This is a genomic window from Streptomyces sp. NPDC104202 (genome assembly GCF_055584185.1).
This window is the reverse complement of sequence record NZ_JBVJMN010000011.1, coordinates 56,102-152,930: the sequence shown is the minus strand read 5'-3', so window position 1 is coordinate 152,930 and position 96,829 is coordinate 56,102. Positions and strand designations below refer to the sequence as shown.

113 protein-coding genes, 2 tRNA genes, 1 pseudogene and 1 riboswitch (1 of these 117 only partly in view) are annotated in these 96,829 nt (G+C 71.8%); of the genes and pseudogenes, 41 read left to right on the top strand and 75 right to left on the bottom strand.

The features are described 5' to 3' along the window. Nucleotides 1-114: 114 nt before the first annotated feature. Nucleotides 115-297, top strand: a complete 183-nt coding sequence (locus ACZ60W_RS10970) for a hypothetical protein (protein WP_469755027.1) — start codon at nucleotides 115-117, stop codon at nucleotides 295-297. A gap of 30 nt (nucleotides 298-327) precedes the next feature. Beyond that, nucleotides 328-999, top strand: coding sequence for a class I SAM-dependent methyltransferase (locus ACZ60W_RS10965; RefSeq protein ID WP_469755026.1), 672 nt, complete (start codon nucleotides 328-330; stop codon nucleotides 997-999). Here the strand turns inward: ACZ60W_RS10965 and ACZ60W_RS10960 are convergent. Together ACZ60W_RS10960 and ACZ60W_RS10955 are read right to left on the bottom strand one after the other, a co-directional pair. Continuing rightward, nucleotides 996-2,423 (bottom strand): ABC1 kinase family protein, encoded by a 1,428-nt coding sequence (locus tag ACZ60W_RS10960; RefSeq protein WP_469755025.1) that lies wholly within the window; start codon nucleotides 2,421-2,423, stop codon nucleotides 996-998. The two genes, ACZ60W_RS10965 and ACZ60W_RS10960, sit on opposite strands and share 4 nt — an antisense overlap. 41 nt (nucleotides 2,424-2,464) lie before the next feature. Beyond that, entirely contained in the window at nucleotides 2,465-3,628 is a 1,164-nt protein-coding gene (locus ACZ60W_RS10955) for a TOMM precursor leader peptide-binding protein (protein WP_469755024.1), read from the bottom strand. 210 nt (nucleotides 3,629-3,838) lie between these two features. Between ACZ60W_RS10955 and ACZ60W_RS10950 the strand changes: the two genes are divergently transcribed. The 4 genes from ACZ60W_RS10950 (at nucleotide 3,839) to ACZ60W_RS10935 (ending at nucleotide 7,666) form a co-directional block, all read left to right on the top strand. Continuing rightward, a complete protein-coding gene (locus tag ACZ60W_RS10950; RefSeq protein ID WP_469755023.1) occupies nucleotides 3,839-4,414 on the top strand; it encodes a M48 metallopeptidase family protein in 576 nt (191 codons plus the stop codon). Between the two features lie 132 nt (nucleotides 4,415-4,546). After that, the gene (locus ACZ60W_RS10945) at nucleotides 4,547-6,196 is read left to right on the top strand and encodes a TerD family protein (RefSeq protein WP_469755022.1); all 1,650 of its coding nucleotides are present in this window, start codon (nucleotides 4,547-4,549) and stop codon (nucleotides 6,194-6,196) included. A gap of 14 nt (nucleotides 6,197-6,210) precedes the next feature. Continuing rightward, entirely contained in the window at nucleotides 6,211-6,891 is a 681-nt protein-coding gene (locus ACZ60W_RS10940; RefSeq protein ID WP_469755021.1) for an AIM24 family protein, read from the top strand. A gap of 19 nt (nucleotides 6,892-6,910) precedes the next feature. Beyond that, the gene (locus tag ACZ60W_RS10935; RefSeq protein WP_469755020.1) at nucleotides 6,911-7,666 is read left to right on the top strand and encodes an AIM24 family protein; all 756 of its coding nucleotides are present in this window, start codon (nucleotides 6,911-6,913) and stop codon (nucleotides 7,664-7,666) included. A 62-nt stretch (nucleotides 7,667-7,728) separates the two neighbouring features. Here the strand turns inward: ACZ60W_RS10935 and ACZ60W_RS10930 are convergent, their stop codons facing one another. Further along, complete coding sequence (locus ACZ60W_RS10930; protein WP_469755019.1) at nucleotides 7,729-8,256, bottom strand: NUDIX hydrolase; 528 nt, start codon at nucleotides 8,254-8,256, stop codon at nucleotides 7,729-7,731. Continuing rightward, on the bottom strand, nucleotides 8,253-9,683 hold the full coding sequence (locus ACZ60W_RS10925; RefSeq protein WP_469755018.1) for a zinc-dependent metalloprotease: 1,431 nt from the start codon (nucleotides 9,681-9,683) through the stop codon (nucleotides 8,253-8,255). Before ACZ60W_RS10925 ends, ACZ60W_RS10930 begins: the two co-directional genes overlap by 4 nt. Nucleotides 9,684-9,895: 212 nt before the next feature. Between ACZ60W_RS10925 and ACZ60W_RS10920 the strand changes: the two genes are divergently transcribed. The 4 genes from ACZ60W_RS10920 to ACZ60W_RS10905 all read left to right on the top strand — a co-directional run bounded on the left by ACZ60W_RS10920 (nucleotide 9,896) and on the right by ACZ60W_RS10905 (nucleotide 13,163). After that, nucleotides 9,896-11,005 carry an SDR family oxidoreductase gene (locus ACZ60W_RS10920; RefSeq protein WP_469755017.1) on the top strand — a complete coding sequence of 370 codons (1,110 nt, stop codon included), beginning with the start codon at nucleotides 9,896-9,898 and terminating at the stop codon, nucleotides 11,003-11,005. Nucleotides 11,006-11,083: 78 nt separating this feature from the next. Next, complete coding sequence (locus ACZ60W_RS10915) at nucleotides 11,084-11,545, top strand: molybdenum cofactor biosynthesis protein MoaE (RefSeq protein WP_469755016.1); 462 nt, start codon at nucleotides 11,084-11,086, stop codon at nucleotides 11,543-11,545. A gap of 328 nt (nucleotides 11,546-11,873) precedes the next feature. Then, nucleotides 11,874-12,008 (top strand): hypothetical protein, encoded by a 135-nt coding sequence (locus tag ACZ60W_RS10910; RefSeq protein WP_469755034.1) that lies wholly within the window; start codon nucleotides 11,874-11,876, stop codon nucleotides 12,006-12,008. A gap of 66 nt (nucleotides 12,009-12,074) precedes the next feature. Then, nucleotides 12,075-13,163: a YlbL family protein gene (locus ACZ60W_RS10905; protein ID WP_469755015.1), complete on the top strand. Its 1,089-nt coding sequence runs from the start codon at nucleotides 12,075-12,077 to the stop codon at nucleotides 13,161-13,163. A 68-nt stretch (nucleotides 13,164-13,231) separates the two neighbouring features. Here ACZ60W_RS10905 and ACZ60W_RS10900 read toward each other — a convergent pair whose 3' ends face one another. Further along, nucleotides 13,232-13,783 (bottom strand): PPA1309 family protein, encoded by a 552-nt coding sequence (locus tag ACZ60W_RS10900; RefSeq protein WP_469755014.1) that lies wholly within the window; start codon nucleotides 13,781-13,783, stop codon nucleotides 13,232-13,234. Nucleotides 13,784-13,918: 135 nt separating this feature from the next. On the opposite strand from ACZ60W_RS10900, the gene ACZ60W_RS10895 reads away from it, so the two are divergent. The 4 genes from ACZ60W_RS10895 (at nucleotide 13,919) to ACZ60W_RS10880 (ending at nucleotide 19,241) form a co-directional block, all read left to right on the top strand. Next, a complete protein-coding gene (locus ACZ60W_RS10895; RefSeq protein ID WP_469755033.1) occupies nucleotides 13,919-16,822 on the top strand; it encodes a UPF0182 family membrane protein in 2,904 nt (967 codons plus the stop codon). A 44-nt stretch (nucleotides 16,823-16,866) separates the two neighbouring features. Next, nucleotides 16,867-16,940: transfer RNA gene (locus ACZ60W_RS10890), tRNA-Met, on the top strand. A gap of 205 nt (nucleotides 16,941-17,145) precedes the next feature. Then, a complete protein-coding gene (locus ACZ60W_RS10885) occupies nucleotides 17,146-19,107 on the top strand; it encodes a tetratricopeptide repeat protein (protein WP_469755013.1) in 1,962 nt (653 codons plus the stop codon). A 60-nt stretch (nucleotides 19,108-19,167) separates the two neighbouring features. Then, nucleotides 19,168-19,241 (top strand) — tRNA-Met (locus tag ACZ60W_RS10880). A 110-nt stretch (nucleotides 19,242-19,351) separates the two neighbouring features. Here ACZ60W_RS10880 and ACZ60W_RS10875 read toward each other — a convergent pair. Next, a complete protein-coding gene (locus ACZ60W_RS10875; protein WP_469755012.1) occupies nucleotides 19,352-19,771 on the bottom strand; it encodes a Fur family transcriptional regulator in 420 nt (139 codons plus the stop codon). Nucleotides 19,772-19,925: 154 nt separating this feature from the next. Here ACZ60W_RS10875 and ACZ60W_RS10870 point away from each other — a divergent pair, with 154 nt between their 5' ends. Next, nucleotides 19,926-21,395, top strand: coding sequence for a catalase (locus ACZ60W_RS10870; RefSeq protein WP_469755011.1), 1,470 nt, complete (start codon nucleotides 19,926-19,928; stop codon nucleotides 21,393-21,395). Nucleotides 21,396-21,458: 63 nt separating this feature from the next. Here ACZ60W_RS10870 and ACZ60W_RS10865 read toward each other — a convergent pair whose 3' ends face one another. Continuing rightward, on the bottom strand, nucleotides 21,459-21,848 hold the full coding sequence (locus tag ACZ60W_RS10865; RefSeq protein ID WP_469755010.1) for a CBS domain-containing protein: 390 nt from the start codon (nucleotides 21,846-21,848) through the stop codon (nucleotides 21,459-21,461). Nucleotides 21,849-22,027: 179 nt separating this feature from the next. Then, entirely contained in the window at nucleotides 22,028-22,837 is an 810-nt protein-coding gene (gene hisN, locus ACZ60W_RS10860) for a histidinol-phosphatase (RefSeq protein WP_469755009.1), read from the bottom strand. Between the two features lie 151 nt (nucleotides 22,838-22,988). On the opposite strand from hisN, the gene ACZ60W_RS10855 reads away from it, so the two are divergent. Continuing rightward, nucleotides 22,989-23,624: a TetR/AcrR family transcriptional regulator gene (locus ACZ60W_RS10855; RefSeq protein WP_469755032.1), complete on the top strand. Its 636-nt coding sequence runs from the start codon at nucleotides 22,989-22,991 to the stop codon at nucleotides 23,622-23,624. On the opposite strand, the gene ACZ60W_RS10850 is transcribed toward ACZ60W_RS10855, so the two are convergent. The 4 genes from ACZ60W_RS10850 to ACZ60W_RS10835 form a co-directional block, all read right to left on the bottom strand. Beyond that, nucleotides 23,516-23,839, bottom strand: a complete 324-nt coding sequence (locus tag ACZ60W_RS10850) for a DMT family transporter (protein WP_366307398.1) — start codon at nucleotides 23,837-23,839, stop codon at nucleotides 23,516-23,518. The two genes, ACZ60W_RS10855 and ACZ60W_RS10850, sit on opposite strands and share 109 nt — an antisense overlap. A 93-nt stretch (nucleotides 23,840-23,932) precedes the next feature. Continuing rightward, on the bottom strand, nucleotides 23,933-24,946 hold the full coding sequence (rsgA, locus tag ACZ60W_RS10845; protein WP_469755008.1) for a ribosome small subunit-dependent GTPase A: 1,014 nt from the start codon (nucleotides 24,944-24,946) through the stop codon (nucleotides 23,933-23,935). A 3-nt stretch (nucleotides 24,947-24,949) separates the two neighbouring features. After that, nucleotides 24,950-26,281 carry a 3-phosphoshikimate 1-carboxyvinyltransferase gene (gene aroA / locus ACZ60W_RS10840; protein WP_469755007.1) on the bottom strand — a complete coding sequence of 444 codons (1,332 nt, stop codon included), beginning with the start codon at nucleotides 26,279-26,281 and terminating at the stop codon, nucleotides 24,950-24,952. 20 nt (nucleotides 26,282-26,301) lie between these two features. Next, complete coding sequence (locus ACZ60W_RS10835; RefSeq protein WP_469755006.1) at nucleotides 26,302-26,988, bottom strand: M50 family metallopeptidase; 687 nt, start codon at nucleotides 26,986-26,988, stop codon at nucleotides 26,302-26,304. Between the two features lie 50 nt (nucleotides 26,989-27,038). Here ACZ60W_RS10835 and ACZ60W_RS10830 point away from each other — a divergent pair, with 50 nt between their 5' ends. The 8 genes from ACZ60W_RS10830 to def all read left to right on the top strand — a co-directional run bounded on the left by ACZ60W_RS10830 (nucleotide 27,039) and on the right by def (nucleotide 34,381). After that, complete coding sequence (locus ACZ60W_RS10830; RefSeq protein ID WP_469755031.1) at nucleotides 27,039-27,854, top strand: SOS response-associated peptidase; 816 nt, start codon at nucleotides 27,039-27,041, stop codon at nucleotides 27,852-27,854. 98 nt (nucleotides 27,855-27,952) lie between these two features. Continuing rightward, on the top strand, nucleotides 27,953-28,597 hold the full coding sequence (locus ACZ60W_RS10825) for an alpha/beta hydrolase family protein (RefSeq protein WP_469755005.1): 645 nt from the start codon (nucleotides 27,953-27,955) through the stop codon (nucleotides 28,595-28,597). 251 nt (nucleotides 28,598-28,848) lie between these two features. Further along, nucleotides 28,849-29,505 carry a sigma-70 family RNA polymerase sigma factor gene (locus ACZ60W_RS10820; RefSeq protein ID WP_352186978.1) on the top strand — a complete coding sequence of 219 codons (657 nt, stop codon included), beginning with the start codon at nucleotides 28,849-28,851 and terminating at the stop codon, nucleotides 29,503-29,505. Beyond that, the gene (rsrA, locus tag ACZ60W_RS10815) at nucleotides 29,502-29,819 is read left to right on the top strand and encodes a mycothiol system anti-sigma-R factor (RefSeq protein ID WP_366307408.1); all 318 of its coding nucleotides are present in this window, start codon (nucleotides 29,502-29,504) and stop codon (nucleotides 29,817-29,819) included. Before ACZ60W_RS10820 ends, rsrA begins: the two co-directional genes overlap by 4 nt. Nucleotides 29,820-29,964: 145 nt before the next feature. Then, complete coding sequence (locus ACZ60W_RS10810; protein WP_469755030.1) at nucleotides 29,965-31,341, top strand: HD-GYP domain-containing protein; 1,377 nt, start codon at nucleotides 29,965-29,967, stop codon at nucleotides 31,339-31,341. Further along, on the top strand, nucleotides 31,338-32,621 hold the full coding sequence (locus tag ACZ60W_RS10805; RefSeq protein WP_469755004.1) for an HD-GYP domain-containing protein: 1,284 nt from the start codon (nucleotides 31,338-31,340) through the stop codon (nucleotides 32,619-32,621). The genes ACZ60W_RS10810 and ACZ60W_RS10805 overlap by 4 nt, the downstream gene beginning before the upstream one ends. Nucleotides 32,622-32,700: 79 nt before the next feature. Further along, a complete protein-coding gene (locus ACZ60W_RS10800) occupies nucleotides 32,701-33,681 on the top strand; it encodes a tetratricopeptide repeat protein (protein WP_469755003.1) in 981 nt (326 codons plus the stop codon). A 67-nt stretch (nucleotides 33,682-33,748) separates the two neighbouring features. Further along, complete coding sequence (def, locus tag ACZ60W_RS10795) at nucleotides 33,749-34,381, top strand: peptide deformylase (protein WP_469755002.1); 633 nt, start codon at nucleotides 33,749-33,751, stop codon at nucleotides 34,379-34,381. Nucleotides 34,382-34,449: 68 nt separating this feature from the next. On the opposite strand, the gene ACZ60W_RS10790 is transcribed toward def, so the two are convergent. From ACZ60W_RS10790 to ACZ60W_RS10765, 6 genes are all read right to left on the bottom strand, one after another. Beyond that, nucleotides 34,450-35,466 (bottom strand): ribonucleotide-diphosphate reductase subunit beta, encoded by a 1,017-nt coding sequence (locus ACZ60W_RS10790; protein WP_469755001.1) that lies wholly within the window; start codon nucleotides 35,464-35,466, stop codon nucleotides 34,450-34,452. Then, nucleotides 35,466-37,844: a ribonucleoside-diphosphate reductase subunit alpha gene (locus ACZ60W_RS10785; RefSeq protein ID WP_469755000.1), complete on the bottom strand. Its 2,379-nt coding sequence runs from the start codon at nucleotides 37,842-37,844 to the stop codon at nucleotides 35,466-35,468. The genes ACZ60W_RS10790 and ACZ60W_RS10785 overlap by 1 nt, the downstream gene beginning before the upstream one ends. 133 nt (nucleotides 37,845-37,977) lie before the next feature. Further along, nucleotides 37,978-38,106: riboswitch (cobalamin riboswitch) on the bottom strand. Nucleotides 38,107-38,155: 49 nt separating this feature from the next. Further along, nucleotides 38,156-38,656, bottom strand: a complete 501-nt coding sequence (locus tag ACZ60W_RS10780) for a GNAT family N-acetyltransferase (protein WP_469754999.1) — start codon at nucleotides 38,654-38,656, stop codon at nucleotides 38,156-38,158. Between the two features lie 88 nt (nucleotides 38,657-38,744). Then, a complete protein-coding gene (mctP, locus tag ACZ60W_RS10775) occupies nucleotides 38,745-40,370 on the bottom strand; it encodes a monocarboxylate uptake permease MctP (RefSeq protein WP_469754998.1) in 1,626 nt (541 codons plus the stop codon). Further along, nucleotides 40,367-40,621: a DUF3311 domain-containing protein gene (locus ACZ60W_RS10770; RefSeq protein ID WP_469754997.1), complete on the bottom strand. Its 255-nt coding sequence runs from the start codon at nucleotides 40,619-40,621 to the stop codon at nucleotides 40,367-40,369. Before ACZ60W_RS10770 ends, mctP begins: the two co-directional genes overlap by 4 nt. 367 nt (nucleotides 40,622-40,988) lie before the next feature. After that, nucleotides 40,989-41,753, bottom strand: a complete 765-nt coding sequence (locus ACZ60W_RS10765; RefSeq protein WP_366307734.1) for a GntR family transcriptional regulator — start codon at nucleotides 41,751-41,753, stop codon at nucleotides 40,989-40,991. A gap of 430 nt (nucleotides 41,754-42,183) precedes the next feature. Between ACZ60W_RS10765 and ACZ60W_RS10760 the strand changes: the two genes are divergently transcribed. The 4 genes from ACZ60W_RS10760 to ACZ60W_RS10745 all read left to right on the top strand — a co-directional run bounded on the left by ACZ60W_RS10760 (nucleotide 42,184) and on the right by ACZ60W_RS10745 (nucleotide 46,939). Next, nucleotides 42,184-43,461 carry an extracellular solute-binding protein gene (locus ACZ60W_RS10760; protein WP_469754996.1) on the top strand — a complete coding sequence of 426 codons (1,278 nt, stop codon included), beginning with the start codon at nucleotides 42,184-42,186 and terminating at the stop codon, nucleotides 43,459-43,461. A gap of 74 nt (nucleotides 43,462-43,535) precedes the next feature. Continuing rightward, nucleotides 43,536-44,525: a carbohydrate ABC transporter permease gene (locus tag ACZ60W_RS10755; RefSeq protein WP_469754995.1), complete on the top strand. Its 990-nt coding sequence runs from the start codon at nucleotides 43,536-43,538 to the stop codon at nucleotides 44,523-44,525. Further along, nucleotides 44,522-45,400: a carbohydrate ABC transporter permease gene (locus ACZ60W_RS10750; protein WP_469754994.1), complete on the top strand. Its 879-nt coding sequence runs from the start codon at nucleotides 44,522-44,524 to the stop codon at nucleotides 45,398-45,400. Before ACZ60W_RS10755 ends, ACZ60W_RS10750 begins: the two co-directional genes overlap by 4 nt. A 9-nt stretch (nucleotides 45,401-45,409) precedes the next feature. Continuing rightward, nucleotides 45,410-46,939 carry a glycoside hydrolase family 3 protein gene (locus ACZ60W_RS10745; protein WP_469754993.1) on the top strand — a complete coding sequence of 510 codons (1,530 nt, stop codon included), beginning with the start codon at nucleotides 45,410-45,412 and terminating at the stop codon, nucleotides 46,937-46,939. A gap of 109 nt (nucleotides 46,940-47,048) precedes the next feature. Here ACZ60W_RS10745 and nagB read toward each other — a convergent pair whose 3' ends face one another. Further along, complete coding sequence (gene nagB, locus ACZ60W_RS10740; RefSeq protein ID WP_469754992.1) at nucleotides 47,049-47,834, bottom strand: glucosamine-6-phosphate deaminase; 786 nt, start codon at nucleotides 47,832-47,834, stop codon at nucleotides 47,049-47,051. 202 nt (nucleotides 47,835-48,036) lie between these two features. Continuing rightward, a pseudogene (locus tag ACZ60W_RS10735) lies at nucleotides 48,037-48,156 on the bottom strand (short-chain dehydrogenase); the annotation flags it as partial. Nucleotides 48,157-48,511: 355 nt separating this feature from the next. On the opposite strand from ACZ60W_RS10735, the gene ACZ60W_RS10730 reads away from it, so the two are divergent. After that, nucleotides 48,512-49,978, top strand: a complete 1,467-nt coding sequence (locus ACZ60W_RS10730; RefSeq protein ID WP_469754991.1) for a sensor histidine kinase — start codon at nucleotides 48,512-48,514, stop codon at nucleotides 49,976-49,978. Between the two features lie 151 nt (nucleotides 49,979-50,129). On the opposite strand, the gene ACZ60W_RS10725 is transcribed toward ACZ60W_RS10730, so the two are convergent. Both ACZ60W_RS10725 and ACZ60W_RS10720 read right to left on the bottom strand, forming a co-directional pair. After that, nucleotides 50,130-50,387 carry a WhiB family transcriptional regulator gene (locus ACZ60W_RS10725; RefSeq protein ID WP_003953983.1) on the bottom strand — a complete coding sequence of 86 codons (258 nt, stop codon included), beginning with the start codon at nucleotides 50,385-50,387 and terminating at the stop codon, nucleotides 50,130-50,132. 316 nt (nucleotides 50,388-50,703) lie between these two features. Beyond that, entirely contained in the window at nucleotides 50,704-51,672 is a 969-nt protein-coding gene (locus tag ACZ60W_RS10720; RefSeq protein ID WP_469754990.1) for a diacylglycerol/lipid kinase family protein, read from the bottom strand. A gap of 107 nt (nucleotides 51,673-51,779) precedes the next feature. Between ACZ60W_RS10720 and ACZ60W_RS10715 the strand changes: the two genes are divergently transcribed. Beyond that, nucleotides 51,780-52,196 (top strand): hypothetical protein, encoded by a 417-nt coding sequence (locus tag ACZ60W_RS10715; RefSeq protein ID WP_469754989.1) that lies wholly within the window; start codon nucleotides 51,780-51,782, stop codon nucleotides 52,194-52,196. A 1-nt stretch (nucleotide 52,197) separates the two neighbouring features. Here the strand turns inward: ACZ60W_RS10715 and ACZ60W_RS10710 are convergent, their stop codons facing one another. The 3 genes from ACZ60W_RS10710 to ACZ60W_RS10700 all read right to left on the bottom strand — a co-directional run bounded on the left by ACZ60W_RS10710 (nucleotide 52,198) and on the right by ACZ60W_RS10700 (nucleotide 54,258). Then, nucleotides 52,198-53,265, bottom strand: coding sequence for a SigB/SigF/SigG family RNA polymerase sigma factor (locus ACZ60W_RS10710; protein WP_469754988.1), 1,068 nt, complete (start codon nucleotides 53,263-53,265; stop codon nucleotides 52,198-52,200). After that, nucleotides 53,262-53,675, bottom strand: a complete 414-nt coding sequence (locus tag ACZ60W_RS10705) for an ATP-binding protein (RefSeq protein ID WP_019889334.1) — start codon at nucleotides 53,673-53,675, stop codon at nucleotides 53,262-53,264. The genes ACZ60W_RS10710 and ACZ60W_RS10705 overlap by 4 nt, the downstream gene beginning before the upstream one ends. A 322-nt stretch (nucleotides 53,676-53,997) precedes the next feature. After that, a complete protein-coding gene (locus tag ACZ60W_RS10700; RefSeq protein ID WP_469754987.1) occupies nucleotides 53,998-54,258 on the bottom strand; it encodes a UBP-type zinc finger domain-containing protein in 261 nt (86 codons plus the stop codon). A gap of 39 nt (nucleotides 54,259-54,297) precedes the next feature. On the opposite strand from ACZ60W_RS10700, the gene ACZ60W_RS10695 reads away from it, so the two are divergent. Continuing rightward, nucleotides 54,298-55,890 carry a Na+/H+ antiporter gene (locus ACZ60W_RS10695; RefSeq protein ID WP_469754986.1) on the top strand — a complete coding sequence of 531 codons (1,593 nt, stop codon included), beginning with the start codon at nucleotides 54,298-54,300 and terminating at the stop codon, nucleotides 55,888-55,890. Between the two features lie 10 nt (nucleotides 55,891-55,900). Here the strand turns inward: ACZ60W_RS10695 and ACZ60W_RS10690 are convergent, their stop codons facing one another. After that, a complete protein-coding gene (locus tag ACZ60W_RS10690) occupies nucleotides 55,901-56,800 on the bottom strand; it encodes a 1-aminocyclopropane-1-carboxylate deaminase/D-cysteine desulfhydrase (protein ID WP_469754985.1) in 900 nt (299 codons plus the stop codon). 28 nt (nucleotides 56,801-56,828) lie between these two features. After that, entirely contained in the window at nucleotides 56,829-57,419 is a 591-nt protein-coding gene (locus tag ACZ60W_RS10685; protein ID WP_469754984.1) for an N-acetylmuramoyl-L-alanine amidase, read from the bottom strand. Nucleotides 57,420-57,672: 253 nt separating this feature from the next. Here ACZ60W_RS10685 and ACZ60W_RS10680 point away from each other — a divergent pair, with 253 nt between their 5' ends. Both ACZ60W_RS10680 and ACZ60W_RS10675 read left to right on the top strand, forming a co-directional pair. Continuing rightward, a complete protein-coding gene (locus tag ACZ60W_RS10680) occupies nucleotides 57,673-59,088 on the top strand; it encodes a family 2B encapsulin nanocompartment shell protein (RefSeq protein WP_469754983.1) in 1,416 nt (471 codons plus the stop codon). Between the two features lie 88 nt (nucleotides 59,089-59,176). Then, nucleotides 59,177-60,226: a family 2 encapsulin nanocompartment cargo protein polyprenyl transferase gene (locus ACZ60W_RS10675; protein WP_469754982.1), complete on the top strand. Its 1,050-nt coding sequence runs from the start codon at nucleotides 59,177-59,179 to the stop codon at nucleotides 60,224-60,226. Nucleotides 60,227-60,242: 16 nt separating this feature from the next. Here the strand turns inward: ACZ60W_RS10675 and ACZ60W_RS10670 are convergent, their stop codons facing one another. Further along, nucleotides 60,243-60,818 (bottom strand): TetR/AcrR family transcriptional regulator, encoded by a 576-nt coding sequence (locus ACZ60W_RS10670; protein ID WP_366307462.1) that lies wholly within the window; start codon nucleotides 60,816-60,818, stop codon nucleotides 60,243-60,245. Between the two features lie 126 nt (nucleotides 60,819-60,944). Here ACZ60W_RS10670 and ACZ60W_RS10665 point away from each other — a divergent pair, with 126 nt between their 5' ends. The 3 genes from ACZ60W_RS10665 to ACZ60W_RS10655 all read left to right on the top strand — a co-directional run bounded on the left by ACZ60W_RS10665 (nucleotide 60,945) and on the right by ACZ60W_RS10655 (nucleotide 62,337). Next, nucleotides 60,945-61,526 (top strand): dihydrofolate reductase family protein, encoded by a 582-nt coding sequence (locus ACZ60W_RS10665; RefSeq protein ID WP_469754981.1) that lies wholly within the window; start codon nucleotides 60,945-60,947, stop codon nucleotides 61,524-61,526. A gap of 103 nt (nucleotides 61,527-61,629) precedes the next feature. Then, nucleotides 61,630-61,869, top strand: a complete 240-nt coding sequence (locus ACZ60W_RS10660; RefSeq protein WP_469754980.1) for a hypothetical protein — start codon at nucleotides 61,630-61,632, stop codon at nucleotides 61,867-61,869. Nucleotides 61,870-61,911: 42 nt separating this feature from the next. Next, nucleotides 61,912-62,337, top strand: a complete 426-nt coding sequence (locus ACZ60W_RS10655) for a DUF6304 family protein (protein ID WP_469754979.1) — start codon at nucleotides 61,912-61,914, stop codon at nucleotides 62,335-62,337. Between the two features lie 105 nt (nucleotides 62,338-62,442). Here ACZ60W_RS10655 and snpA read toward each other — a convergent pair whose 3' ends face one another. Continuing rightward, the gene (gene snpA, locus ACZ60W_RS10650) at nucleotides 62,443-63,093 is read right to left on the bottom strand and encodes a snapalysin (protein ID WP_469754978.1); all 651 of its coding nucleotides are present in this window, start codon (nucleotides 63,091-63,093) and stop codon (nucleotides 62,443-62,445) included. Nucleotides 63,094-63,280: 187 nt separating this feature from the next. Between snpA and ACZ60W_RS10645 the strand changes: the two genes are divergently transcribed. The 3 genes from ACZ60W_RS10645 to ACZ60W_RS10635 all read left to right on the top strand — a co-directional run bounded on the left by ACZ60W_RS10645 (nucleotide 63,281) and on the right by ACZ60W_RS10635 (nucleotide 65,399). Then, entirely contained in the window at nucleotides 63,281-64,249 is a 969-nt protein-coding gene (locus tag ACZ60W_RS10645) for a LysR family transcriptional regulator (protein ID WP_469754977.1), read from the top strand. Beyond that, complete coding sequence (locus ACZ60W_RS10640; protein WP_469754976.1) at nucleotides 64,246-64,731, top strand: GNAT family N-acetyltransferase; 486 nt, start codon at nucleotides 64,246-64,248, stop codon at nucleotides 64,729-64,731. The genes ACZ60W_RS10645 and ACZ60W_RS10640 overlap by 4 nt, the downstream gene beginning before the upstream one ends. A 359-nt stretch (nucleotides 64,732-65,090) precedes the next feature. Further along, on the top strand, nucleotides 65,091-65,399 hold the full coding sequence (locus tag ACZ60W_RS10635; protein WP_469755029.1) for a helix-turn-helix domain-containing protein: 309 nt from the start codon (nucleotides 65,091-65,093) through the stop codon (nucleotides 65,397-65,399). 86 nt (nucleotides 65,400-65,485) lie between these two features. Here ACZ60W_RS10635 and ACZ60W_RS10630 read toward each other — a convergent pair whose 3' ends face one another. The 34 genes from ACZ60W_RS10630 to ACZ60W_RS10465 form a co-directional block, all read right to left on the bottom strand. After that, nucleotides 65,486-65,644, bottom strand: a complete 159-nt coding sequence (locus tag ACZ60W_RS10630) for a hypothetical protein (RefSeq protein WP_469754975.1) — start codon at nucleotides 65,642-65,644, stop codon at nucleotides 65,486-65,488. Beyond that, entirely contained in the window at nucleotides 65,641-65,850 is a 210-nt protein-coding gene (locus ACZ60W_RS10625) for a hypothetical protein (RefSeq protein WP_469754974.1), read from the bottom strand. The genes ACZ60W_RS10630 and ACZ60W_RS10625 overlap by 4 nt, the downstream gene beginning before the upstream one ends. A gap of 86 nt (nucleotides 65,851-65,936) precedes the next feature. Beyond that, nucleotides 65,937-67,190, bottom strand: coding sequence for a helix-turn-helix domain-containing protein (locus tag ACZ60W_RS10620; protein WP_469754973.1), 1,254 nt, complete (start codon nucleotides 67,188-67,190; stop codon nucleotides 65,937-65,939). Nucleotides 67,191-67,316: 126 nt separating this feature from the next. Beyond that, complete coding sequence (locus ACZ60W_RS10615) at nucleotides 67,317-67,637, bottom strand: hypothetical protein (protein ID WP_469754972.1); 321 nt, start codon at nucleotides 67,635-67,637, stop codon at nucleotides 67,317-67,319. Then, nucleotides 67,634-67,861, bottom strand: a complete 228-nt coding sequence (locus ACZ60W_RS10610) for a hypothetical protein (RefSeq protein WP_469754971.1) — start codon at nucleotides 67,859-67,861, stop codon at nucleotides 67,634-67,636. Before ACZ60W_RS10610 ends, ACZ60W_RS10615 begins: the two co-directional genes overlap by 4 nt. A gap of 12 nt (nucleotides 67,862-67,873) precedes the next feature. Beyond that, nucleotides 67,874-68,755, bottom strand: a complete 882-nt coding sequence (locus tag ACZ60W_RS10605; RefSeq protein WP_469754970.1) for a peptidoglycan recognition protein family protein — start codon at nucleotides 68,753-68,755, stop codon at nucleotides 67,874-67,876. Nucleotides 68,756-68,817: 62 nt separating this feature from the next. Then, nucleotides 68,818-69,324: a hypothetical protein gene (locus ACZ60W_RS10600; protein WP_469754969.1), complete on the bottom strand. Its 507-nt coding sequence runs from the start codon at nucleotides 69,322-69,324 to the stop codon at nucleotides 68,818-68,820. Continuing rightward, entirely contained in the window at nucleotides 69,324-69,728 is a 405-nt protein-coding gene (locus ACZ60W_RS10595) for a hypothetical protein (RefSeq protein ID WP_469754968.1), read from the bottom strand. Before ACZ60W_RS10595 ends, ACZ60W_RS10600 begins: the two co-directional genes overlap by 1 nt. Before the next feature lie 10 nt (nucleotides 69,729-69,738). Further along, a complete protein-coding gene (locus ACZ60W_RS10590; RefSeq protein ID WP_469754967.1) occupies nucleotides 69,739-72,072 on the bottom strand; it encodes a hypothetical protein in 2,334 nt (777 codons plus the stop codon). Between the two features lie 5 nt (nucleotides 72,073-72,077). Beyond that, the gene (locus ACZ60W_RS10585; protein WP_469754966.1) at nucleotides 72,078-75,908 is read right to left on the bottom strand and encodes a hypothetical protein; all 3,831 of its coding nucleotides are present in this window, start codon (nucleotides 75,906-75,908) and stop codon (nucleotides 72,078-72,080) included. Nucleotides 75,909-75,977: 69 nt separating this feature from the next. Then, nucleotides 75,978-76,526, bottom strand: coding sequence for a hypothetical protein (locus ACZ60W_RS10580; RefSeq protein ID WP_469754965.1), 549 nt, complete (start codon nucleotides 76,524-76,526; stop codon nucleotides 75,978-75,980). Between the two features lie 8 nt (nucleotides 76,527-76,534). Then, on the bottom strand, nucleotides 76,535-77,047 hold the full coding sequence (locus tag ACZ60W_RS10575; protein ID WP_469754964.1) for a hypothetical protein: 513 nt from the start codon (nucleotides 77,045-77,047) through the stop codon (nucleotides 76,535-76,537). A gap of 13 nt (nucleotides 77,048-77,060) precedes the next feature. Continuing rightward, nucleotides 77,061-78,047 carry a phage tail tube protein gene (locus ACZ60W_RS10570; protein ID WP_469754963.1) on the bottom strand — a complete coding sequence of 329 codons (987 nt, stop codon included), beginning with the start codon at nucleotides 78,045-78,047 and terminating at the stop codon, nucleotides 77,061-77,063. Nucleotides 78,048-78,049: 2 nt separating this feature from the next. Continuing rightward, nucleotides 78,050-78,247 carry a hypothetical protein gene (locus tag ACZ60W_RS10565; RefSeq protein ID WP_469754962.1) on the bottom strand — a complete coding sequence of 66 codons (198 nt, stop codon included), beginning with the start codon at nucleotides 78,245-78,247 and terminating at the stop codon, nucleotides 78,050-78,052. A 29-nt stretch (nucleotides 78,248-78,276) separates the two neighbouring features. After that, nucleotides 78,277-78,744, bottom strand: coding sequence for a hypothetical protein (locus ACZ60W_RS10560; protein ID WP_469754961.1), 468 nt, complete (start codon nucleotides 78,742-78,744; stop codon nucleotides 78,277-78,279). Next, nucleotides 78,744-79,295, bottom strand: a complete 552-nt coding sequence (locus ACZ60W_RS10555) for a head-tail connector protein (RefSeq protein ID WP_469754960.1) — start codon at nucleotides 79,293-79,295, stop codon at nucleotides 78,744-78,746. Before ACZ60W_RS10555 ends, ACZ60W_RS10560 begins: the two co-directional genes overlap by 1 nt. A gap of 9 nt (nucleotides 79,296-79,304) precedes the next feature. Next, the gene (locus ACZ60W_RS10550) at nucleotides 79,305-79,499 is read right to left on the bottom strand and encodes a hypothetical protein (protein ID WP_469754959.1); all 195 of its coding nucleotides are present in this window, start codon (nucleotides 79,497-79,499) and stop codon (nucleotides 79,305-79,307) included. 59 nt (nucleotides 79,500-79,558) lie between these two features. Continuing rightward, the gene (locus ACZ60W_RS10545; protein ID WP_469754958.1) at nucleotides 79,559-80,803 is read right to left on the bottom strand and encodes a phage major capsid protein; all 1,245 of its coding nucleotides are present in this window, start codon (nucleotides 80,801-80,803) and stop codon (nucleotides 79,559-79,561) included. Between the two features lie 69 nt (nucleotides 80,804-80,872). Continuing rightward, a complete protein-coding gene (locus ACZ60W_RS10540; RefSeq protein ID WP_469754957.1) occupies nucleotides 80,873-81,637 on the bottom strand; it encodes an HK97 family phage prohead protease in 765 nt (254 codons plus the stop codon). Beyond that, on the bottom strand, nucleotides 81,621-82,949 hold the full coding sequence (locus ACZ60W_RS10535) for a phage portal protein (protein ID WP_469754956.1): 1,329 nt from the start codon (nucleotides 82,947-82,949) through the stop codon (nucleotides 81,621-81,623). Before ACZ60W_RS10535 ends, ACZ60W_RS10540 begins: the two co-directional genes overlap by 17 nt. Then, on the bottom strand, nucleotides 82,946-83,101 hold the full coding sequence (locus tag ACZ60W_RS10530; protein WP_469754955.1) for a hypothetical protein: 156 nt from the start codon (nucleotides 83,099-83,101) through the stop codon (nucleotides 82,946-82,948). Before ACZ60W_RS10530 ends, ACZ60W_RS10535 begins: the two co-directional genes overlap by 4 nt. Further along, on the bottom strand, nucleotides 83,095-84,594 hold the full coding sequence (locus tag ACZ60W_RS10525; RefSeq protein WP_469754954.1) for a terminase: 1,500 nt from the start codon (nucleotides 84,592-84,594) through the stop codon (nucleotides 83,095-83,097). The genes ACZ60W_RS10530 and ACZ60W_RS10525 overlap by 7 nt, the downstream gene beginning before the upstream one ends. After that, entirely contained in the window at nucleotides 84,554-84,808 is a 255-nt protein-coding gene (locus tag ACZ60W_RS10520; RefSeq protein WP_469754953.1) for a hypothetical protein, read from the bottom strand. Before ACZ60W_RS10520 ends, ACZ60W_RS10525 begins: the two co-directional genes overlap by 41 nt. A gap of 258 nt (nucleotides 84,809-85,066) precedes the next feature. Then, on the bottom strand, nucleotides 85,067-85,504 hold the full coding sequence (locus ACZ60W_RS10515) for a P-loop nucleotide/nucleoside kinase family protein (protein ID WP_469754952.1): 438 nt from the start codon (nucleotides 85,502-85,504) through the stop codon (nucleotides 85,067-85,069). 105 nt (nucleotides 85,505-85,609) lie between these two features. Beyond that, on the bottom strand, nucleotides 85,610-85,885 hold the full coding sequence (locus ACZ60W_RS10510) for an HNH endonuclease signature motif containing protein (protein ID WP_469754951.1): 276 nt from the start codon (nucleotides 85,883-85,885) through the stop codon (nucleotides 85,610-85,612). A 14-nt stretch (nucleotides 85,886-85,899) separates the two neighbouring features. Continuing rightward, nucleotides 85,900-86,214, bottom strand: coding sequence for a hypothetical protein (locus ACZ60W_RS10505; RefSeq protein WP_469754950.1), 315 nt, complete (start codon nucleotides 86,212-86,214; stop codon nucleotides 85,900-85,902). Between the two features lie 142 nt (nucleotides 86,215-86,356). Then, nucleotides 86,357-86,536 carry a hypothetical protein gene (locus ACZ60W_RS10500; RefSeq protein ID WP_469754949.1) on the bottom strand — a complete coding sequence of 60 codons (180 nt, stop codon included), beginning with the start codon at nucleotides 86,534-86,536 and terminating at the stop codon, nucleotides 86,357-86,359. Between the two features lie 134 nt (nucleotides 86,537-86,670). Further along, nucleotides 86,671-86,841 (bottom strand): hypothetical protein, encoded by a 171-nt coding sequence (locus ACZ60W_RS10495; protein WP_392301623.1) that lies wholly within the window; start codon nucleotides 86,839-86,841, stop codon nucleotides 86,671-86,673. A gap of 11 nt (nucleotides 86,842-86,852) precedes the next feature. Continuing rightward, on the bottom strand, nucleotides 86,853-86,984 hold the full coding sequence (locus ACZ60W_RS10490) for a hypothetical protein (RefSeq protein WP_469754948.1): 132 nt from the start codon (nucleotides 86,982-86,984) through the stop codon (nucleotides 86,853-86,855). Nucleotide 86,985: 1 nt separating this feature from the next. After that, a complete protein-coding gene (locus tag ACZ60W_RS10485; RefSeq protein WP_469754947.1) occupies nucleotides 86,986-87,303 on the bottom strand; it encodes a hypothetical protein in 318 nt (105 codons plus the stop codon). Then, nucleotides 87,300-87,809: a hypothetical protein gene (locus tag ACZ60W_RS10480; RefSeq protein ID WP_469754946.1), complete on the bottom strand. Its 510-nt coding sequence runs from the start codon at nucleotides 87,807-87,809 to the stop codon at nucleotides 87,300-87,302. Before ACZ60W_RS10480 ends, ACZ60W_RS10485 begins: the two co-directional genes overlap by 4 nt. Then, nucleotides 87,806-88,699 (bottom strand): hypothetical protein, encoded by an 894-nt coding sequence (locus tag ACZ60W_RS10475; protein WP_469754945.1) that lies wholly within the window; start codon nucleotides 88,697-88,699, stop codon nucleotides 87,806-87,808. The genes ACZ60W_RS10480 and ACZ60W_RS10475 overlap by 4 nt, the downstream gene beginning before the upstream one ends. Next, on the bottom strand, nucleotides 88,696-88,851 hold the full coding sequence (locus ACZ60W_RS10470; protein WP_469754944.1) for a hypothetical protein: 156 nt from the start codon (nucleotides 88,849-88,851) through the stop codon (nucleotides 88,696-88,698). Before ACZ60W_RS10470 ends, ACZ60W_RS10475 begins: the two co-directional genes overlap by 4 nt. Continuing rightward, entirely contained in the window at nucleotides 88,851-89,159 is a 309-nt protein-coding gene (locus ACZ60W_RS10465; RefSeq protein ID WP_469754943.1) for a hypothetical protein, read from the bottom strand. The genes ACZ60W_RS10470 and ACZ60W_RS10465 overlap by 1 nt, the downstream gene beginning before the upstream one ends. A 160-nt stretch (nucleotides 89,160-89,319) precedes the next feature. Between ACZ60W_RS10465 and ACZ60W_RS10460 the strand changes: the two genes are divergently transcribed. Both ACZ60W_RS10460 and ACZ60W_RS10455 read left to right on the top strand, forming a co-directional pair. Continuing rightward, nucleotides 89,320-89,607 (top strand): helix-turn-helix domain-containing protein, encoded by a 288-nt coding sequence (locus ACZ60W_RS10460; protein ID WP_469754942.1) that lies wholly within the window; start codon nucleotides 89,320-89,322, stop codon nucleotides 89,605-89,607. 94 nt (nucleotides 89,608-89,701) lie between these two features. Next, the gene (locus tag ACZ60W_RS10455) at nucleotides 89,702-89,929 is read left to right on the top strand and encodes a hypothetical protein (RefSeq protein ID WP_469754941.1); all 228 of its coding nucleotides are present in this window, start codon (nucleotides 89,702-89,704) and stop codon (nucleotides 89,927-89,929) included. On the opposite strand, the gene ACZ60W_RS10450 is transcribed toward ACZ60W_RS10455, so the two are convergent. The 12 genes in view from ACZ60W_RS10450 to ACZ60W_RS10395 are tightly spaced (at most 33 nt apart) and all read right to left on the bottom strand, a layout consistent with a single transcriptional unit that may run on beyond the window. Then, on the bottom strand, nucleotides 89,930-90,568 hold the full coding sequence (locus tag ACZ60W_RS10450) for a hypothetical protein (protein ID WP_469754940.1): 639 nt from the start codon (nucleotides 90,566-90,568) through the stop codon (nucleotides 89,930-89,932). A 21-nt stretch (nucleotides 90,569-90,589) separates the two neighbouring features. Beyond that, nucleotides 90,590-91,861: a DNA cytosine methyltransferase gene (locus ACZ60W_RS10445; protein ID WP_469754939.1), complete on the bottom strand. Its 1,272-nt coding sequence runs from the start codon at nucleotides 91,859-91,861 to the stop codon at nucleotides 90,590-90,592. Further along, nucleotides 91,858-92,178, bottom strand: coding sequence for a DUF6011 domain-containing protein (locus ACZ60W_RS10440; protein WP_469754938.1), 321 nt, complete (start codon nucleotides 92,176-92,178; stop codon nucleotides 91,858-91,860). Before ACZ60W_RS10440 ends, ACZ60W_RS10445 begins: the two co-directional genes overlap by 4 nt. Beyond that, nucleotides 92,175-92,777, bottom strand: a complete 603-nt coding sequence (locus ACZ60W_RS10435; RefSeq protein WP_469754937.1) for a hypothetical protein — start codon at nucleotides 92,775-92,777, stop codon at nucleotides 92,175-92,177. Before ACZ60W_RS10435 ends, ACZ60W_RS10440 begins: the two co-directional genes overlap by 4 nt. Further along, on the bottom strand, nucleotides 92,774-93,430 hold the full coding sequence (locus ACZ60W_RS10430) for a zinc finger domain-containing protein (protein WP_469754936.1): 657 nt from the start codon (nucleotides 93,428-93,430) through the stop codon (nucleotides 92,774-92,776). The genes ACZ60W_RS10435 and ACZ60W_RS10430 overlap by 4 nt, the downstream gene beginning before the upstream one ends. Further along, nucleotides 93,430-94,398, bottom strand: a complete 969-nt coding sequence (locus ACZ60W_RS10425; RefSeq protein ID WP_469754935.1) for a hypothetical protein — start codon at nucleotides 94,396-94,398, stop codon at nucleotides 93,430-93,432. The genes ACZ60W_RS10430 and ACZ60W_RS10425 overlap by 1 nt, the downstream gene beginning before the upstream one ends. 33 nt (nucleotides 94,399-94,431) lie before the next feature. Further along, complete coding sequence (locus ACZ60W_RS10420; protein ID WP_469754934.1) at nucleotides 94,432-94,731, bottom strand: WhiB family transcriptional regulator; 300 nt, start codon at nucleotides 94,729-94,731, stop codon at nucleotides 94,432-94,434. Beyond that, nucleotides 94,728-94,934: a hypothetical protein gene (locus ACZ60W_RS10415; RefSeq protein ID WP_392301642.1), complete on the bottom strand. Its 207-nt coding sequence runs from the start codon at nucleotides 94,932-94,934 to the stop codon at nucleotides 94,728-94,730. The genes ACZ60W_RS10420 and ACZ60W_RS10415 overlap by 4 nt, the downstream gene beginning before the upstream one ends. Next, on the bottom strand, nucleotides 94,931-95,563 hold the full coding sequence (locus tag ACZ60W_RS10410) for a hypothetical protein (RefSeq protein ID WP_469754933.1): 633 nt from the start codon (nucleotides 95,561-95,563) through the stop codon (nucleotides 94,931-94,933). Before ACZ60W_RS10410 ends, ACZ60W_RS10415 begins: the two co-directional genes overlap by 4 nt. After that, on the bottom strand, nucleotides 95,560-96,441 hold the full coding sequence (locus ACZ60W_RS10405; RefSeq protein WP_469754932.1) for a PD-(D/E)XK nuclease-like domain-containing protein: 882 nt from the start codon (nucleotides 96,439-96,441) through the stop codon (nucleotides 95,560-95,562). Before ACZ60W_RS10405 ends, ACZ60W_RS10410 begins: the two co-directional genes overlap by 4 nt. Further along, entirely contained in the window at nucleotides 96,441-96,659 is a 219-nt protein-coding gene (locus ACZ60W_RS10400) for a hypothetical protein (protein ID WP_469754931.1), read from the bottom strand. The genes ACZ60W_RS10405 and ACZ60W_RS10400 overlap by 1 nt, the downstream gene beginning before the upstream one ends. Next, nucleotides 96,656-96,829 carry the 3' portion of a hypothetical protein gene (locus ACZ60W_RS10395; protein WP_469754930.1) on the bottom strand. The gene runs 1,191 nt beyond the window's last position, so 174 of the gene's 1,365 nt are visible here — the last part of the coding sequence; its start codon lies beyond the right edge, outside the window; the stop codon is at nucleotides 96,656-96,658. Before ACZ60W_RS10395 ends, ACZ60W_RS10400 begins: the two co-directional genes overlap by 4 nt.

Genomic DNA, 96,829 nt, shown 5'->3' with positions numbered 1-96,829 from the left:
AACAGCCCCCCCCCCCCCCCCCCTCCCCCCCCCCCCCTCCCCCCCCCACCCCCCCCCCCCCCCCCCGGTGCGTTGTCCGGGCGGCGGTGCCCCGCCGGGGCTATCGTCACCAGGGTGAACGACGCCCGTACCCCCGAGGAGCGCCTCGCCTGTGCGCGCTGTGGCAAGACCGCCGACACCCTGCCGCTGACCTGGACCTGTTCGGTGGAGAACGGCCGGCGGACGTACTTCTGCGAGGAGTGCGCCCGGGACAACATCCGCGCCATCGAGGGCCGTCTCGACTCCTCCTGGTGGTGACCCGCGCGGCCCGTGTGGTCCACTCGCGGGATGGCCACCCTGACGGACGGCGTCCTGCGCGCACTCGAACGCCTCAACGCCGCCCACCCGTGGGACCACAACGCCCACTACCACCGGTGGATCCTGCGGCAGCTGCCCGCCCGCCCCGAGCGGGCCCTCGACGTCGGCTGCGGAACGGGTGACCTGGCCCGGCTCCTCGCCCGCCGCGCCCGCACCGTGCGGGCCGTCGATGCCGACCCCGCGATCGTCGCCCGTGCCCGCGAGCTGACCGACCCGGCCTCCCCGGTGACCTTCGCCGTCGAGGACGCCCTCGCCGACAGCGGGGACGACGGCGCCTACGCGGCGGTCACCTGCGTCGCGACCCTCCACCACCTGCCGCTCGTCCCCGCCCTGGAGCGGCTCCGGGACCGGTCGGCCCCCGGCGGCACCCTGGTCGTCCTGGGCCTCGCCCGCCCCGCCACCGCCGCCGACCACCTCCTCGGCCTTCTCTCGGTCCCGCTGAACGCGGCCACCGGAGTGTTCCGGAGCCGGGGCCGTCCGGCGCCCCGGCCACTCGCGATGACCGCCGCGACCCGGGAGGCCGAGGAGAGCCTCGCCGAGATCACCCTCGCCGCCCGGCGGGTCCTCCCCGGCGCCCGGCTGCGCCGCCGCCTCTTCTGGCGGTACAGCCTCGTCTGGCACAAGCCGGCCGACTCCGCCTAGGACGGCTCGGGGCCGGCTTCGGGGCCGAGGCTGGGGTCGGGGGCGGGGCCGGCGTCTGCTTCGCGATCGGGTTCGGGGCCGGCCTCGGGTTCGCCGAAGCCGGGCAGCCACTCCTCCAGTTCCTCGCGCAGCCGGACGGTCGCGTGGAGCTGGCAGAGCACACCGATGGTGCTGAGCGTCACCCGGTGTATCAGCAGGTAGGAGGGGGGCAGGTTCAGCTGCTTGCCCAACTGGTGGGCGGGGGAGCGGGGGTCGGCGATCCGGGCCGCCTGCGCGCGCATCCAGCCCCGGCTGAACCGGAAGGACTCCACCTCGGCCGGTTCGATGATCGGCAGCAGGTACTCCAGGACCGCGTCCGGGTCGAGGACCACGGACTCCTTGACGAAGCCCTCCCCGCGCAACAGCCGGTAGACCGTCTCGGCGTCGCCGGCGAGCGTCGTCCGCAGACAGGTGCCGATCGTCTCCGGCAGCCCTCCCGGCAGCCGGTCCACGGTGCCGAAGTCGAGGACCCCGAGCCGCCAGCTCTCCGGCCCGCCGTCCTCGTCGGCGCCGGGCAGCAGCCGGAAGTTCCCCGGGTGCGGGTCGGCGTGCAGCAGGCCGGTGCGGGCGGGGCCGGAGAAGAGGAAGCGGGCCAGCAGCTGGCCCGCCCGGTCCCGCTGGGCCTCCGTGCCGTCCGCGATCACCTCCGCCAGCGGGACGCCGTCCATCCACTCGGTGACGAGGACCTGCTCCGCCCGGTGCACCACCGCCGGCACCACGACGCCCGGATCGTCCGCGAACTCCTCCGCGTGCCTCTGCTGGGCCTCCGCCTCCAGGCCGTAGTCCAGCTCCTCGGCGACCCGGTCCCGCATCTCGCTGATCAGCGGCTTGATGTCCATCCCAGGGATCAGCGGACCGAGGAGCCGGGCGAAGCGGCTCAGCTGCGCCAGGTCGGAGAGCAGGGCCTCCCCGGCCCCCGGGTACTGGACCTTCACCGCGACCTCGCGGCCGTCGTGCCAGACGGCCCGGTGCACCTGGCCGATCGAGGCGGCCGCCGCCGGCTTGTCCTCGAACTCCAGGAACAGCTCGCGCCACTCGGCGCCGAGCCGCTCCTCCAGGACGGTGTGCACCGTGCGGGTCGGCATCGGCGGCGCCGCGTCCTGGAGCTTGGTCAGCGCCGCCCGGTACGGTCCGGCGACCTCCTCGGGGAGGGCCGACTCGAAGACGGACAGCGCCTGCCCGAACTTCATCGCCCCGCCCTTCAGCTCGCCGAGCACCTTGAACAGCTGCTCGGCCGTGCGCTGCTGGAGCTCGCGGGCGACGAGCTCCGCCGATCTCCCGCCGATCCGCTTGCCCAGACCCCAGGTGGCCCGGCCCGCGAAGCCCAAGGGCAACGCGGCCAACTTGGCGGTCCGGGTGACCGCCTTCCGGGGAAGATCAGACATACGCCCCTCCAAAACCCAGACTGCCGTGCCGCGCAGGGCCGTTACCCCGCCATTGTGTCGTGCGTCCCCGCGCCCGCCGAGGCGCGCTCCCCCTCCGCTCCTCCCGCCGCCCCGCAGGGGCAGGCCGGATGGGGTTCCAGCCGCTCCGCCCGCCACTCCAGCGACGGCGCGGACACCTCCCAGCGGGTGTCCGTGCTCGCGGGGAGACCGCCGTCAAGGAAGGCCAGGGCGTGCGCCGCGGCCAGCCCCGCCACCGCTGTCGCCAGGCCCAGGTCGCAGGCGGGCAGCGCGTGCGGGGCGCCGGAGCGCCACTGGGCGAGCAGCCGGGGCCAGACCGGCTCCCGGTCGGTCCGCCCCTCCTGGAGACACCGTGCGCAGGCCGTGCCGCCCGGCAGCACGAGCGGCCCCACGACCCCCGTCGCCTCCAGGACCCCCGCGTACAGATGGGGGGTGCCGGTGGCGATCCACGGTTCGGCCGGCAGGGGATCGGGGACGTACGCCCCCAGCCCGTCCCGCGGGGTCACCACCACGAGTGAAAGGCCACCGCTCCGGCCCCCGTCACCCCCGACACCGCCCCGCGCCCCCGGCGGAGCGGTGCGGGCCGCGGGCCGCGTCCAGCGCCCGACCAGACGGCGGGCGGCCGTCGCGCGGCGCTCGCCCACGGCCTCGGCGGGCAGGCCGCCGGGGGCCGTCTCCCAGGGCTCGACGCGGCCGGAGTCCAGCACCTCGACCCCACCCACGCCGGCCGCGGCGAGCAGGGCCGCCACCGTCGCCCCCACCCGCCCGGCGCCCCGGACCTGGACCCGGTGCGCGCGCCGGGCCGCGAGGGCCCGGGCCGCCTGCCCGGGCCCGGGGTGGACCACCGACAGGGCGGCCAGGTCGGCGCGGAGCGGGTCGAGGGCATGGTCCACCGCGCCCGCGGCGGGGCCCGCCCGGCCGGGCCGCCCGGTGCCGGCGTCCGCGAGGAGCCCGGCCGCCTCCAGCCGGCCGAGGAGCGCCTCCAGGTGCCCGTCGGGCAGGCCGAGCGCCCGGGCCTCGGTCCGCAGCCGCTCGGTCCCGCGGGTGCCGTCGAGCAGTCCGAGCACCGCCCCCGAGTCCGCGCCGACGGGACCGAGGACCACCGCGTGGGCGGGGGTGACCCCGAACTGCACGCTCTGCAGGGTCCGCCAGGCCCGCCGCAGCGCCGGTTTCACCATCGGATGCATTTCCGCCCCCGCCCCTGATCCCATTTCATGATCGACAACGGCGCTTTCGCCGTCCCGAGGCGAGAATGCCCCGCCGCCGTGACGGTCGCCGAAAGTTGTCCACAGGCCGGGGGATTAGTCATTCGAATGGGACGCCAAGGTGTCGGAACTCTCCCCGAAACCACTCCGGGGGCGGGACTTACAGCGCCCCCAGCGGGTAACGTCGGGGCCGTGCCCGGCGACCCACAGCGCAGCGTGACCACCCACCAGCCCCGCGGTGCGGGGACGAGCGCGGTCGAGGTGCGCAGAAGCGCCCGGCGGAGCAGGACCGTGTCGGCGTACCGCGAGGGCGACCGGACGATCGTGCTCATCCCGGCCCGGATGTCGGAGGCCGAGGAGCGGCGCTGGGTCGGCGTGATGCTGGACAAGCTGGCCGCCCAGGAGAGCCGCGGCGTCCTCGGCGACCAGGAGCTGACCGAGCGCGCCCTGCACCTCTCGGAGCAGTACTTCGGCGGCCGGGCCCGGCCGCGCTCCGTCCGCTGGGTCACGAACCAGAACACCCGCTGGGGCTCCTGCACCCCCTCGGAGGGCAGCATCCGGCTCTCCCACCGCCTCCAGGGCATGCCCGAGTACGTCGTCGACTACGTCCTGCTGCACGAGCTGGCCCATCTCCTCGTCCCCGGCCACGGCCCGGACTTCTGGCGGCTCCTGGAGTCCTACCCCCGCACCGAGCGGGCGCGCGGCTATCTGGAGGGCGTCGCCGCGGCCGGGCGGCTGCCGCACCTCCCCGCCGCACGCGAGGAGTGACGACGGCGGTACGCACGTGTGAGCGTGTTTCCCGATTCCGTACCGAAAACGACCCGCCCTGTCTCAATGTCGTGGTCAGCCGTTAGCCTGGCGCGAGCATTCGCCATTCGGGATGGGGGACGGTCGTTACGCATGGCCAGGGAATTCCAACGCGGCCACAAGGCCAAGATCAGTGATCTGACCGCGGGGACCGATCTGTACGTCGGTGTGCAGATCGCGGCACCCGGACTCACCTTCGACATCAGCTGCTTCGGCCTGGACGCCGACGAGCGGCTCTCGGACGACCGCTACTTCGTCTTCTTCAACCAGCCGAAGACGCCCGAGGAGTCCGTCCAGCTGCTCGGGGCGCAGTCCGGTGACACCGAGTCCTTCCGCGTCACGCTCGACCGCATCCCCGCGCACATCCACAAGCTGTCGTTCACCGCGACGATCGACGGCGCCGGCCAGATGTCCCAGGTCGGCCCCGGCCACCTGCGGATCGTCGCCGGCGGCGAGGAGGTCGCCCGGTACGCGTTCACCGGCGCGGAGTTCTCCACCGAGCGCGCGGTGATGCTCGGCGACTTCTACCTCAAGGACGTCTGGCGGTTCGCCGCCGTCGGCCAGGGCTTCGACGGCGGCCTGGACGCGCTGCTGCGGAACTTCGGCGGCGAGGTCGCCGAGGAGGAGCCCGCGGCCCAGCAGCCCCAGGGCGCCGCCCCCGGGTTCGCCCCGCCGCCGCAGTCCGCGGCGCCGCCGGCGTTCGGCGCGCCCGCGCAGGCACCGGCCCCCGCACCCGCCTTCGGTGCGCCGCAGGCGCCCGTGCCGCCCGCCCCCGGGCAGCCGGTCCACACGGCGCCGACGATGGTCGCGCCGCTGGCGCCGTCCCCCGTCCCGCCGCCCGCGCCGGCCCCCGCCCCCTACGGGCAGCCGCAGCAGCCGCAGTACGGGCAGCCGCCGCAGTACGGCCAGGTCCCGGGACAGGCCCCCGGCCCGTACCCCGGCCAGGGCCAGCCCCCGCAGACGCCTCCCTACGGCCAGCCCGCCCCCGCCCCGTACGGGCAGCAGCCCCCGGGGTACGGCCAGCAGCCTCCCGGCTACGGCCAGCAGCCCGCAGGCGTCCCCCAGGGCGTCCCGGCGACGGGTGCCGGGCTCGCCTCGGCGCTCGCGCCGTACAAGGAGACCGCCACCGGCGCCCGCTGGGCGCCGCAGAACCAGCAGCTCATGCGGGTCGACCTCGCCATGGGCGGCGTGCCCGTCCTCGCCCGCCAGGGCTCCATGGTCATGTACCAGGGCAAGGTCGACTTCGGTTACAAGGGCGCGGGCTTCGCCGGCCGCATCGTCGGCAACGCCACCGGCCAGGAGATGCAGCTGATGCGCTGCACCGGCCGCGGCCAGGTCTTCCTCGCCGAGGAGGGTGCCCACCTGCACCCGATCGAGCTCCAGGGCGACGGCATCTGCGTCTCCGCGGAGAACGTGCTCGCGTTCGACGAGTCCCTCCAGTACGAGGTCCGTCGCATCGAGGGCCACGGCATCCCCGGCGGCGCCCTGTTCACCATGCAGTTCCAGGGCACCGGAACGGTCGTCGTGAAGACCCACGGCGTCCCCGTCGTGCTGCCCGTCACGCCGACCACCTTCGCCGACTGCCAGGCCGTCGTCGCCTGGTCGTCCGCGTCCCAGGTCATCCTCTCCAGCCAGGTGCGGCTCCGCCGCAACGCCTACCCCGGCCACAGCGGGGAGACCGTCAACCTGCAGTTCCGGGGCGCCCCCGGCAACTTCATCGTCGTCCAGCCCTACGAGGTCTGAGGGAGCCCGAAGTCATGAACCAGCAACTCGCGGGCTACGCCCCGACCCCCGTCGCGGCCCGGATGGAGAACCACGGCCGCACCATGCTGCGGGTCGCCATGGCCTCCGGCCAGGACCTGTACGCCCGGACCGGCTCGATGGTCGCCTACGAGGGCTTCATCACCTACGAGCCCAACCCGCCCGCCGTCCGCCAGGTCGCCCAGCAGTGGGCCACCGGCGAGGGCGCGCCGATCATGAAGTGCTCCGGCGACGGACTGCTCTACCTCGCCGACTACGGCGCCGACGTGGTCGTGATCAACCTGCAGAACGACGCGATCTCCGTCAACGGCACCAACCTGCTCGCCTTCGACGCCCACCTCCAGTGGGGCGTCGAGCGGGTCAAGGGGCTCGCCAAGTTCGCCGGCCAGGGCCTGTTCAACGTGGAGATCGCCGGCACCGGCTGGGTCGCGCTCACCTCGCGCGGCACGCCGATCGTCGTCGACTGCGGCCGCGGCGAGGACGAGACCTACGTCGACCCCGACGCGCTCGTCGCCTGGTCGCCGACGCTCAAGGTCAAGGGCAAGCGCAGCTTCAAGGCGTCCTCCCTCATCGGGCGGGGCAGCGGCGAGGCATTCCAGATGGCCTTCTCGGGCCAGGGCATCGTCGTCGTACAGCCGAGCGAGGACAGCACCGACCGCCTGCGGGTCCGGGGCTGAGGGGGAGCGAGAACACACCATGCAGAGCCCGCTTTTCAACCACGCCGAGCAGCAGAGCCAGGAGCGGTACGTCGTCCAGAACCCGCAGCTGCTGCGGGTCAGCCTCACCGGCCAGGACGACGTCCTCGCCCGCAAGGGCGCCATGGTCGCGTACCAGGGACTCGTCGACTTCGACGGCGAGTACAAGACCCCGAGCCAGCGGCGGGCCCAGGCCCGCACCGGCGAGGGCCTCGACCTGATGCGCTGCTCCGGCCAGGGCACGGTCTACTTCGCCAACCTCGCCCAGTACGTCCACATCGTCGAGGTCGAGCAGGAGGGCCTCACCGTGGACAGCTCCTACGTCCTGGCGCTCGACTCGACCCTCCACACCGAGGTCATCGCCGTCGACAGCCAGTACGGCGTCTCCGGCACCGGCAAGTACCAGCTCAACATCTCCGGCCGCGGCAAGGTCGCCCTGATGACCTCCGGCCAGCCGCTGATGATGCAGGTCACGCCCGAGAAGTACGTCAGCGTCGACGCGGACGCGATCGTCGCCTGGTCCACCGGGCTGCGCGTCCAGATGCAGGCGCAGACGACCAGCTCCAGCGTCCGCCGCCGGCGCGGGAGCACCGGCGAGGGCTGGGAGCTCAGCTTCCTCGGCCAGGGCTTCGCGCTGGTCCAGCCCAGCGAGGTCATGCCCCCGCAGCACGCCGCCATCGGCCAGGGCATCGCCGCCCAGTTCGGTGCCGGACAGCACGGCGCCCACGCCCAGAACCAGAACAACGCCTGGAACTGAGCGGACGGGCACAGGGGGAGGGGGCGGCCGCCGCGGCGACCGCCCCCTCCCGCGTTCCCCGCCTACGCCGACCGCGCCAGCACGGCGTCCAGCAGCGCGACCACCGACGTGTCGGCGACCCCCGCGACCTCGTCGTACGCGAACCAGCGCAGGTCCAGCGACTCGTCGCTGATCTCCGCCACCGCGTCCGCCGGCGCCAGCGCCGCGTACTGCACGTCCAGGTGCCAGTGGCAGGGCGCCGGGATCGCGTGCCGGTCCAGCCGCACCGGACCGCCCGGCAGCAGGGTGAGACCCGAGGCGATGCCGGACTCCTCCGCCGCCTCGCGCAGCGCGGCCTCCTCCAGCGTCGCGTCGCCCTCCTCGCAGTGACCGCCCATCTGCAGCCACATGCCCAGCTTCTTGTGCAGGGTCAGCAGCACCCGCCCCCGCGAGGGGTCGATCACCAGCGCGCTGGACGTCAGGTGCCCCGCCCCGCACGGCTTGTACATGCCGTCGGGGTGCCGCTCCAGGTGGTCCAGATAGACGTCACGCAGCTCGGGCTGGTCCTCGTACCCCTTCAGGACGAGGACCGCGTCGTCGTACAGGCTCACTTGTCGGCGTCCCCGTCCTCGGTGCCGTCACCCTTGGCCGCCTCGCCGAGCATCTTGTCGAGCTCGGAGAAGTCGAGGTGCTCGCGGTGCACGAAGCCGTCCGGGTCGTCCAGATCGGTCGCCGTCGGCAGCATGTCCGGGTGCTCCCACAGGCCGTCCCGGCCGTCGACCCCGCGCGCGTCGGTCAGCGAGGCCCACAGGCGCGCCGCGTCCCGCAGGCGCCGCGGCCGCAGCTCCAGACCGATCAGCGTCGCGAAGGTCTGCTCGGCGGGACCGCCCGAGGCCCGGCGCCGGCGCAGCGTCTCGCGCAGCGCGTCCGCCGAGGTCAGACGGGACTTCGCGGCCTCGTGGACCACCGCGTCCACCCAGCCCTCGACCAGCGCGAGCGCGGTCTCCAGACGGGCCAGCGCCGCCTTCTGCTCCGGGGTGTCCTCCGGCTGGAACATGCCCTGCTGGAGGGCCTCCTGCAGCTGCTCCGGGTGGGTCGGGTCGAGCTGGCCGACCGCCTCCTCCAGCTTCGAGGTGTCGACCTTGATCCCGCGCGCGTACCCCTCGACGGCACCGAACAGGTGCGCCCGCAGCCACGGCACGTGCGCGAAGAGACGCTGGTGGGCGGCTTCGCGCAGGGCCAGGTACAGCCGCACCTCGTCCGAGGGCACGCCCAGGTCCTTGCCGAAGGCCTCGATGTTCAGCGGCAGCAGCGCCGCGCGCCCCGCCGGGCCGAGCGGCAGACCGACGTCGGTCGAACCGACGACCTCGCCGGCGAGCGCGCCGACGGCCTGACCGATCTGCTGGCCGAACATGGCGCCGCCCATCGAGCGCATCATGCCGATCAGCGGACCCGCCATGGCCTGCATCTCCTGCGGCAGGACGTCGCCCATCGCCGAGCCGACCCGCTCGGCGACCGGGTCCACCAGCTGCTGCCACGCGGGCAGGGTCGCCTCGACCCACTCCGCGCGGCTCCACGCCACCGCCGTACCGGCGCCGGAGGGCAGCGAGGTGACCTGGTCGAGCCAGAGGTCGGCGAGGCGCAGGGCCTCCTGGACCGCGGACTTCTCGGCCGGACCCACGCTGGCGTCCTTGGTGCCGTCGGCCGTGCCCTGCGCGACCACCTGGCGCGCGATCTGCTTGGCCATGTCCCAGTTCACGGGACCGCCCTCGTAGCTCAGCATCTGCCCGAGCTGCTGGAAGGCCGCCCCCAGGTCGTTGGGGTTCAGCGAGCCGAACATCGCGGCGAACGGGTTGTCCGCCCCGCCCGGGCCGCCCATGCCCGGCAGGCCGCCGAAGCCGAACGGGTTCGCCCCGAACGGGTTGCCGCCCTGGCCGCCGGACCCCTGCCCACCTCCGGCGGGGTCCTTCTTCTTGCCCTCGTCGCCGTTCTCCGGCTCCTCCGGCGGAAGGCCGAATCCGAATGGGGTGTCACTCACAGGTTTCCTCGGCTCGTAGGGCCGCCGGCCTCCTGCCGACGGCGACTGCCCGACCAGGCCTGTCAGACAGACCCGCACACCACCAGCGTAGACATCCGGGCCGGAAATGGGCTCGGTGCTCCGCCGGGCCGTGCCCTGCGGCAGGATGGACGCCACCTGGTCCGTACGCGTCATGCGGCGTACGTACTGAAGACAACCGCTGGAGACGCCCGGTGAGTTCCCCAGATCCTCAGGTTCGCGGAGCGCGAAACCCCTCAACCCGGTCCGCCGCGCGCGGCCCCGTCGTCGCGGTCACCGGTGCCGCGGCCGGCGTCGGAGAGCTGCTGACCAGGCGTCTCGCCGCCTCCGACGAGGTCAGGCGCGTCGTCGCGATCGACGAGCGCCGGGGCGAGGTCGCCGAGGCGCAGTGGCACATCCTCGACGTGCGCGATCCGGCCATCGCCGAGAAGCTGCGCGGCGCCGACGTCGTCGTGCACCTCGCCGTCGACCTCGACCTGGAGACCGATCCCGCCGCCCGGACGGCCTACAACGTGCGCGGCACGCAGACGGTGCTGACCGCGGCCGCCGCCGCCGGGGTCCGCCGGGTGGTGCTGTGCACCTCCGCGATGGTCTACGGCGCGCTGCCCGACAACGACATCCCGCTCTCCGAGGACGCCGAGCTCAAGGCCACCGCCGAGGCCACCGGCGTCGGCGACATGCTGGAGATCGAGCGGCTCGGCCGCCGCGCGCCCCGCGCCCACCCCGGCCTCAACGTCACCGTCGTCCGCCCGGCCGTCCTCGTCGGCGGCACGGACACGGCGCTGACCCGCTACTTCGAGTCGCCCCGGCTGCTCGTCGTCGCCGGTTCCCGGCCGACCTGGCAGTTCTGCCACGTCGAGGACCTGGTGAGCGCCCTGGAGTACGCGGCACTGGAGAAGGTCGAGGGCGAGTTCGCCGTCGGCTGCGACGGCTGGCTGGAGCAGGAGGAGGTCGAGGAGCTCTCCGGCATCCGGCGCATGGAGCTTCCCTCCGCCGTCGCCCTCGGCGCCGCGGCCCGCCTCCACCGGATCGGCCTCACGCCGTCCCCGGCGGGGGACCTCGCCTACACGATGCACCCCTGGGTGGTGAGCGTCGGGCGGCTGCACGACGCCGGCTGGCGGCCGAAGTGGACCAACGAGGAGGTCCTCACCGCCCTCCTGGAGGAGGCCGAGGGCCGGCACACCCTGGCCGGCCGCCGGCTGGGCCGCAAGGACGCGACGGCGGCGGGCGCGGCGGGCGCGACGGTGGCCCTGCTGGGCACCGCGGCGCTGGTACGCCAGATGCGCAAGCGGCGCGGCTTGTAGGACCCTCCTAGGGAGGCTCTCGTCCACAGGTCGAAAGGTCTCTTACCGGATGTCCGCGCCGTGCGGCACCATGGCCTCATGGCGCAGACGCACGACCACCCCGGTGAGCAGGCAGCGGACGACCCGATCAAGCTGCTCGCGATCCGCGACACCCCGCTCTCCGTCGACGAGGTCTTCCGGGCCGTCGGCGACGACGCCTCCGGCGGCACCACGCTCTTCGTCGGCACCGTGCGCAACCACGACGGCGGCGCCGACGTCGACGCCCTGGGCTACTCCTGCCACCCCACCGCGGAGGCCGAGCTGCGCCGCGTCGCCGAGAAGGTCGTCGCGAACTACCCGGTGCGGGCCCTGGCCGCCGTGCACCGCGTCGGCGACCTGCGCGTCGGCGACGTCGCGGTCGTCGTCGCCGTCTCCTGCCCCCACCGCGGCGAGGCATTCGAGGCCTGCCGCAAGCTCATCGACGACCTCAAGCACGAGGTCCCCATCTGGAAGCACCAGACCTTCTCGGACGGCACGGAGGAGTGGGTCGGCGCTTGCTGAACCTCACCCGGAGTGTGGGGGGGCTCCCCGGCCGGAGGACGGGGGAGGGCAGGCGCCTTCCGAGCCCTCACCGGGAGGCCGGTGGCCTGCCGGGCTTCCGCTTGTGGGGCAAGGCGACGCGCCGACGGGGCGTAGCCGACCGCCCGATTTGCGTAACCGCCCCCCAGGCGCGAGCGTTGGTCTCACAGATGACACAGTCTGCTGATCAACTCACTGGGGATGGGAGGTCGGGATGGCAGCGCTGGCCTGGTTGCTGATTCCGCTTTTCGCAGTCGTCGGCGCGGCGATATGGGGAAGCTGGGCTTCGAGGAACAAGACGATAGGTGACGTGGCCGAACTCGCCGGTTACGCACGGTTCCGGGACGCGATGGAACGCGTCCACCCCACGACCCCCGATCCCGCCCCCGTCGAGCGGGAGCACGCCACCGCGACCGGCGGTGTCACCACCTCGCCCACGAGCTGACCCCCGGCGCCTCGTACGGACCCGCCCCAGGGGTGCACCCACAGGCGAGTCCCGTACTGTCGTTCCATGCCACGCCGCACCGCGACGATGCTCGCCTCCACCCTGGTCCTGATCTGCCTGCTCATCGCGGGCGTCCTGATCCCGGTGCCGTACGCGGAGATGAGCCCGGGTCCCACGGTCAACACCCTCGGCGAGGCCAGGGGAGAGCCCGTCCTGCACATCTCGGGGCGGAAGACCTATCCGACGGACGGCCACCTCAACATGACGACGGTCCGCGTCACCAGCGCGGACTACAAGATGAACGCCGTCGAGGCGGTCTACGGCTGGCTCGCCCACGACAACGTGGTGGTGCCGCACGACACCCTCTACCCGGACGGGAAGACGGAGGAGCAGTCGAGCCAGGAGAACGCCGAGGAGTTCAGCCAGTCCCAGGAGAGCGCCAAGGTCGCGGCCCTCGGGGAGCTGGGCATCCCGGTCGTCTCCCGGGTCGTCGTCGGCAGCGTGGTCAAGGGCTCGCCGTCCGAGGGCAAGCTGCACGCCGGTGACGTGATCAAGGCCGTCGACGGGGTGGCGATCAAGGAGCAGGCCGACGTCGCCCGGCAGGTGACGAAGCGCAAGCCGGGCCAGGACGTCACGTTCACGATCGTCCCCGCCAAGGAGGCCGCGGCCGCCGAGAAGGCGCGCCGGGAACCCACCGTCACCCGGAAGGTCGTCATCACGACCACCACCTCGGAGGAGGGGGACCGGGCCGTCGTCGGCATCCAGGCCGGCACCGACCACGTCTTCCCGTTCACGATCGACATCAACCTGGCCGACGTCGGCGGCCCGAGCGCCGGTCTGATGTTCGCCCTCGGCATCGTCGACAAGCTGACCCCGGAGAGCCTCACCGGCGGCCGGTTCATCGCGGGCACCGGCACGATCGACGACGACGGCAAGGTCGGCCCGATCGGCGGCATCGAGATGAAGCTGGTCGGCGCGCGGGACGCCGGTGCCCGGTACTTCCTCACCCCCGCCGACAACTGCGAGGCCGCGGCGTCGGACACCCCCGACGGCCTCACCCTGGTCAAGGTCGACACCATCCAGGACGCCACGAAGTCGCTGGAGAAGCTCCGCGCGGGCGACACGAAGACCCTTCCGCGCTGCTCCGCGGGATAGGGGCGCGCACACGCCGAAGGGGCGCCCGGTCCACTGGGACGGGCGCCCCTTCGGCGTGGGGGAGCGGGTCAGGACTCGAAGGTCGCCGCCAGTGCCTCGGCGAGGCCGGGCACCAGGTCGGGGCCGGTGAGGACCTCGGTCGGGCTGTCCTTCTCGCGCAGCCGGATCGCCGCCTCGCGGCCGCCGGCGCGCAGCACCGCCACGGTCATCCGGACCTCCTGGCGGTCGGGGTGGCCGGCCACCCACTTGGCGAGCTGCTTCTCGCTCAGGCCCTGCGGCACCTGGGCCTCGGCCGACGGGGGCAGCATGAGCCGCTCCACCGTGAGGGCGCAGCCGACGACGGCGTCGGGCCAGGCGATCGTGCCGAGGAAGTCGTCGAGCGGCTTCCCGCGCGGCAGCTTGTCCTGTTCGATGGGGGTGTAGGCGGTGGCGTCGTCGCCCAGGCCGAGCTGGGAGGCGAGCCGGGGCTCCTGGGCGCGCAGGCGCGCGGTGTCGACGAGGGCGAAGAGACGGGCCGGCTGGTCCCAGCCGAGCCCCGACGCGTAGTCGTCGATCTCGAGCACCGCGCGGGTGAGGGGGCTCGCGGCCATCGCCGGGCCTGAGGGGGAAACATTGGACATGACCGATATCCTGCCTCGTCTTCCCCGGAAGACGGGAACTAGGTAAAGCCTCAGTAAGTTGCATCAGTGGGCTCTACGATCGCGGGGCCTGCTTTCAGACGCATCAACATCGAGGGGCGCACGTTGGCTTTCCAGATGCCGGACCGCGGCGGGAGCCCGTCCGGGCCAAGGATGAGAGTCGGCCGGCCGTCCCGGCGGGCCCGTACCCTGCTCATGACGCTCGGCGTGCTGGCCGTCCTGGCCATGGCGTTCGTGATGTTCGCCGGGTTCTGGACGGACTGGCTCTGGTACCGCTCGGTCAACTACTCGTCCGTGTTCACGACCACGCTGTGGACCAAGATCGGCCTCTTCGCCGTCTTCGGTCTCCTGATGGGGCTCGCCGTCGGCCTGAACATCTGGCTGGCGTACCGGCTGCGGCCGCCGCTCAGCGCGATGTCGCTTGAGCAGCAGAGCCTCGACCGGTACCGGATGGGCCTGGCCCCGTTCAAGAAGTGGGTGCTGCTCGCGGTCACGGCCCTGGTGGCCCTGATCGCCGGCGCCTCCGCCTCCGGCCAGTGGCGCACCTGGCTGATGTGGATCAACGGGGTGAAGTTCGGCCAGAAGGACCCGCAGTTCGGGCTCGACGTGTCGTTCTACGCGTTCGACCTGCCCTGGTACCGCTTCCTCCTGGCCTTCGGCTTCGCCGCCGCGGTGCTGTCGCTGATCGCCGCCGCGCTCACCCACTACCTGTACGGCGGGCTGCGGATCACCAGCCCGGGCGCGCGTGCCACCGGCGCGGCCACCGGCCACCTCTCGGTGCTCCTCGGCCTCTTCGTCGCCCTCAAGGCCGTGGCGTACTGGCTGGACCGGTACGGCCTGGCCGTGAAGTCCAGTGACTTCAAGGCGACCGGCAACTGGACGGGTCTGCGGTACGTCGACGCCAACGCGTACCTGCCGGCGAAGACGATCCTGTTCTGCATCGCCGCGATCTGCGCCGTGCTCTTCTTCGCGACGCTCTGGCGCCGCACCTGGCAGCTGCCGATGATCGGCTTCGGCCTGATGGTCCTCTCCGCGATCCTGATCGGCGGCCTGTACCCGGCCATCGTGCAGAAGTTCCAGGTCCAGCCGAACGAGCAGGCCAAGGAAGCCGAGTACATCCAGAAGAACATCGACGCGACCCGCAAGGCGTACGCGATCGACGCGACCAAGCCCGAGAACTACTCGGGCAAGTCGACGGTCAAGGCCAAGGACCAGCTCCGCAAGGACGCCGACACGGCGGCCAGCTACCGCCTCCTCGACCCGAACATCGTGTCGCCGACGTTCCAGCAGCTGGAGCAGAAGCGGAAGTACTACCAGTTCCCGACCACCCTGGACGTGGACCGCTACCAGGGCAAGGACACCGTCGTCGGTCTCCGCGAGCTCAACATCAAGGGCATCCCGAAGCGGAACTGGATCAACGACCACTTCACGTACACCCACGGCTACGGCGCGATCCTGGCCTCGGGCACGCAGACCGACGCCAACGGCTCCCCGATCTTCACCGAGTCCGGACTGCCGACGACGGGCTCGCTCGGCACGTACCAGCAGCGGATCTACTACGGCGAGAAGACCGACCAGTACTCGATCGTGGGCGGCCCGCAGAAGGAGCTGGACTACGAGGAGAACGGCGAGAAGACCACCAGCTACAAGGAGAAGAGCGGCGTCAGCCTCTCCAGCACCTTCAACCGCGCCGCGTACGCGGTGGCCTTCAGCGAGCCGCAGATCCTCTACTCGGGCGCCATCGGCGAGGGTTCCCGGATCCTCTACAACCGCACGCCCAAGGAGCGCGTCGAGGCCGTCGCGCCGTGGCTGACCATCGACGGCGACGCCTACCCGGCGGTCGTCGACGGCCGGATCCAGTGGATCATCGACGCCTACACGACGACCAACGGCTACCCGTACGCCTCGCGCACCACGCTCGGCGACACCACGGCCGACTCGCTGACCGTCGGCAACCAGCAGCGCGCCGTCGTCGCCCAGCAGAACCAGGTCAATTACATCCGCAACTCCGTGAAGGCCACCGTCGACGCCTACGACGGCACGGTGACCCTCTACGAGTGGGACACGCAGGACCCGGTCCTCAAGACCTGGATGAAGGCCTTCCCCGACACGGTGCAGCCGAAGTCCGCGATCAAGGCCGACCTGATGGCGCACCTGCGCTACCCGCAGGACATGTTCAAGGTCCAGCGCGAGCTGCTGACCCGCTACCACGTCACCGACCCCGCGCAGTTCTACAGCGGCTCGGACGCCTGGCAGGTGCCGGACGACCCGACCAACAAGGACGGCAACGCGGTCCCGCCGTACTACCTGAGCATGAAGATGCCGGGGGACACCTCCCAGCGCTTCTCGCTGACGACGACGTTCACGCCGAACGGGCGGCCCAACCTGGGCGGCTTCATGGCGGTCGACGCCGACGCCACCAGCAAGGAGTACGGCCGGCTGAGACTGCTGCGGGTCACCGAGGACGTGCCGGGCCCGGCCCAGGTGCAGAGCAAGCTCAACGGTCTGCCCTCCGTGGCCACCTTCGTCCGGGACATGAAGGGCGCCGACTCCGACATCCAGTACGGCAACCTGCTGACCGTGCCGCTCGACGGCGGGTTCCTGTACGTCGAGCCGGTCTACGCCCAGGGCCGCAACGCGCTCTACCCGCTCCTGAAGAAGGTCGCGGTGTCGTACGTGGACGCGGACCAGCCGGACGGTGACACGACCAAGGACACCACCGTGTTCGAGGACAACCTCACCAAGGCGCTCAACGCGGTCTTCGGGGTGGAGGCGCCCACCACGCCGACGACCCCGCCGGGCACCACCCAGCCGCCCGGCACGACCCAGCCGCCGGCGACCGGGGACGCCGCGCTCCAGCAGGCCATCTCGGACGCCCAGAAGGCCTACGACGCCGGCGAGGCCGCCCTCCAGAAGGGTGACTGGACCGCGTACGGCAAGGCCCAGGAGGACCTGCAGGCGGCCCTGCAGCGGGCCGCCGAGGCCGGGGCGAAGCTGAAGCCGACCCCGTCGGGCGGCTGACCTGAGGGTTTCCCTCCCGCGTCGTGATACTGTTGGTTCACCGACGCGGGGTGGAGCAGCTCGGTAGCTCGCTGGGCTCATAACCCAGAGGTCGCAGGTTCAAATCCTGTCCCCGCTACTCAGAGCACGAGGGCCCGGATCCATAAGGATCCGGGCCCTCGTCGTGTGTCGGCGTTGCGCGGGGGCGGCGAAGAACGGTACGGAAGGGGCGAGTTGGCGTGAGGCGTGTTTGACTTGTCTCTCTGTGGGCATGTCGACAAAACGCTGAGTGACCTCACTGGCTGGGCTATACCAGGTGTGCTCGGGTTGCGGGTGGTGCGACGATGGTATTTATGGGGGACAGGGCAACTCTGTTGGAGACAGGGCGGTTTGTGCAGCGGCACGCCAGGATTGCCGCAGACGAGATCATCGAGGCCGCGGCGGCCGTCGATGCCGTCGTCGACACCACCGCCACGCGCGCCACCGGCGACGCCGACACCGAGAACGAGACCGAGACCGAGGCCCGGCACCGACGCGCCGCCGAGTGCGGCGACGTCGCCTCGATGAGCGCCCTCGGCGCCCTCCTGCTGCGCCGCGGCGACCTCGACGGCGCCGAGCCCTACCTGCGCGGCGCCACGGCCGAGGGGGACCGCGCCGCCGCCAACAACCTGGGCGTCCTGCTGCACCAGCGGGGATACGCCGAGGAGGCCGCCGGCTGGTGGCGGGTCGCCGCCGTCGCCGGCTCCGCGCCCGCGGCCCACGCGCTCGGCCGCCACCACCGCGAGCGCGGCGACGAGCCGGCCGCCGAGTACTGGCTGCGCCAGGCCGCCGAGCAGGGCCACGCCCTCGGCGCGTACGCCCTCGCCGACCTCCTGGAGCACCGCAGCGACGTCGGCGCCGAGCGCTGGCTGCGCGCCGCCGCCGAGCAGGGCCACCGCGAGGCCGCCTACCGCCTCGCCCTCGCCCTGGAGCGACGCGCCACCGAGACCGTCCGCGGCCCCCACGAGACCGGCACCCGGCTCCGGGTGCCCGCCGCCGTGGCCGCCGGCGGCCCGCCGGTGCCCGCGCCCGGCCTGACCACCGGCGATCCCGGGGGAGAGCCGACCGAGGCCGAGCAGTGGTTCCGCCAGGCCGCCGCGCGCGGACACCGGCGGGCCGCGCTGCACCTCGGCGCCATCCTGGAGCACCGCGGCGAGCTCAAGGAGGCCGGCCGCTGGTACCTCAGCTCCGCCAAGGAGGGCGAGGCCAAGGCCGCCTGCGCCCTCGGCTTCCTGCTCCGCGACGCCGGCGACGAGGAGAGCGCCGCCGTGTGGTGGCTGCGCGCCGCCCAGGACGGCGACGGCAACGCCGCCAACGCGCTGGGAGCCCTGCACGCGGCCCGCGGCGAGCAGCAGACCGCCGAGCGCTGGTACCGGGCCGCCATGGACGCCGGCGACGTCAACGGCGCCTACAACCTCGGGCTGCTCTGCGCCGCCCAGGACCGCATCCCGCAGGCCGAGCAGTGGTACCGCCGCGCCGCCTACGCGGGCCACCGCGAGGCCGCCAACGCGCTCGCCGTCCTGCTGCTCCAGGCCGGCGACGCCAACGGCGCCGAGCCCTGGTTCTCCAAGGCCGCCGAGGCCGGCAGCGTGGACGCCGCCTTCAACCTGGGCATCCTCCACGCGGGCCGCGACGACGACCGTACGGCCCTGGTCTGGTACGAGCGGGCCGCGGCCGCCGGGCACACCGAGGCGGCGCTCCAGGTCGGCATCGCCGCCCTCAGGGACGGCGACGAGCTGACCGCCGAGCGCCATCTGCGGTGCGCGGCCGGCGGCGGTAGCGCCGAGGCGGCCTTCCGGCTCGCCTCGGTCCTCGACGCGCGCCGCCCCGAGCCCGGCCCGGCCGTCCTCGGCGCGTCCCGCGAGGAGAAGAGCGAGTGCGAGGAGTGGTACGAGCGGGCCGCCCAGCAGGGGCACCGGCGCGCCCAGGTGCGGGTCGGGATGCTCGCCGCCGGGCGCGGCGACCTCGCCGAGGCGGACCGCTGGTACCGCGAGGCGGCCGAGGCGGGCAGCCGCAACGGCGCCTTCAACCTCGGCCTGCTCCTCGCCCGCGAGGGCAGCGAGCGCGAGGCCGCCCTCTGGTGGACCCGGGCCGCCCGCGCCGGCCACGGCCGCGCCGCGCTCCGGCTGGCGCTGCTCGCGGCGCGCCGGGGCGAGCTCACCGAGGGCCGTCACTGGTGCGCGCGGGCGGTGGAACTGGGCCCCGCCGAGGTCGCCGAGCGGGCGGCCCGCCTGAGCGAGGCGCTCCACCAGGAGCTCACCGCGTAGCGGGGCCGCGTCAACGGATTTGCGTCGGTGACGGGTGGGCCGTAAGGTTGTGTTCACCGACGCGGGGTGGAGCAGCTCGGTAGCTCGCTGGGCTCATAACCCAGAGGTCGCAGGTTCAAATCCTGTCCCCGCTACTCAGTAGCACGAAGGCCCGGATCCGATTCCCTCGGATCCGGGCCTTCGTCGTCGTCCCCATGGATACGAAGAGGCCCCCGCCGGCGGCGGGGGCCTCTTCGTATCCGTCTCAGGCGGTCGTGGCGCAGCTCGGGCAGATGCCCCGGTAGGTGACCTCGACGTTCGAGATGGTGAAGCCGAAGCGCTCGGTGTCCGGGAGGTCCGCCAGCGGGTCGCCGGCCGGGTGGACGTCGCGGATGGCGCCGCAGCGGCCGCAGACCAGGTGCTGGTGCGGCCGGTGGGCGTTGGGGTCGTACCGCTTGGCGCGGCCGTCGGTCGCGACCTCGATGACCTCACCGAGGGTGACCATCTCGCCCAGCGTGTTGTAGACGGTCGCGCGCGAGATCTCGGGCAGCCGCGACACCGCGCGGGCATGCACCTCGTCGGCGGTCAGGTGTACGTGGTCCCCGTCGAGGACCTCGGCCACGACGCGCCGCTGCGCGGTCATCCGCCAGCCGCGTCCGCGGAGTCGTTCCAACAGGTCACTCATGGGGGTCAGCCTAACAGTCGTGGGGCCGGAGCTCCGAACCGGTGTGACTTTGGAAGTTCACTTGACTTAGACATTGTCCATTGTAGGATCGAAACCGGCATCGGCCAAGGGTTTCCGGCCGGGGATCCGGGGCCGACGGACAGGACTCGCAGTAATGACGCAGGAGGCGCACGTGACGCAGGGACCGCTCACCACGGAGGCCGGCGCGCCGGTCGCCGACAACCAGAACAGCGAGACGGCGGGCGTCGGCGGTCCGGTCCTCGTCCAGGACCAGCTCCTCCTGGAGAAGCTCGCCCACTTCAACCGCGAGCGCATTCCGGAGCGCGTGGTCCACGCGCGCGGTGCGGGCGCCTACGGCACCTTCACGCTCACCCGTGACGTCTCGCAGTGGACGCGCGCCGCGTTCCTCTCCGAGGTCGGCAAGGAGACCGAGACCTTCCTCCGCTTCTCCACCGTCGCCGGCAACCTCGGCGCGGCCGACGCGGTGCGCGACCCGCGCGGCTGGGCGCTGAAGTTCTACACCGAGGAGGGCAACTACGACCTCGTCGGCAACAACACCCCGGTGTTCTTCATCAAGGACGCCATCAAGTTCCCCGACTTCATCCACACCCAGAAGCGCGACCCGTACTCGGGCTCGCAGGAGCCGGACAACGTCTGGGACTTCTGGGGCCTCTCCCCGGAGTCGACCCACCAGGTCACCTGGCTCTTCGGCGACCGCGGCATCCCCGCCTCGTACCGCCACATGAACGGCTACGGCTCGCACACGTTCCAGTGGAACAACGAGGCCGGCGAGGTCTTCTGGGTCAAGTACCACTTCAAGACCGACCAGGGCATCAAGAACCTCACCCAGGACGAGGCCAACCGCCTCGCCGGCGAGGACCCGGACTCGCACCAGCGCGACCTGCGCGAGGCCATCGAGCGCGGCGACTTCCCGACCTGGACCGTGCAGGTCCAGATCATGCCCGCGGCCGACGCGGCGACGTACCGCTTCAACCCGTTCGACCTCACCAAGGTGTGGCCGCACGAGGACTACCCGCCGGTCGAGATCGGCAAGCTGGAGCTCAACCGCAACCCGGAGAACGTCTTCGCCGAGGTCGAGCAGTCGATCTTCTCCCCGGCGCACTTCGTGCCCGGCATCGGCCCCTCCCCGGACAAGATGCTCCAGGGCCGCCTCTTCGCCTACGGCGACGCCCACCGCTACCGCGTCGGCATCAACGCCGACCACCTGCCGGTGAACCGCCCGCACGCCACCGAGGCGCGCACCCACTCCCGCGACGGCCACCTCTACGACGGCCGCCACAAGGGCGCGAAGAACTACGAGCCGAACAGCTTCGGCGGCCCGTTCCAGACGGACCGTCCGCTGTGGCAGCCCGTCCCCGTCTCCGGTGTCACCGGCGACCATGCGGCCCCGGTCCACTCCGAGGACGACGACTTCGTGCAGGCGGGCACCCTCTACCGCCTGATGTCCGAGGACGAGAAGGGCCGCCTCGTCGCGAACCTGGCCGGCTTCATCGCCAAGGTCTCGCGCGACGACATCGCCGAGCGGGCGATCGGCAACTTCCGCCAGGCGGACGGTGACTTCGGCAAGCGGCTGGAGGCCGCGGTCCAGGCCCTGCGCGGCTGACACCGCTTGTCGTGAAGAGAGGGCGGGCCGGACTTCCGTGCGGGAGTCCGGCCCGCCCTCGCGTCAGCCGGCGACGCTGTGCACCGGGATCCAGCAGCGGATGATGTCCCGGACGGAGACCATGCCGACCGGCCCCACGTCGTCGAGGACCACCAGGTGGCGGAAGCCGCCGCGGGTCATGGCCTCGGCCGCCTCCGCCAGCGTCCAGGACGGCGCGGCGAAGACGACGTCACGGGTGGTGTGGGAGCCGGCGGTCTCCAGGTCGGGGTCCTGGTCGCGGGCGAGGGAGTTGAGGACGTCGCGCTCGGTGAGGATCCCGAGCCCGCCGGCGTCGGTGTCGAGGACGACGGCCGCGCCGACGTGGCGCGCCGACATCAGGCGGGCCGCCTGACGGAGGGTGTGGGCGGGGCCGATGGTGAGGACCACGGTGCTCATGGCGTCACGGACGAGCATGGACGGAGCCACCTCCTTGGTGAACCTTCAAGAAGAAGGAATTCACAAGTTCACAAGTGGGGGGACTCTCAGAGTGGCACCGGGGGACAGGGCCGACAAGGGGGCGCGCGAGGCGCTCCCGGGGGGTGCGGCGGGCGTACCCGCCCCGCGCCGGACGCCCCGGGAACGCGGTCGCGGACTCAGTCGCGCGGGCTCTCCTGGTTGAGATAGCTCAGCAGCTCGCCGTGGAGCAGGCCGTTGGAGGCGGCCGCGTTCCCGCTGTGCGGACCGTGCCGGCCGTCCAGGCCCGTGTACGTCCCGCCGGCCTCCTGGACCACGATCGCGACCGCGGCCATGTCCCAGAGCGACAGCTCCGGCTCCGCGCAGAGGTCCACCGACCCCTCGGCGACCATCATGTACGGCCAGAAGTCGCCGTACGCGCGAGTCCGCCAGCACGCGCGCGTGAGGTCCAGGAAGCCGTCCAGCCGGCCCCGCTCCTCCCAGCCGCTGATCGAGGAGTAGGCGAAGGACGCGTCCGCCAGGGACGCCACCTTCGACACCCCGAGCCGGGTCGCCGAGGCCAGGCTGCGGCCCGTGTACGCCCCGCTGCCCTTCGCCGCCCACCAGCGCCGGCCGAGCGCCGGGGCCGAGACCACGCCCACCACCGGCTGGAAGCCGGTCTCCCCGGCCTCCATCAGCGCGATCAGGGTCGCCCAGACGGGCACCCCGCGCACGTAGTTCTTGGTGCCGTCGATCGGGTCGATCACCCACCGGCGCGGGCCCGAGCCCTCCACGCCGTACTCCTCGCCGAGGATCGCGTCCCGGGGCCTGGCCCGCTGGAGCTGACCGCGGATCAGCTCCTCGGCGGCCTTGTCGGCCTCGCTCACCGGGGTCATGTCCGGCTTGGTCTCGACCTGCAGGTCCAGCGCCTGGAAACGGTCCATGGTGGCCGCGTCGGCGGCATCCGCGAGGACGTGGGCAAGACGCAGATCATCGTGGTAATCGGCCATGGTCGGCACTCTATCCCCGCCGTGTGAACACGCGGAGAACCGTCCACGGGGGCCGTCCGCGGGCGTCCCCGCGACCCGCCGCGAGAGCCCTTGACACGGTGGTGGCTGCTGCCGAACCTGGGCGGACGACCGTTCCCTCCCGGAGGTGGCGATGGCGAACGCCCGCGACGCCCTCCTCGACGCCGCGCTCGCCGCGCTCACGCACCGGCCCTGGTCCGCGATCCGCATGGCCGACCTGGCCGGCGCCGCCCGCGTCTCCCGCCAGACCCTCTACAACGAGTTCGGCAGCAAGGAGGGGCTCGCCCGCGCCCTGGTGCGCCGCGAGGCCGACGCCTACCTCCAGGACGTCCGGCGGCTGCTCGCCGCCCCGGCCCCGCCCGGACGCAACGTCGTCGCCGTCGCCGAATGGATCGTCGCCCGCGCCGCCACCCGGCCGATACTGCGCGCCCTGCTCACCGGCGCCTGGAGCGACCGGCTGCCCGAGCCCCGGCCCGCCCGCCCCGGTGCCCGCCCCGCCCCGGTCCCCGCCCAGCGGCGCGCCGACGCCGGTCCGCCCGCGCCCGGCGAACTCGTCGCGCAGACCGCGGCCTGTGCGGGGGAGCGATGGGCGCCGGTCTGCGAACTCGCGGTCCGGCTCGCCCTCAGCCACGTCGTCGCCCCGGCCCCGCCGGTCTCCGGTCAGTGCGCCGAGCCGGAGAGCTGGAGCCCGATGACCCCCGCGATCACCAGGCTGATCGAGACGATCTTGAGCGTGGAGACCACGTCGCCGAGGAAGACCATGCCGTAGATCGCCGTCCCGGCCGCGCCGATCCCCGTCCACACCGCGTACGCGGGACCCACGTCGAGCTTGCGCAGCGCGAGGGTGAGGAGACCGAAGCTGCCGAGGGCGAAGGCCGCGAAGGCGATCGTCGGCCACAGCCGGGTGAAGCCGTGCGAGAGCTTGAGGCAGACCGCGAACCCCGTCTCCAGGAGTCCGGCGACCACCACCAGCAGCCACGCCATCGTCAGTGCCTCCCACGCCGTCGGTGACTGCTTCGTCGCACTTGGTGCGATTATGCCCTTACCTGCGGCGGACGCCCGTAAACCCGCGGCGGCTCAGTCGCCCTCGCGTCGCTCCCTGGTCGCCAGCAGACGGCGCAGCGAGTACAGCCGCGCCGGATCGGCGTGCCCCTCCGCCACGAACGCGTCGAGCGCGCAGTCCGGCTCGTCGTGGCTGCACGCGCGCGGGCAGTTCTCCGTGCCCGGGACGAGGTCGGGGAAGGCGAGGATCACCCGCGACGGGTCCACGTGGTGCAGACCGAAGGAGCGCACGCCCGGGGTGTCGATGACCCAGCCGCCCTCCTTGTCGTCGAGCGGCAGCGCCAGCGCCGACGTGGTGGTGTGCCGGCCGCGGCCGGTCACCGCGTTGACGACACCGGTGGTCCGCCGCCGGTCCGCCGGGACCAGCGCGTTCACCAGCGTCGTCTTGCCGACGCCGGAATGGCCCACGAAGGCGGTGGTGCGGCCCTTGAGGTGCTCGCGGACGCGCTCGGCGGCCACCCCGTCGACGAACTCGTCGCGAGTGGTGACCACGTGCGGCACGCCGAGCGCGCCGTACATCTCCAGCAGCGCGTCCGGCGGGGCCAGGTCCGACTTGGTGAGCACGAGCAGCGGGGAGAGCCCGCCGTCGTAGGCGGCGACCAGACAGCGGTCGATCAGCCGGGGGCGCGGCTCGGGGTCGGCGAGCGCGGTGACGATCGCCAGCTGGTCGGCGTTGGCCACGACCACCCGCTCGAACGGGTCGTCGTCGTCGGCGGTCCGCCGCAGGACCGAGCTGCGCTCGCCGATCCGCACGATCCGGGCCAGGGTGTCCTTCTCGCCGGAGAGGTCGCCCACGAGGGAGACCCGGTCCCCGACGACGGCGGCCTTGCGGCCCAGCTCGCGGGCCTTCATCGCGGTGATGACCCGGTCGTCGACCAGGCAGGTCAGCCGGCCCCGGTCGACGGTGAGGACCATGCCCTCGACGGCGTCCTCGTGCTTGGGGCGGAGGGTCGTCCGGGGACGGGTGCCCTTGCGGTTGGGCCGCTGGCGGATGTCGTCCTCGTCGGTGTGCTTGCCGTAACGCCGCATGGTTCAGGCCCCGAGCATTTCGGTCCACATCCCCGGGAAGTCGGGCAAGGTCTTCGCCGTCGTCGCCACGTCCTCGATCTCCACGCCCTCGACCGCGAGGCCGATCAGCGCGCCCGCCGTCGCCATGCGGTGGTCGTGGTACGTGTGGAAGACGCCGCCGTGCAGCGGGCGCGGGCGGATGTGGAGACCGTCCTCGGTCTCGGTGACGTCGCCGCCCAGCTCGTTGATCTCCTTGGTGAGCGCCGCCAGCCGGTCCGTCTCGTGGAGCCGCAGGTGGGCCACGCCACGCAGGGTGGAGGGGGAGTCGGCGAGCGCCGCGAGCGCCGCGATGCCGGGGGTCAGCTCGCCGACCTCGCCCAGGTCGACGTCGATGCCGTGGATCCGGCCCGTGCCGGTGAAGGTCAGACCGGCGTCGGTCAGCTCGCAGGAGCCACCCATCTCGGTGAAGATCTCCCGCAGCGCGTCACCGGGCTGGGTGGTCCGCTCGGGCCAGTCGGGGACGGTCACCCGGCCGCCGGTCACCAGCGCGGCGGCCAGGAACGGCTGCGCGTTGGACAGGTCGGGCTCGACGACCAGGTCCCGCCCGCGCAGCGCGGAGGGCGCCACCCGCCACACGTCCGGGGTGCCGCCGTGCTCGGGCTCGTCGACCCGGGCGCCCACGGCGCGGAGCATGTCGACGGTCATCCGGATGTGGGGCATCGAGGGGAGCCGGGTGCCGACGTGCCGCACCTCGACGCCCTGGTTGAAGCGGGGCGCGGACAGCAGCAGGGCGCTGACGAACTGGGAGGACGAGGAGGCGTCGATCTCGACGGTGCCGCCGTCCAGGCCGCCGGCGCCGTGCACGGTCATCGGGAGCGCGCCGCGGCCGTCGTCGTCGACGCGGGCGCCGAGCGCGCGGAGCGCGTCGATCACGCCGTGCAGCGGCCGCTCGTGGGAGCGGGGGTCCCCGTCGAAGCGGACCGGGCCGTCGGCGAGGGCCGCGAGGGGCGGCAGGAAGCGCATGACCGTGCCCGCGTTGCCGACGTCGACGGCCGCGGGGCCGCGCAGCGGGGCGGGGATGATCCGCCAGGCCTCGCCGGTGCCGTCGGGGCCGACGCCCTCCTCGATGCGGACGCCGAGCGTGCGGAGCGCCTCGGCCATCAGCAGGGTGTCGCGGGAGCGGAGCGGGCGGCGCAGCCAGCCGGGCTCGGAGGCGAGCGCGGCGAGCACCAGGGCCCGGTTGGTGACCGACTTCGATCCGGGCACGGTGACGGTCGCGTCGACGGCGCCGCGGGCGTACGGGGCGGGCCAGAGGTCGGTGGACGGGTCGGTGTGCGCGGAGGCTGCTGCGGTCATGGACTCACTGTACGGGGGTGTCAGAAGCGCACGAGCCAGCGGCAGCCGCCGATCAGGGAGCAGATCGCGACCGTGTGGAAGAAGAGGAGCCACACCCCGGCGGGCACGTGCGTGAGGCGCGCGAGCTGGTCGGCGTCCGAGTCGGGGGCCCCGCCGTGACGGCGCTTCGCCTGGAGCTCGAAGGCCGGGCGGACGCCGCCGAGCAGAAGGAACCACACCACGGCGTAGGCGAAGGCCGACTGGACGTCGGGGCCGGTCAGCCAGGCGACGAGGAGGAAGGCGGCGCCGGTCAGGACGACGGTGAGGACGCCGTACGCGTTGCGGACCATGACCAGCATCGCCAGCAGCAGGGCCGTCGCGACCCAGAGCAGCAGGGTGGTGCGGCCGGTGCCCAGCAGGGCGGCGCCGCCGAGGCCGAGCAGCGGGGCCGCGGGGTACCCGGCGGCCAGGGTGAGGACCACGCCGAGGCCGGTCGGCCTGCCCCGGGTCACGGTCAGGCCGCTGGTGTCCGAGTGCAGTCTGATCGCCTGGAGACGGCGCCCGGTGGCGACGGCCACGAGGCCGTGGCCGCCCTCGTGGGCGATGGTGATCGCGTTGCGCGCCGGCAGCCACAGGCCGCGGAAGAGGACGAGGGCGAGGGCGCAGGCGGCGGTGGCGCAGACCAGCCACAGGTCGGGAGCGGGCTGGGTGCCGAGGATCTCGGTCATTTCTCGGACGGCTCCTCGGTGGTGGGCGGGACCGTGGCAGTGTGGCACGTATGTGCGGACGGTTTGCAGCGAGTCGGCGGCCCGAGGACCTGGTCGGCCTCTTCGGGATCGAGAAGTGGGAACCGACCGAGGCGCTCGCCCCGGACTGGAACGTGGCGCCCACCAAAGAGGTCTGGGCCGTGCTGGAACGTCCTGTGAAAGACGCCGGATCGCCGCGGCCGGTTCGCCAGCTCCGTGCCCTGAGGTGGGGGCTCGTGCCGTCCTGGGCGAAGTCGCCGGAGGGCGCCGCCCGGATGATCAACGCGCGCGCGGAGACCGTGCACGAGAAGCCCTCCTTCAAGCAGGCGTTCGCCTCCCGCCGGTGCATCCTGCCCGCCGACGGCTACTACGAATGGGTGACCGGAGCCGACGAGCGGGACCTGGAGGTCGAGGGGAAGCGGAAGCGGTCGCGCAAGCAGCCCTACTTCGTGACCCCGGCGGACGGCGCCGTCCTCGCGATGGCCGGGCTCTACGAGTTCTGGAGGGACGCGACCCTGCCCCCCGGGCATCCGTCGGCCTGGTGGGTGACCTGCTCGGTGATCACCACCGAGGCCGAGACCGGACCGCTGGGCGTGGCCCCCGCCGAGGGCCCGCGCTCGCTCGGCGACATCCACCCCCGGATGCCGCTGATGCTGACCCCGGAGCGCTGGGACGCCTGGCTCGACCCGGCGCGCACCGACCCGGAGGAGCTGCACGGGCTGCTCGCCCCGCCGCCGGAGGGGCTGATGCGGGCCTATCCGGTGGCCACCGCCGTCAGCAACGTCCGCAACAACGGCCCCGAGCTGCTGACGGAGCTGGACGGCCCCGAGGTCGCCACCCTCTTCTGACCGCCCCGTAGCGGCCGTTCCCCGCCGACCGCCCCGCCGACCGCCCCGTCCCGCCCGGGATCCGCGGCCCCGGCGGGACGGGGCGGCAGGATGGGGGCGTGACCAAGGACGTGACACAGTACGAGACCGTCGCCACCGACGCGGGCGAGGCCCGTGTCGCCTGGCACCGGGGGAAGCGGCCGTGGGCCGTGCTCGCCCTCGGCCACGGCGCCGGCGGCGGCGTCGAGGCCCGCGACCTCCGGGCGCTCGCCGACGCCCTCCCCGCGCGCGGGGTGACCGTGGCCCTCGTCGAGCAGCCGTGGCGGGTGGCCGGGAAGAAGGTGGCGCCCGCGCCGAAGACGCTCGACATCGGCTGGCGCGGAGTGTGGCCCGTCCTCGCCGCCCCCGGCCTCCCCGTGATCGCGGGCGGCCGCAGCGCCGGCGCCCGGGTCGCCTGCCGGACCGGCCTCGACCTGGGCGCGCACGCCGTCCTCGCGCTGAGCTTCCCGCTGCACCCGCCGGGCAGGCCGGAGCGCTCCCGCGCCGCTGAACTGCTCGGCACCGGCCTGCCCACCCTCGTCGTCCAAGGCGGCAACGACCCCTTCGGGCGGCCCGACGAGTACCCGGAGGGCCCGTACGCGATGGTCGAGATCCCGTACGGGGACCACGGCTTCGCGCTGCCGAAGCGGGCGCCCCTCGGCCAGGAGGAGGCGCTGGCCCTCCTCGTGGACGCGGTCGCCGGGTGGACCGAGGAACTCCGCTGACCCGCCCCCGCCGGGCGGGAATGCCGAGCGGGGGGCCGTGGTTGTTCGGTGCGTCGGTTGAGAGCAAGGAAGAGGGAGTCCGTCGCATGGGTTCGACCATCTGCCCGGAGCGCGCGCAGGCCGCTGACCTCGACTGGACAGTGCTGCCCGCGCCCAAGGCCGCCCCGATTCGGGCGGCGGGCGGAGTGCTTCCTCGTCTATCCTCCGAAACGAGCGGGTCCGCCCCCGGGCTCGCCGCCGCGCTGGAGGAGGTGGGTCCGGTCACTGGGACCGACACAGGGACCGACGACGGCCCCGAGGAGACGACCGCGGAGCGCAACGCGCGCTTCGAGCGGGACGCCCTCGGCTACCTCGACCAGATGTACTCCGCCGCGCTGCGCATGACGCGCAACCCCGCGGACGCGGAGGACCTGGTGCAGGAGACCTACGCCAAGGCGTACGGCTCCTTCCACCAGTTCCGCGAGGGCACCAACCTCAAGGCGTGGCTGTACCGCATCCTCACGAACACCTTCATCAACTCGTACCGCAAGAAGCAGCGCGAGCCCCAGCGCAGCGCCGCCGAGGAGATCGAGGACTGGCAGCTCGCCCGCGCCGAGTCGCACATGTCGACCGGTCTGCGCTCCGCCGAGTCGCAGGCCCTCGACCACCTGCCCGACTCCGACGTGAAGGAAGCGCTGCAGGCGATTCCCGAGGAGTTCCGCATCGCCGTCTATCTCGCCGATGTCGAGGGCTTTGCGTACAAGGAGATCGCGGACATCATGGGGACACCCATCGGTACGGTGATGTCCCGACTGCACCGGGGACGCCGCCAGCTGCGCGGCATGCTCGAGGACTACGCCCGCGACCGCGGGCTGGTACCCGCGGGCGCCGGAGAGTCGTCGAACGATCTGAAAGGCTCGGGCTCATGAGCTGCGGAGAGCCGCACGAGACGGATTGCTCAGAGGTCCTGGATCATCTCTACGAGTTCCTCGACAACGAGATGCCCGACAGCGACTGCACCAAGTTCGAGGTGCACTTCGAGGAGTGCTCCCCGTGCCTGGAGAAGTACGGCCTGGAGCAGGCGGTGAAGAAGCTCGTCAAGCGCTGCTGCGGCAGTGACGACGTGCCCACCGACCTCAGGGCCAAGGTGATGGGCCGGATCGACCTGATCCGCGCCGGGCACACGGTGCCCGAGCAGGAGATCACGGCGAGCGCCCCGGCGACGCCGGCCCCCCAGGAGTAGCACTCCCGCCGAGGAGTCGAGAGCCGCCGCGACGGGATCGCGGCGGCTCTCCGCATATATCAGCTTGTATCACCCGATGGTGCGAATCACTCGGAGCCGGCCGTCCCGCGCCTCCCGACTCGCTAGCGTGACAGCCGTGATGGGCGTGAAGGTCATTCCGCGAGCGGCCCGCGTGTACATCGGCTGCGCCCTGGCAGGCGCCGGGGCCTGCGCCCTGCCCGCGCTGCGACCGGACGCCTCCACCCCCTGGGCCACCGTCGCCCTCCTCGCCACCCTCTGCGCGCTCTGCGAACTGCCCGCCCGCTGCCCGCTCCTCGGCCGCGCGTTCGGCGGCTCCGTCCCCCTCGGCGCCGGCTCCTTCTTCCCCGTCCTGCTGACCGCCGCCCTCCTCCTGCCGCCCTCCGCCGCCGTGCTCACCGCGCTCCCCGGCAGCCTCCTCGCCCGCGTCGAGGAGCCGCCGGCCGGACCGCGCCGCCTCTGGCGGGCCGCCGCGACGGGACTCGCCGTCGGGGCCGCCGCGGCCACCGCAGGCCTCCTCGGCGGACCCGCCGCCCTCGGCCGCGGGCCCGACGCCCCCGACCTGCCGTACGCCCTGCTGCCCGCGGGCGCCGCCGCGCTCGCCTTCTGCCTGGTCCTCACCGCCCTCGACGGCGGCATCCGGGCCACCGCCGACGGACTGTCCCCGCGGACCGCCTGGCGCGGCCTGCTCGGGCGGGCGCTCGCCCCGCACGCCGTGCACGGCCTGGCCGGCCTGATGATGGCCGTGCTCTGGCGCAGCACCTACGGACCGCTCGCGGCGCTGTTCGTGCTGCTCCCGATGTACATCTCCTGCTGGGTCTTCGCCCAGTACCACCGCGAACGCGCCGCCCACCAGGCCACCATCCGCGCCCTCGTCCAGGCCGTCGACATCAAGGACCGCTACACCCGCGGCCACAGCGAACGGGTCGGCCACGCCTCCGTCCTGATCGCCCGTGAGCTCGGCCTCGCCGACGACCGGCTCGACGTCGTCCGCTTCGCCGGCATCCTGCACGACGTGGGGAAGCTCGGCGTCCCCACCCGGGTGCTCCGCAAGGACGGCCCCCTCACCCCCGAGGAACGCCGGATCATCGAGCTCCACCCCGAGTACGGCCACGAGATGGTCCGCGGCATCGGCTTCCTCGGCGAGGCGCGCGCCGCGATCCTCCACCACCACGAACGCATGGACGGCAGCGGCTACCCGTACGGCCTCCACGGCGAGCAGATTCCCGAATGCGCCCGGGTGGTCGCCGTCGCGGACGCCTTCGACGCCATGACCTCCACCCGCTCGTACAGCCGGGCCCGCCCGGTGCCGACCGCCGTCGCCGAACTGGAGCGGTGCGCCGGCACCCACTTCGACCCCCGGATGGTCGCCGCCCTCGTCCGCGCCCTGGACCGGCACGGCTGGCGGCCCGCCGTCACCGCCGACGAGACCGAATCGTCCGACCGGGTGCCCACGCCCCGCGAGGCCAGCACCGCGCGGCGCCGGTCGAGGGAGCGCGCGTGAGGCCCGGCACCGTCACCGTCCGGGCCGTCCACGGGGCCGCGCTGCTGCTGGGCCTCGCCGGCCTCGGCTCCACCCTCTGGAACGGCGTCGACGAACCCGGCAACGCCCTCGCCTTCGGCGTCCTCGTCCTCCTCGGCGAGCTCGCCCGCTGGCGCGCCGGACCCCGCACCGCGACGGCCGCCGACGGCCCCCCGGCCCGGGAGCCCGCGCCGCTCGCCGCCGCCGGAGCCCTCGCGTACGCCCTCCTCGGCCAGAGCGCCGGCACCGCCACCACCCACGGCGTCCTCCAGATCACCGCCGTCGTCGTCGCCGCCGGCCTCGCCGGGCTCGTCCCCCACCTCGCCCGCGGCCACGGCGCCGGCCTCGACCACCTCGCCCGCCGCGTCCTCACCGTCGGCTTCGCCGCGCTCTGCTTCCAGCCCCTCTACAACACGGGGGCCGTCGTCGGGCACCTCGGCCACGGCCCCGGGTACGCCCTCTTCCTCCTCCTGCTCATCGCCCTCACCGCCCTGTGCGACGCCGTCCTCGCCGCCCTGCTGCTCCGCGCCCGCAGCGGCTTCCCGTACGGCCCCCTCCTCCGCGACGAACTGCGCGCCCTCCTCGGCATCGGCTCCGCGGTCTGCGCCACCGGCGCCGTCATGGCGCTCGGCGTCGCCGCCGCCGGACTGTGGGCCCTGCCCGTCCTCGCCGTGCCGCTGCTGCTCACGCAGGTCTCCTTCCGGCGCTACGAATCGGTGCGGACCGTCAACCGGCAGACCATCGCGTCCCTCGCCCGGGCCACCGAGATCGCCGGCTGCACCCCGCCCGGCCACGCCCACCGGGTCGCCGCCCTCAGCACCGCCGTCGGCCGCGAGCTGGGTCTTTCCGGGCCCGAGCTGACCGTCCTCGAACACGCGGCGCTCATGCACGACATCGGACAGCTCTCCCTCGTCGACCCCGTCACCGGCGGCGCCACCGCCCTGCTGCCCGCCGAGGAGCAGCGCAGGATCGCCCTCCTGGGCGGCGAGGTCGTCCGCAGGACCGGCGTCCCCGTCTCCGTCGCGGTGATCGTCGAGCGCCAGGCCGACCCCTACCGCGAGCAGCCGGTGCCCGCCCGGATCGTCCGCGCCGTCAACGCCTACGACGACCTCGCCGGCGACGGGGCGGGCGCCGCCCTCGCCGCTCTCGAACGCCTGAGACTGGGCACCGCCCGCGACTATCACCCGGATGTGGTCGAATGCCTGGCCAGGGTCCTCGCACGGGGCGGAGCCACTGGGGTGACCTCCGTCCCCACGGGGTAACCCATGGGTAATGAGCGCGCGTCCGACCGGGCATGGTTGGATGCGAACAAGAGGGTGAAGCGACCGGCAGGCGGGAATCGTGAAGATCTTCGGGAAGGTACGGCATCGGCCCTCCGCCTCATGGCGGCAGGCCACGGACCGCGCGTTCACGCTGATCGGCGACGGCCGGTACGAGGACGCGGGCGCGCTCCTGACGCGCGCGGCGGATCTGGAGCCCTGGCTCTCGGAGTCCTGGTTCAACCTGGCGCTGCTGCACAAGTTCCGCCACGACTGGGAGCAGGCACGCGCCGCAGGGCTGCGCGCGGTCGCCCTGCTCGACAAGGAGAGCGGCGCCCCCGACTGGTGGAACGTCGGCATCGCCGCCACCGCCCTCCAGGACTGGCCGCTGGCCCGCCGGGCCTGGCAGGCATACGGACTGAAGGTGCCCGGCGCCGCCGCCGGCACGGGCGAGCCCGCCGGCATGGAGCTCGGCAGCGCCGCCGTGCGACTCTCCCCGGAGGGCGAGGCCGAGGTCGTGTGGGGCCGCCGTCTCGACCCGGCCCGCATCGAGGTCCTCTCCGTCCCCCTGCCCTCCTCCGGCCGCCGCTGGGGTGAGGTCGTCCTCCACGACGGGGTGCCGAACGGCGAGCGCACCACCACCGCGGGCCCCTCCTACCCGGTCTTCGACGAGATCGAGCTGTGGGCGCCGTCCCCCGTCCCCACCTGGGTGGTCCTCCTGGAGGCCGCCACCGAGGACGACCGGGACGCCCTGGAGCAGCTCGCCGCCGAGGCCGGCTTCGCCGCCGAGGACTGGTCCTCGTCCGTGCGGCTGCTCTGCCGCGCCTGCTCCGAGTCGACCATGCCGAGCGCCGAGGGCGAGGGCGAGCACTCCGACCCGCACGACCACAGCGAGCCGGGCCACCCCGGGCCGCTCGGCCACCGCTCGCCCGGCGAGCTGTGGGTGCCGGAGCGGGAGTGCGGCATCGCGGCCCCCGCCGGGCTGGTGCGCGGGCTGCTGGACGGCTGGGTGGCGGACAGTCCCGACAGCCGCGAGTGGCGTGATCTCGAAGAGGTCTGCTGAGGCCACGGCCACGGGCCCGTAGGCTGTCCTCCGACGGAATCGGGTTTTCAGAAGGGCGCGGCCGGACATGGCGCAGCAGGAGACGGACGAGCAGACGATCAACGACGGCTTCGTCGTGGACACGGAGGACTGCGAGGCGCGTGAGCTCGCCTACCGCGAGCGCGGCACGGCCCGCCCGATCACGGTCGTCGGCAACCCCGTGCTCCACAAGGAGTGCAAGGACGTCACCGAGTTCGACGCCGGGCTCGCGCAGCTGATCGACGACATGTTCGCCAGCCAGAAGGCCGCCGAGGGCGTGGGCCTGGCCGCGAACCAGATCGGCGTGGACCTCAAGGTCTTCGTCTACGACTGCCCCGACGACGAGGGCGTCCGGCACACCGGTGTCGTCGTCAACCCCGTCCTCCAGGAGCTCCCCGCCGAGCTGCGCGTCCTCGACGAGTCCAACGAGGGCTGCCTCTCCGTGCCGACGGCCTACGCCGAGCTGGCCCGGCCCGACTACGCGGAGGTCCACGGCCAGGACGCCGAGGGCAACCCGATCAAGGTCCGCGGCACCGGCTACTTCGCCCGCTGCCTCCAGCACGAGACGGACCACCTGTACGGCTACCTGTACATCGACCGCCTCTCCAAGCGCGACCGCAAGGACGCCCTGCGCCAGATGGAAGAGGGCACCCCGCGCTACGAGACGGTCCCCAACGCCTGATCGCGCGACCGCACGGAGAAGGGCCCCGCACTCGCCGAGTGCGGGGCCCTTCCTCGTACGGCCGTGGCCTAGAAGTCCTCGTCCAGGTCCACCGAGCCCTCGACGGCCACCTGGTAGGCGGACGGGCGGCGCTCGAAGAAGTTGGTGAGCTCCTGGACGCCCTGGAGCTCCATGAACGCGAACGGGTTCTCCGAGCCGTACACCGGGGCGAAGCCGAGGCGCTGGAGGCGCTGGTCGGCGACGCACTGGAGGTACGCGCGCATCGACTCGGTGTTCATGCCGGGCAGCCCGTCGCCGCACAGGTCGCGGCCGAACTGGAGCTCGGCCTCGACGGCCTCCTTCAGCATGTCGGTGACCTGCCGGCGCAGGGCGTCGTCGAAGAGCTCCGGCTCCTCCTTGCGGACGGTGTCCACGACCTCGAAGGCGAAGTTCATGTGCATGGTCTCGTCACGGAAGACCCAGTTGGTGCCGGTCGCCAGGCCGTGCAGCAGGCCGCGGGACCGGAACCAGTACACGTACGCGAAGGCGCCGTAGAAGAACAGGCCCTCGATGCAGGCCGCGAAGCAGATCAGGTTCAGCAGGAAGCGGCGGCGGTCGGCGGCCGTCTCCAGCTTCTCGATCTTCTCGACCGAGTCCATCCACTTGAAGCAGAACTGCGCCTTCTCGCGGATGGAGGGGATCTCCTCGACCGCGTCGAACGCCGCGGCGCGGTCGTCCGGGTCGGGCAGGTAGGTGTCGAGCAGCGTCAGGTAGAACTGGACGTGCACGGCCTCCTCGAACAGCTGCCGCGAGAGGTAGAGGCGCGCCTCGGGGGAGTTGATGTGCTTGTAGAGCGTCAGCACCAGGTTGTTCGCGACGATCGAGTCGCCCGTCGCGAAGAACGCGACCAGACGGCCGATCATGTGCTGCTCGGCCGGCGTCAGCTTGGCGAGGTCGGCGACGTCGGAGTGCAGGTCGACCTCCTCCACCGTCCAGGTGTTCTTGATCGCGTCCCGGTAGCGCTCGTAGAAGTCCGGGTAGCGCATCGGGCGCAGGGTCAGCTCGAAGCCCGGGTCGAGGAGGTTCTTCCGATCGGTGGAACTCATTACTGGCAGGCCTCGCAGGACTCGGGGTTTTCCAGGGAGCAGGCGAGGGCGTCCGCGTCGGAGACCGCCTGCTGGACGGGGATGGGGGCGGCGGCCGTCGTCGACGCCTGGGCGGCGCGCGCGATCCGCGTCGCCGGACGGGAGCGCAGGTAGTACGTCGTCTTCAGACCCTGCTTCCAGGCGTACGCGTACATCGACGACAGCTTGCCGATCGTCGGCGTCTCCATGAACAGGTTCAGCGACTGCGACTGGTCCAGGAAGGGGGTGCGGGCCGCGGCCATGTCGATCAGACCGCGCTGCGGGATCTCCCAGGCCGTGCGGTACAGCTCGCGGACCTCGGCCGGGATCCAGGTGAAGCCGGCCACCGAGCCGCTGGAGTCACGCAGCGCGTCCCGGGTCTGCGCGTCCCACACGCCGAGGCTCTTCAGCTCGTCGACGAGGTAGGAGTTGACCTGGAGGAACTCGCCCGACAACGTCTCGCGCTTGAAGAGGTTGGAGACCTGCGGCTCGATGCACTCGTAGACACCGGCGATCGACGCGATGGTCGCGGTCGGCGCGATGGCGAGCAGCAGGCTGTTGCGCAGACCGACGGCGGCGATCCGCTCGCGCAGCGCGGCCCAGCGCTCCGGCCAGTTCAGCTCGACGTCGTAGTGGTCCGGGTGCAGCACACCGCGGGCGGCGCGGGTCTGCTCCCAGGCGGGGACCGGGCCGCTGCGCTCGGCGAGGTCGGCGGAGGCCTCGTACGCGGCGAGCATGATCCGCTCGGCGATCCGGGTGGACAGCGCGCGCGCCTCGGCCGAGTCGAACGGCAGCTTCAGCTGGAAGAAGACGTCCTGGAGGCCCATGGCGCCCAGGCCGACCGGACGCCAGCGGGCGTTGGAGCGCCCGGCCTGCTCGGTCGGGTAGAAGTTGATGTCGACGACCCGGTCGAGGAAGGTGACGGCGGTGCGGACGGTCGAGTCCAGCCGCTCCCAGTCGATGTCCCCGCCGGTCACGAAGGACCCCAGGTTGACCGAGCCGAGGTTGCAGACGGCCGTCTCGCCGTCGTCGGTGACCTCGATGATCTCGGTGCAGAGGTTCGAGGAGTGGACGACCGTGCCCGGCTCGGCCGTCTGGTTGGCGGTCCGGTTCGACGCGTCCTTGAAGGTCATCCAGCCGTTGCCGGTCTGGGCCAGGGTCCGCATCATCCGGCCGTACAGGTCGCGGGCCGGCATCGTCTTGCGGGCCAGGCCCTTCGCCTCGGCGGCGCGGTAGGCGGCGTCGAAGTCGTCGCCCCACAGGTCGACCAGCTCGGGGACGTCGGCCGGGGAGAACAGCGACCACGCGGCGTCGGCGTTGACCCGGCGCATGAACTCGTCGGGGATCCAGTGCGCCAGGTTCAGGTTGTGCGTGCGGCGCTGGTCCTCGCCCGTGTTGTCGCGGAGCTCCAGGAACTCCTCGATGTCCGCGTGCCAGGTCTCCAGGTAGACGGCGGCTGCGCCCTTGCGCCGGCCGCCCTGGTTGACCGCGGCGACGGAGGCGTCGAGGGTCTTCAGGAACGGGACGATGCCGTTGGAGTGGCCGTTGGTGCCGCGGATCAGCGAACCGCGGGCGCGGATGCGGGAGTAGGAGAGCCCGATGCCGCCGGCGTGCTTCGACAGCCGCGCGACCTGGTGGTAGCGGTCGTAGATGGAGTCCAGCTCGTCCTGCGGGGAGTCCAGCAGGTAGCAGGAGGACATCTGCGGGTGGCGGGTGCCGGAGTTGAAGAGCGTGGGGGAGGACGGCAGGTAGTCCAGGCGGCTCATCAGCCCGTACAGCGCGGCGACCTCGTCGAGCGCGCGGACGCTGTCGTCCTCGGCGAGGCCGCAGGCGACGCGCAGCATGAAGTGCTGCGGGGTCTCGATCACCTGACGGGTGATCGGGTGGCGCAGCAGGTAGCGCGAGTAGAGGGTGCGCAGACCGAAGTAGCCGAAGCGGTCGTCGCCGGCCGTGTCGACGGTCGCGTCGAGCCGCTCGGCGTGCCGCGTGACGAACTCCGCGGTGCGGTCGGCGATCAGGCCCTCGCGGTGGCCGACGGCGACGGAGGAGGAGAAGGTGACCGAGCCCTGGCCGGCGGCCTCGTCGGCGATGGTGATCGTCAGGAGCCGGGCGGCGAGCCGGGAGTACGCCGGGTCCTCGGCGATCAGGCCCGCGGCCGCCTCGGTGGCCAGCTCGCGCAGCTCCGCCTCGTCCGACGTGGCGCTGCGGCCGCGGAGCGCGGCGGCGGCGACCTTGCCGGGGTCGGTGTCGGGGAGATCGGCGGTGAGGTCGGTCAGGGTCCGCAGCAGTACGGTCCCGGGGCCGTCGCTCTCGACCGCGGAAGCCTCGGCCGAAGCCGGATCGGCGGGCGCGATGGTCACGTGGGGGCTCTCCCTCGCTCGGCCGGGGCCGCGACGGGGACGGCGGGCAAGGGGGACGTCCGGGATCGTCGGACGCGCCGTGTCCACCGGCCCACTCCGCGAGGCCCGGAAGTCAGTGGCACCCGGAACGGAAGGACCGGGCGCGCCGCCGGCAGGTCCTCGGACTCACTCCGTACGAAACCGCACGAAGCACACCGTTGCGGGACAGTTCCGGATTCGCGCCGGATTCCCCTGCGTCGACAGCGAGGATGAGCATACATGTGGGGGGCGCCGCTCTTGGCACCCCCCACATGTTGTGTCGCCGCCCCGCCTCAGCACTCCAGGGCGTAGGTGCGCAGAGAGTGATCGGGAATCGGCTCCCAGTCCCTCTCCGGGGTGCGGACGAAGCCCAGACGCTCGTAGATCCGGTGCGCGGAGGTCATCGAGGCGTCCGTGGAGAGCACGAGGCGCGCACAGCCCGGGAGGACCCGCGCCCGCTCGACACAGGCCCGCACGAGGGCCTCTCCGACGCCCCGGCCGCGGGCCGCCGGAGCGACCACCAGCATCCGGAACTCGGCCTCGCCCTCGACCGCGATGTCGGCCCAGGGGGTGGCGCCCCGGACGAAGGTCACCCCGCCCAGGATCCGCCCGTCGCCGTCCTCGGCGACGAGCACCTCGCTCTCGCGCGCCCGCCGCGCGGTGTCCCGCAGCACGTGCAGATAGGAGTCCTCGGCCCCGTACTTCAGCAGTCCGTCGTCGAGATAGGTGCCCGCGGTGAGCTCGCCGAGCTCCTCGTGCTCGTCGGGCCGTACCGCCCTGATCGTGAAGTCCATGGAGCCAGTCTCCCTCGTGGGCGACGCGAGGGGCCCGGGTCCTCCTGGCGGAGATCCCGGGCCCCTCGGCGTGCGGACGTGCGCCGGGTCAGTGCGTCCCGGAGCCGACCTTCGGAAGCTCCGTCTCCACGCCCGGGTCGCCGGCGTCGGCCGTGTAGTCCGACGGGGAGGTCTCGTCGACGCCCTCGGGGGCCTTGACGGCCTTGAGGACGAAGGTGAGGAAGACGGTGACGACGACGTTGAGCACGAAGGCGGTGAGGCCGATGTAGCCGATCTCGCCGATGCCGGGGATCTCGGCGGAGGAGCCGCCGAAGTGCTTCTGGGTCGGGCTCGCGACGCCGTAGGCGGCGACCGTGCCGTAGACCATGCCGACGGCCCAGCCGGCGAGGAGGGCCCAGCGGTGGAACCAGCGGGTGAACAGGCCGCCGACGAGGGCGGGGAAGGTCTGCAGGATCCAGATGCCGCCGAGGAGCTGGAAGTTGATGGCGACGGTCTTGTCCATGGTGAGGACGAAGGCCAGGGCGCCGACCTTCACCAGGAGGGAGACCAGCTTGGAGACCTTGGTCTCCTGGGCGGGGGTGGCGTCCTTCTTGATGAAGTCCTTGTAGATGTTGCGGGTGAAGAGGTTGGCCGCGGCGATCGACATGATCGCGGCCGGGACGAGCGCGCCGATGCCGATGGCGGCGAACGCGACGCCCGCGAACCAGTCCGGGAACATGGTCTCGAAGAGCTGCGGAATGGCGAGCTGGCCGTTCTTGACCTGGATCCCGGCGGCGATCGCCATGAAGCCGAGCAGCGCGAGCAGTCCCAGCATCAGGGAGTACAGCGGCAGGATCGTGGTGTTGCGGCGGATGACCTCGCGGCTCCGGGACGACAGCGTCGCCGTGATGGAGTGCGGGTACATGAAGAGCGCGAGCGCCGAGCCGAGGGCGAGCGTGGCGTACGTCCACTGGCCGGCCTCGCCGGGGACGAGCGTGCCGCGCGGCTTCCCGGTCGCCGGGTTGGTCTGCGCGTACGCCTCGCCGGCCTTGGCGAAGATCTCGTCGAAGCCGCCGAGCTTGATCGGGATGTAGATGATCGCCACCGCGATGACGATGTAGATCAGCGTGTCCTTGACGAAGGCGATGAGCGCCGGGGCGCGCAGGCCCGAGGAGTACGTGTACGCCGCGAGGACGCCGAAGGCGATCAGCAGCGGCAGGTCCTTGACGAACCAGTGGGTGTTCTCGCCGCCGCCGACGCCCATCACGTCGAGGACGGCCTGGATGCCGACGAGCTGGAGCGCGATGTACGGCATGGTGGCGAGGATGCCGGTGACCGCGACCGCCAGCGACAGCCCCTTGGAGCCGAAGCGGCCCCGGACGAAGTCGGAGGTGGTCACGTAGCCGTGCTTGTGCGAGACCGACCACAGGCGGGGCAGGAACGTGAAGATCAGCGGGTACACCAGGATCGTGTACGGGACGGCGAAGAAGCCGGCCGCGCCCGCCGCGTAGATGGCCGCCGGGACGGCGACGAAGGTGTACGCGGTGTAGAGGTCGCCGCCCAGCAGGAACCAGGTCACCCAGGTGCCGAACGACCGGCCGCCCAGGCCCCATTCGTCGAGGCTCTGCTCGTCGGCGGCCCTGCGCCAGCGCGCGGCCAGGAAGCCCATGACCGTGACGGCCACGAAGAAGAAGACGAAGACGCCGAGCGCCACGCCGTTCACGCCGTCCTTCATCGCGCGTCACCTCCCTTGCGGGCACGCTGGTCCCGCTGCCACAGCTTGTACGCGACCATGGTGAGCGCGGTGGAGATCAGCACCCAGAGCATCTGGTACCAGTAGAAGAACGGGATTCCGGCGAAGAGCGGTTCGGTCTTCGCGTAGGAACTCACCCAGAGCATCGCCACGAACGGGGCGAAGAGGCAGAGCGCGATCACCACCCTCAAGGGGGTGACGACCGGTTGTTTCCCTTGTGTCGCTTCTGGCATGGCGGATCGTCCCCTCGCTGATCACCTCGGTAATGCTGGGGAAATCTAGGGGACGCGTTCGCCGCAGGGAACCCCTGTCCGCATAACGGAGTCGATTCTTCGGGAACTTCCTCGCCACCGGCCGCCCCGGTCCGCCCGCGGCCTCGCGCGCCGCCTTTCGCGCCGCGTTCCGCCGCGGCGGCGGAGGGCGTCAGGGTCTAGACCAATGATGGTGGGGTGTGGGTCCGTCCGGCCTGGTCAGCGGAGTGCCGACGGGCGGTGACGACGGGGTGCGACGCCCGCTCCGGCGAGGGGTGGCGGCCGGTGCGGGGCTCGGTCCGGCCGCCGTCCCGGGAGGCGGGAGCGGCGGGCCGGGCACCGGGGGGAATCAGCCGTTCGGGCGCTTGAGCCGCGCGACGAACTTGTACCGGTCGCCGCGGTACACGGAGCGCACCCACTCCACCGGCTCGCCCTGGCCGTCCAGGGAGTGACGGGAGAGCATCAGCATCGGCAGGCCGACGTCGGTCCCGAGCAGTCCGGCCTCGCGCGGCGTGGCCAGGGAGGTCTCGATGGTCTCCTCGGCCTCGGCGAGGTGCACGTCGTACACCTCGGCGAGGGCCGTGTAGAGAGAGGTGTACTTCACCAGCGATCGGCGCAGCGCGGGGAAGCGCTTGGCCGAGAGGTGGGTGGTCTCGATGGCCATCGGCTCGCCGCTCGCCAGGCGCAGCCGCTCGATGCGCAGGACGCGGCCGCCGGTGGAGATGTCGAGGAGGCCGGCGAGGGTGTCGTCCGCGGTGACGTAGCCGATGTCGAGGAGCTGGGAGGTCGGTTCGAGTCCCTGGGCCCGCATGTCCTCGGTGTACGAGGTGAGTTGCAGGGCCTGGGAGACCTTCGGCTTGGCCACGAAGGTGCCCTTGCCCTGGATGCGCTCCAGACGCCCCTCGACCACCAGCTCCTGGAGGGCCTGGCGCACGGTGGTCCGCGAGGTGTCGAACTCGGCGGCCAGGGTGCGCTCCGGCGGCACCGGCGTGCCGGGCGGGAGGGTCTCCGTCATGTCGAGCAGGTGGCGCTTCAGCCGGTAGTACTTGGGCACGCGCGCGGTGCGGGTGACCGCCCCGCCCTCCGTCTCCGTGCCGCCCGCGTCCGTGGCCATGGCCTGCCTTCCCGACTCCTGTGCTGCTGCCGTCACCGGCTCCTCCGTCTGTCGCGGCTCACATGGTGGCACGGTTCGTGTGCCCTCACCGTTTCTCCTGCCGATATGTGCCGGTTCGGCGAGGAGGAGTCGTTCCCTGCTTCTTATACACCGAGGGACGCCTCGTTGGTCTAGGCCATTCCGGCCGAGAGGTGAGGCCGCTTCCACCGGCCCCCTCCGGCCGCCCGGGCGAGCCGCGCCGGGGTGAGGTGTCTTTCCGATAACGGACGCCACTACCCGTCTTACACACTCTTGACACCCCAAAAGGTCTAGGCCAAGCTCCGGGTACTGGTCTAAACCATTAAAGACCAGGTCCCAGCCCCACGAGCACTACCCGACGTATGTCTTCGCGCGGTGGGCAGGGGTTGCAGGCATCCCTGAGGAGGGTGGCGTGAAGCGCAAGCTCATCGCGGCGATCGGCGTCGCGGGCATGATGGTCTCGATCGCGGCGTGTGGGGGCTCCGACAAGTCCGGAGACAACGCCGGCGGCGACGCCAAGGAGCTCACCGTCTGGCTGACGGTCGACGCCCAGAACAACTGGCCCGAGCTGGTCAAGGCCGCCGACGACGCGGTGACCAAGAAGCACCCGGGCATCAAGATCAAGCACGAGTACTACGGCTGGCCGGACAAGAACACCAAGCTCGACGCGGTGCTCGCCACGGACAAGGCCCCGGACGTTGTCGAGATGGGCAACTCCGAGATGATCAGCTACATGGCCAAGGGTGCCTTCGCCGAGGTCGACGCGTCGAAGTTCGAGAACTCCGACAAGTGGCTCGACGCCCTCAAGGACTCGGTCACCTACAACGGCAAGACCTACGGTGTCCCCTACTACGCCGGTGGCCGCGTGGGCACCTGGCGCAAGGACATCGCCGCCGAGGCCGGCGTCAAGGCCGCCCCGAAGACCTGGGCCGAGCTGACCGCCGCCCTCGACGCCATCCAGGCGAAGAAGGGCGACAAGTTCAGCGCCTGGTACCAGCCGTCGCCCGACTGGTACGCCGCCATGTCCTTCGTCTACGACGCGGGCGGCTCCATCGCCAAGCAGGACGGCGAGACCTGGAAGTCCAACCTGTCCTCGCCCGAGTCCCTCAAGGGCCTCACCGCCTACAAGGCGATCCTCGACAAGTACATGCACGGCGACAAGACGAAGGACGAGTCCGACCGTCCCGTCGTCTTCGGCCAGGGCAAGTCCGCGACGATCTTCGCCGCCGGCTGGGAGGGCGCCACCGCGGCCGACCCGAAGACCGACAAGGTCGGCGGCCTCGCCGACAAGCTCGAGAACTTCGTGATGCCCGGCCCGTCCGGCAAGAACCTCCCGGTCTTCCTCGGCGGCTCGGACCTGGCCATCCCGGTCAAGTCCAAGGCGCAGGGCGTCGCCGGCGAGTGGATCGCCGCCTTCACCGGCGCCGAGGGCCAGAAGGGCCTCATCGGCAAGGGCAACCTGCCCAACAACAAGGCCGACCTCGCGCCGCTGAAGAACGACCCGGCCACGACCGTCGCGGCCACCGCCGCCGAGTCGAGCTACTTCGTCCCGACCGCTCCGGGCTGGGGCCAGGTCGAGAAGGCCCAGATCCTCAAGACGATGCTCATCGACATCGCCAAGGGCAAGTCCGTCGAGGAGGCCGCCAAGGCCGCCGACACCGCGATCGACAAGGTCATCAACACCAAGTGACCTATGGGCAGGGCCCCGTCTCACGACGGGGCCCTGCCGCCCGTACCACGAGAGGGATCGCTGAGGAGCACGGGATGAGTGCCGCAGACACAACCACCGCGAAGGTGCCGCCGGTGCGGCAATCGCCACCCTCCGGCTCCACAGCCGGTGGTCCGGGGAAGCCCGGCAAGAAGAACGGCGGGGCAGGCGTCCCATGGCTGCTGCTGGCGCCATGTCTCCTCGTCCTGCTCCTGGTGCTGGGCTATCCGCTGGTCCGCCTGGTCACCCTCTCGTTCCAGAAGTTCGGCCAGCCCCAGCTGTGGGGCTTCCAGGAAGCGGAGTCGGCCGGCTTCGACAACTTCACCAAGATCCTCGGTGACACCGAGTTCTGGACCGTCGTCCTGCGCACCGTGCTCTTCGCGGGCGGCGCGGTGATCGTCACCATGGTCCTCGGCATGATGATCGCCCTGCTGCTGCAGAAGGTCTCGGGCTGGGTCAAGGCCCTGATCAACATCGTGCTCGTGGCGAGCTGGGGCATGCCCATCATCGTCGCCACGGCCATCTTCAAGTGGCTGTTCGACGCCGACTACGGCGTCCTCAACTGGCTGCTCAGCCGCATCCCCGGCGTCGACATGATCGGCCACAACTGGTTCGCCAGCGGCCCGCAGGGCCTCGCCGTGATCATGCTGCTCGTCGTCTGGGGCGCCGTGCCCTTCGTGGTCATCACCCTGAGCGCCGGCCTCACCCAGGTGCCCAAGGAGCTCGAAGAGGCCGCCCGCCTCGACGGAGCCGGCGCCTGGGGCGTCTTCCGCTTCGTCACCCTGCCCATCCTCAAGCCCATCATCGTCATGCTGACCACGCTGTCGGTGATCTGGGACATGGGCGTCTTCCCGCAGGTCTACGTGATGCGCAACGGCCACCCGGAGCCCGAGTTCCAGCTGCTCACCACGTACTCCTTCGACCGGGCGTTCGTCGTCAACGACTACGGCACCGGCTCCGCGATCGCGCTCGTCACGGTCCTGCTGCTGCTCGGCGTCGTCGCCGTCTACATGCGCCAGATGCTCAAGATCGGAGATGTGGAGTGAGCGCCGCCAACGCCGCGGCAGCCCCGGCCAAGTCGCCGGCGCCCGCCGTCACCCACCGCCGCAAGTCCAAGCTCGGCTGGAACCTCCTCGGTCTGCTCGTCGTCCTCACGGCCGGGTTCCCGGTCTACTGGATGATCAACACGGCCTTCAAGCCGGCCAAGGACGCGATCGACCCCGATCCGCACTTCTTCCCGTCGACCTTCACGCTGGAGAACTTCAAGCGTGCCCTCGACATCGCGGACTTCTGGGGCCCGGTCCTCCGCAGCCTCGTGGTCTCGCTCGTCGTGGTCGTCATCGGCATCGCCGTCGGCCTGCTCGCCGCCCTCGCCATCTCCCGGTTCGCCTTCCGCGGCCGCAAGATCGTGATCGTCGGCATCCTCGCGGTCCAGATGGTCCCGCTGGTCGCCATGATCATCCCGGTCTTCCTGCTCCTCAACGACCTCGGCCAGTACGACCGGCTCAGCGGCCTGATCATCACGTACCTGACCTTCATCCTCCCCTTCACGGTGTGGACGCTCCGCGGCTTCATCGTCAACATCCCGAAGGAGCTGGAGGAGGCGGCCATGGTCGACGGCTGCACCCGCTCCGGCGCCTTCATCCGGGTCGTCTTCCCGCTGCTCGCCCCGGGCATGGTCGCCACCTCGGTCTACGGCTTCATCCAGGCGTGGAACGAGTACCTCTACGCCCTCATGCTGATGAGCCAGCAGAACCAGACGGCCACCGTCTGGCTCAGCAACTTCATCACCAAGAACGGCACCGAGTACGCCCCGATGATGGCCGGCTCGACCATGATGGCCGTCCCCATCGTGATCCTCTTCCTGCTCGTCCAGCGCAAGATGGCCGCCGGCCTGACCGCCGGCGCGGTGAAGGGATAACCGAGCCCCATGACCACTCTCGTACACGGCTCGGACACCCTGACGCGTGACGCGCTCACGGTCCTCCAGCCCGGCTTCGTCGGCACCACCGCCCCCGACTGGCTGCTCCGCCGCATCGGCGAGGGCCTGTCCTCGGTCGGTCTCTTCGGCCGCAACATCGTCGGCCCCGACCAGCTCGCCGCGCTCACCGCGCAGCTGCGGGCCGAGCGGGACGACGTCCTCGTCGCCATCGACGAGGAGGGCGGCGACGTCACCCGCCTCGAGGTCAAGCAGGGTTCGTCCTTCCCCGGCAACTACGCCCTCGGCAGCGTCGACGACGTCGAGCTGACCCGGGCCGTCGCCCGCGAGCTGGGCCGCAGGCTCGTCCAGTGCGGCGTCGACCTCAACTGGGCGCCCTCGGCGGACGTCAACTCCAACGCCGAGAACCCGGTCATCGGCGTCCGGTCCTTCGGGCCGGACCCGGACCTGGTGGCCCGGCACACCGTGGCGTACGTCGACGGCCTCCAGGGCGTCGGGGTCGCCGCCTGCACGAAGCACTTCCCCGGACACGGCGACACGAACGTGGACTCCCACGACGCGCTGCCCCGGATCGATGTGGACCTCGCCACACTGCACGCCCGTGAGCTGGTGCCTTTCCGCGCCGCCATCGCCGCGGGTACCAAAGCGGTCATGAGCGCGCATATCCTTCTCTCCGCGCTCGACCCCCACCGCCCGGCCACCCTGAGCCCGCAGATCCTCACCGGTCTGCTGCGCCAGGAGCTGGGCTTCGAGGGGCTGATCGTCACCGACGGCATGGAGATGCAGGCCGTCGCGGCGACGTACGGCATCGAGCGCGGATCGGTCCTCGCGATCGCCGCGGGCGCCGACGCCATCTGCGTCGGCGGCGGGCTGTGCGACGAGGACACCGTGCTGCGCCTGCGCGACGCGCTGGTCGACGCGGTACGGACCGGTGAACTGCCCGAGGAGCGGCTGGCCGACGCCGCGGCGCGCGTGCGCGCCCTGGCGGCCTGGACCCAGGCGCACCGGGCCGGGGGCGGGGCTGAGACGGTGCCGGGCGCGGCAGTGCAGGAGGGGACCGCGCCCGGCACCGACATCGGACTCGTCGCCGCCCGCCGGGCCCTGAGGGTCACGCGCGGGGAGCACCCGCACACGCCGGTCACCGAGGCCCCCTACGTGGCCTCCTTCACCCCGGTCGCGAACTTCGCGGTCGGCGACGAGACGCCCTGGGGCATCGCGGCGGAGCTGGAGCGCCTGCTGCCCGGCACGGAGACCGGCTCGTACGACGAGTCGTCCGCCGTGGACGCGGTCCTCGCCGCGGCGGGGGAGCGGCGCATCGTGGCGGTCGTCCGCGACGTCCACCGCTACGCGTGGATGACACGGGCCCTGGACGGTCTCCTCGCCGCCCGCCCGGACACCGTCGTGGTGGAGATGGGCCTCAACGAGGCGGAGCCCCGCGGGGCCCTGCACATCGCCACGCACGGCGCGGCCCGGGTCTGCGGCCGCGCCGCCGCCGAGGCCGTGGTGGGCACCGGCTCCTGACCGGCGCCCCGCCGCCCGTACGCGGAGGGGCCCGGCACCTGTCCAGGTGCCGGGCCCCTTCGGTGTTCCCGGGGTGTCCGTCGGCGGGACGGCGGGAGGGCCGGCCGGCTCAGATGCCCTGCCAGGACGGCTTGGCGGCGAAGGTCTGGCGGAAGTACTCGGCGAGCTTCAGCTTGGACGCGGCGGCCTCGTCGACGACGACCGTGGCGTGCGGGTGCAGCTGGAGCGCGGAGGCCGGCACCAGCGCCGCCACCGGGCCCTCGACGGTCTGCGCGACGGCCTCGGCCTTGCCCTCGCCGGTGGCGAGCAGCACCAGGTGGCGGGCCTCCAGGATGGTGCCGATGCCCTGGGTGATGACGTGGTGCGGCACCTGCTCGATGTCGTCGTCGAAGAAGCGCGCGTTGTCCACCCGGGTCTGCTCGGTGAGCGTCTTGATCCGGGTGCGGGAGGCGAGCGAGGAGCACGGCTCGTTGAAACCGATGTGCCCGTCGGTGCCGATCCCGAGGATCTGCAGGTCCACGCCGCCGGCCTCGGCCAGCGCCTTGTCATAGGCCTCGCAGGCCGCCTGGACGTCCTCGGCGGAGCCGTCGGGGCCCATGAAGGACTCCGGGGAGAGCCCGAGCGGCTCGACGACCTGGCGCAGCACCGTGGAACGGTAGGACTCCGGGTGGCCGGCGGGGAGGCCGACGTACTCGTCCAGCTGGGCGATCCGGGCCCGGGAGGCGTCCACGGCACCGGCCGTGACCTGGGCGACAAGGGCGTCGTAGATCGGGATCGGAGTCGAACCCGTGGCCACGCCGAGCAGCGCGTCGGGCTTGCGGCGCAGGAGGCCGGCGATGCCGTCCGCGATGAGCTCGCCGCCCGCCTTGGCGTCCTTGACGATGACAACTTCCACGCTGTGCCTGCCGATCTGGTGAGGGGCTGGTGAGGGGTCGTGTGGTATAGACCAATCTAAGGTCAAATCTAGCAGAGGAGAGCCCTTCTCCTCATGCCGTTCCACCCCACGGACGGCCGCCGACTCCATCGTCTGCCGCCCCTGACCCCCCAGCCACTCGAAGCCCTCCCGTCCCACCGCGGGCCCCCCCCGTGCGGCCCCCTCAGGTCGGCGAGCCTCCGGTCGCGTCGATCCAGTCACCGGTCACCCGACGGGCGTCGTCCGAGACCAGGAAGGCCACCACGTCCGCCATCTCCGGCGGCGTCCCGGCCTCACCGAAGGGGGCGGGGGAGCGGTGGCCGGCGGGCGCGACGGCCCCGGAAACACCCGCGGGCCGCGGCGCCTGACGGGACCCTCAGCCCGTCCGGCACCGCAGCCCGGAGTTACTCGGCCGGGGGTGTGCGGTCCCTCGGCCGTGGGGAGGTCTCGACGCAGTCAGGGCAGAGAGCGTCGGGTACCTCGTCCACTCTCCTGTGCGGGGAGAGTGGAGGCTCTTTCGTGTTCATTGTGGACTAGACCATTCTTGTCTGTCCATCCACAGGAACACGGTGCTTCCCGGCCCATCCTCCAACACGGAGCGCCGGAGATCCAGGTTCACCGCCCCTGAATTCCGCGGGTACGCTCGCACCGTGCCCTCCATGAACGACCTCGTGCGCCAGCACACCGCCCTGAGCGACTCCGACCTCGAGTGGCTCCACCTGCTGGTGTCGGAGTGGCAGCTGCTCTCCGACCTGTCCTTCGCCGACCTCGTCCTCTGGGTCCCCACCCTCGACGGCACGCGGTACGTCTCCGTCGCGCAGATGCGGCCGAACACCGGCCCCACCTCCTACCAGGACGACATGGTCGGCCACCTGGTCCCGCGCGGCCGCCGCCCGCTGCTCGACGCGGCGCTCGACGAGGGCCGCATCGTCCGCGAGGGCGACCCCGAGTGGCGCGAGGAGGTCCCGGTCCGGGTCGAGTCCATCCCCGTGCGCCGCGAGGGCCGGGTCCTCGGCGTCATCGCCCGCAACACCAACCTGCTGACCGTCCGCACCCCCTCCCGGCTGGAGCTCACCTACCTCCAGTCGGCCTCCGACCTCGCCCAGATGATCGCCGCCGGGACCTTCCCCTTCCCCGGCGAGCAGGTCGACATGGACTCCTCGCCCCGGGCCGGCGACGGCCTGGTCCGCCTCGACGCCGAGGGCGTCGTCCAGTACGCCTCGCCCAACGCGCTCTCCGCCTATCACCGGCTCGGGCTCGCGGCCGACCTCGTCGGCCAGCACCTCGGGCAGATCACCGCCGAACTCGCGCCCTCCCGGGGCCCGGTGGACGAGGCGCTGGTCACCCTGGCCTCCGGCTACGCGCCGCGCGAGTTCGAGGTCGAGGGCAACGGCGGAGTGATCCAGCTGCGGGCCATCCCGCTCAAGCCCAAGGGCACCCGGATCGGTTCGCTCGTCCTGCTCCGGGACGTCACCGAACTCCGTCGCCGCGAACGCGAGTTGATCACCAAGGACGCCACCATCCGGGAGATCCACCACCGGGTGAAGAACAACCTCCAGACGGTGGCCGCCCTGCTCCGCCTGCAGTCGCGCCGGATGGACTCCGACCGCGGGCGCGAGGCGCTCAACGAGGCCGTGCGGCGCGTCGGTTCGATCGCCATCGTGCACGAGACGCTGTCCCAGAACCTGGACGAGCGCGTCGAGTTCGACGAGATCGCCGACCGGGTCATCGCGATGGTGGCCGAGATCTCCCCGGGCAAGGTCACCTGCCGGCGCACCGGCCGCTTCGGCATCCTCGACGCCGAGGTCGCGACCCCGCTCTCCATGGTCCTCACCGAGATCCTGCAGAACGCGCTGGAACACGCCTTCGCCCAGGGCGAGCAGGGCACCGTCGAGGTCTCCGCCGTGCGCGGCGAGCCGAGGGCGGACGCCCGGCTGCTCATCACGGTGCAGGACGACGGCTGCGGACTGCCCGAGGGCTTCGACCCGCAGCGGGCCGGCAATCTCGGTCTGCAGATCGTACGGACCCTGGTGGAAGGGGAGTTGGGCGGTTCCTTCGACATGCTCCCGGGCGCCGAGCGCGGGACGAAGGTGGTTCTCGACATTCCCGTGCAGCCGCAGAAGTAGCGGCGGCCGGGCCGTTCACAGCAGCGAGCCCCGGACCGAAGTGAATCGGTCCGGGGCTCGAATGCTGTGGGTTACTGCTGCGCGCTGCGGCTCGGGAGCGGTGATTGCGTACACGATGTACGCGCCGCGTGCCTCAGGCTGTGCAGGTGGCTCAGGCGCTCGCGTTACGCGCCCGGTTGCGAGCGGCACGGCGCTTCATCGCGCGGCGCTCGTCCTCGCTGAGGCCACCCCAGACGCCGGAGTCCTGGCCGGACTCGAGCGCCCACTGCAGGCACTGCTCCATGACGGGGCAGCGGCGGCAGACGGCCTTGGCTTCCTCGATCTGCAGCAGCGCAGGACCGGTGTTGCCGATGGGGAAGAACAGCTCGGGGTCTTCCTCACGACAAACGGCGTTGTGACGCCAGTCCATGGCTGCTACCTCTCTCAGTGTTACGTGCCAGTTGCTTGTGAATGTGAACGCTTTCACGAATCCCCCCGCAAGGGAAGGGCCGACTGCCAGGTGAACTGGTGTGGTCCTGTGCTGAGGAGGGGTTCTGGCTCTCAGTGGAGGCCGGTGTTGCGGGCCGTCCCGATCGCCAAGAAGAGACTCCCAAACCCCAGCAACGGATACAACCCCTTCCGGAAAGTTTTTTTTGATTCCTCGGTGTCGGCTAGGTCACAGCCGTACTTCTAAGGGGTGGATGCGCGCCTAAACGTTCGAGTGAAAGGACTTTGGGCCCTTCCACTCACACAATCACACGCAGTGCACGGCGTACGCCTGTGAACGTCACGCTCGTACGCAGTCCCAGGTGGTCTCCGTCCATCTGCAGGGGGAGGGGGACCTTCGAATGCAAGGTGAAGTCGGTCAGGTCGTGAAGAGTCACGGCGTGCTTGCCCCGCGGGCCCCGTTCCGGGGTCGAGGTGAGCAGCTGAGTGGCGTAGCGGGCCACCGCCGGAGTGGAGAGACGGCTCAGTCCGAGCACGTCGAGCGCGGTCTCGAAGGACGCCTCCGGGGACGCGTACACCGGACGATTGCCCAGGTAGGTCCAGGGGGAGGTGTTGCAGATTATGGAGAGGACGAGGTCCTCGACCGGCTCGGACCCCGGGCGCTCCAGGGTGATCGTGCCGTGCCGGCGGTGCGGCTCCTCCAGGAACTGGCGGGCCACCTGGCGCAGATAGAGCGCGTGCGTCGATCTCTTGCCGCGCTCCCGCTGCTGTTCGACCCGGCCGATGACGCTCGCGTCGAATCCGAGGCCGGCGCAGAAGGTGAACCAGCGGGACGGAACGCCCTCGTCCTCGGTGCCCGGCGTTCCCGACGCCAGCCCGAGGCTCACCGTCCGTGTCCGGCGCTCGCGCAGCGCGTCCAGCAGGGCGCCGGTCGCCTCCACGGCGTCGTTCGGCAGCCCCAGCGCGCGGGCGAAGACGTTCGTCGAACCGCCGGGGACGACCGCGAGGCCCGGCAGCCGGTCGGGGTCGGGCCCGCCGTGCAGCAGCCCGTTCACCACCTCGTTGACCGTGCCGTCGCCGCCGAGGGCCACGACCAGGTCGATGTTCCCCGCGTCCGCGGCCCTCCGGCCCAGGTCGCGCGCGTGCCCGCGGTACTCGGTGGTGACCGCCTCCAGCTTCATCTCGCTCGCGAGCGCGTGGATGAGCACGTCACGGGTGCGGGCACTGGTGGTGGTGGCTGCCGGGTTGACCACGAGAAGTGCGCGCATGACCGCCAGCGTACCTACCCGGCGGTACCGGGTGCAGTCCAGGCCGTCGCCGGGCGCCCGCACCCGGGCCGTCCGGCCCCGGGCCCGCCCCGGCTACCCTGCCCTCTATGAGCAGTACGGAGCAGACCCCCCGTCCCACCCGTCTCGCCGCCGCGGCGGTCGTGGCCGGCACCGAGGCCCTCGGGCTCCTCGCCGGGGCTGTGTACATGCTGGTGCACGCCCTGACCGCGTCGTCCGGCGACCTCACCGGGGGCCTGACGGGCGCGGTGACGCTCGCCGCCCTCGGCCTGATCCCGCTCGCCGCGGCCCGCGGCCTCTGGCTGCGCCGCTCGTGGAGCCGCGGCCCGGCCGTCATCACCCAGATCCTCGCGCTGCCGGTCGCCTGGCAGATGATCGCGGCCGACGGCGTGATCGTCCCCGCCGGCGGGGTCCTCGCCGCCCTGGCGGTCGCCGGGCTCGTCCTGCTGGTGAACCCGGCCACGACCGAGGCGCTCGGCATCCGGCGCCCCGGCCAGGAGGCCTGACCTACTCCTCCACCAGGAGCTTCTCCCGCAGCTGCGCCAGGGTCCTGGCCAGCAGCCGGGAGACGTGCATCTGCGAGATGCCGACCTCCTGCGCGATCTGCGACTGGGTCATGTTCCCGAAGAAGCGCAGCAGCAGGATCCGCTTCTCGCGGGGCGGCAGGTCCTCCAGGAGCGGCTTGAGCGACTCGCGGTACTCGACGCCCTCCAGTGCTTCGTCCTCGGCGCCCAGGGTGTCCGCCACCGCCGGCGACTCGTCGTCGGTGTCGGGGACGTCCAGGGAGAGCGTCGAGTAGGCGTTCGCCGACTCCAGCCCCTCCAGGACCTCCTCCTCGGAGATCCCGAGCCGCTCGGCCAGCTCGTGCACGGTCGGTGACCGGCCGTGCTGCTGCGAGAGCTCGGCCGTCGCCGTGGTCAGCGACAGCCGCAGCTCCTGGAGCCGGCGCGGCACCCGGACCGCCCAGCCCTTGTCGCGGAAGTGCCGCTTGATCTCGCCGACGACCGTGGGCGTCGCGTAGGTCGAGAACTCGACCCCGCGGTCCGGGTCGAACCGGTCGACCGACTTGATCAGGCCGATCGTCGCCACCTGCGTCAGGTCGTCCAGCGGTTCGCCGCGGTTGCGGAAGCGCCGGGCCAGGTGCTCCACCAGCGGCAGGTGCATCCGCACGAGACGGTTGCGGAGCTCCGCCTTCTCGGGGGAGCCCTCCGGCAGCTCGCGCAGCTCGAAGAAGAGGGCGCGGGCGCCGCTCCGGTCGTGCGGGTGGGGGACGGGCTCGGACGGCTCGTCGGCCCCGTCCGCGTCGTCGGCCCCGTCCGGCGCGTCGGACCGCGCGGCCTTCTCCTCGGCACCGGCCGCCTCGTCCGGTCCGGCCTGCCCGCTCCCGGGCTGCCCGGGCACTCCGGGCAGCCCGGCGGCGCCCTCGGGCGTCCCGGGGGCCTCCGGGACGCCCGAGGCGCCGGGAACCTCGTGGTGCTGCTCGTGCTCGCTCATCTGGTCCGCCTGCTCCGTAGCGACCTCATGCGGCCGCGCCTGCTGCTCAGGGATGCCGGCCGTCGCGTCCCCGCTCCTCACGCCGGGCCTGGCCCCGCGCCGCGCTGTTTGTACAGGCTGATCGAGACCGTACGGTCATCGGCCACCGACGACTCCACCTTTCCGGCCAGCGCCGACAGCACCGTCCAGGCGAAGGTGTCCCGCTCGGGGGCCCTGCCGTCCGTGGTGGGGGCGGACACCGTCACGTCCAGGGAGTCGTCGACCAGCCGGAAGACGCAGCTGAGGACGGACCCCGGCACGGCCTGCTGGAGCAGAATGGCGCAGGCCTCGTCGACCGCGATCCGCAAGTCCTCGATCTCGTCGAGGGTGAAGTCCAAGCGCGCCGCGAGGCCGGCCGTGGCCGTACGCAGCACGGACAGATAGGCACCCGCAGCGGGCAGCCGGACTTCCACGAAGTCCTGGGTCCCGGGCTCGCCTGCGATCTGGGACACCCTCACCTCCAAGGTGGCACAAGCTCATTCGGGGTCCGGGGGAGAGGCCCCCGAACCGGGCGGTACGCAGGGGGCTGCGCGGTCCGCCGTGACGCTATCGCGATCCGTCCCGCCGTGTCGCCGCGAGCCCCCCGGCCCCCGATCACGCTCGTCACCCATGGTAGGCCCATGGGAGCGGACGGTGGCCAGGGGTGTGCGAAGGACGGAAACCGTGCGACCGGCGGAGGGAGGACGTACCCAACCGCGCGACGGTCGAACCTCCCCCCGCGCGAACGGTGTGCGCGGCGTCCTCGCGTCCCCGGCCCGCCGGGCCCCGGGGAGGTCAGACGATCGAGCCGTCCACGAAGCACCAGCGCCACGCCTCGCCCGGCTCGAACGTGCGCATGACCGGGTGGCCGGTCGACGAGAAGTGCGCCGTCGCGTGCTGCCCCGCCGAGGAGTCGCAGCAGCCGACGTGGCCGCAGGTCAGACAGAGCCGCAGCTGCACCGGGTGCGTGCCGTCCGCCAGGCACTGGGGACAGGTGACGGCCAGCGGCGCCGGTTCGGGGCGCGGCATTTCGGCAACGTGCGGGCACTCGCTCATGATGGCCAGGTTACGTTGCGGCACGGAACGGGGTCGGGCATGGACGCACTGCAGCTGGTGGCACTGGTGGCGGCGAGCACCGCCGTCGCGGGGTTCGCCCGCAGGACCCCCGTGCCCGCGCCGCTGCTGCTCGTCGCCGTCGGCCTCGCCGCCTCCTACCTGCCGGGGGTGCCGGACTACACGCTCGACCCCCACATCGTGCTCCCGCTGATCCTGCCGCCGCTGCTCTACACCGCGGCCCTCGACTCCTCGTACCTGGACCTGCGGGCCAACATCCGGCCGGTCGCGCTGCTCTCCGTCGGCTACGTCCTCTTCGCCACCGTGGCCGTGGGCTGGCTCGCGTACGTCCTGGTGCCCGACCTGCCGCTGACCGCCGCGCTCGTGCTCGGCGCCGTGATCGCGCCGCCGGACGCCGTCGCCGCCACCGCGATCGCCCGCAGACTGGGCCTGCCGCACCGGATCACCACGATCCTCCAGGGCGAGTCCCTGGTGAACGACGCCACCGCGATCACCGCGTACAAGGTCGCTCTCGCGGCCGCCGTCGGAGAGGGCGTCAGCTGGGCCGGCGGGCTCCGCGAGTTCGGGCTCGCGGCGATCGGCGGCGTCGGCGTCGGCCTGGTCCTCATGCTCCCGATCCACTGGCTCCGCTGCCGCCTCGGCGAGGCCCTCCTCCAGAACACCCTCTCCCTCCTCATCCCCTTCGTCGCCTACGCGGCGGCCGAGGAGGTCGGCGCCTCCGGGGTCCTCGCCGTCGTCGTGGTCGGCCTCTTCCTCGGCCACCGGGCCTACCAGGTCGACTTCGCGACCCGGCTCCAGGAGGAGGCCGTCTGGAAGATGGTCGCCTTCGTCCTGGAGTCCGCCGTCTTCGCCCTGATCGGACTCCAGCTGCCCTACGTCGTCCAGGGCCTGGGGCAGTACGGCATCGGCGAGGCGGCCTGGTACGCGGCCGGGGTCTTCGTCGCCGTGGTCGTCGTCCGCTTCGTCTGGGTCTACCCGGCGACCTTCCTGCCCCGCTGGCTCTCCGACCGGGTCCGGCAGCGGGAGCCGGGCGTCGACTGGAAGGCGCCCCTCGTCGTCGGCTGGGCCGGCATGCGCGGGGTGGTCTCGCTGGCCATCGCGTTCTCCATCCCCGTCGTCACCGACGGCGTGGAGTTCCCGGCCCGCAACCTCGTCCTCTTCCTCACCTTCACCACCGTCATCGGCACCCTGGTCGTCCAGGGGCTCACCCTGCCGCCCCTCATCCGGCTCCTGAGGCTCCCCGGGCGGGACACGTACGCCGAGACGCTGGCCGAGGCGCAGGCCCAGAGCGAGGCGTCCAGGGCCGCCGAGGAACGCCTCGACGCGCTCCTGGAGGACGAGCGCAACGCGCTGCCCCAGCCCCTGGCCGACCGGCTGCGGACCGTCATGGAGCGGCGGCGCAACGCGGTCTGGGAGCGGCTCGGCGCCGTCAACGAGGTGACCGGCGAGACCGCCGACGACACCTACCGGCGCCTCTCGCGCGTGATGATCGACGCAGAACGCGAGGTCTTCGTCCAGCTGCGCGACGAGCGCCGCATCGACGACGAGATGATGCGGACCCTGCTCCGCCGGCTCGACCTGGAGGAGGCGGCCGCCTACCGGGAGACGGACTGAGCCCCGCCGGTCAGGACGGCTCGGGCGCCCCCGTCACCACCGCCGCGAGCCGGGTGCCCGCCGGGAACGCGCCCTCGTGCGCCAGGACGACGAGGCCGAACAGCATTTTGGCCACATACAGCCGCTCGATGGCGAGTCCGTGCCGCGCCTCGAAATCCCGTGCGAACGCCTCCAGCTCGGGGGACGTGCGCGCGTAGCCCCCGCCGTGGAAGCGCTCGTCCAGGGCCCAGTCGCCCCGCGGGCCGCCGAAGGCCGCCTCCTGGAGTGCCCGGACCTCCCCGCCCAGGAAGCCGCCCCGCAGCACCGGAACCCCCAGCGCGCGCTGCCCTGGCCCCAGCCCGGCCGCGAGACCGGCCAGGGTGCCGCCCGTGCCGCAGGCGACCGCGACCGCGTCCGCCTCGCCGGCGAGCTCGCGGCCCAGCTCCACGCACCCCTGGACGGCGAGGGCGTTGCTGCCGCCCTCGGGCACCACGTACGCGCCCGCGGGGGCCCGCGCCAGGAGCGCGGCGAGGGTGGCCGGCTCGTGCTTCGCGCGGTACGTGGTCCGGTCCACGAACTCCAGCCGCATCCCGTCCGCCGCGCACCGTGCCAGCGAGGGGTTGAGCGGCCGTCCGGCCAGCTCGTCGCCGCGCACGACGCCGACCGTGGGGAAGCCGAGCAGCCGGCCGGCGGCGGCCGTCGCCCGCAGGTGGTTGGAGTAGGCGCCGCCGAAGGTGAGGACCGGCCGTCCGCCGGCCGCGCGCAGGTTGAGCGCGAGCTTGCGCCACTTGTTGCCCGGGAGGTCCGGGTGGATGAGGTCGTCCCGCTTGAGCAGCAGGGTCAGCCCGTGCCGGGCGAAGCGCTCGTCCTCCACCGGCTCCAGGGGCGAGGGGAGCCGGGGGCGCAGGCGGGAGGGGTCGAACGCGTTCACCCGGCCATTGTCCGTGCGGGCGGCGCGGTCAGCGCAGCCGGTCGGCGATCCGCTCCCGCATCGAGCCCATCGTGAAGCCGCGCGGGTCCACCTTGCCCGGCTGCCACTCCAGGTGGCCGATGACCGAGCGCTGCGTCCAGCCGTGCACCCGGCAGACGGCCGCCGCGGCCTTCGCGATGGCCTCCAGCTGGACCTTGGGCCACGGGTCGACGCCGTCCCCGAGGTTCTCGCACTCGAAGCCGTAGAAGTGGCGGTTGCCGTCGGTGGTGGCCTCGTCGTCCGGCGGCAGGCGGCGCTCGGCGATGACCGCCCTGAGCACCTCGTCGTCGCCGAGTCCGGCGTGGTTGGCGCGCCCGTAGCCCACGAGGTGGACCGTGCCGTCCTTGGCGATGACGCCGTGGCAGAGCGGCCCCGGCAGGTTCGCGTGGCCGTCGCGGCAGATCCGCACGGTCGCGGCGGTGCCCCGGGTCACGGTGTGGTGGATCATCACGCCGTGCACCGGGCCCCAGGGTCCCTTGTGGTTGCGGTTGTGGGTGGACCAGTCGCCGACCTGGACGACCGTGAGGCCCTCCTCGCGCAGTGCGTGGAGGAACCTGCTCGCGGTCATGGGTGTGGCCATGGCGGACTCCCTTCGGGGGACGGGTGAACTTCCGGAGTACCGGATTCCGCCCCTCCGCCGCCATGCGTTCGGACCGCGTGCGAGCCGATCCGGACAGTGCGTCACGGGGCGCGTGGGGTTCCGCTGTTCGGAGGGAAATCACGTGACATGCCCCGAAGATCGTCGAACAGTCCCACCCGATTGTGTAATGGCGTCGACACGTTCCGTGCTGAAAGGCTTCGACTCGCAACTCAGTCATACGAGAGGGAGTTCCATGTCCGTTGGTTCGGTTGGCGACGACGTCCGCGCGGAGCAGCAGGCGCCGCAGCAGAGTCTCGGCACCGCCGCCGCGCGGAACCTCGCCACGACCACCAAGTCGGCTCCGCAGATGCAGGAGATCACCTCCCGGTGGCTGCTGCGGACGCTGCCGTGGGTCCAGGTGCAGGGCGGCACGTACCGGGTGAACCGGAGGCTCAGCTACTCCGTGGGCGACGGCCGCGTCACCTTCGTCCAGACCGGACAGCGCGTCGCGGTCATCCCCGCCGAGCTCGGCGAGCTCCCGGCCCTGCGGGGGTACGAGGACGAGGACGCCCTGACCGAGCTGGCCTCCCGCTGCACCCAGCGGGAGTACGCGGCGGGCGAGGTCATCGCCACCGCGGGCGCGCCCACCGACCGCGTCCACCTCCTCGCCCACGGCCGCATCGAGCAGATCGGCGAGGGGCCCTACGGCGACGAGGCCGTCCTCGGCGTCCTCGCCGACGGCGCCTACCTCGGCGAGGCCGCCCTGGTCGGCGAGGACGCCACCTGGGAGTGGACCGCCCGCGCCGCCACGGCCTGCACGGTCCTCGAACTCACCCGGGACGACGTGCGCAACCTCGCGGACCGGGTCGTCTCGCTCGCCGCGCACCTCGCGACCGTCGCCGCCCTGCCCGACCAGCGCACCAACACCTACGGCGAGGCGGCCATCGACCTCTCCGCCGGCCACGTCGGCGAGGCGGTCGTCCCGCACACCTACGTCGACTATGACGCCTCGCCCCGCGAGTACGAGCTGAGCGTCGCCCAGACCGTGCTCAAGGTCCACAGCCGTGTCGCCGACCTCTACAACCAGCCGATGAACCAGACCGAGCAGCAGTTGCGGCTCACGGTCGAGGCGCTCCGCGAGCGCCAGGAGCACGAGCTCATCAACAACAAGGAGTTCGGCCTCCTCGCCAACTGCGACTACGGGCAGCGGCTCCAGCCGCACGACGGCGCCCCCAGCCCCGACGACATGGACGAGCTGCTCTCCCGCCGCCGGGGATCCAAGCTCTTCCTCGCCCACCCCCGTGCCATCGCGGCCTTCGGCCGCGAGCTCAACAAGCGCGGCCTGGTGCCGGAGACCATCGACGTCAACGGCAACCGCATCCCGACCTGGCGCGGCGTGCCGATCTACCCGTGCAACAAGATCCCGGTCTCCGACGCCCGGACCACCTCGATCATCTGCATGCGCACCGGCGAGGCCGACCAGGGCGTGATCGGTCTCCACCAGACCGGTCTGCCCGACGAGATCGAGCCCAGCCTCTCCGTCCGCTTCATGGGCATCGACGAGCAGGCGATCATCTCGTACCTCGTGACGGCCTACTACTCGGCGGCGATCCTCGTCCCGGACGCCCTCGGCGTCCTGGAGAACGTCGAGGTCAGCCGCTGGCGCTGAGCCTGCGACGCCCGGGGGCGGGGGCCGGACCCTCCCGCCCCCGCGCGCCGTCCGACCCGCTGCCGCGAAGGATGCGAAGGAAAAGACCGTGACCGTGACCAGCGCGGACGCCGCGACCGACGGCCAGGGGGCCGTGCGGCTCCTGGACCAGACGCGTGCCGCCGTCCATCCCCAACTGCGTTCCACCGTCGAGACCCTGCCGGGTTCCATACGGCGGGTGGCGATGTACCACTTCGGCTGGGAGAGGGCCGACGGCACCCCGGACGCGGGACAGACGGGCAAGGCGATCCGGCCCGCCCTCGTCCTCGCTGCGGCCCGCGCCCTCGGCGCCGAGACGGCCCAGGCCGTGAAGGCCGCGGCCGCCGTCGAACTCGCGCACAACTTCACCCTGCTCCACGACGACATCGTCGACGAGGACCCGACCCGGCGTCACCGGCCCACCGCCTGGACCGTCTTCGGCATCCCGGACGCCCTCATGGCCGGGGACGCGATGAGCGCGCTGGCCCTGCGCCTGCTCGCCGAGGACCCGCACCCCGCCTCCGCCGCGGCCTCCGCGCGCCTCGCCGCCTGCATCATCGAGCTCTGCGCCGGGCAGCAGGCGGACTGCGCCTTCGAGCAGCGCGGCCCCCGCGACGTCTCGCTCGACGAGTGCCTGGCCATGGCCACCGCCAAGACCGGGGCCCTGCTCGGCTGCGCCTGCGCCGTCGGCGCGCTCTACGCGGGCGCGGGCGAGGAGGAGGTCGCGGCCATGGACGCCTTCGGCCGGGAGGCCGGGCTCGCGTTCCAGCTGATCGACGACCTCATCGGGATCTGGGGGGACCCCGACCGCACGGGGAAGCCGGCCGGTGCCGACCTCGTGGCGCACAAGAAGTCGCTGCCCGTGGTGGCGGCGCTCGCCTCGGGCACCGCCGCGGGGGACGAGCTGGCCGAGCTCTACTCCCGTCCGGCCCTCGACGCCGCGGCGGTGCGGGCGGCGGCGGACGCGGTGGAGCGGGCCGGCGGGCGTGACTGGGCGCAGGCCCAGGCGGCCGAGCGCATGGGCCGCGCCGTGGAGTACCTGGCCCAGGCGGTGCCGGACCTGTCGGCGGCCGGGGACCTGCTCGCCCTCGCGGAGTTCGTCACCCGCCGCACCCGCTGACCCCGGCCGCGGCGGCTCACTCCGCGGGGACGATCCGGGCCACCACGGTCTCGATCAGGTCGTCCAGGTCACGGTCCCCGTGGAGCTCGGGGACCGTGAAGTGGTCGAGCAGCAGCCCGGTGAGGGCGAAGTAGAGCAGCCGGACCGTGTCGGCGTCTCCGGGCATCCCGGCGTCGAGGTGCCCGCGGATGTTCTCGTCCAGGTCGGAGCGGAGCACCTTGGTGAGCTGGGTACGCAGCTCGGGGCGGCGCACGGCTTCGAGCCGGAGCTCGAAGAGTCCGAGGTAGCAGGTGCGTTCGGCCGCCAGCCGCCGGGCGACCCAGCGCATCAGCTCCAGGACCAGCTCCCGCCCGGGCGTCGGCAGCAGGGCGGTCTCCAGGGCGTCGGGCGCCGGGGTCAGCCGGACGAAGATCCGGTCGCCCACCTGGGAGAGCAGCTGGTCCCGGTCGGTGAAGTAGTTGGACGAGGTGCCCGTGGGGACTCCGGCCCGGGCGTCGACCGCCCGGAAGGTCAGCCCGCGGGCCCCCTCGTCCGCCAGTACCTCGATCGCGGCGTCGAGCAGTGCCGCTCGGCGTTCCGGGTTCCTCGCCACGTCGGGCTCCTTCTCGAGCTGGGCTCGTTCTCTTCGAACATAGGGCTTGCGTAACCACTACAGGTGAAGCACTATAACTGTCGTGGTTGCGGACGCGGCCACGCCACCCCGAGGAAGAGGACCGGTTTGCGCAAGCTCACCTACTACATCGCCTGCACCATCGACGGCTTCATCGGGGACCCCGAGGGGGACGCCACCAGCATGTTCGCGTTCGCGGGCGGGGCCTACGCCCAGTGGATGGGCGCCGAGTACCCGGAGAGCATCCCGACCCAGGCCCGCGCGGTCATGGGCGTCGACGGCGACAACAAGCACTTCGACACCGTGATCCAGGGGCTGGGGTCGTACCGGCTCGCGCTGGACATCGGCGTCACCAGCCCGTACGCCCACCTGCGCGAGTTCGTCGCCACCCGCTCGCTGACCGAGTCGCCCGACCCCCACGTCGAGCTGATCTCCGACGACCTCGTCGGCCGCGTCCGCGCGCTGAAGGCGGAGGACAGCCCGCTGGACATCTGGCTGTGCGGCGGCTCCACCCTCGCCGGCGAGCTCATCGAGGAGATCGACGAGCTGATCATCAAGACCTACCCCCAGGTCTACGGCAGCGGCATGCCGATGTTCGGCGCCGGCTTCGAGCCCCGCGACTTCGAGCTGGGCGAGGTGCGCACCTTCGACAACGGCGTGCTCGTCCGCACGTACAGCAGGAAGCGGTAGGCCCTCGCCCACCGCCACCGCCACCGCCACCGCCACCGCCACCGGGGCCGGGGCCGCGGACCGCCGGGACGCGCGGCCCGGCGGGGCGTCCTACCCTGGAGACATGGGCGACGAGGCGGCGCGCACGACACGGGACCCGGGGGTCGAGCCGAAGTGCCCGGCGTGCGGCGTTCCGCGGTCCACCCTGGCCACCCGGCACAAGGTCCTCGGAGCCTGGGTGCCCGAGTGGGAGGCGCAGCCCTGCCGCAATCCGGAGTGCGCGCTCTACGAGGCCCCGGAAGAGACGACCCCCCACGTGACCGGCAAGAACGGCGAGATCGGGAGAAGTCCGGCCCCGGGGTGACCGGCCGCGCGCCGGAGCCGGTCATACCGCTACAGTCCGCGCATGTCATCGGAGTCGACAGAAGTCTGGACCGGTTGGTACCGGGACCGCAGCGGCGCGGAAGCGATCGTCATCACGGCCGACGGGCGGCGCGTCGCCACCCGGATCAGGGGGGTCGAGTACACCGGCGAGAGCTTCGCCGCGCTGAGCGCGACCGGGGACGGCGCGGCCGCCGGTCTCCTCACCCACTGTGTCCTGGAATGGGACCTGCCCCTCCCCGTCGTCCTCGACGGCGTGACCCAACAGGCCACCCTCGCCTGTCTGCTGACGCTCGGTGAGCGGGGCGACCTCAGCCTCACCCTGCACTACGGCGGCGCGGCCTTCGAGGCGTGCGTCGCCGGCGGCGACTTCGAGGGGGCGCTCGACCGGGTCCGGCGCCAGCTGCCGCCCGGCGCGGACTTCGGCCGCCGCCTCCTCCAGACGGCCTGACGGCGGACGCCGCCCGAACGCGACGGCGGCGACCCGTCGCGGGCCGCCGCCGTCCGTCGATCACGCGCTACCGGGCCGACCCGTGCCGGTCCGGACGCCGCCGGTTCAGGAGGTCTTGAACGCGGAGGCCAGGCCGTAGCGCCACAACTGGTCCACGCGGGAGCGCTCCTGCGCGTTCGGCTGGGCGTTCTGGCAGGACGTGCCGGGGCCGCCGCCCGACATCAGCTCGCTGCACGGACCGCTGTAGTGGTCCGGCAGGCCGAGCACGTGACCGGTCTCGTGCGCCGTCACGCGGGTGGAGTTGTACTGCTGGTTCTGCCGGTAGTCGAGGAAGATGTAGCCGCCGCCGTGACCGTCGGTGCTGGCGTACGAGCCACGCGAGTCGTTGCCCTCGTAGTACCGGAAGTCCGGGTTGCTTCCCTCGACCAGCCGGACGTTGACGACCGAGCTGTTCCATATCTGCGCCGAGCGGGCGATCTGGGTGCGGAAGCTCGGGGCGTTGGCGGAGCTGTAGACGACGGTGACGGCGGCCGCGCCCGGGGCGGCGGCGCGCTTCTTCGCCACCGACTTCACGACGGCGTCGAAGAACGCCTGGTTGGCCTTGGCCTCCGCGGCCGAACCGGCGTACGCCGCGGTGGCGCCGCCGGCGGGCGCGGCCGGCGCCGTGGCGGCCGCCGGAGCGGTGCCGAGGGAGGCGGCGAGGCCGAGACCGAGGGTGGCGGTCAGCACGGAGGTGAGGACCTTGGGGTGACGCATGGGGGGCTCCTCCTGTTGGGGTCGGGAGAGAGTCTCGGGGCAGCCGGGGCGCGCGGGGATGATGCCAACCCCCGATAGCTCCACCGCATCACCCTGGTTCGGTGCCCTCAACTACCTTGGAATGCAAGGCGATTGAAGAGTTCCGGATATCTGGTGCGACGCCCGGCCGCCGCCCTACCCTCGGGGCATGGAGCTGGAGGTGAGACACCTGCGCGCGCTGTGCGCCATCGCGGACACGGGCAGCCTGCACAAGGCGGCGCGGCAACTCGGCATGAGCCAGCCCTCGCTGACCACCCAACTGCGCCGGATCGAGAACTCCCTCGGCGCCGAACTGTTCTCCCGCGGCCGCACCGGCTGCCGCCCCACCCCGATCGGCCGCTCCCTGCTCAGCCGGGCCCGCCCCCTCGTCGCGGACATGGCCGCGCTCGTCACCGAGACCCGCGCCGCCGCCGCCCGCACCGACGGCCCCGGACTCCGCGTCGGCTCCACCGCCAGCCGGGCCCTCCCCGGCTGGCTCCGCCGGCTCCGCCAGCGGCTGCCGGACACCGACATCGGCCTCCGCATGGACGTCTCCGCCCACGCGCTGCTCAGGGCGGTCGCCGCCGGCCAGCTCGACGTGGCGTTCGTCCACGAGGTCGAGGGCTGCCCGTTACGCGTCCCCGACGGTCTCGCCGGACGGGTCCTCGTCGCCCGCGAACCGCAGTTCATCTCCATGTCCCCCGACCACCCCACCGCCGGCCGCGCCGTCGTGGACCTCGCCGACCTCGCCGACGACCACTGGATGGTCGACCCCACCGTGGACGGCGAATGGGACGGCCTGCGCCGGGTCCTCGGCGCCGCCGGCATCGACCCGCCGCTCCTCCACGGCGACTACCACACCGCCGCCTCGCTCGTCGTGCTCGGCGAGGCCGTCGCCCCCTGCCAGCCGACCTCGGGCCCGCGCGACGACATGGCCATCCGCCCCCTCCGCGGCGACCCGCTGGCCGTCCGGCTCCTGCTCTACGCCCGCCCCGGCGCCCCCCTCGACCTGCTCTACGCGGAACTCGCCGCCGCCTACCGCGAGGTGGCCCTGCGGGCCGCCCCCTACCGCGAGTGGCTGCGCCGCCAGGGCACGGCCGCCGAACTGTCCGTGGGACCGTGCATGATGACCGCATGAGCACACGCGAGGACGGCCCCGGCCGGGCAGTGGTACGACACGCGGAGCCCGGGGACCTGCCCCGCGTCGTGGAACTCGTCCGCGAGCACGCCGCGTACGAGAAGGCCGCCCCGCCGGCCCCCGGCCTCGCCGACCGCCTCGCCGGCCTCCTCTTCGGCCCCGAACCGCCCCGCCTCCGCTGCCTCGTCGCCGCCCTCCCCGACGGCACCCTCGCCGGCTACGCCACCTGCGCCCCCGAACTCTCCACCTGGGACGGCGCCGCCTACCTCCACATGGACTGCCTCTACCTCGCCGAGACCTCCCGCGGCCACGGCCTCGGCCCCCTCCTCGTCGCCGCCGTCCGCACCGAGGCCCGCACCCTCGGCCTCCCCCGCGTCGAATGGCAGACCCCCGACTGGAACGACGGCGCCATCCGCTTCTACGACCGCCTCGGCGCCACCTCCCACCCCAAACGCCGCTACACCCTCCCCACCACGCCCTGACGTCCCGCCGGGCGGGGGCGACGCCCCTGCCCTCACGACGCGCGAAAGGGCCCGACCGTGGTGCGGCCGGGCCCTTCCGGGTGTTCAGGAGACGGCGAAGGTCAGGCCTTCTTGGTCTCCCAGAAGATGCGGTCGATCTGTCGGGCAACTTCCCGGGCGGGATCGCGACCTGCACGTATGTCGCTGACCTGCCCTTTCTCGGTGCCGCTATCTAGCAGTATCTAGCAGGAGTTGGCAGAGCAGTGCAACGACTCCCCTTGATCATCTCCCATGGAATCTCCCACGCCTCCCGGAGGTGGGAGCAGGCAACGGAAAGACCGCCCGCCCGCCGGGGGTGCTCGGCGAACGGGCGGCCGTTTATGGCGCCCCGTACCATGATCAAAAAAAGCGTCACTACTGACGCTGACATGGGATCACGCAGCTCACAGCGTTGTCGAGTGCCTCACGAACAACCCCTCTGGGTCCGCGACCTACGCCGTGCTCTTGGGCGGCGTATCCACGACCAGCGGATGGACCGGGGCCACACTCAGGAAGATCTCGCGGAGATGACCGATATCGACCGCCGGACCTTGCAGCGCATCGAAGCCGGGGAGAGCGACCCCCGCTACGGCGACCTCGTCCTAATCGCCGACGCGCTTGGCGTGCCTCTCGCAGAGCTGGTGCGGTAGCCCCCGGCTGGCGCGGGAGACGGACCCGGCCGGGGTGTTCAGACCTGCTCGCCCGTGGTCCGCCGAGAACACGGACGAGCAGGAGACTAGCGACGACGGCGAAGCGGCGCGCAGGCGAGCGGGTTGTCGTGCATCTTCACGTCCGGACGAGCGCCGGAGTCGGAGAACGTCGGCACCGACTTCACCTTGCCCTGGATCGGCTCACCGCACCGGTCGCAGCGGATCGGCCCGTAGGTGGCGCTCATGAGCAACCCCCGGCCGTCGGCTGCTCGTCGGTGAAGACGTACAGCGGGGACACCCCCTTGGCCCGTGCGCATGCCTGGTGGGCGTAGATGTGGGTGCCGCCGTCGCCCTGGGTACGGACGCACGCGTCAGCGCCGGGCTCGGGGCAGTACGTGCAGTCGCGTCCGCTGCGCAGGCTCGGCTGCGGGGCCGCCGTCGGTAACGTCACGGGGCGCTCCTCCCTCAAGGTCATCTGCTGACCTCGACGGTACGAGCGCCCCGACAGAACAGAGGACACAAATCGTGTCCCCTCGTTCACGCAGCGAGCAGACCCACCTTCACTGCGAGCTCCGAGGCCCGGCGCCGGCGGCTGGCCACCTTGGACTCGACCTCCTCCAGGATGATCGCTCGGGCGTAGCCGTTGTAGCGGATCGTTTCCGGCGCCGCCTCGTGCGCCTGATCGAGGGTGGCGATCGCGACGTCCGGCTGGCCGTCGAGCTGGTAGCCGCGGGCCTGCTCGATGCGGTGCCGGGCCCGGCGCGGCCGGGACGGGATGACGTCGGCGTCCGCCCGTGCCGCCTGCCGTACGGACTCCCGGCCGGAGTGGAGCTCGACCGCGACCGTCACAGCGTGGGCACCCATGATGGCCCGCGAGAACGACGTGACCGGGTGGAAGTAGCCGCCGGGCAACTGGGCGGCCATCTCCTGCGCCGTGTCCCAGTAGCGCCACGCTGTGGCCGAGGACCCGCGGCGGGCCGCCGTGTACCCCGCCTCGAAAGTCAGCGCGCCGGCGATCGCAAGGACGTCATGGTCCGCGTCGGGAAGAAGCGGGGTCAGGTAGTCGAGGGTCTGCTGGGTAATGGTGTCCGCGGCGTCGTAGTGGTCGGGGCCGCTGTCACGGTGGGCCTGGGCGAGGAGCCACGCGGAGACGCCGATGGTGTGCGGGTCCGCGGACTGCTGCGCGGCAACCATGCTCCGCTCGGCCACGCGCCACAACAGGCTGCTGTCGGGCTGGTAGGCGAGGAAGAACTGGCTCAGGCTGTACACCTCGGCCAGCACGGCCTGAGCCGCACGCCACGCCACCGGGGACTCAGCGTGCTGGACAGCAAGCTGCGCGTCCCGAATCAGATCCGGCAGCAGGATCCCGATCCGCTCGCGGTGGTCCGGGGCGGAGTGCCGGGCAGCCCACGCGCTGGCGAGCCGCGCCGCAAGGTGCTCGGCGCGCGGCGGGGCCGCGGCAGACACGCCGATCGGCAGCGCGTCCACCGCTGCGCGGACGGCAGCGAGGCGAGGATGGCCGGGGCCGATGAAGAGATCGACGTGCACGTCGGGGCGTCCTGTGAGGTCGGAGAGGTCCCGGACCCGCAGAGCTTGAGCGAGACGCATGACCATGTCGAGGCCCGGGGCCTGAAGCTGGCCGAGCTCGACCCGCTTCACCCACGAGGGCGACATGCCGACGAGGCCGGCAAGGACCTCGCGGGTCATGCCGTGCCGCTCGCGAAGGATCTTCATGCGCTGCCCGAAAGCCACCGGGTGGGCGTACGGGTCCGGGGTAGCATCAGGTGACACGGCCTTGCCCCAATCTCTGTGCAGACTCGACACCTCACAGGGTATGGGGCAAGGCCCTTGTCGTGTGATCCAGAACGCAAGAAGCCGCCCCCTCCGCCCGAAGGCGGAGGGGGCGTGGCGTGCTGATCACTTCACCAGGACGTTGACGAGCCAGCCGCCGGCCGGGACTGCGAGGAGCCCGATCCCAACGGCTGTCCACGCCAGCTTCTCCACCGCCGCGAGCCGCGGGCCGTGCGTGGCCGATGCTTCGGCCTTCGCCTCCAGGGCGTCGACGCGCTCCTCGACCCGCTTCACGGTGTCGCGTTGCTCGGCCTGCGCCCGTTCGTTCTGGTCCGTCCGCTGCAGCGCGAGGTCGAGCCGGCCCGACACCTCGGCGAACCCAGTCCTGATCTCGCCGCGCATCTCCGCCAGTTCGACCGCTACCTGCGTGGACTCGGACGGGGTCACCCCCGCTGCTCCAGCTCGTCGGTACGGAGCCAGCGCGGCAGCAGCGCCTGGACGGCAGGGAGGGCCATGACCCGGGCGAAGCCGCCCGCTACCGCCAGGGCGCCAGCGACCCACGGCAGGGACTCCGGGACCCCGGACGCCGAGACGACGGCGGGGAGGACGACGGCGATACCGACGGCGGACTGGAGGACGGTGCGGGCCGTGCGCTTCGAGGCATCAGACATGGGGTGCTCCGTTCAGTTGGCGAGGCGGGCGGCGAGGGAGTCGCCGAGCTTGTCGACGAGGGTGTCGATCTGGGCCGGGGTGAGGCCGGCGTTCTTGAGACTGTGGACGGTCGTGTCGATGTCCTTGACGACCTGGTGCATGTCGCGCGGGTCGCCCTTGCCCTTGTACGTCCACGGCTTCTGGGCGAGCGCGGCTTCGATCCGCTTCACGGCAGCCGCGGTGTCGGTGAGGATCTTGCGCTCTTCAGGGGTCATGTCGGTGTCCTCTTCGGTGTCGCCGGGCGACCAGGACGCGGGGTGCGCGAGGCGCTCCGCGACGTCGCGCCGGAAGGTGTCCATGGGGATGCGGGGGTCGAGCGGCTTCCGGCGGGTGGCTTCCTTGTGGGCCCAGATGCTGTCGGCGCTCCAGCCGTGGAACCGGCAGCGGGCGGCCTGGACGCGGACCGCGACGTCGTACTGGACCTTCGGCCACGGGCGGTCCGCGGCGCCGGAGTTCTCGACCTCCATGCCGTACGAGCGGGCGTTGCCGTCGAGCTCGTCAGGTCCGGGCGCCGGGTGCTCCGCGCGCTCGTTGAGGACGGCGTCGTAGGCGTTCCGGGCAACCATGCCTGCGTGGTTCGTCCGGCCGTTGCCGACGAGGTACAGCCGGCCGGTGCGGGCGAGGAAGTCGTGGCAGACCGGGCCGGGGAGGTCGGCGTTCCCGCGGTAGCAGTAGTCCGCCAGGCCGGAGCCTTCGCCAGCGGTGTGGTGGACCATCGTGGCGTGGACATCGCCCCAGCCGTCGCCACGCTGCCCACGGTTGTGCGTGCGCCAGCCGGGCATCTCGACGATGTCGGTGACGCCCTCCTCGCGCAAGGCCCTGAGCCACTCGTCGGCAGTCATCGGTGTGGCCATGAGGCCTCCAGACATGATGAAAGCCCCGGCCGGCGGCGCGGGGCGTACGGGGTGGGGAAGAGTCAGACGGTCTCGTAGGTGACCTGGCCCTGGAGGTAGTTGGTCGAGGCGCCGACCCAGGTCTGCGGAGTCGTCGCATTCCATTCGGTGCCACGCTCGTGCGAGTAGATGCGGGCCACCGAGCCGGCCTTCAGCACACCGACCGTGCCGGTCGTCCACTGGGTTGCGTTGTGTCCGCGTCCGGCTCCCAGGTAGGAGAAGTTCGCGCTGGAGCTGGCGGGGCTCGCCGCGGTAAAGGGGAGGCTGAAAGCCCAGGTGCCGGTGCCGAAGGTCGAGGTGGTGCCGAAGTTCACCTCGAAGTTGGCGGTGCACACCTTCCCGATCAGCTTGTACCGGCCGAAGATCGTGCCGTTGTTCAGGGCCGGCGCGGTGCCGGTTGACGTCCAGGCCGGGGTGTAGCTGGTCCACCCGGAGATCAAGTCCGTCCACTGGTCGCGGATCTCCGCGTTCAGCATGGCCGCGGTGACGACCTCGCCGACGACCCAGGTGCGCGGGGTGGCGATCGCCATCAGACCTCCAGGGTGGGACGGGCCGGATCGGTCGGGTCGGCCGCGGCCCACCAGTTCCGGTCGGCGAGGGGCAGGGCTGCGAGCTGCTGCTCGACGGCGGCCACGTCGGCGGGGAATACGACCTGCCACCAGCCGGTGCCGCACTCCACGCACCACATGCGGGGGTCGGCCGGCGTGACGATCTGCGCCGACAAGCACGTGCAGTTGGCGACCCACCTGCCGTGGTTGATCTGCGCGTAGAGCGGCTGATCGAGGATGAGCCCCTCCCCGACGGGGATTCGGCGCTGGCTTCGTTCCTCGTACCAGCGGACGGCACGCATCGCCGGCGGCTCGGCATCCCACCGGCTTGCGGGCAGGTGAGGCGGGGGCAGGTAGAAGCCTTCCGCCCGGGTGATTCCCGGCATGGGTAGCCCTTCAGTAGGCGAGGCGGGTGGTGGTGCCGAGCACCGAGTAGACGGGGTCGTCGAGGACCCAGACGGCGCCGAGGTCCGCGCGCGAGGTGTGGAAGTTGATGTTGTGCTGGGCTTCCTTGATCTCCTCGGTGTAGCCCTCGACAGCCACCGTGACGGACGGGGCCAGCGCCTCGTCCGGCAGGTCGGTGACGGTGAGCACGGTGGAGATGTCCGCGTCGAGAAGCGCCCGGTACGTAGCGACCGGCAGCGTTGCCGCCTGCACCGGGAGCTGGCGCATCTCCGGCTGGGGGTCGGCGTACCGAATGACCTTCCACGTGGCCGCGTCGATGACCTCGGAGTCGCTGGTCTTGAGGATGTCGAGCTGCTCCTCGGCGATCCCGTCGAGCGCAATCGAGTCGGGGTCCTGTACCCGCTGTGTTGCCCCGCCCGGGCGGCTGGCCCGGACCAGGTTGACCTGCTTCTGATCGTCGTCGGAGAACTCCACGTCGGGCGTTTCCAGGTCCGCATACTCCAGCGTGGCGGCTGAGGTCGGGTTGTAGCGGACTGTCCGCGACTGAAAAATCATCGCCGCAGACGCCCGGTCGGCGAAGAGCCGGCCGGACTCAGTGCGCTCCACGTCCCGCATGTGCGACAGCGGCGACGAGCCGAGCTGCCCTTGCGATGCGACCGCCGAGAAGCTGCCCTGCGGGATGACCTCGGGGATCCTGGCGTACCCGCCAAGCCGGTACATGCGGATCCACGACGACTCGCCCTCATGCCCCGTCATCCCGGCCGCATAGTGCTCGACGAGCTCGGAGATCGCGGGGAAGCCACCGAGGCGGACGTAGGCAGCAACGTGGCTGATCGTCCCCGACCACAGGCTGGTGCCGACCTCGTTGGCGCCGACGTTCAGGGTGATCCGGTCTTCCCAGGTGGTGGTGGCGACCGCGTACTGCACCCCGTCGACCCAGACGTCATGACCAGCCTCGTCCCACACCAGGTGGTGGGGCTGCCCGTCGGCGAGGTTCGGCGTGGCGATCGTGTAGGTGGTAGGCCCGATCGGGAAGTACTCGACGACCTGCAGCTTTCCGGTGCCGGACTCCAGCTGAAAGCGGATGCCGGAGTCGAAGGCCGCCGGGGCGCCGGCCGACCAGGTCATGATCGTGCGGCCCGACGTAGACGTGGAGAACCAGACCTCGAACGCCTGGTCACCCGGGATCGGCTGGCCAGTGGTCCCGTCGGAAGTGAGCAGCGGAGTGATCGTGCACTGCAGGTACTTGCCGGCGGTGGCCGACGACGGCGTGAACGTCGGCACGGACAGATCATCCGAGGGCGGCCCGACGCCCGTGCCAAACTCCAGCGTGCCGCCGACGGAGGTCTGCTGGATCGCCATCGACGGCCGGGAGAAGCCGGACTGGTCTCCGCCCGACGTGCTCGACTCGGGCTCGGACAGCGGGTAGTAGAGCTTGGCCTCGTCGCCCTGGACCTCCTCCACGAGCATCGGGCCGAGCGACGGCCGACGGCTGAGCCACTTCATCATGTCGGAGGCCTGAATGCGGACGGTCGACTGCAGGCCCTCCCACCCCATCGGCCAGCTAGTGACCATCCCATAGAAGCGGTGGTGGTGCGTGGCGGGTGTCGACGACCAGGTGGTGGGCGAGGAGCCCTGCTCGACCTGCGCCTCGTCCATCCACACGAAGTCGCCGACCACTGGGGAGGTGGTGTTCGTGGTGATCCGCAGGGTGTGCGAGGCGGCGGTCGTCGTCCACGTGACGCTGATCCGCTGGAACGTGCCCGTCAGCGACGACGCCGTACCGACGGTGGACCCGTCGATGTCGAGCCGCACCGCCGGGTCTCCGGCTGGCACGTAGACGTACACGGACGCGGTGTACGGCACGCCGATCGTGAGCCCGTACAACGGGACCTGCATCACCCCGCCAGTGCCCGTGTTCGTCCACCCGATCTTGTAGCCCCAGATGCCGGACCGGACATGTGTGATGTCACGCACGGCCGAATTTGGGGCGAGACCGGGCGTCGCGTCCCAGCCGTTGTCCGACGCCTCGAATCCGGGATCGGTCAAGTGGTTGATCCCACCGAGGACGGTGGTGATCAGCCGGATCGGGCAGTTCCGGCGGACGTGCGGCGAGTACGGCCCCGAGCGGCCGGGCGTGAACCTGCCGTCGCTGTTGTCCAGCTCCAGCGACATCGTCCCTGTCTGCACGTCCGACAGTTCGTCGGACGCACCGCGGGTGATGCGGACGCCCTCGTCGGTCGAGAGCTTCAGGTACTGGGTGATGTCCGTCCATTCAAGATCCGGCGCCACCGCCGAGTACCCGAAGCCTGCCTGCAGGGTCACCCTCGTCACTCGAACCCCCTCGCCATGCCGCCGCTGATCCGCTTGTCGGCCAGCAGCACTCGTTGGATCTGCTTCGCGGTCGACACCGGATCGATCGCACCCTGCACCGTCACGTTCACCGTCGTCCCCCCACCTCCCGCACCAGCAGCCGCGAGGCCGGCGGCAGGACGGCCGGGCATGGGACGGATCGACGCCATGCGCCCAGCGACGCTGTCGACCGCGCGCCCGACGGCCGGCAGCGCGGACACCACGCCGCCGCCGACGGACTGCCCGAAGTTCGCGCCGATCGCCATGCCGACTCGGCTCGGGCTCTTGATGCCGAGAGCCTTCTTGATCGCCCTCTCCATGCCCTTGGCGATCGCGATCATCTGCTGCTCGATGGCCCTCTGCTGGGACTTGAGCCCGTCGACCAGACCCTTCGCGCTGTTGACCCCGGCGTCGTACAGGGTCTTCGCTCCGTGCCTGCCGAGGCTGTCGGCCTCCGTGTCGATCTGCGACTGGATCGAGTTGACCGACTTGAAGTCGGCAGCCGTCATCCCAGCGAGAGCAGCCGCGTAGGCGAAGCCCTCCTCCGGCCCCATTGCGAGCACCTGCCGGAGCAGGTTCTTGTTCAAGCCGCGCTTGGTCAGCATCGAGATGTAGCGGTTGAACTGTCTGAGCTTCGCCAGCTTCTGAGCCAGACCCGCACGGATCGAGCCCGGGGTGACCTCCTTCTGCTCCAGGCCGAGGCTCGACAGCGACGCCGCGCCCTGTGCCGTCGACTTGACGCCAGCCCGGTAGTTCGCCTGCTCGTCGATCCGCGACTTCAGCAGGTTCTGCGCGCTCGCGAGCTGGCTCTTGATGGAGTCCCGCTTCGACGCCAGAGCCTGGAGCTTGTCGTGTTCGCGGTTGATCATCTTGACCAGGTTGGAATCCTTGGTGGTTTCCTGGCCCGCCCACGCCGCCCAGATGTCCCGGTTGAGATCCGCTGCCGTGGCCTGGATCTTGTCCTTCGAACCAGTCAGCCCACGAACGATCCCATCCGAGATGTCCTTCGCCAGGGCCTTGGATTGGGCCTGGATCTTGGCCCGTTGCCTGGCAAGGCCCTGCCCGAGACCATCCACGGCGTGCTTGGCCAGCCTCTTCGTCTTCTTGGACGGCGAAGCGATTTCCAGCTCGGCACGGATACCGGCCTCCACGCCGGCCGCCATGCCGCGCGCCGCCTGCTCGACTCCGGACCGGGAGCCGAGCATCCCCGCCATCAGGCCGGCACCGACGTTCTGCCCGGCACCAACTTGGCCGGCCATGCCCATGGATGTGCGGTGGTCGTAGACCCGGGCCCCGCCGCCCTTGAACTGCACCAGCTCGGGGCCTTCTTCACCAACCCACGCCCACTCGCCGGCGCGCGGCGTACCGCCCCCGGCGTACCCGCCGATGGACTTGGTGAAGTCAGAGGCGCTGCTGTGGGACGCCCGGTACTGGACCATGACGGAGACCGTCTTGCCCTGGACCGAATTGATCGCGCCCCGGGCCCGGGCCACCTGCGCTTCAAGCTGGCCGATCTCTGCCTTCAGCTGCGCCCGCCGGCCATCCGGGACGGAAGCCAGACGCTTCTTCGCGGCGTCCAGCTTGGCCTGCAAGTCTTCGAGGTTGCCCTTGAGCTTGGCCGTCTTGTCCGGCGTCCGGAGGATCTGATCTGCAAGCTTCTTGGCGGCCGTCTCGCTGAGCCCCATCTGCTGGGCAGCAGCGATGAGCTTCAGCCGGCCACGCTCATAGACCCCGTTGACCGTGGACCACGACGCCCCGGACTCCCGCGCGGCCGCCGTCGCCGCATCCGTCTTCGCCGCAAGATCAGACAGAGCGGTCGCTGCCGCCCGGCCCTTCTCGGTCGACAGGTCATAGGCGCTGGCGTTCCTGCCCCACGCCCCCTCGTTCTCCTCCGCTGCCTTCGTCGTCGCATCCAGAGCCGCCTCAAAGGCGATCTGCCCGCCCAGCCCGGCGCGGTTCACGTCGTTCAGCGCGACGATCGACTGCCGCAGTCCGTCCGCCGACATCTTCTGCGCGTCGAGCTTCTGCTGCGTCGCCACAGCCTGCTCACCGAACAGGCCCATGCTCTGCGCCGCGAGCCGCTGCTCGAACGCCGCGTCAGCGATCGCCTTCTCGTAGTCGTCCAGCTGCTGCGTGAACTGCGCCGTGTCCCGGCCGCCCTTCCCGTACTCGGCCGTCAGCTCCCTGAGCGCCGCCGCCGCCAGGTCGGCATTCCCGCTGGACACCATGCCCGCGAGCGCCTTGTCGACGGCGTCGAGGTTCTCCTTGCCCTCCTTCACCGGGGTGGAGTCCCAGGACCCCAGGCCGCCCAGGGTCACGATCCACTGCTGGACGGAGTCGACGGCGGACGGATCGGTGAGGGACCGGACCTTGTCGTACAGGCCGCCGAGGTCGGAGCCGAACGCGCGCGCCACCTCGCCCGTGACCTTGCCAGTCGAGCCGAGCTCCTTCAGTGACCCGGTCAGCTTGTCGACATCCGGCGGCGCCTGCTTGCCAGCCTGCGACAACTCCGTCAGAGCAATCACCAGGAGGCCGAGGCCCGTACCAGCGAGCGCGATCTTCGCCGTACGGGACAGGCCGGTGATCGCAGTACCGGCCGCGGCGAGCGGGCCCGGCGCGCCGGCAGCAGCTGTCCGCATGGTCATAATCTGCGCGCCGAACGCGACCATCGCAGTCCGCGCGGCGGTGGCTCCGGCCACGGCCAGGCTGACCGCCTTGATAGAGATCGCCAGCTGCAGCAGCGTCGTCAGCGCCTCGGGAGGCACCGCGGCCACCAGGCGGCTGAGCACCTGGACCACGTCGAGCATTCCGACGCCGACCTCGGCGCCCGCCTCCAGCACGTTCAGCAGCGCGGTGCCCAGATCCTTCAGGGTCGCGGCTGCCGCCGGGCCCTGCTGACGGGTCCAGTTCATGAACTCGGCGACACCGCCGCCGCCCTCGTTCTCGCCGGCCTTGCGCATCAGGCGGACGAGTCCGTCAGTGGCGCGGGTGAGTGCGCCCGTGGACCACCCGTCGAGCTTGGCCATGAACGCGTCGAAGCCGGGGCTGGCGACACCGCCGCCGACGAGCGTCAGCATCCGGTCGAGCTGCTGCGCCGAGCCCTTCACCATCGGCGTCAGCTTGGGGAAGATCCCCTGGAGAACACCCATACCCTTGATCAACGGGGCGGTGGTGTCCTTCGCGAGCGAGTCCGACCACGCCTCGTACCCGTCCTTGAACACACTGAGCGCCGCCGCGGCCTGCCGAGTCTCCGGCGGCAGCTTCGCCATCTGCTTCGCGTAAGCCACCTGGGCCTTGACGGCCTCCTGCGAGGTACGGCCAGACTCCTCAACCGCGTCGTTGTACTTCTTCTCGGCCTTCGAGGCCTCCGACATCGCGGCAATCTGACGGCCCGATGCCAGCCCGAGCGCCGCCAGGCCTGCGGTGGCCGCGAGGGTCGACGCCGCGAGCGGTGCGATGGAAGCGGCCAGCGGGATCGCCGCCGGCGCGAGCGTCAGCAGCGACGAGCGCAGCTCCTTCCCCGCCCGGCTGGCCTCCTCCGCGACCCGAGACCAGTCAGCCACCGGACGAGCAGCCTCGCCGGTCCGGTGGCCCATGAGCGCAGCAGCGTCCGCTGTGGAGATGAACCGGCCTTCGAGGTCACGCAGCCGGCCGTCGGCGTCCTGGGTGAGGGTGAGGATGGCCCGCCCGGAACCGTCGGAGGCGTCCTCCATCTGGCGGCGTAGCCGGTCCGCCGAGTCCCCGGCGTGGCCCAGGACTCGGGACAGGTGGTCGCGGCCTTCGAGGGTGAACGTCAGGCGCTCAGCCATCCCCGCCTCCTTGCTGCTGGGCTAGGTGCTGGTCGATCCACGCGACGTAGGCCTCGAAGTCGTCAACCCTCAGGTCGTCGAGTCGGCCACCGTCGATGTGGAGGAGGTGGGCGAAGAGCCCGAGGTACTCGGTTCGGAGCTCGTCGATTCCCCGGTCGTCGGGCTGTCGCTGCTGTCCGTCGCTCCGTCGGGGACGGCGGGGAATTTTCCCGCCAGCAGCCGCTGAATCGTCGCCTTGGCGTAGTCGACGTCGTCGGCCTCGTCGAGGATCGTTGCGAGCGCCACCTCGGCCATCTCGGCCGGCCCGTCGAACGTGGTGAGACGCTCCGCCGCCACCTCGGCCCAGCCGTCGATCTCCTTGCGGTCGAGCTTCACCACGAGCTCGTCCACGGCCGGGTCGAAGTCGGCGATCCTGAGGGACGGATTGCTCCGCTTCTTGATCACGAATGCGGCGACCCGCATGACGTCCGGGTCGTCCTCGTGCAGCCGAGCCTTCACCTGCTGCCAGGTCAGCTCACCACTCACCAGGCTGGTGATGATCGAGGCCTCGGAGGTGCGGACGCTGCGAAAGTCGAACCGCTCGGCCTCGCCGCCGTCGGGGGTGTGAACGATGATCACTGGTACTCCTACGTGATGGTGCGGCGTACGTCACCGAGGACCCGCTCGACCTCGGCACGCATCCGGGGGGTATGACTACGAACCGTGGTGTCCCACCACGGGGGTGACGCCCACTGGGTAACCCAGCGGCGCCGGTTGCCGTACACGGGGTGCCGGATCCGGCCCTCGTTGATCACGGACGCCATGTTCCGTAGATCGCTGGGCAGCAGGCTCTTGTCGACCCAGACGCGCGCACCCGGGTTCGCGCCCGTACGGACACTGATCCGGATCGCCTCCGCGATCGTCGCCCGCAACGGGCGCGTCGTCGGCGACGGCCCACCGCGCGACCCCTGCCCCCGCCCGGGCGAGGTGATGTTCACGGTCTGGATCGCCTGCTTCAGGTCTGCATGCATCGGCTCGGCCGCGCGCCGGATCCGACGGGCGAAGTTCGCTCGAAGCTGCGGGCCGCCGGCCGCGCGCAAACTGCGGGACAGGTTGATGAGCTGCCCAGTCCCGACGATCTGCACGTTGCCGACGGCCATCGGGGTACCTCCGTCAGACGGTGATGTCGGTGCTCATGTACTCGATGGCCACCGGATTGGTGCCGTCGAAGAGGGCGGTGAAGTTGAACGTCGGCCGCACGACCTGGTAGCCGTCGACCGTCGGCGGCGCGTCGTCGACCTTGATCGCGGGCAACTTGAACCGGATCGTCTCGTCGTAGGTGCTGGCGATGTTCGGGCCGACGAACTCCCAGACGAGGGACGTCGCACCGTCGCTGGTGTGGAGGTCGTCGACCGTGGTCGCGACGTAGTCCATCTCCAGCGAACCGGTCACCTTCACCAGGTCGTTCGAGATGGGCTGAGCCTTCAGCGCGGACTGATTCGCGTAGAAGCGGTCGACGGCCTGCGGGCGCTCGATCTTCAGCGACATCTTGCGGACGCCGTCGAGGGCGGTCTCGGCCCCGAAGCTGCCCGACTTCACCGCCATCTGACCGAAGTGGAACGGCGACATGGGCGCGTAGCTGGCGGCAGCCAGCGTCTGCGCCTCCGAGCAGTCCTTGCCATCCACTTCGAACGTCGCGGTCAGCATGCCGCCGACCTCGCAGTTGAACTCCGCGCTGACGATCTTGCAGCCGAGGAACGACTTGTCCGTCACCGTGCCCGTCGTCAGCGGCACACCCACCTGGATCGACAGGGACTTGCCCCACGTATCCGCCAGGGTGTGCGTCTGCAGATACGCCGCCGTGACCGCCTGCTGCACCGGCGTGACCGTCGTACCCATCAGGGCCTGGAGCAGCACGCCCATGCCCTTGTTGGCGACCTCCATCTCCAGACTGCCGGACACCTCCCGCTGCGTCACCACACGCCGCGACGACAGCGCCATCAGCCGCCCCGCCGCAATGCCCGTGCTCTGCGCGGTCGTCTTCTTGAGGACCAGCGACTCCTTCGTGAACTCCGGGAAGTGCGTCGGCGCCACGTACGTGCCGTACGTCGACTCAGCCGCCACCCCGACCTGTGCACCGAGACCAGATCCGATTGCCATGGTCAGGCCTCCCTCGCTGCGGACTTGGCCGCGGTCTTCTTGGCGCCCGGTTCCTCGACCGGCTCCCACTTCGTGGTCTGGCAGACGTAGCCCTCGAACCGGTCGTCCGGAACCTGGACGACCTCGTCGGGCTGAACAGTGCGGCTGCCGAGCTCCGGCACGGTGACCGGCCCGGCGCCGATGTAGCGCACACGCGCCATCGCTGTACTCCTCAGGGTTGGGGTGGTGATCAGATACGGGCAACGCAGGAGACGCCGAAGTTGAGGCCCGCGCGGGCCCCCTCCGACTTGCTCTGGTCCAGGTCGCCCGTGGTGAGGTGCGCCCACAGCACCGTGCCGTTCAGCGTCGGCGCCTCAGGGAAGGCGTCCGACGCCCGTAGCTCGGACTCGACAACGCCGAGAATCTCGAAGACCCGGTCACGCCGCGGCGCCATGTCCTTGTCGCCGCTACGGCTCTCCGCGTAGCAGTTGATGACGAATGCCTCGTCCCGGGTGCGGGCGCCAGCAGCGTTGAAATCCTGCTGCAGATTCACGGACGCTTCGCTGTTCGGCTGCCAGCCGATGTAAATCCGGTCGGGGTCGGTGAGGTTGACCGCGGTCGGGCCGTCCTCGATGTGCACGCTGTCGGCGAGGGACGGCGCCGCGCGCAGGATGTCGAGGAGGGCCGCGACCGCGGCCGGGACCCGGGAGGTCACCATCACGCCACCCCCGGGCCCGTCTTGAAGTCCTCCAGCAGTTGGAGGACACGGTTCGGAATCGCGTAGCCCCAGCCAGCGATGGGCTCGTTGACGTCGAAGTCATCCCCGCCGCCGACCGAGCCGCGGGCCGCCCCGTACTGCGTGCGCCACAGGTGCTGCAGCAGGATGCGGGCCGCAAGGTTGATGGTGGGCGGCACGGTGCCGCGGCCGGCGACGTACTCGGCGGTCCAGGGGCCGCCGCAGAAGTTGCTGCCGTTCTTCCGCCGGACCTGGCCGATCGCCCCGTAGAGGTAGAGCTGGGTCACATCCAGCGCGGTGCCGCCGTCCAGCACCGGTGTGAAGGACGTCAGCGAGACGACAGGCGCCTCCAGCAGGCTCATCGTCGGGCCCCGCGCCTCGACCAACTCGGTGACAGTCCGGTTCTCGACCGGGCCGACGATCCCCTCGATCGGAGACGTCAGGGCCTCGATGTACGCCTGCAGCTCGACGTCGGACGTGGTGGTCGTGATGTCGAGCTGGGCCTTCGCCTCAGCCAGCGTCAGCAGAGCCACAGCAGCCTCCTACCGGGTCTCGGCCTTACGGGTCCGGCCACCGCCGCGCGACCGAGCCGCAGCCTTCTCCGAGTCCTCCACGGCTTCGGCGCGGACGCCGTCCGCCCACGCGGCGGCCTGCTCGTCGTCGACCTCGACTTCCTCGCCCGGCGCCCAGGAGAAGTCGACGCCGCCGACGGCTTGCAGGATGCGGATGCGCGCCATGGCGCCTCCTTCCAATGGGCCGCGGCCCCGTGCTGGGGCCGCGGCGGTACGGGCAGGGATCAGGTCGCCGAGTGGGCGTAGACGCGGAACGCGGACGTGTCGTCCGGCTTCGCGTCCAGGCGCAGGAAGCCGAAGAACCCGACCTGGAGGTAGTCGGCGTACCGCTCCTCCAGCCGCATCATCTGGCCGCCGGACACCTGCCGGACGACATAGGCGGCGTTCACGTCGCCGAAGCCGATCGACTTGGCGTTGGCCGCCGGAACGGGGACCCCGTTGTCGACGGTGACGCCGTAGCCGAGGAGGGTGTCCGGGACGCCCATCTGCGTGGACGGCTGCCACAGCGGCAGGTTGTTGCCGTCCTTCAGCTTGCGGACCATCTTGAGCGCCGAGTCCGACATCACGAACCGGGTGGACGGCGACTGACGGTAGGCCGGGTCGACGGAGTGGATCAGGTCGATCAGGTCGTCGTAGATGATCGACGTGGTCTGCCCGGTCGTACCGGTCTTGCCGGCCGTGGCATTGGTGAACAGGCCCTCCGGCTCGGTCGTCCCGGCACCGGTGGCGAGGTGCGCGGCGACCGCGCGGCCGATGCGCTCGCCGAGCTTCCGCGGCAGCCACGTGTCGATGTTGAACGCGTCGTCCTGCAGGAGCTGCAGAGACACCCGCACCAGCTTGCTGGTGTAGGTGAACGCGCCGAGGGTCTTCTGACCGAGGGTGACGTCCTGCTCGGTGATCTGCGCGTTCTCCGCGAGGATCGCACCGACGTTGCTGGTGTCGTTGTTGCTCGGCCAGTTCAGCGGGTTGCCGGACGCGGTGTTGATGACGTTGGCCAGGCTGAGAATGCCGCCGTAGGCCTTCATGGTCTCGGTGATCCGGGAGAGGGTCTCGGTCGGGATGAAGTACCCGCCGGCGCTGCCCGGGCTGGTGGCCTGGGCGCGGACCTCGGACATGTTCGACATGAGGAGCTGGCGCTGCTCGTTGTCCAGGCCGCTCATGCCGCGGCGGGTGAAGACGCCGAACGCGTCCCGGTAGGCGGCCTCCTGGTCGACCTCGCCGCGCTCCTCGGCGGGGCCGCCGGCGACGATGAGCTGGTCGCGCTGGACGGTGTCCAGGCGGGCCATGCGCTCCATGCGCTCGATGTCCTGCGAGGCCGCGTTCAGGTCGGTCTCGGCGCGGTCCCACTTCTCCCGCTCCTCGGCGGTGAGCTCGGAGCGGCCCTCGCGTTCGGCGGTGGCCTGGATCTCCTGCATCTGGGACCAGGTGTTGGCGCGCTTCTCCAGCGCGCGGGTGAGCAGATCGCTCATGGCGGTGTGTCCTTTCACGGCACGCCAGACAGCCCCACCAGGGGGCTGACAGGGGATGGGTAGGTGTTGCTAGCGCGGGAGCCCGTAGCGGGCGGCCAGCGCGTTCATGCGCATCGAGAGCGGCAGGCCTGTCGGCTGAGTGGACACGGCCGGCTCAGCAGGCTGCACACCGCGAGTGGACTCACCCGGCTCGCGGTCGATGTGCACAAGGTCGAGGAGCTCCGGGCGGAAGCGGGCGCGGGCCTCGACGGCGGCGAGGTCGCCGCGGTGGTCGAGGGCTCGGGCGACGGCCTTCAGCTCGGCCTCGGTCTCGGGGTAGGCAGGGAAGGTGACGGCGGACACCTCGATGAGGCGGACCTCGCGGATCACCCGGACATCGACGTCGACCGGGTCGGCGCCCTCGACCTCGATGGTCTCCGAGTTCCACTCGTCCTTGATCACGTAGAAGCCGAAGGACATCCCGGTCACGTTGCCGTTCCGCAGGTTCGCCTTCAGGTCCCGTACGTACGACAGTTCCGTGTCGAGGGCGGAGTCGACCGCGAGGCCGCGCTCGTCCTCGGACAGGGCGAGCGTGCCGGCCGACGAGCGGGACACCACGTAGTAGCTGTCGTGGTCGATCAGCATGCGGGCGTCGCCCTCGGTGAGGGTCTTCGAGAAGGCGCCGGGGGCGATCTCCTCGTAGAAGCCCCAGCGCAGCGGGTTCCCGATCGCGGTCCGTGAGTTGAAGACGGACGCGTAGCCGGCGAACCGGGCACCGCCCCCGTCGTCGTCAGCGCGGACCGTCAGGCCAGCATCTGTCAGGGACAGGCGCCGCCGCTCAGCCCCGGTTGTCATCGTGGGCATCCTCGCCCCTCCCTTCCTGATCGGAAGCCTCGGCCAGCAGACGCTGAGCCTCAGCCATGAGCGCCGCCGCCCGGGTGCCAGCGCTCACTACGCCGCCGCCGTCGTCGGCCAGCGGGTTGACCCCCAGCGGGGCCATGTACGTGGGCTGCAGGTAGATGTCGCCCTCGGGACCGATGGGCGGCAGATCCTCCAGGTTGCGGATGTCGTTCGAGGAGAACGCGCCGATGTCCCGCATCGCGCGGTAGAACGTGGCCCGCGCGGCACTGTCGCCGCGGAGAAGCCCCTGCAGCGCGTAGTGGGCGTAGTCCCCGGAGGGCAGTAGCTCCTTCGTGATCCGCTGCTCTGTCGGCGACAGCCACGTGGGCCCCAGGTCGAACGTCACCCAGCCCTGCGCCTGCTGCTCCAACCCCGTACCCCACGACGTCGACTTGCTCGACTCCATCAGCAGGAAGAGCGGGACGCCGAACATCCGCGCAATCTCGGTGACCTGGAACTCGCGGGACTCCAGGAACTGGGAGTCCTTCAGCGGCATCGTCACCGGGTGGAAGCTCGCGCCGGCGTCGAGGACGGCCACCTCGTGGGCGTTCTGGATGCCCGACATCTTCGCCTGCCACCGCGACTTCAGCGCCACGGCCTGCTCCTGCGTGAGCCGCTGCTCGGTTTGCAGCACGCCGCTCACAAGGTTGCCGGCGCCGAACAGCTTCGCCGCCCCGGTCTCAGCCGCCTGCGCAAGGCCAATGCCCTGCGCCGCGGCCCGGACCGGCGAGCAGCCGGTGAGCCCGTCGTAGCCGAGACCGGGGATGTGGAGAATGTCGCGCGGCGTCAGCCGCCACTGCTTGCCCCAGTCGTCCGTGACCCAGAACCACTTCCCCGACGGGTTCCCGTCGGACGGCGGCTCCCGGTCGACCTGCACCCTGTCCGGGCTGACCGGCCACAGCTCCTTGACCTGCCCCGATGGTGCCCGCAGCTTCTGCACGTAGGCGTTGCCCCACAACACCCGGTGCACGTACGCCAGCCGCCACAACTCCAGCGGCGTCAGCTCCGGATGCGGATCGTCCAGCAGCGCCGAGTCCGTACGGTCCTTCGTCCCGGTCCGGTAGGTGTGCAGCGGCAGCGCCGCCGACACCCCCGCGATCACCGCAACCGACCGCCACACCGCCGGCATGTGCAGGCTCGACGTCTCCGACACCGACACGCCCGCATTCGTCGGCTGCCCGCCCATCCAATCCAGCAGGGAAGCGTCCGTCAGCGGCACAGCAGGGTTCTCCAGCGACCGGCGCTCGAAGAGACCGAAGAGGCTCACGTCTTCTCCCTCCGGCCGTTCAGGGCCCGCTCACCGGCGAGGACCCCAAGGACTCCGCCCACGATCAGCGCGGCCGGCAGGTAGATGAGCGCGACCCCCGCGAGGGCCACAAGCACGGACAGGACCTCCACGGCCCACAGCAGCTTCACCACAGGATCGGCGCCCTTTCATCCTCGACCTCGGCACCGAGCCCCCAGCGGGCCAGCGTGACCGCCACCAGCGGACTGATGTCCACACCGGCACCGCGCCGGGCCCACGCCCACGCATCGCCCAGCGGGCGCTTCTGCGCGCCCGCCAGAGCCACCGCGAGGGGCGGCTGGTCCAGGTGACTAATCCCCTGCTCGGCGACTGCGTCGTAGAACTGGCCGACGGCTTGGGCGATCTCCCTCGGCTTCGGCGAGACGATCTCCACGCCGAGCGTGTCCGCGAGGTCCTGGAGCAGGGACCCAGCTGGCCCGCCCGCGTCCACGACCCAGGCACGCGGCTTGTGCCGCTCGTGCAGCTCCTTCGCCCGCTCGACAACCCAGCCCATGCCGGGCCGGTGGTCGATGACCTCAACGTGCGTACCGCCCCGCCACGGGCCCGCTACGGCAATCACCGCATGCGACCGTTCCGGCGTGGCATCGACCGCCATGGCCATCGGGCCCTCGGACCGGGACTGCGGGTCCGCCAGCGCCCGCCACGCGTCCTCGCCAATGACCTGCCACGTATCTGCCCCGTCGCTCGGGTAGTTGCCCACACCGAGTCGCTCACGCTCGAAGATGCCGCCCGAGCCCATGCTGAGCCGCTCATTGCGGACGTGCTCCTGCGTGATCCGGATGCCCAGCGCCGGGTTAGCGACTGCCCACGCGGCCGGATCGTCCGGGTCCGCGTGCACAGTGCACGCCGGACCGCATTCGGCCCTGTGCGGATCCACCGACCACTCGAAGTACGCCAGCGAGGGATCCGGCTCTCCGGACTCCACAGCGGCCATGGCGCGGTTCCGCAAACGGCCGAGCTGCATTGACAGTCCGCCGATGCCCGCGCTGCCGAGGTACCAGATCTGAGGGTTGGGGACTGCTGACATGGTCGGCATCAGCGCGCCCATCGCGTCGTCGCCGAGGATCATCGCCTCGTCGAGGATGTTGCAGTCCCCTGTGAAGCCACGACCGGACCCGCCAGAGCGGGCCAGGAAGCGCAGCGTCTGCCCGGTGACGAGCTCGATCGCCTCCTCGCCCGTCGTCCGTCGCACCCGGAGCACGCGTTTCCGCAGGTCAGGGCATCCCATGACGAGCTGCTCGATCCGCTTGAACGCGACGATGCTGGTCTTGAACTCGTGCGCCGAGTGCAGGATCAGCTTCTCGCCGAGGAGGAACAGACCAGCCAGCTGCCGGGCCTCGATGATTCCGCCCTTGCCGTTCTGGCGAGGGACGTTCACCGCCACCTCGAACGCCGACCAGCGGCCGTCGGCTCGCTCGCTGAGACCAAGGTCGAGGACATGCTGCTGCCAGGGGTCGAGCTTCAGCCCAGCAAGTGCGGCCAGCTCAACGGCCTCTTGCCCCGAGGAGGACAGCCGCGTTGACGGCACGGTCGTGATCCGAGGGGCCTGCGAGCCGGTAGCGGGGTCAGGCACCGAGACGCTTGGCGCGTCGAGCAGCGAGGTCATCGAGCGAGTCCCCCTCCTCGACCGGAGTTGCCAAACTGCAAAGGTCCTTCATGACCGCCCGGAGCTGAGCCGCAACCGCCGCCAGGGCAGTGGGGGCGTCGGCCTGATCAGCGGACCGGGCGAGGGAAAGTGCCAGCTCAGAGAGGCCGGGGTGAGTGTCCATGACGCCGAGCCGTTCGAGTTCGACTCTGGTTGCCTCCTCGTTCATGATCACCCCAACCGATCGTGATTCACTCAAGCAAATTCAGAGAAAGATGGGCAAAGGGGTTGACAAGGGCCATGATCACCTCTTGGGATCGGGCCACGCGCAAAACCGGGCGACAAGAGCTTTTGGGTCGCCCGCCCTCTTGCTGGAGTTTCGACCCACCTCCCCGGGTCGAGCCCGGTTGGCGCCGGCGGCTTGGGGCTGTGTGGCCCTGGTTGCGGTGGCGTGTGCCGGGCTGTTGGGGGTGTGGGGTTGGGTGAGGGTGGGCTACCAGTCGCGGGATGCCTGGGGCATTGCCGGTCGGGGGAGTCGGGCCTTCTGGCGGTACCACTTGGTGGCGACGGCCTGCATGGCTGGCGAGCGCATGGCTTCGATGCGTTGCATGACGATCGCTTCGCCTGGATCTACGGCTACGACCTTGGCGTCGAGGCGCTTGTACCGCGCGAGCGCTTTGCGGTCGGGAAGCGTGTGAATGAGGTAGACGTCGAGCTGGTCGAGGTGTCGACAGGCCTCATCGATGGCTGCGTATCGGGCGCGCTGGGCGACCTTCTGGTGCAGCGGGTCGTGGTTCCAGTGGGGTGCGCCGGGTCCGGTGAGGGCGACGGTGATGAGGTCGAGGTCAATGACGATGTCACGCGCTGTGGCGTGAGCTTGGATCCATGAGCTCTTGCCTGCGGCCGGCGGGCCGGTGACGACGTACAGCACTGGGTTACCGCCCGTACCAGCCGAGGGCCTGAAGGCCGAGGGTGGCCAGGTAGACGAGGGCGCCACCTGTGAGCCAGACGAGCACGGTCAAAGCGCGGGGCATCGTCACCACCTCCGTGAGGCCCGCATCGGCGCTGTGGTGGCCGTCCTGTTACCCCTGGCCGAGTTGCACCGGCGGTGCATGCTGCGGGCGTTGGCGGGGTCGAGGAGGCTGCCACCCTTCGACAGGGGGACGATGTGGTCGAGGGTGAACGACCAGCCGCTGCGGGGGTCCAGCGCCGGGTTGATGTAGCCGCCGCAGCGCGCGCAGGGCAGCCCGAGGGCCTTCTGTGCGGCGACGAGGCGGCGGTAGGGGCGCCCGCTGCGGGGGTTGCTGGGCACGGGCGCCTCCTCGTCTACGGAGTGCTGGTGGGGATGATCTCGTCCTTGTGCTTGGTGAGGACTTCGCCGACGGCCTTCGCGTACTCGGCGGCGGTGAGGTGGGCGCACTCGGGGTCCTTGGAGGCGTCCTGTGGTGTGCCCTGGCTGAAGTCGTAGTCGAGGAGGGCTACGCAGTCCTGGTAGGTGTACACCTTCGCGGACGGCTTGCTGGTCGAGGCTTCGGCGCCGCCCTTGTCGGTGGGTGTGGCGGGCGGGTTGTCGGCGGTGCCGCATGCGGTGAGGGCGAGGAGGAGGTTGGCGGCGAGGGCCGCGGTGGTGAGTCTGCGCATCGGGTCAGCGTGCCGGATCGCGTGTGGGCTGGGGACGTGGGTGACCGTCTCGTGACATGACGAAGGCCCGCTCGGTGGCGGGCCTGTCGGTGTCCGGGCATGCCGGATGTGGGGTCAGTGTTACACCCCGTTGGGGTGCGGATCAAGCGGCCTTGGCCGCGACGCGCTGCTGCAGCTCGTGGAGGTCGACGAGCGCGCGGCCGGCGCGGTCGTGGCCGTGGTGGGTGAGGTGGCCTCGGCGGAGCCACTGGCGCAGGGTTCCGGGGCGGGTTCCGGTGGCTGCCGCAGCTGCGTGGGTGTCGACGACGAGGGGTGTGTTCATGGGTACATGATGCGCCCCGCCGTACCGGGCGCTGTCCTGGTAGGGCGGGGCGGGGTCCGAGTCGCGGGCAGCCAGCCGCAGCGAATGGGGACTGACTGCCACGGTACGGGCGGCCACTGACAGTTGGAGCTATGTCAGCGTCCGAGGATGGGGCGGTTGGACTCCAGGTAGTACAGGGCCCGCTTCATGTCGTCGTCGGTCAGGTCGTGCAGGGCGAGGCCGGCCTTCATCTTCTCCGGGTTGTTCCCGGCGGCGAGGGTGATGACGGCGACGAGCTGGGCGAGCTGCTGGTCGGTGAGGTCCACGGCGGGCTCTCCTACTTTTTCGGGGTGCCGGGGGTGGGCTTCGGGTCGGGCTTGACCCAGCCGCCGCGGGAGGAGCTGTAGACGGTCTCGTGGCCCTTGAGGCGGGGGTCGTCGGGGGCGGGCTTGGGTTGACGCAGGGCCATGTCAGGCCTCCTTCTGGGCGTGCCACACGACGCGAGAGCGGTGGGGGTTCGTTTCGTCGGCCATCACTGTGAACTGGGGTTTCTTGTCGTCAGCCCCTTCTGAGGGCGGTGGGGGAGCGGGGTTAGCTGCATGGGGCACGCGTCGCACGAACCACCACACAGCGCCCACCGTCGCGCCGACCGTGGCCAGGACTCCGGCCTCCGATGAGACGGCGAACACGGCCGCCAGGGGGATTCCGCCGAGGAAGAGGAGCGCGCATCCGCCGGCCGTCCGGGAGGAGCGCTCCGGCTCCTCCTCGGGCGTTTCGTGGGCGGTCATGCGATGGCCCCGTAGACGGTGGCGCCGATGCTGTTGGCGGCCTGCGCGAGGGGGACCGCGGCGAATCCGGCGATGCCCGCGCTGGTGCCGAGGCAGATGCCGCACCAGGCGCCGGCCTTGAGGTCCTGGCCGCGGGCGGACTTCTTGATGGCAGCAACCAGGGCGACGGTCATGAGGAGGACGATCGCGCCGCCGGTCTGGGTGAGGGGCAGGTAGCTGGTGCCGCGGGAGGAGACGCCCGCAGTGCCGCCGACGCCCCAGACGAGCGCGGCGTCGCCGAGCCAGTTCGAGATCCACAGGGTGGTGTCGGCGGCCCAGCCGATGAGTCCGCCGACGGTGAGGATGGCGAGGGCGCCGTAGCACCATGCGGCGAGGAACGGGAGGAGGCGGCCGGCGTGCTGGAGGGGTGCGTCCTGGAGGGCCTTGAGGCCGGGCCACCATTGGATGAGGTGGCGGATGAGGAGGGCGAGTCCGATGGTGACGCCGCCGAGGGTTGCCCAGATCATCGGTAGCCTCCGCGGGCGTCGAGCTGCTTGCGAACACGGCGAACCGTGGCAGCAACGGACTGTTCGTTGGCGTCGGGGCGGAGGGCCAGGACGGCCCGGATGGCGAGCGCGTTGTCAGCAGTGTTCGCGACTTGTTCGCGGGCTAGTTCGGTGATGCTCCACTGCTCGCGATCGCTGTTCGGGCTGGTCGGAGCCCATCCCATGATCTTGTTGACGGTGGTGCGCTGGTCGGTGTTCGTGGGCTGTTCGGTGGTGCTCGCGTGCGTGATCGGGGTCTGCTCGGGCGTGATCGGGGCGATCGCGATCCGGCTGTTCCGCTCGATTGCTGCTCGCTTCTCTAGGCGCTCCATGCCGATCCGGAAGTCCTCGTCGTCGCGGACGAGCGTCACCCGAGCCTCCGCCTTGATGCGGGCGATCGTGGCCTCGGCCTCACGGTCGAACTGGTCGAGCTGGGCGGCGTGCATCCGGGCCTTGTACTCGCTGTCGCGGATGACGTCGTTGATCTCTGCCTCCTGCTCGGCCGTGAGGGCGGCCGGGTCTTGCATGGCGAGGAGGGCGAACTGGGCGACGGTCTTGCCGACGAGGACGACGAACGGTCCGGCGATGGCCTGGCCGAGGTCGTGGGCGAGGACGCCGTGGAGGACGAGGAGGGCGCCGACCATGAGGGCGATGACCCATCCGGCGGCGGTGGCGTACCGGCCGCCAAGCCGCTTGTGCTCGGCCCACATGACGGTGATCCAGCCGATGTCGCCAGCGAGGGCGACGGAGAGGCCGAACCAGCCGCTGTTGATGAGATCGGTGATGGCGTAGCCGGACCAGACGAGGGAGAGGCCGGCGAGGGCGTAGGCGCCGTAGAGGATGGGGGGCGCGCTGGGGAGGCGGGGCTTCATCGGGTGCCCTGCTTGTCGATGGTGGCGCGGATGGGGGCGGCCTGCTCGTAGTCGCGGGCGCAGGCGGCGTGGGTGGCGGGTTCGGCGAGGATCTGGCTGGGCCGCGGAGTGCGGTCGGGCTCGGGTGCCGGCCCGTAGGTGGGGGTGTCCATCAGCTCTGCGCCCCCTGGGCGGCGGGGCGGATGATGAGGGCGTACTCGCCGCGGCTGAGGTCGCGGTCGACGGCGGGCATGCGCTTCAGGAGCATGGCGCAGCAGGCTCCGCCGATACCGGTGTCGCCGTAGGTGTCGAGGGCGTACCGCATGGCGAGGACCTGGCGGGCGTTGGGGGTCATCTCGTCGCCGGGGCGCAGGGTGGTGAGGCGGTCGGCGATCCAGCGGATTCCGTGCCGAATGGTGTCGTCGGCTCGGGTCTGTCGCAGGGCTTCGTCCTGGATGGGCAGGTGGGTACGCTCGGTCATGGCCTTCTCCTGGTGTCGTCAGGGGTGGGCTGGGCCCCGGCCGAATGGAGCTGCGAACTCCGGCCGGGGCCGTTGTGCGTTGTAGCTGGGCTACTTCCATGGAGCGTATGGGACCCATACACTCTTGGCAAGTAGCCCACCCGGATGGAGAGGTGCGGCTGTGAACGAAGAGGAGGTGCGGCTGGTGTCGGAAGCCCTGGACGCCGTGGAGCGCATCGAGGATCGGGAGGAGCGCGTCCGGGCGATGAGCCAGACCATGGCCGCGCAGGTGGAGCGCAACAAGACGTGGCAGAAGGAACGCCGGGCACTGGTCCTGGAGCTACGCGAGGCCGAAGTCTCGGTCCGCCAGATCGCCGCGCGGGTCGGGACCTCACCCAGCACCGTCCAGGACATCCTGCGCGGGTACAGCGGGTCCGGGACGCACCGACCACGCAAGGCCGCCGAGTAGCGCGAGGCCCCCGTCCGGATCTGTCCGGCGGGGGCTTTCGCCTGTCCGGACCAGTCCGGATGCTGTCCAGGCCGTCCGGATCCAGGGTGGGCCCATGGATGAGGAGCAGGCGCAGCCGCACGTGGTGGTGAATCCGCCGGACGACGAGGGCGGGCGGACGGTCCGGATCGACGGCGAGATCTCGGGGCGCGCGTTCTCGCTGACGGACCTGGTGGAGTTTCTCCGGCGCGCGGGCTGGCTGGACGCGGAGGCGTGGCCGCCAATCGAGTGGCGCGGCGGCGGCCCCGAGGTGTGGACCCTGGAGCCGCCGGCGTCGCCGTGATCAGGCGGCCTGTGCCGTGTCGTGGTGAATGAGGTCGCGGAGCGCGGTCCACGTCGCGGGCGGGTAGGTGGTGGTGCACCACTGGCAGGTGACAAGCTGGCCGCCGGGGGCGAGGCGGAGGATGGCGCCGCAGAGGGTGCCGTCGGCGTGCTCGGCAGGGCACGGACCGAGGCGCAGACCGCGGGGGCGCTCGCGGGCGCCGGTGATGCTGGCGATGTCGCCGTCGAGGTCCCGCATTTCGCGGGCAAGGTCGCCGGCCTCGGGCCAGCAGCTGCTGATCCAGTCGATGGAGTGGAGCAGTGCGGTGGAGGCGAGTGCGACGCGGTTGGGGATGCCGACGGTGGGGGAGGGCGGGGCCCAGCGGCGGGCGGTGTGGAGGGCAGCGCGCCAGTCCTCGAGGATGCCGACGATGCCGCCGGGTCCGCGGAGGTTGAGGACGGGTTCGGAGACGGGCAGGGGGGCTTCGGCGCGGCCCGTACGGCCGCCGCCGGGCTCGCGGGCTGCCGACGGGGCGAGGAAGGCGCCGAGGGCGGTGTAGAGGCGCGGCATGCGCTGGAGCCGGTCGGCGAGGGCTCGGGTGCAGCCGGGGCAGAGGTAGGCGTGCTCAACGGGGGTCTCGCACATGCCGCAGGTGTTCACGATGGCGCTCCTGGTGGTGGGTCAGGCGAGGACGGCGAGGACGCGCTCGCCGAGCCAGCGGGCGGCGTTCACCGATACGGCGTTGCCGACGCCGAGGATCTGGTCCTCTTGGGTGGTGTCCGGCAGGACGTAGTCGCCGGGGAATCGCTGCGCGGAGGCGAGCTCGCGCGGGGTGAGCATGCGGAGGGTGCAGTCCTCGACGGTCGGCGCTGGCCGGACGAGGGAGTGGTGGGGCTTGCACGCGACGGTGGTGAGCGGCTCGGCCGTCGTGCGGACGGCGCCCTTGCGGCCGTTCGGGACGATCAGGGCGTGGTGCTTGCCCTGCGCGGAGACGGCCGGCACTGCGTCGGTGACAGCGACTGGCATCGTGTTCCTGCGGAGAACGGCGACGTGCGGGGCGTCGCCGAACTTCGCCAGGCCAGCCGCGACCCGGGCCCGGGTGGACTCGGCGTACGGGGTGAACGCTTTGCGGTCCGGGCGGCCGTCGCCGATCCGGGTGCCGGGCCGGTCCCAGTCGATGACCTCGGAGATCGGTCGGACGGTCGGGTCGAGGATGAGGTGGCCGCACGCCCGGTTCGGGCAGCGGTAGTCGTACTGGATGCCCCACTTCCCGATCTTCCGGCGGCGGTCGTTGCGCCAGACCTGCCGCGCCCGGACCGGCCCGCAGCCGGGGCACACGGCCTCCGGCCGGACCTCCAGGTCGGGCAGCGGGATGCCGGCCCGGGTGAACACGATGTAGAGCCGGTCCCGGTGCTGCGGTGCGAGGAGGTTGTCGCCGCCGCCGAGGTGCGCCGACGAGGCGCACACGATCTGGACGTTGTAGCCGAGGATCTCCATCCCCTTCAGCCACCAGTCGAACAGCGCCCAGTCGGTGGCGAACTCGATGACGTTCTCGCAGAGGATGGCGTCGTACCGGTGGACCTCGGTGGCGGCGAGGATGTCGAGTGCGGTCGCCCGGGTCCGCTCGAATGCGGGCGAGGCGCTGCCGTCGAGGACGAGCTGTCCGCGGTTGCGGCGGCGCCCGCCGGCGGGGCTGATCTCGGTGCAGATCGGCGAGCCCCACAGGATTCGGGTGCGCGGGAGACTGCGCTTGTCGTAGGCGTTGATGTCCTCGACGAGGTGGATCGTGTCCGGGTGGTTGGCCTGGTGGGCGGCGACTTGGACGCGGTCGTGGTTCATGCAGAGGGTGATCCGGCATCCGGCTTCCTTGAGGCCCTCGGATGCGCCGCCGAGTCCGGAGAACAGGTCCGTGACGGTGGGGGCGTCGTCGTGGCGGAACGGACGGCGCATCATGCGGTGCCTCCTGCGGGGGTGATGGTCCAGCCGGACGAGGCGAGGTAGAGGGCGGCGCGTTCGGCGCGGGCGTGGCCGGTCTCGCCGAGGCGGTCGGCGTCGTCGAGGGCGGCCTCGACGACGGCGACGGCGGCAGCAGGAATGCCGGGGCCGAGGGGGATGGTGGTCTGGCCGGGGCAGTGCTCGACGGGCGGCCGGTCAGCGGCCGGTGCCGCGCCGGGCGCGCGGACCTTGCGGGCGCAGACGGGCCCGACGCCGGCGGCGGCGTAGCGGCGGGAGCGGAGACGGCGGCCGCAGACGCGGCAGGCGACGCTCACTGGGCTCCCTTCGGGGCGGTCATCGGGCGGCCGCAGGAGCAGCGCACGGCGGTGCCGTCGAGGTGGGGCTGCCGCCAGCGGTGGAACGGGCAGGGCGCGACGAGTCCGACGCCGGGGTCGTGCTGGACGATCGCGTAGCGGGAGTCGTACGGCCCGCCCATGGCGCGGAGCGGGTGGGTGTCGCCGCAGGCGAGGCATTGGCCGGTCGTGCCGCCGGAGAGCAGCCGGTAGAGGCCAGTGCGGGAGCCGGGGCAGTGCCGGGGCGGGGTGAGGCCCTGGGGGCTGAAGACGAGCGGCCGGCCGTCGGGGGTCTGCTGTTCCTGTCCGGCGCCGATGGCGCGGCCCTCGCAGGTGGCGCAGACGAGGTCGCCGGCGGGCGGCTCCTCGGCGGTGAGGATGCCGCCAGGACGATGGCTGCCGACATGCTGCCCGCACCACACGGTGTACGAGATGCGGGCCTCGGGGAACTGGACGCCGGTGCGGGGCCGGTGCCACCGGCTCATGGCGAGCGTACGGACGAAGCGGGGGCCAACGGCGAGCGGCTCGACGTCGAGGGCGACGATGCTGTGCGTCGCGGGCGGGAGCAGGAGGACGGTCATGCAGCGGCTCCGGTGCGGTGTGCGGCCTCGACGCGGGCCGGGTGGTAGTCGCGGCGGTCACGGCCGTTGGTCTGGCAGCGCTGGCCCTGGCGGGCGCGGCAGGCCTCCCACGGGCAGGTGACGCTGCGGGGGTCGGAGAGTCCGGAGCGGATGAGGCGCTCGCGCTCGACGGCGTCGGGCCGGAGTTCGGCGAGGGTCTCCTTCACCGACGCGGGCATGTAGGTGCCCATGCGGTCGAGGCGGGCTTGGACGTCGGCGGCGGCCGGGCCCGCTGTGATGGCCCGGAGTTCGTTCGGGGGCTGGGTGCCGACGGCGACGGCGTGGCGTTCGGCGGCGAGCGCGGCCCGGTAGCCGGCCTCGTCGTCCGGGTGGAGCTCGGGGTGGGCCGTCGGCTCAAACGTGCCGATGTGGCGGCCGAGGCGGTCGGCGACGGCGGCGGTCCAGCGGGTGGCGATGTCGGCGGGCATGATCGGCCACGTGCTTCGGGTGTAGTGCTCGTGGGCGTAGCGGACGGCGGCGTCGTACGGGACGTCGGCGAGGATGCCTGCCCACATGAGGACCTGGGCGCGGCGTTCGATCTTGTCTTCGCGGCGGACGCGGTGGTCGGCGAGGGCGATCTCGGCGATGAGCTGGGGGATCTGCTCGGGTTCCATCAGGCACCTCCTGCAATGCGCTTGGCGTGGATTTCGGCGGCGATGTCCTGCATGTCGGCGAGGTACTCCTCGGCGGCGGACGGCGGCCCGGTGACGGGGCGGGGTCCGGTGTAGGTGGTGGGGGGCTGGAGGCTGGTCCAGCCGGGGAGGAAGTAGCGCGCGGAGAACGGCGGGGTCTTGGCCGCCCGCCAGACGCGCTCGGCGTGCTCGACGAGGAGGGCGACGCCGACGAGGCGGATGGCGTCGCGGAGGGAGATCCACTCCTCGCCGCTGAACTTCCAGGCGACGGTCATGCCGCGGGCGTTCATGGCCTGGATGAGGGGTTCGGCTTCTCCTCTTCCGGAGGCGGGAACCACGGACTTCGTGGCGCCTTCGTGCACGGCGGGGAGTTGTTGAGGTACTCCCGTAGGGAGTACCTGGGACGGGGACGGGGACGGGGTGCCGTTACTAACGCCGTTACGGATGTCGTTGACCTGCGGCGATGGTTGATTTGCCGGGTGGTCTCGACGCGCGTTCGTGTCGTCTTCGTGTCGCGTTCGTGCGTCCGTCGTGTCATCCGGGCCCGATTCCGACCCGGGCGTAACGCCGTTACTCGGGGCGTTACTGCCCTCGTTACGGGCGGCGTCGCGCTCGGCCTTCTTCCGGTCTCGGAACGCCTGCTGTCGGGCGGCGTTCGCCTGACGGTCGGCCTGCACCCGGGCCCGGTCGGGGTTGTACACGAGGTAGTCGTGAATAACCCATCCGACCTCGGCCTGGTCCCACAGGCCGGCGGTCTCCAGCTCGGCGGCGGCCGCCTTGTGCCCACGGATCCTGGCGACGAGCGGCAGCTCCTGCGGGAGGATCCGGCCCTCGGTGAGGTTCTCGGAGGACCAGCAGAGGGCGGAGGTGTACAGCCGGAAGGCCCGGTCGGACAGCAGCGCGACCTTGCGGTGCGACGGGAAGCGGTCGTCGAGACGGACCCACGGCATGTGCGGCTTCTTCCTGGAGGGTTGCGGGGTGGTTCAGGTGGCGGTCTTGGCCGTGCGGGCGTGGAGCTTCTGGCGGCCGGTGGGGGTTGTGCCGCCGCGGATGCCGTGGCGGTCACCGGTGTTCCGCCCGCCCTCTTCGGCGAGGGCTTCGGCAAGGCACCGTTCCCGGACCGGACACTTGGCACAGACGGCGAGCGCTTTGCGGCGGCCGGCGTGGGTCTTGAGGAAGAACAGCTCGGGGTCCTCGTCGCGGCACTGGCCGAAGATCCGCCAGTTGGTGCCCGCGCCCGGGAGGGGAATCGGCATCCCGGGCGCGGGGGTCGGTGCGGTCACGGGCCGACGTCGTACGACTGGTTGGCGGCGGTGACCTCGTCGAGGCGTTCGGCGAGCTGCACTGCGTGGGCCGCCGCGCGCTGCCGGTGGCCTCGTTCCCGCGCGGCCTCGGCGCGGGCCTGCTCCAGCTGGTGGCGGAGGCCGGCGGTGGCGACGTCGACGGCGGCCTGTGCACTGCGGCGGGTGATGAGCGGGAACTTCACGACGCCACCGCCTCGTCCTGACCGGTGATCTCGGCGAGGGTGACGCGCTCGACGGTGGTCGTCGGGGCGTCGTCGTGGAGTTCCTCGGCCGCGTACGGCATGGCGTGCAGGACGTCGGAGGCGATCAGGCGGCAGATCTCGCCGGTCGCGCGGGCGACGAGCATGGTCTGCGGCTGCTTCTTCCACTCCGGCTTCCCGGTGAGGCCGAGCTGAGCGGCCCGTTCGATCGTCCAGGTGACCTCCTGCCACTGGTCGCTGCCCTTCCGGCGGCCACGCATGTGGCAATGCTCGGAGCTGGAGTCGAGGAGCTCGACCTCGTGGCCGTGGGACTGGACGAGTCCCCGCATGGCGTGAGCGCGGAGGGCGGGCGTGCCGCCGATGACGTCCATCGAGCGGAGCGTGGCCATCGGCGGGAGGCCGAGTTCCTGCCCGGCGAGGATCGCGGCCGTGATGTCCTCCGGCTTCCCGCGGAGGGACGCGGGGACGAACGAGGTGCGGGCGAGGGACTCGGCGACGAGCGCGGCCTGACGGGCCTCGTTGGCCCAGAGCAGCAGCGCGGACGTCGTCGGGGCCGCGGGGTCCGGGACGGCCGGCGGGGTGGTGGTGTCGGGGACGGCGAGCTCGGTCACAGGTACTCCTCGGTGTCGCGGGCTTCGGCCCACGGGGGAAGGGACAGGGGGACGACGTCGTCGGCGTACGGCGGCCAGACGCCGGTGGCCGTGCACTCGGCGAAGACCTCCAGCGCGCGGCGGTTCTTTGCGGCGGCGATCTGCATGGCGACGGCCGTGGGCTGGAACACGGTGACGACGTAGGGCGGGGCCTTCTCCTGGCAGACGAAGACCATGACGGCGTCGTCGTCGGCGAGGTCGAGCGCGCGGGCGCCGGCCTCGTACCAGTCGGCCTGCTGGTGGTAGCCCCAGGTGGCCATCGCCTTCCCCAGGTCGACCGGGTCGGCGCTGACGCACGTCTTGTAGTCGGGGATGATCAGCCGTCCGGGACGGCGATCCGGAAGCCAGTCGAACCGGACCCGGCGCGTCACGCCCGTGGGCTCGTCGAGCCAGAACCCGGACACCTCAGGGCGGCCGGAGCCGTCGGCGAACAGCGCGGCCGCGGCGGGCTCGCGGCGGATCGCGGCCGCCATCTCCTGGACCTGGTCGAACTCGTGCTGCTTGAGGGGGACAGCACCGGCGTCGCGGGCGGCGGCGGCCTCGGCCTTCGCGGCCTTGGTGTCCCAGCGCGGCGCATCGATGACGACGAGCTCGGGCCCGTCACCGAGCACCAGGCGGTGCGCGGCGTGTCCGAGGTCGAACGTCTTCTTCGGCGGCTGCGGGTGGTCCTGCTCGTGCCGGAAGATCGCGGGGCAGGAGTCGAGGATCTTCCGGGCGCCGCTGGATGAGAGGGACCAGCGGTCGCCGTGGTACGCCTCGGCTGTGAGGTCCGGGTACAGGCCGGGGGCGATGGGCTCGGCGGCCGGGGCCGGGGCCCCGGCGCGCGAGGTGGTGCTCATCAGGTGGTGGCTCCGGTCGGGGTGTAGGTGCGGCGGCCGCCGGTGTCGGTGGCGGCGAGGTGGCCGGCGCGGGTCAGCGACCGGAGCGACCGGCGGGCCGAGTTGCGGTGGTGGGAGTAGGGGGAGGCGGCGAGGATCTCCTCGGCGCGGTGGGTGGTGACGGGGCCGGGCTCGTCCTGGATCGCGGCCAGGAGGTAGCCGGTGCGGGTGTTGGTCATCGGGCCCCCTTCGGGGTGTAGTAGCGGACGCCCGGCTCGTCGTGGACGACGAGGAGCCCCTCCTCGTGGAGGGCGGCGAGGTCGTTGCGGGCGGTGCGGGAGACTGGCGATTGGTAGCCGTGCTCGGCGTAGAGGCGGAGGACGCGGGACGACTTCCAGCGGCCGCCCTG

Coding starts and splice junctions, on each gene's coding strand:
- rsrA (WP_366307408.1), top strand. CDS start 29,502: ATGAGCTGCGGAGAGCCGCACGAGACGGATTGCTCAGAGGTCCTGGAT.
- ACZ60W_RS10640 (WP_469754976.1), top strand. CDS start 64,246: ATGAGCACACGCGAGGACGGCCCCGGCCGGGCAGTGGTACGACACGCG.
- ACZ60W_RS10490 (WP_469754948.1), bottom strand. CDS start 86,984: ATGGCCCTGCGTCAACCCAAGCCCGCCCCCGACGACCCCCGCCTCAAG.
- ACZ60W_RS10965 (WP_469755026.1), top strand. CDS start 328: ATGGCCACCCTGACGGACGGCGTCCTGCGCGCACTCGAACGCCTCAAC.
- ACZ60W_RS10560 (WP_469754961.1), bottom strand. CDS start 78,744: ATGGTGACCTCCCGGGTCCCGGCCGCGGTCGCGGCCCTCCTCGACATC.
- ACZ60W_RS10915 (WP_469755016.1), top strand. CDS start 11,084: ATGGCGCAGACGCACGACCACCCCGGTGAGCAGGCAGCGGACGACCCG.
- ACZ60W_RS10790 (WP_469755001.1), bottom strand. CDS start 35,466: ATGAGTTCCACCGATCGGAAGAACCTCCTCGACCCGGGCTTCGAGCTG.
- ACZ60W_RS10425 (WP_469754935.1), bottom strand. CDS start 94,398: ATGCCGTGGGTCCGTCTCGACGACCGCTTCCCGTCGCACCGCAAGGTC.
- rsgA (WP_469755008.1), bottom strand. CDS start 24,946: ATGCGGCGTTACGGCAAGCACACCGACGAGGACGACATCCGCCAGCGG.
- ACZ60W_RS10700 (WP_469754987.1), bottom strand. CDS start 54,258: ATGAGCGAGTGCCCGCACGTTGCCGAAATGCCGCGCCCCGAACCGGCG.
- ACZ60W_RS10715 (WP_469754989.1), top strand. CDS start 51,780: ATGAGCAGTACGGAGCAGACCCCCCGTCCCACCCGTCTCGCCGCCGCG.
- ACZ60W_RS10935 (WP_469755020.1), top strand. CDS start 6,911: ATGCAGAGCCCGCTTTTCAACCACGCCGAGCAGCAGAGCCAGGAGCGG.
- hisN (WP_469755009.1), bottom strand. CDS start 22,837: ATGGCCGATTACCACGATGATCTGCGTCTTGCCCACGTCCTCGCGGAT.
- ACZ60W_RS10505 (WP_469754950.1), bottom strand. CDS start 86,214: ATGCGCAGACTCACCACCGCGGCCCTCGCCGCCAACCTCCTCCTCGCC.
- ACZ60W_RS10830 (WP_469755031.1), top strand. CDS start 27,039: ATGTGCGGACGGTTTGCAGCGAGTCGGCGGCCCGAGGACCTGGTCGGC.
- ACZ60W_RS10645 (WP_469754977.1), top strand. CDS start 63,281: ATGGAGCTGGAGGTGAGACACCTGCGCGCGCTGTGCGCCATCGCGGAC.
- ACZ60W_RS10725 (WP_003953983.1), bottom strand. CDS start 50,387: ATGGACTGGCGTCACAACGCCGTTTGTCGTGAGGAAGACCCCGAGCTG.
- ACZ60W_RS10765 (WP_366307734.1), bottom strand. CDS start 41,753: ATGGCCACGGACGCGGGCGGCACGGAGACGGAGGGCGGGGCGGTCACC.
- ACZ60W_RS10500 (WP_469754949.1), bottom strand. CDS start 86,536: ATGAACACACCCCTCGTCGTCGACACCCACGCAGCTGCGGCAGCCACC.
- ACZ60W_RS10870 (WP_469755011.1), top strand. CDS start 19,926: ATGACGCAGGAGGCGCACGTGACGCAGGGACCGCTCACCACGGAGGCC.
- ACZ60W_RS10610 (WP_469754971.1), bottom strand. CDS start 67,861: ATGTCTGATGCCTCGAAGCGCACGGCCCGCACCGTCCTCCAGTCCGCC.
- ACZ60W_RS10550 (WP_469754959.1), bottom strand. CDS start 79,499: ATGGCGCGCATCCGCATCCTGCAAGCCGTCGGCGGCGTCGACTTCTCC.
- ACZ60W_RS10655 (WP_469754979.1), top strand. CDS start 61,912: ATGTCATCGGAGTCGACAGAAGTCTGGACCGGTTGGTACCGGGACCGC.
- ACZ60W_RS10745 (WP_469754993.1), top strand. CDS start 45,410: ATGACCACTCTCGTACACGGCTCGGACACCCTGACGCGTGACGCGCTC.
- ACZ60W_RS10730 (WP_469754991.1), top strand. CDS start 48,512: ATGAACGACCTCGTGCGCCAGCACACCGCCCTGAGCGACTCCGACCTC.
- ACZ60W_RS10835 (WP_469755006.1), bottom strand. CDS start 26,988: ATGACCGAGATCCTCGGCACCCAGCCCGCTCCCGACCTGTGGCTGGTC.
- ACZ60W_RS10475 (WP_469754945.1), bottom strand. CDS start 88,699: ATGAAGCCCCGCCTCCCCAGCGCGCCCCCCATCCTCTACGGCGCCTAC.
- ACZ60W_RS10470 (WP_469754944.1), bottom strand. CDS start 88,851: ATGGACACCCCCACCTACGGGCCGGCACCCGAGCCCGACCGCACTCCG.
- ACZ60W_RS10660 (WP_469754980.1), top strand. CDS start 61,630: ATGGGCGACGAGGCGGCGCGCACGACACGGGACCCGGGGGTCGAGCCG.
- ACZ60W_RS10940 (WP_469755021.1), top strand. CDS start 6,211: ATGAACCAGCAACTCGCGGGCTACGCCCCGACCCCCGTCGCGGCCCGG.
- ACZ60W_RS10755 (WP_469754995.1), top strand. CDS start 43,536: ATGAGTGCCGCAGACACAACCACCGCGAAGGTGCCGCCGGTGCGGCAA.
- ACZ60W_RS10960 (WP_469755025.1), bottom strand. CDS start 2,423: ATGTCTGATCTTCCCCGGAAGGCGGTCACCCGGACCGCCAAGTTGGCC.
- ACZ60W_RS10900 (WP_469755014.1), bottom strand. CDS start 13,783: ATGTCCAATGTTTCCCCCTCAGGCCCGGCGATGGCCGCGAGCCCCCTC.
- ACZ60W_RS10720 (WP_469754990.1), bottom strand. CDS start 51,672: ATGCGCGCACTTCTCGTGGTCAACCCGGCAGCCACCACCACCAGTGCC.
- ACZ60W_RS10455 (WP_469754941.1), top strand. CDS start 89,702: ATGGATGAGGAGCAGGCGCAGCCGCACGTGGTGGTGAATCCGCCGGAC.
- snpA (WP_469754978.1), bottom strand. CDS start 63,093: ATGCGTCACCCCAAGGTCCTCACCTCCGTGCTGACCGCCACCCTCGGT.
- ACZ60W_RS10685 (WP_469754984.1), bottom strand. CDS start 57,419: ATGGCCACACCCATGACCGCGAGCAGGTTCCTCCACGCACTGCGCGAG.
- ACZ60W_RS10945 (WP_469755022.1), top strand. CDS start 4,547: ATGGCCAGGGAATTCCAACGCGGCCACAAGGCCAAGATCAGTGATCTG.
- ACZ60W_RS10400 (WP_469754931.1), bottom strand. CDS start 96,659: ATGACCAACACCCGCACCGGCTACCTCCTGGCCGCGATCCAGGACGAG.
- ACZ60W_RS10630 (WP_469754975.1), bottom strand. CDS start 65,644: ATGAGCGCCACCTACGGGCCGATCCGCTGCGACCGGTGCGGTGAGCCG.
- ACZ60W_RS10895 (WP_469755033.1), top strand. CDS start 13,919: ATGCCGGACCGCGGCGGGAGCCCGTCCGGGCCAAGGATGAGAGTCGGC.
- ACZ60W_RS10540 (WP_469754957.1), bottom strand. CDS start 81,637: ATGACAACCGGGGCTGAGCGGCGGCGCCTGTCCCTGACAGATGCTGGC.
- ACZ60W_RS10485 (WP_469754947.1), bottom strand. CDS start 87,303: ATGACCGCCCACGAAACGCCCGAGGAGGAGCCGGAGCGCTCCTCCCGG.
- ACZ60W_RS10480 (WP_469754946.1), bottom strand. CDS start 87,809: ATGATCTGGGCAACCCTCGGCGGCGTCACCATCGGACTCGCCCTCCTC.
- aroA (WP_469755007.1), bottom strand. CDS start 26,281: ATGACCGCAGCAGCCTCCGCGCACACCGACCCGTCCACCGACCTCTGG.
- ACZ60W_RS10525 (WP_469754954.1), bottom strand. CDS start 84,594: ATGACCTCGCTGCTCGACGCGCCAAGCGTCTCGGTGCCTGACCCCGCT.
- ACZ60W_RS10430 (WP_469754936.1), bottom strand. CDS start 93,430: ATGGAACCCGAGCAGATCCCCCAGCTCATCGCCGAGATCGCCCTCGCC.
- ACZ60W_RS10885 (WP_469755013.1), top strand. CDS start 17,146: ATGGTATTTATGGGGGACAGGGCAACTCTGTTGGAGACAGGGCGGTTT.
- ACZ60W_RS10435 (WP_469754937.1), bottom strand. CDS start 92,777: ATGACCGTCCTCCTGCTCCCGCCCGCGACGCACAGCATCGTCGCCCTC.
- ACZ60W_RS10565 (WP_469754962.1), bottom strand. CDS start 78,247: ATGGCGCGTGTGCGCTACATCGGCGCCGGGCCGGTCACCGTGCCGGAG.
- ACZ60W_RS10465 (WP_469754943.1), bottom strand. CDS start 89,159: ATGACCGAGCGTACCCACCTGCCCATCCAGGACGAAGCCCTGCGACAG.
- ACZ60W_RS10585 (WP_469754966.1), bottom strand. CDS start 75,908: ATGGCTGAGCGCCTGACGTTCACCCTCGAAGGCCGCGACCACCTGTCC.
- ACZ60W_RS10780 (WP_469754999.1), bottom strand. CDS start 38,656: ATGGACTTCACGATCAGGGCGGTACGGCCCGACGAGCACGAGGAGCTC.
- ACZ60W_RS10595 (WP_469754968.1), bottom strand. CDS start 69,728: ATGCCGGGAATCACCCGGGCGGAAGGCTTCTACCTGCCCCCGCCTCAC.
- ACZ60W_RS10605 (WP_469754970.1), bottom strand. CDS start 68,755: ATGGCCACACCGATGACTGCCGACGAGTGGCTCAGGGCCTTGCGCGAG.
- ACZ60W_RS10865 (WP_469755010.1), bottom strand. CDS start 21,848: ATGCTCGTCCGTGACGCCATGAGCACCGTGGTCCTCACCATCGGCCCC.
- ACZ60W_RS10850 (WP_366307398.1), bottom strand. CDS start 23,839: ATGGCGTGGCTGCTGGTGGTGGTCGCCGGACTCCTGGAGACGGGGTTC.
- ACZ60W_RS10545 (WP_469754958.1), bottom strand. CDS start 80,803: ATGAGCGATCTGCTCACCCGCGCGCTGGAGAAGCGCGCCAACACCTGG.
- ACZ60W_RS10405 (WP_469754932.1), bottom strand. CDS start 96,441: ATGAGCACCACCTCGCGCGCCGGGGCCCCGGCCCCGGCCGCCGAGCCC.
- mctP (WP_469754998.1), bottom strand. CDS start 40,370: ATGAAGGACGGCGTGAACGGCGTGGCGCTCGGCGTCTTCGTCTTCTTC.
- ACZ60W_RS10635 (WP_469755029.1), top strand. CDS start 65,091: ATGGCGCCCCGTACCATGATCAAAAAAAGCGTCACTACTGACGCTGAC.
- def (WP_469755002.1), top strand. CDS start 33,749: ATGGCGCAGCAGGAGACGGACGAGCAGACGATCAACGACGGCTTCGTC.
- ACZ60W_RS10855 (WP_469755032.1), top strand. CDS start 22,989: ATGGCGAACGCCCGCGACGCCCTCCTCGACGCCGCGCTCGCCGCGCTC.
- ACZ60W_RS10575 (WP_469754964.1), bottom strand. CDS start 77,047: ATGGCCGTCGGCAACGTGCAGATCGTCGGGACTGGGCAGCTCATCAAC.
- ACZ60W_RS10680 (WP_469754983.1), top strand. CDS start 57,673: ATGTCCGTTGGTTCGGTTGGCGACGACGTCCGCGCGGAGCAGCAGGCG.
- ACZ60W_RS10770 (WP_469754997.1), bottom strand. CDS start 40,621: ATGCCAGAAGCGACACAAGGGAAACAACCGGTCGTCACCCCCTTGAGG.
- ACZ60W_RS10600 (WP_469754969.1), bottom strand. CDS start 69,324: ATGGCGATCGCCACCCCGCGCACCTGGGTCGTCGGCGAGGTCGTCACC.
- ACZ60W_RS10955 (WP_469755024.1), bottom strand. CDS start 3,628: ATGCATCCGATGGTGAAACCGGCGCTGCGGCGGGCCTGGCGGACCCTG.
- ACZ60W_RS10445 (WP_469754939.1), bottom strand. CDS start 91,861: ATGATGCGCCGTCCGTTCCGCCACGACGACGCCCCCACCGTCACGGAC.
- ACZ60W_RS10695 (WP_469754986.1), top strand. CDS start 54,298: ATGGACGCACTGCAGCTGGTGGCACTGGTGGCGGCGAGCACCGCCGTC.
- ACZ60W_RS10905 (WP_469755015.1), top strand. CDS start 12,075: ATGCCACGCCGCACCGCGACGATGCTCGCCTCCACCCTGGTCCTGATC.
- ACZ60W_RS10570 (WP_469754963.1), bottom strand. CDS start 78,047: ATGGCAATCGGATCTGGTCTCGGTGCACAGGTCGGGGTGGCGGCTGAG.
- ACZ60W_RS10875 (WP_469755012.1), bottom strand. CDS start 19,771: ATGAGTGACCTGTTGGAACGACTCCGCGGACGCGGCTGGCGGATGACC.